Raw genomic sequence first — 114,916 nt, 5'->3', positions numbered from 1 at the left:
CATCCGTACCGGATCAGGAGCTCGGTCCCGTCGTCCCCATAGGTGCCGACCTGGGCCATCAGCTGTACGTACTCTGCAGCCAAGTCCCGTCGCACGCTTCCGGCGAGGGCATTCCCGAGGCCTCCGATGCCGATGGCCGTCAGGAACACCGTATGGAACAGCATCAGTTTCTCGGAGAATGGAGGGCGTGTGGATGCCGTGACCTCGGCATCCAGATTGGCCGGGGACGGAAGCCCGTCCTTCTCCAGATAAGTACGGAGGGTCACGATATGCCGTTCCGCCAGTGCCTTGCCCCGCAGGACGAACTCCATCACATCTTTGGTCCTGCAAGCTTGGGCGAACCCGCTCATGAGCGCCTTTCCCAAGGAGTTGGTGATGATGTTCAGGTGAACATGCGCGATCTCTACCGCATTCAAGGGCCGGCGGTCCCCGAACCAGCCGTTCAGCCATCCTTCCTTCTGGACGAGCTCCGAATGCTCCGGAAAGGGAATGACCGGTGTCTTGAACAGCTGCCCTCTCTCCAGCAGCAGAGTGGTAGCCCTGTTCAGGAGCTCCGTCGCCGTCTTCAGATTATGGTTGAAGAATTCGCGGATATCGCTTCGGAAGGAGCTCCCGACTGCCAGGCCATAGGCAGCCACCCCCGAAATACCCATCTGCCTAAGATAATGAAGCACGAGTGTATCGGTGAAGAGCGGAGGGGCTCCCAGATCCACATCCTCACTGGAAAAAGCCTCAGGCTTAGGGACGCCTTCCTCCGCAAACAGCTTGATCTTAAACGACAGATGCTCCTCCGTCAGACTCAGTGCGAACGCGATGATGGACCGGATCTCCGTGTCCTGTACGGTGGCTTGGAAGTGGTTAAGCACGGCTTTCGCCATGCTGTCGCCCAGAAATCCGGACCAAAGCGGCGCAAGCTCCCCGGTAGTAATAGGAACTCCATGGTTCACCATCAATGTCCCTCCAATCTTGTAACGTATCCTTAACCTGCCCAAAAGGTTCCTCGTTTATTTCATAGGAATGAGAATCAAAAAAAAGCAGCCCGGGGGGCTGCTTACTTCTTGGGTACGACACCGAGCTTCAGATCGCGGAAGTTCTGGGTGTCATTCCACATCGCGTCGAATTGCTTCTTCCATTGCTTCGCCGTCTCCGGTTCCCGCAGGACGACCAGCATCTCGTCGTTGGAGGTGGAGGCATTCACCGTATAGTTGAAGGAGCCGGTGGTGGCGGTCTGATCGTCGACGATGGACATCTTCAGGTCCATCAGACCCTTGCGCGAATTCTCCTTCACGGGAATCCCGGCCTCCAGGAGGCTCTTCAGCTTGTCCGACTGGGCCGCATTGGCGGATTCCGTCCGGTCGGTGATGACCCGGACCTGAACCCCCCGGATGCGCGCATCCAGGATGGCTGCGACGATCTCTTCATGGTTGATGGCGCTGATGGCGATATCCAGCGTGCTCTTGGCCGATTTGTATACTTGGATCAGAAGCTGCTCGGGCTTTTGCCCCGATTGGGTGAAGGCCGTCTCCACCTTCTGCGGTGCGGCATCTGTTGCAGCTGGTGCCACGGTAGCCGTATCGATCTTAGCCGTACCGCCGGTCCCCGTCCACAGATGGGCGGAAATTCCCACAGCCATCACAATCGTCAGCGCTCCCGTAATGACATGGGAGGTATCCGGCACTATCCTCCCCCGCATGGAAGGCAGGAACCGGTGGGTTCTCCCATACTGATGCTCCCAGCGGTGCTCCTGGCTCTCGGATCCTCCCTGCCAGTAGGGGATCCACCAGGTGACTGCTTGAACCACCGCATAGAGCAGCGCAATGACCAGGCCTGCCGCAACCGCCAGCCGATTGGGTGACAGGTTCAAGAGCAGGACCAGACCCAGTGGGATGTAATGCACCGCCCAATCCCGGGTGCGGCTCTTCACGCTCTTCCGGGAGAGATCGTTCAATGGAAACATCGGTACAAAATCAATCGCGATACGCCAAACCAGTAGCAGTCCCGTCACCAACACCGCAAATCCGGTCCCATTCATCGGCCTTCCTCCCCGCTGTGCCATTCTAGGAAACTCTTCTTCTCTTCATAGTATCAAATGTTTGCCTTGAATTGGAAGTGACTGCGGTCATTATGACCAGAGAAAAGGGTTCCATAGATTCCCAGAATGGTTGAATATGTGTATAATAATGGAATTATATCCATTATGGAGGCGATATTTCTATGAAGACGAAAGGGATTATCCTGACCGTCCTGCTGTTTTCCGCTCTGACCACAACGGCAAACGCCATGTATGAACGCGTCATTCAGGCTAAGGTTTCCCATGCGAAGCTGTTCGTCAATGATCAAGAGGTACGCTTCAAGGACGAAGAAGCCCCCTTATTAAGTTATAACGATCGCGTCTATGTCCCGTTAAGACAATACTCCAACGCACTTCATCTACCTGTCGGTTATGATGATGCTAAAGAGACCATTACCGTTAACAACAATGTGAATTATCTAGGAAAATCTCAAGCTCATGAGACCGTATCCAACGACCACTTCAAGCTGACCATTCATACGGCCAAAACCGAATATATGGAGGGAGAGCCCGTCCGGATATGGTCTAGGTTGGTGAATGAGCAGGACAAGGCCATTACGATTCGTCATGGTGAACCGATACTGGGTCTCTCGATCAAGGATGAAGCCGGCTATGAGTCTAATCAAATCTATGCGCTAGTCAGCGCCAGAACGGTCTTCGAGCCCGGTGATGAGTATGCCGCCACCCTCGGAACATGGAACATTATCCAATACAACAGCTACAAAATAGGCCAATATGATATCATTACCTATGAAAAAACAATGCCGTCTCCCGGAAGCCTGCCGAAGGGCAAATACATCATTTCCTCCCACGCAAACTATCGGTTAGACGGAGAGAAAGAAGACTACCATCTGAAGGCCACCGTGGAGATCACGGTCCAATAAAACGAAAGAACCTCCCGCAAGGCGGGAGGCCGGAATTCACACCCCCGAAACTTCTGTTCGGGGGTATTAGTTGTCCATCGTCAGTCGTCGCACTTCTCGACTTGGCCCTCTTCGTCCTTCACCTTGAAGGATGAGCCGCAGCCGCAGGACGCTACCGCATTGGGGTTGTCGATGGTGAACCCGCCCCCCATGCCGCTGTCCTTGAAGTCGATCTCGACGCCGTTCAGGTAACGCAGGCTGTCGGATTCGACGACCACCTTGAGTCCCTTAATATCCAAAGCCTCATCTCCGTCGTGGACCTCGTCGTCGAAGCCCATGGCGTAGGAGAAGCCGCTGCATCCGCCCGGACGGACGCCCAAACGCAAGAACAAATCCGGGGTTTCCTCAGCCGCCAGCAGCTCCTTGATCCGGTCTGCCGCGGAATCGCTAATGTTAATCATGAGTCGCCCTCCCTTCCTTATAGTCAGTATAGCCCGTAAGGGGGACGGCTACAAGTCGAAGCGGCATCATGTCTCTTAGAAGTCAGTGCGCGCGGGCTGCCGAGCCTCTCTGGAAGCTGCGTGCGATGGAATAATACTGCAGCAGGAGCTCGTCCAGCTGTTGGCTGGCCCGCATGACGGCCGGATGCACGATCCCCAGCTCGTCCGCCAGACGGTTCATCAAACTTCTTTTATTTTCAATTTTGACCACAATATCCTCGATCGGCTCCAAGCAGGCGACACACATTTCCATCTCACCTTATCCAGTCTTTATCCGAAACCCACAATGCACTAGTATACATGAATTTCTAACAAAAGGGAACAAATTCCCGCACTGAAATTGCAAGAATTCCCTTTTTTCAGGAGAATTCCTGCATTCATTTCGTATTGCCCCGCCTATCCTGTAGGTTTATAATGAAAAAGATAAATTTGAAGTTTTGGTGAACACGCGACGCTCCCAAGCAGCCGCCAGATCCTGCCGGGGCTCCGCTGTGGCATGTGCAAGCTTTCACAGCCGGAGATGCCGGCTCATTCGAACCACCAGATGAAGGAGGGGCTTACCCGTGAGCATCATTATCCCCACCCCGGGAACCCGCATGGCTGAAATCGCCGAGAAGGTCCGCAACGGACAACGGCTGTCCTTGGAGGACGGTATGTTCCTGTATCAGTCGGACGATCTTTTGACCATCGGGCAATTAGCCAACGAAGCGAACCAGCGGAAGAACGGAAACAACGTCTACTTTATTGAGAATATGACCTTGTACTTCACCAACGTCTGCGAGGCGCACTGCGCCTTCTGCAATTACCGCAAGGACGAGGGCCAGGAAGGGGCCTTCACCCTGACCGGTGAAGAGATGATCGACTATGTCGAGAAGCACATCACTCCCGGCGTCCGGGAGTTCCACATCACCGGCGGACATAACGACAAGGTTCCGTTCCAGTATTACAAGGACTGCATCCGCGCCCTGAAGAACAAGTATCCGCATATTACAATCAAAGCCTACACGGCGGCGGAAATCGACTTTTTCTCCCGGATCAGCGGCCTGAGCTATAAGGAAGTGCTGCAGGAGCTCCGCGAGGCGGGGCTCGACACCATGCCGGGCGGCGGAGCGGAGATTCTCTCCGACCATTACCGCCAGAAGATGCGGGTAGAGAAGGCAACTCTGGACCAATGGCTGGAGGTCCACCGGACCGCCCACCAGCTGGGCTTCAAAACCCATGCCACCATGCTCTACGGCTCCATCGAATCCCAGGAGCAGCGCCTCCAGCACATGATCTACCTCCGGGAACTGCAGGACGAGACCAACGGCTTCATGGTCTTCATCCCGCTGGCCGTCCAGCCGATCAGCCAGAGTGCCGGCATCAAGCGGCGCACCAGCGCCTTCGACGATCTGAAGACCATCGCCATCAGCCGCCTGATGGTGGACAATTTCCCGCACGTCAAAGCATACTTCATCAATATCGGAACCCAGCTTACCCAGCTGGCCCTGTCCTTCGGCGCCTCCGACGTACACGGCACTCTGGTCCGGGAGCGCATCAGCCATTCCGCCGGCGCGCTGACACCGGCAGGACTGACCCGTGACGAGCTGATCTGGCTCGTGAAGGGCGCCGGACGCACCCCGATCGAACGGGATACGTTCTATAACGTGATCAAGACCTACTGACCGGAGGACGCGCAACCATGGATTGGCTGATCGCGATGATGCTGGTCTTTCAATCGCTGACCTCCGCGGCGGACACCCAGGCCAAGGCGGAGGCGGAGCTTCTGCGGCAGGCCATCGCTCTCGAGGCCTCCTATTATGCCGAGCCGGCCCAGGCCGAGCGTCTGATGGAGGAGCCGATGGTGCTGCTCCCCTCCACCGTGGACCAGGGGGATGCCCTCCTGGTCCGCTCCCGGAGCGGCGGCGAGGTGGCTTGGCAGGGCAGGTCCTACCCGCTGCAGGAATTCGGCGCCGGATATTTCACCCTGCTGCCCGTTCCGACGGATACGAAGCCCGGCACCTACCCGCTGACGGACGGTCACGGCAGCGCTGTGCTGACCGTGAAGACCAAAGCCTTCGATACGGACCGTCTGACCGTCACCCAAGAGCAGGAGAGCATGTGGCAGAATACGGACCGGATCAACGCCGACCAGAAGAAGATCGATCTGGCCCGCAGCAAGTCCGAGCCCCGGTTTCTGTATCGGGAGCCCTTCGTGAAACCGGTTAACGGCAGGCTGACCACCCCTTACGGCTATACCCGCTACGTCAACGGCGTCTTCAACAGCATTCACCGGGCCGTGGATCTGGCCGCACCCACAGGCACTCCCGTCAAGGCTGCCAACAGCGGCAAGGTGGTTCTGGCCGAGGAGCTGTATCTGACCGGGAATTCCATCTATATCGATCATGGCATGCATTTATTTTCCCAATATGCGCACTTATCCAAGCTGTCGGTTCGCACCGGCGATACGGTAACGGCCGGCCAGGTGATCGGCGAGGTGGGCAGCACCGGCTTCTCAACCGGGCCGCACCTGCACTTCACCTTCTGGATCGGGAACACGGCCACCAATCCGGACCGGTTCTTCGACAAGACGCCGTTCCGCTGGCAGAACAAATAGAGATTGCAGGATCATGGTTCCTAAGGGAGGGCAGACCGAATGAAGAAGCTCGTGATTTTGGGTGGCGGTTACGGAGGTTTGACCATCGCGCACCATCTGTTGGAGAAGGACATTCCCCAAGACACGGTTATCCTGATGATCGACCGGCTGCCGTTCCAGGGATTGAAGACCGAGTATTATGCCCTAGCCTCCGGAACCATCTCGGAGCGGGACGTCCGGGTGGGATACCCGGTCCATCCCCATCTTCAGATGAAATACGGAGAGGTAACCGCAATCGATCTGGAGAACAAGCAGATCCGGATGGCCGGCCAGGATCCCCTCTCCTACGACTGGCTGGTCGTCGGTCTGGGCTGCGTGGATAAATACCATGACATCCCCGGTGCGGAGGAATTCACCTGCAGCCTGCAGACCATGTCCGCCACCCGGAGAACCTATCAGAAGGTGCAGGACGTACGCCCCTTCGGCCAGATTACCGTCGTCGGCGGAGGATTGTCGGGTGTCGAGATCGCCGCGGAGCTTCGGGAAAGCCGGCCGGACCTGTCCATCCGCATCCTGGACCGGGGACCGAGCATTCTGTCCGCTTTCCCCGAGAAGCTCCAAGGCTTCGTCCGGGAATGGTTCCTGGAGCATGACGTGGAGATGCGTTCCCATGTGGCGCTCACCCGTGTCGAGGATGGTGCTCTGTATGACGGCGGTATGCCGATCGTGACCGATGTAACCGTCTGGACCGCAGGCATCCAACCAAGCCCCGTGGTCCAGGCCATGCCGGTAGAGAAGGATGCCATGGGCCGGGTCAAGCTGGATGAATACCACCGGATACCGGCCTACCCCGAGGTGTTCGTCGTTGGGGATTGCGCCAGCCTGCCCTTCTCCCCCAGCGCTCAAGCAGCCGAGGGACAGGGCAAGCAGATTGCCCTGATTCTCCGGGCCCTCTGGAAAAACGAAACGCCTCGGCTCGGACTGATCAAGCTGAAGGGCGTCTTAGGCTCCCTCGGCAAAAAGTCCGGCTTCGGCGTTATGGGCAATCGTACGGTTATGGTGGGCAAGGTCCCTAGAGCTCTGAAAAGCGGGGTCCTCTGGAAATCCAAGCGCCACTTCGGGTAATGTGCGGCAGCGGCAGACCTTATCCGTCTCCCAGGACGCGGTCCATCTCCTCCAGCTCCTTGATCTTCTCCATGATGCGTTCCATGAGCTGCTCCGCGGTCTCGCCCGCAACGGTCTCTCCGTTCACCAACGCATAAGGAAACAGGTAGCATTCTCCGCAATTGCCGAGACAGCCGTATTCGACCACGTCGTAATCCGGCGACTGCTCCAGCTTCTTCATCACCTCGGCGGTGCCGTGGTGCATATTGTTCGTGCAGAATTCGATGATCGGCCGCATGGCAAGCTTCCCCCTTACATTCCCGGCTCCCTGGAGGCTGCCGGGCCGTGCAACCAATTTTATTTTTTGTGTACTTGTAATATAATAATAAAAGAAAGGAGTTGAGGCAAATGAGTGAACAGAATACAGTATACGATGAGGTTATGGAAGTTCTCGATAAGCTGCGCCCGTTCCTTCAGCGTGACGGCGGGGACGTGGAGCTGGTGGACGTGGAGGACGGAGTCGTGAAGCTGAAGCTGATGGGCGCTTGCGGCAGCTGCCCGAGCTCGACCATCACTCTGAAGGCCGGCATCGAGCGTGCCTTGGTCGAAGAAGTTGAGGGCATTACGGAAGTCGTTCAGGTATTTTAATAGATTCCCGAACCAGAACAAGGCCATCTTCCTGCGGGAGGAGGGCCTTTTTTTGGCACATTCGGGGCGGCAGCCGGAGAATCCGTTATAGCCAAAGTTTCCATTCCCGCTCTTCCGGCCGATTGCTATGATGAAGAATGGCGTACAAGAAAATATAGATAAAGGAGGAGGCCGACAATGACTCAGGAAGGCATCCTGCAAGTGAACGGTTGGAACCTGCGCTACCGGATCGAAGGGGAAGGCACTCCGGTGCTGGCAATCGGCAGCAGTGTCTTCTACCCGAGGCTCTTCCCGCGGGAGCTGCTGGCGCAAGGGCGGTTCATCCATGTGGACCACCGGGGATTCGCAGAACCCCCGGTGGGCATGGAAAGCTTGAACGAGGGGACGGTCGAGGACCGGGTGATCGAGGATCTGGAAGCGGTCCGGCAGGCTCTGGGACTGGGGCAGGTGGCGGTTCTGGGGCACTCGGGACACGCATTCTTGGCCATGGCCTATGCCCGGAGTTATCCGGAAGCGGTATCCAAGGTGATTCTGCTGAATACCGCTCCCACCAATAGCCCCGAGAGGCAGCAGACCAGCTTCGAGCACTTTCTCCGGCACGGCTCCCCGGAGCGGTTAAGCCGCTTCGAGCGGGATATGGCCCATCTGGAGCAGGATCTTGCTGCTGAGCCCGAGCGGCGGTTCGCCCATGTCTGTATCCGGATGGGAGCCCAGAGCTTCCGCGATCCCGGCTATGACGGGGCATGGCTGTGGAACGGGATCTATACGAACATGCCTGTCATCGATCATCTCTGGGGAGAGGCCTTCGCCCGCCGCAGCCTGCTGGAGGAGCTGCGCCTGGTCCACCAGCCCGTGTTCCTGGGGCTGGGCCGTTACGATTATTTGGTGGGGCCGGACACCTTGTGGAACGGGGTGGAGGAAGCGTTTCCGCACGTGACGAAGCATATCTTCGAGGGGAGCGGACACTATCCGATGCTGGAGGAGCCGGAGGCCTTCCACACCGTCTTATCCGGGTGGCTCGTCAACACTCCCCGCGCTTAGGAAGCCAGCATGAAGCATGATCACGGGCGAAGGCGCCGAAGGTGTTGGGCCGTCGTCCCAGAATCCGCTCGAGCTCTCCCGTGACCCTCTTGGCCATGCCCAGCTTCGTCATCAGGTACAGTCCGCACATGACGGTGACGTAGCTTCGGTCCACGCCTTGGCGGAGCTTCTCTCTCCGGAACCTGAAAGTTGACGGATTCGAGTAGGTGATGGGCCGCTCCAGGACTTCGGTTAAGATGGCCGCCGCTTGATGGTAGGTGATCGCTTCCCCTCCCGTCAGATCGTAGGCGCGGTTGGCGTGAGAGTCGGGATTCATCAGAATCCGCGCCACCGCTTCGCCGATGTCCCGGGTATCGATGAAGCTGACCGGTGCCCGTCCGGCGGGCACGAAGACGTCGTTGCGGTCCCGGATGTCTTCCAGATGGGGGCCGGTCAGATTTTGCATGAAGAAGCTGGGCCTTAAGAAAGTATAGGCCATGCCGGAGGCGGCCAGCAGCTTCTCGATCTTCGCGTGGGGCGGAAAAGGGTTCTTCTCGATCCCCAAGAGCGACAAGAATACCACATGACGGACACCCCGGGCCTTCGCCGCCGCCACGAACGGGGCCAATTGTCCGGGATCGGACAGCGCCGGGGGGCGCATCAGGAAGATCCGGTCCACGCCGTCCAGCGCCTCGGCATAGGTAGCGGGCTCCCTAAAGTCAAACCGGACCAGCCGATACGCCTCCCCCAGCTTCTGGCGCGCATGCTCCGGGCTTGTCACAGCTCCTGTCACCTGATATCCCTGACGGTGGAGCTCTTGCGCTGCGTACAAGCCTACGTTGCCGGTGATGCCCGTAATCAGAGCATTATTCACGGATGGGTTATCCATCGATCATTCCCCCTCGTCCAGATTATGGATCAGCTTGGCCAGTGTGGCACGCAGCCGGTTGATTTCGTCGTCCTCCATCCGCTGGAGGGCGAGCCGGAGCGTTTCCTCGCTCTCCCGCATCAGCGGAGAAATCAGAGCTTCCGCTTCCTCCGTCAGCTCCACCAGCTGGGACCGGCGGTCCTGCGGATGGGTCGAGATGCGGACCCACTGCTTCTTGGACATACGTTCCAGAATGCCGGACAGCGTTGGACGGTCCATCTCGAGCCGTGCCGCAATCTGGGCGGGAGTATTCCGCCGCTCACCCGGCGTCATCTGCGCTTGATAGGCAAGATCCCGAAGCACCGACCATTGGGCTATCGTGATCCCATGCTGCTCCAGACGGGAAGAGAGCTTCCACTTCAGCCGCAATGCGGCCTTGTTCAACAGGTAGCCGATATTCGACTTTTCGGGCTCCATGGGAGTCCTCCTCACAACGAAATCGTTAGTGTGCATATAGTTAGTGTACAAACTAAATAGCTGTTACCACTATGAGGTTTCGCACATGACGCCAAAAAACAGGTTCCCCCCATAACCGTCTGTCCACGGCTGGAGGGAACCTGATGATTGGGTATAAGCTTACAGAATCCCCTTCGGGGGCATGATGGTGATCTCATCGATAAAGGCGCCATCGGGCTGACCCAAGAGATAAACCAGGTGAGCGGCCAGCGTCTCAGTGGGGATCATGTCGTCCAGGTTCGGCGTGGACTCCATGCCGTCCCAGAATGAGCTCTTGACCGAGCCCGGGATGACTGCCGTCACCTGCACGCCTTGACGGCGCAGCTCCGTCTGCAGCACCTTGGTCAAGCCCAGGAGGCCGAACTTGGAGGCGGAATAACCGGCACAGCCGGCCAGAGCCGTCGTTCCGGCGATGGACACCAGGTTCAGGATATGCCCCCTCCCCTGCTCCACCATCAACCGGCCGAAGGCTTGGGCACAGTGGAAGGCTCCCTTCAGGTTCACATCCACCATCCGGCTGAAGTCGTCCGCCGACATCTCCAACGTTCCGGCGAAGACGCCGAAGCCGGCATTGTTCACCAGGGCGTCCACGCGGCCGAACCGCTCGGCGCCCAGCCGTACGAAGGCCCGGACGGAGTCCTCGTCCGTCACGTCGAGCCCCGTCACCGCCACTTCGGCCTCAGGCGCGGCGGACTGAAGCTCAGCCGCAAGCTGCTCCAGTGCCGCCATATCGCGGGCGCCTAGCACCAGCTTGGCGCCATGCTGCGCCAGCTGCAGCGCCGTCTCCCGGCCGATGCCCCGGCTGGCGCCGGTTACGGCGACGGTCATGCCGCGCAGGCGGCTGTTCCAGTCGAACAAGCTTCCCGCCGCCGTCATGCCGTCACCCCTTGCCCGTAGGGAGCACCGCTGTATTCGAAGTAGTTCTTCTCCGTCTCATACAGCCCCACCTTCGACAGCTGAGGCAGCACCGGGGCGAGCAGGTCCCAGATCACCTTGACGAAGTTCTCCGAGGTGGGATTCAGCTCGCGGAACTCGACTGTGTCGAGATTCAGGTTTTTGTGATCGAAGCGCTTGATGATCTCCCGGTTCACCGCACCGTCCAGATCCGTCAGGTTGATGATCATCCCGGTGACGGGGTCCGGCGTTCCTTCCACCGTCACTTCCAGATAGTAGTTGTGCCCGTGTCCGTGTGGATTGTTGCACTTCCCGAACAGACGCAGGTTCTCTTCATCGGAGAGCGCCGCGGCATGCAAACGGTGGGCGGTGCAGAAATGATATTTTCGCGTCAGCTTGATCATGGAACCGCGCTCCTTTTCGGAATAGAGGTAGGGGTTCTCCCGGAGACGGATCCGGTGCAGCTCGCAGCCGGGCATTCCGCCCTCCAGAGACTCCCACAGATAAGTCACCAGATTCTCAGTGGTCGGAATCCGTTCGGAGAAGTAGGGAACCTCGCGGTCCAAAAATTTGCCGTCCAGCTCCCGGTCCAGGAAGCTGCCGACCACCCGGTCCACCTCCGTAATGTTCACCACCATGCCGCTCCGTTCGTCCACCGGCCCCCGGACCATAACCTCCAGCGTATAATCGTGTCCATGGCCGCTGGGGTTGCTGCAGGGTCCGAAGACACGCTCGTTCTCCTCTTGGCTCCAGGAAGGCACCCGGTACACATGAGCGGCAGAAAAATACAGCTTGCGCGACATATAAACCATGCTCAAGTCCGTTCCCTCCTTCATTCTGATCTTCATGCGGTCCGATCAGGTTCTGGCCGAGCGCTTCGCGTTGCTGAAGACGGCTTCCACCGTCCGGCACACCGCTTCGTAGCTCAGCGCCAGATCCGACAGATTCTCCCGCAGGCTCTCCACCTTCTGGCGGCCGTCATGCCGGATGGCGTTCTTCGCAAGCAGCATGTCGTCCACCATCTCCGCGTTCAAGAGATGGATCTCCATATTCCGCTGGCTTCGCAGACGGCGCAGCGGCTCCTGGTACGTCTTCTTCAGATCGAAGAGCCTCTGCTCCAGCTCCGCTTCGATCTTGCGCTCGTGCATCTGGCGGAGCACCGTAAAGTACGAGAACCGGGATTTCACCCGGCCGGTCCCCAGCGAGTACAGTTCATCCAGGAAGTACCCCAGCTTATCCAGCACGGAGAACACCCGGATAATCGCATTCTTATAGAAATAGAGGTAGCGGCGGTAGTGATCCCGCTCCTCCTCCTTCATGTCCTCGACATAGGCGGCTTTGACGAAACGGGCGAATTTCTCGGCGGCGTACTTGCTTTCCTCCAGCTCGTCGAGGGCATCCCGGAAGCCGGTGGCCCACAGCTCCAGCCTCGGGATGGCATGGGCGTCCGTAGTCTTGGAGGGGTGCCCCTTGGGGCCCAGCCGCTCCAGCTTGGTCCGGTAAGCGTCAATCGCTTCAAAGGCCTTCAGGAGCTCGCCTTGGTCCACCCGCTTGGGTTCGTTGAACAGGATGCGGAGCAATCGGGATCCCCCTTCATACGTGTCTTCTAGGCAAAATATTCGTTCCAGCGCCGGTCCACCAGAGACACGACATCGTCCCTCGGGATCAGCTCGTCCGGGTAGCCGGGCTTCATGCGGGCATCGATGATGATTGGCAGCTCATAAGCAATATGGTTGCGCTCAACCCGGGAGCGGGCGTAAATGTCCGTCGCCGGATTGAAGCGGGTGAAGACGGACCAGAGGAAAGCCGTCTGGTCCTCCGCACAATTGGCGTCATCCGCCACGATAACGAGCGGCCATTCAGCCAGCCTATCCCCGGACTCTTCCGCCAGGCGGGCCGCCAGCTCCGGATCCTCCGTGTAAGACGGGCCGGATACGACGAGACAGCCGCGGCAGTAGATCTTCAGGCCCCGGACGCCGGGCAGGTCGCCGCCCCGGTATACCCCGGGCAGCTGCCGGACGGGCTGGCCGACGCCCAAGAGCAGCGCCTTGCTGCCATGGTTCAGGCGGCCGCCGGTATAGTCCAGCGTGTCATGGGACGTGTGATTGAAGATGAACAAATCCTCGGACGGATTGAAGCGCTCCAGCACCGACTCCAGCAGCTCGGGGAACCGGGACAGATCCTGGGGCCGGTCCGTCACGATCAGGAACTTGGTCAGCGTCAGCTGGCCTTCCCCGAGGATGCGGAACGCGGAAGCCAAGGCCTCCCTCCGGTAGCTCTCCCGGACCACGGCGGCAGCCAGGGCGTGGAAGCCCGTTTCCGCGTAGGTCCACAGGTCCTTCACCCCCGGCATGGCTATGGGGAACGCCGGAGACAGGAGCCGCTGCAGGAACTCGCCCAGGTAGTAGTCCTCCTGGCGGGGCTTGCCCACCACGGTGGCCGGGTAAATCGCATCCTTACGGTGCCATATATGGTTGATGTTGAATACAGGAAAATCATGGGTCAGCGAGTAGTAGCCGTAATGATCGCCGAACGGCCCCTCCGCCCGCCGGACGCGGGGCGGAACCGAACCGCAGATGGCGAATTCCGCCTCCGCCACAAGACGGTGGCCGCCCATGGGATTGTCGGCCAGCTTCAGCTTCTCGCCCAAGATCAGCGAGGCCATAAGCAGCTCGGGCAGCTGCTCCGGGAGCGGCGCAATGGCGGATGCGATCAGGGCAGGAGGGCCGCCCAGGAATACGGTGACCGGCAGGGCTTCATTCCGGAGCTCCGCCTCATGGTGGTGGAAGCCGCCGCCCTTATGGATCTGCCAATGCATTCCCGTCGTGCTCCCGTCGAACACCTGCATCCGGTACATGCCCAGATTGTGCTGCCGGGTGGCCGGGTGCTCCGTGTAGACGAGAGGAAGAGTAACGAACGGTCCCCCGTCCTCCTGCCAGCTGGTGATGACGGGGAGCTTGGCCATCTTGTCCCGCCGGTCGCATACCTGGAGGACGGGAGCGGCAGCCGGGTTCACCGTCTTGGTGCCCACCTTCAACAGCTCCCAGAGAAGCCCCTTCTCCTGCCACAGAGAAGAGGGCTTGGGCGGAAGCAGCGTATGTACGGCCTGGACGGTCCGCTTCATCAGCTCCTCGGGTCTCGGGCCGAAGGCCAGATCCACCCGCCGGCGGGTGCCGAACAGGTTCGTCACCACCGGGAAGGCGCTGCCCTTCACGTTGGTGAACAGGAGGGCGGGCCCGCCCTCGTCGATGACGCGGCGGTGAATCTCCGCCAGCTCCAGATAGGGATCGACGGGGGCTTCGATGACCGCCAGGTCTTTTTCACGGCGGAGGGTATCGATGAAGGATCTCAGGTTGTCAGTTAACAAGGGAGACCTCCTCCTTGCTGCTGCGCGAGATGAGTAAGGTCAAGGCCGACAGGTAGCTCAACGTGCCGAACAAGCCGGCGATGAGCATGGCATGGATTAAGCCCGCAAGCAGATACCAGTCCGAGCCCAAGGAGAACGTTACGAAGGCGCCGCTGGCAGCCTGAAGCATGACCAGATAGAAGGACAGGGCGGCATAGGTCCGGATCTCCTTCGGGTAACGGGCCTGCTTCGCTTCATAGGCGAGCCGACCGATCAGAAGCAGCAGAAGGACGGCCCCGATCCGGTGCACGAAGACGATGCCGCTGGCGCCGGTCAGGTCGGGGATCAGCTCCCCGTTGCACAGGGGCCAATCCCTGCCGCAGCCGCCGGACGATTGTGTATGGCGCACATAAGCGCCCAGATAGACCACCGCATAGCAGTAGATCGTCACCAGCCAGGACAGGTTCCGGAGCCGGCCCATTCCCTGCGAGCGGCGGGCCATGTCGGCCAGCTCGGTCCGGTGGCGGGCGGCGGCCTCCTCCGGCGCAGCCGAGGGATCGTGATCCCGGGTGACGACGGCTAGAAGCAGCGTACAGGCGAAGGCGATCAGGGAGAAGCCGAAGTGAAGCGCCAGCACCGGAGGGGACTGGGGCCACATGACGGCGAAAGCTCCCATCAGGGCCTGGATGACAGTGAAGATCAGAGCCCCGGAGGCATAGAAGCGGACATCGCGGCGTCTGGAATACCGCCAGGCAGCCAGGAAGGAGGCCAGTACCAGAATGCCGGTGATGCCCGTCACGAACCGGTGGCTGTATTCAATCAACGACTCGATGGTGTAAGCGGGAACAAATTTGCCGTTGCACAGCGGCCAGTCGTCTCCGCAGCCGCGCCCCGACTCGGTCTTCGTGACCAGGGCGCCCATCACCAGCACCAGAAACATCAGGATGCAGGTCCATAAGGCCAGTCGTTTCATCTGTTTGTTCATACGGGTTCCTTCTCCGATCAAGAGGGTAAATAAGAATATTTATCAACAAATTTCATTATATCGGCTTTTATAAAGCGAAGCCAATTTAATATGTGACAAACTTTCGAACGGACAGGAACGGCATCGATCTCCCGATTTTCAGCGAATCAGTCCAACAAAAAAGACCGCACCATGGCGGTCTCTCGTCCGAAGCGAATTATGCCCCAAGCGCTTCCGCTACCTGCAGGGAGCGGTCGAGGAACTGCTCGATTTCCTCCCGGGTTTTGCGGAGCTTGGACACGAAGCGGGTGATCTCCTCCCCTTGACGGAACACGATGAAGCTGGGAATGCCCAGGATGTTGTATTCGGAGCATAGCTCCGCCAGATCGTCGCGGTCCACCACGATGAATTGAAGCCGATTCTCGTACTTCTTCTCCACGTCCGGCATAAACGGTTCGATATAATGGCAATCCTTGCACCAAGTGGTCTTAAAAACGGCAACGGTCGGCAGTGGTCCCGCGACCTGGCTTCTGAAATCCGCCTCTTTACGGATCTCGATCATCAGGAGTCCCTCCTTATCGGGTGTGATATTTTCCTCTTTATAACACGATATGACCCCCTAGTCAAATCTTACTATTTACAGTATATAGTAAAAGTGATATCATGACAGTATCAATCCCATATCATTCGGAATGTTCCTGTTCCGATAGGAGGAGCACCTATGATTCAAGAGAAGCAAGCATGGAAAGTGAACGGGTTTGTCGGTTTGTTGGCCTTTGCCGCATTGCTGGGACTGGCGGTTTATGCGACGGTCTTGAAGCAGGCGGTGCCAGCCGTTATTCTGTATACGGTCGCTTTTGTCCTGATGACGATGTTCACCGTCGTCCAGCCGAACCAAGGGGTTATCGTCGCCTTCTTCGGCGATTACAAGGGCACCATCCGCCAGAGCGGCATGTGGCTGACCCTCCCGTTCTCCGGCCGGCGCAAGGTGTCCCTGCGGGTCCGCAACTTCAATAGCGTGAAGCTGAAGGTCAACGATGTGGAGGGCAACCCCATCGAGATCGCTGCGGTCATCGTATTCCGCGTGGTGGATACGGCCAAGGCCTTGTACGATGTAGACAATTATTCCCAGTTCGTCGAGATCCAGAGCGAGACGGCTCTGCGTCATGTTGCCAGCAAGTATCCTTATGACAACCTCTCGGGAGAAGGTCTGTCCCTCCGGGGGCATGCCGACGAGGTGGCCGGCGAGCTGTCCCGGGAGCTTCAGACCCGGCTGATCATTGCCGGCGTTGAGGTGATGGAAGCCCGTTTGACCCACCTGGCCTATTCCACCGAGATTGCCAGCGCCATGCTGCAGCGTCAGCAGGCTGCCGCGATCATCTCCGCCCGGCAGAAGATTGTGGAAGGCGCCGTCGGCATGGTCCAGCTGGCCATCTCCCAGCTTCAAGAGCAAGGCGTCATCGAGCTGGATGACGAGCGCAAGGCGGCCATGATCAACAATCTGATGGTAGCCATCGTGTCGGACCGGGCCGCCAGCCCCGTCATCAACACGGGCTCCGTCTACTAAGCGGGAGCCTTCGGACGGCCGTGCCTCCGAAGAAGAGCTTCCCCTTGCGGATCGATCCGCAGCTCTATGACGCGCTGGAGCGTTGGGCCGCCGACGAATTCCGCAGCGTCAACGGGCATCTGGAGTTCCTCCTTCGGGAGGCGCTCCAGAAGGCCGGCCGCCTTCCTGGCCGGCCCCGGTTCAAGGAGGAGTCCCCCGAATAAGGGGACTCCTCCTTATGCAAGAAGCCTCTCCCGGATCCTGTACCCGGGAGAGGCTTCTTATGTTAGTTGCGGATGATGCTGACTACCCAGTTGGCATCGTCCCAACGGACTTCAGCGCCGAACTGCTCGGCGATGATCCGGACCGGAACGAAGGTATAGTCGCCGGTCAGAACCGCTTTGCCCCGCTCCAGCTCGATGGGCTTGCCGTCTACGAGAACGGTTTTGCTGCCGATGGTGAACAGGAGGGTCTTGCCGGAGAGGATATCCGTAACCTGCACCTGTTGGGTTGCCTCGATCCACTTCACTTCCGCGTCCAGATTCTCGGTTACGAAGCGAACCGGAACCATCGTCACTTCCTCCGCTTGATCCACGTAAGGCGTATCCGAAGCGCCCGGCTCCACGCCCTTGGCAGACGGAAGCACCAGGTGCTTGCGGGTGGCCTTCAGCTCCTTCACGAGAAGCTGGTAAGCGGCGGAATCCTTATCCAAGCCCTTGATGTAGCGGGCCATGGAGGAGGGCTTCGACAGATCCAGCGCCTTGGAGGTATCTACGCTGTCCGCCTTGATGGCCCCGCCGATGTTCCACAGATCCGACGTTCCCTTCACCTTCAGGCCCGTTACGGCACCATCGTACAGCTTCAAGCCGCTCAGCTGAAGGTCATACGCATACCGGCGCACCTGCAGGTCCTTGTCGACGTAAAGGTCCAGCTTCATGACATTGGACTTGTTCAGATACGGCGCCATGGGGCCGAAGCCGCTCAGGTCATCGGCCAGCTCGCGAAGCACCTGCTTCACGAGAGCCACGCCCAGTCCTTTCATCGGAGAATCGCCGACAACGCCCACGACGATCTGCTCGATCAGCTTATCCCCGTTCTCCGTGTCCGCCAGCAGGTTCATGATGCCTTTCCGGATGATTTGACCCAGTTGTTCGCCGGTCAAGGAGACGTGAATCACCTTTGCGTCCAGCGCCTGGCCGTTGACGGTAACTTTCTCATCCGTGACGGTTAGACCTTCCGGGTTCGGCATATATTTCAGTAAGGAGGGACCATGCTTCTCCAGAAGCTCCTGCCAATTCAGAGAGCTCAGATCGAAGCCGAAGCCTGCCGCAGGACCTTCCTTCTTCTTGCCGCCCGCCATATTCTTGGCGTCGCCCATCAGGAGCGGAACGGCTGAGCCTTGAAGCACAACGGCCAATTCTTCACCGGATTGGTAAGCCTGGAACGGCACCTTGCTTGCGCCGTACTGAAGCTCGCCCGCCATGGAGCTCTTCGTCTTGGATTCCTGCTTCACTTGGGAGACGACCAGCTTGCCGGTGCGGATCGCCGACAAATCCGGCTTGCCTTCCCCTTGGGCGCCGAGCTCCAGCTCGAAGGACACCTGGTGCGAGCCTTCGTAGGATGAAGCATTCATGGCATTCTGCATGACTTTCTCGAGATCGACTCCACCGACGGTCGTACAGCCCGCCAACAGGCTCAGCACCAGAACGGTCGTGCCGAGGAGGGCCAGTATTCGCTGCTTCATGGATTACGCTCCTTTTCATCCCACATAATAAGAATTCTTCTATATCTTAACATGCTCTTCCTAGTACCGGAAGAGGCCAGGGGGGAAACGAAGTGATGCAAACGAACGGTTCTGCCGGGGGCGGACGTCCCGATTGGGGTCGAAACATGCTGAACTGGCTCGTCAGCGGAGCCAAGCTGCTCCAGACCAAATGGGACAGCTGGAAGACAGAGGGGGAGCTGCTCTCTCTTGCAGGGAGCCTGAATGTCACCCGGGAGGAAACCGCCAGGCTGCGAAAGGAATGGAGCCGGATTCTGTCCTCTCCCCCGGAACCTGCGGCTCCTGCCGCGGAGGAGAAGACGCTGCTGAACCGCATCCAACAGGCTGCCGAAGCCGCCAACCGTAACAATGTGACCCGAACGGCCGCTTATTGGGAGCTCTACCGCAAGCACCCGGAGCTTCATTGGGCATTCCTCGCCCACATGGTGTCCCGCAACGGCGGCTGGGCCATGACGGATCTGCAGGGCGAGCTGCTCCCCCGCATTCTCGACCGCCAGGAGCGCCGGGATCTGTTCCTGTTCCTGGAGCGGGCCAACGCCCTGATCTTCCAGGATGCGTACCCCCAGCTCCTGCTCTACGCCGAGAGCCTGAAGGCCGGACGCCCCCTCTTCCACCTGCTTCCCCTCCTTCACGTCTCCGCCTTCATGCGGCCTGCTTGGGAGCTGTTCTGGGCGAACCGGAATTCTTCTCCGGCGCTCACTCTCTGCCTCATCATCAACGAACAGAATTATATACAGGGGCGGGTGGTGGAGAACGGCTATTACCAGAAGCAGGTGCTGAATACGCTTGCCTTCCAGGCCCAATCCCTCCTCCAGCTGAACCAGGTGTTCTTCCCGTACCGGTCCGGTGAAGACAAGGGTTACCGATTGGCGGGAGCCATTCTGGAGGATTTCACGAGCCTGGACGAGAGGATCGGCATCGGCAAGGCGCTGTACGGCATCCTCTTCGGCATCCCGGAGCTTCGGGTGAGTGCGGCGGCATTCGCCGCGCAGCATCCCCACACCGGCTCCCGCGCCGACTACCATCCCAAACTCTTCTCCGCCGTCAAAAAAGCCCCTCCGTCCACTAGCTACACGGAGAGGCTTCAAGGCTGCGGGCTGCGCCCCGGCGCTTACCCGCTGTACAGTCCTCCGCTGCAAGCCGCGTGGAAGGACCATCCGGTGGAGAAGCCCGAGCGCTATGATTGGTTCAAGGATCCGAAGGCCGCCTCCTGGCTCGGCTCTATACGGGTGCCGGCGTCCTTCGAGATGACCGCCGACGCTTGTACGGCGCTGCAGAAGATCGAGCTGGCCGTGCTGGCCGCCGAGACGGTGGGGCTGGACGAGGATGGCCATTAGCCCGGCTGCGGCCCGCGTTCTCTGCATCCTGCATACATACCGCTAGCCTCTGCGGCTCAGCTTGGCCAGCACTTTGCGGACCGGAGCCGGCAGATCGGCGGCGTCCGCCTTGGTATACACCCGGGTCGCCATCAGCAGGACCGGGTACAAGAGCACGCACACGCCGCTGACCACAGCGGCATTCACGAAGTAGTTCACCTTGCCGGGGAACCAGGTCACGTATTCGTTGGTCAGCCATTCCAGCGGCAGGCCAACGGCAACGATGACCACCGTCGTGATGCCCAAGCCCAGCCAACGGCGTCTCGTAAACATGACGTAGTCCACCTGGCGGCGGAGCTCCCGGAGGTTCAGCACCATCATGACGACGAAGCAAAGTGCCGTCGCGGACATGATGCCGTAAATGCCGAACCACATGGACAGCAGATAGCTGCCCGCCAGCTTGCAAGCCAGACCGACGAATACGTACAGAACCAGCTTCCGCATGGACCCGAGGCCCATCAGGATGGAGCCGGACGTCTGCATGACGATCTGGAACAGGGCCGTCACCGTCAGGAAGGCGATGAGCCCGTTGCCGTTCTCCCCCGTCAGGTACTTGAACTGGTCTACGGGGAACATGGCCGCGTTAACGGGACGCGCCGCGATGGCGATAGCCAGAACGGCAGGCAGGCCCGTGATGACGGACAGCTGCAGCGCCTTGGTGGCCTGCTGCCGCACGGCATCCATATCCTTCCGCGCATAGGCGGAGGAGACGATGGGCACGACGGATTGGCTGAGCGCGATGGCCAGGATGATCGGGATGCCGGCCAGGGACTGAGCCCGTCCGGTCAGGATGCCCAGGAGCTCCTTGGCTTCACCGGCCCCCATCTGCCCCTGCAGAAGGGTGATGACCGTCGACGAATCGATGAAATAAATCAGCGGCACCGTCATGCTGAACAGCACGATGGGCACCGACACCTTGAAGATGGTGCCGTAGATGCTGCGGAACCGGATGGCCTCCGCCTGGGCCTGTCCCTTGCGGGCCAGCTCGGCAATGCCCTCGCGCTCATCGGCGCGACGCAGCCGCATGTAATAGTAGATCAGCACGGCCACGGCTCCCACGCTGCCCATCACGCCCCCGAAGGAGGCGCCGCCGATGGCCCATGTCTCTCCCCAATCCAGCTTCAGGAGGAGGTAGGCCAAGCCCACGGCCGTGATCAGACGGGCGATCTGCTCGACGATCTGGGACAGGCCGTTCGGCATCATCATCCGCCGGCCCTGGAAGTACCCCCGCATCATGGCGATCAGGGGGAACAGAATCAGCGCCGGGGCCAGGGCCCGGATGGACAGGACCGCGTCGGGATCCTTCGCCACCTCGTTCGCGTAATACGGGGCGAAGAGGATCAGGATCGCGGTCATGACCACACCGGCCGCCAAGGCGAATTGGATGGCGGCCTTGTAGATGCGGTTGGCTTCGGCTACGAGGCCGAGCTCCATTTTTTCGGAGACCAGCTTGCTCAGGGCGCTCGGAATCCCGGCGGTGGCGATGGTGAGCAGGGGCGTGTAGATGTTGAAGGCGATGCCGAAGGTGGCCATCCCCGTGTCGCCGATCAGGTAGACCAGCGGAATCCGCTGGACAACCCCGAGAACCCTGGCTACGAGCGCAGCCAGGGCCAGGATCATGGTGCCTTTGATGAGGGAGTCTTTAGACATGCAATGGTTGTTCCTTCCCTATGAAGTCCGTTTGTTCTACCACAGCCAAGCGATGATGAAGACGACGATCATGATCAGCTGCAGGATGATCTTGGCCGCTGTGCTCGTGAAGAACCCGACCAACGCTCCCCAGCCTGCCATCATGGCACTGCGGGCGTCCTTGCCGGCAATCAGCTCGCCGATGACCGCCCCCAGGAAGGGACCGATCAGGAGGCCGGCCACCGGGATGACGAATGGCCCCAGGATGATGCCCAAGGTACTGCCGATGACCGAAGCCCGGGTTCCGCCGAAACGCTTGACGCCCCAGGCGCCCAGCGCATAGTCCGCTACGAACACCACCACGACGATGGTCGTCTCGATGAACCAGAACCAGAAGCCGAAATCGCTCCATGAGATCATCAACCCGTATACGAAGAAGGCCGCATAGACGGCCAGCACGCCGGGCAGTACCGGGTATACGGCTCCTGCCATTCCCACGATGAACAGCACGACGATCAGAATCCACGCGATTATCGTAAGCGTCATGAGATCCCCCTCACTCCAATCCGAAAATGTATCTCCGGATAACCCGGGCCACGCCGTCCTCGTCATTCGTCGCCGTTACGGCGTCCGCTTCCGCCTTGACCTCGTCCTGGGCATTGCCCATGGCCACGCCCAGCCCGGCCTCCCGGATCATGGACAGGTCGTTCTCGCTGTCGCCCATGGCGATCACCTGGGACATCTCCAAGCCCAGGAACTCACACACGTCGCGCAGGCCGCTGGCTTTGGAGATTCCCAGCGGGTTCAGTTCAATGTTGAACGGATGGGAGTTGGTGATCTCCAGGGTACCCCAGCCCTCCAGCGTCTTGCGGATGGCCGGCAGCTTAACGGGATTCTCCGAATAGTACCCGAATTTGAGCCAGCCCATGGCTTCCTCGGCCTCAGGTGTCTTCGGCCAATTCTCCCGGTTGAAGATGCCTTGAACGGCATACGCCCAATACCAGACGTCATAATCCAGCGCCATCTTCCGCATGGTGCGGATCCAATCGAGCGGCATCAGCGTCCGCTTGTACAGCTCGTTCGGCGTACGCCACACCTCGCTGCCGTTGACCAGCACCATGGGGGTCTCCAGGCCGAGCTGCTCAGCATACGGCAGCGCGCTCTGGCGTCCCCGGCCGGTGGAGAACATCACCGCAATGCCGGCCCGGGAGGCTTCTCCGATCCAACGCCGGTTTTCCCCGGAAATTTCCTTCTCCTCGTTCAAGAGGGTGCCATCCATATCCAGCGCAAGCATACGGTAAGGGGTTGTCAGGTTCACATGGGCCTCCTTGTGGGGGAAATATGATCATGTTCGGGATCAGATGGCTGCTGCGGCTCCCTGCGGCTGCTCCTGCATATAGGCGGAGTGCCATAGCGCGAAGCAGTACATGACCCACAGCTTGCGGGCATGGTCCTGAACGCCGTTCTTATGCTCCTGGAGCATCCGTTCGACGGCCCCCATATGGACATAGGAATCGATGCCGCTGGCGCGGATCTCTTCCAGCATCCGCCCCGCGTAAGGGCCCTTCAGCCAATCGCGCAGGGGAACGGGGAAGCCCAGCTTCGGACGGTTCAGGATGAAGTCCGGAATAATGCCCTCCATCGCCTTGCGGAACACGTACTTGGTGGTGCCGCCGGCGATCCGGTGGCTCACGTGGATCCGGCGGGCCAGCTCGAACAGCTCCTTGTCGAGGAACGGGACCCGGAGCTCCAACGAGTGGGCCATGGTCATTTTGTCAGCCTTCATCAGAATGTCGCCGGGCATCCACAGGTTCATGTCGATGTACTGCATCCGGGACACCGGGTCCAGGTGGGTGGTCCGCTTGTAGTAGTCGCCGGCGATCTGGACCGGGTTCTTGTAGGTCCGGAGCAGGTCCCCGCCGATGCGAAGCAGCTCGGCCTTCATGTCCTCGGTGTAGATCTTGGCGTTGCCCAGGAAGCGCTCCTCCAGCGGCGTCGTACCGCGCAGGAGGAAGTTGCGCCCCTTCATGCCGGACGGCAGCACGCTGAACATCTGGTGAAGGGTCCGCTTCAGGCCGAGAGGCATCCAATCGAAGCCCCGAAGCGAATGGGGCTCCCGGTAAATCCGGTAGCCGCCGAACAGCTCGTCGGCGCCTTCGCCCGACAGCACGACGGTAACGTGCTCGCTGGCCAACTCAGCTACATGGTACAAGGCGATGGCCGATGGGTCCGCCACCGGCTCATCCTGATGCCAGACGGCGGTGGGAACGGCGTCGAAAAATTCTTTTTCGGTGATGATCTTGGAATAATGCTCCGTGCCGAGCGCCGCCGCCGTTTCCTTGGCGATGACCGTCTCGTTGTTGGTCCCCTCGAAGCCGACGGAGAAGGTCCGGATGGGCTCGATGGCGCGCATGTGGGCTGCAATGGCCGTGGAATCGATGCCGCTGGACAGGAAGCAGCCCCGCTCCACGTCACTGACCATATGGTGGGAGACGGACTCCTTCAGACGGGCCCGCAGCTCCTCGATGTCGTCGTTCAAGCTCCGCTTGACCGGCTCGAACATGGGATCCCAGTACTTGCGCAGGCGATGGGTACCATCCGCCTTCACCGTGATGGTGGTGGCCGGCGGAAGCTTGTGAACCCCCTCGAACATGGTGTCCGGATCCGGCACGTACTGGAACGTCAGGTAAGAGAGCAGGCTCTCGGGCCGGATGCTCCGGCGGAGACCCTCGGCAGTCAGGATGCTCTTGATCTCCGAGCCATAGATGAAGCGGCTGCCGGACAGATGGTAATAGAACGGCTTGATGCCAAAGTGGTCCCGCGCGCAGAACAGCTGCCGCTTATTCTTATCCCAGATCGCGAAGCTGAACATGCCCCGAAGATGCTTGACGCACTCCTCGCCGTGTTCCTCGTACAAATGGACGATGACTTCGGTATCGCAATGGGTTTTGAAGATATGCCCCCTATCGATGAGCTGGGAACGCAGGGTCTTGTAGTTGTAGATTTCTCCATTGAAGGTGATCCAGACGGTTTCGTCCTCGTTGGCGAGAGGCTGGTGCCCTTCCTTGATGTCGATGATCGACAGCCTTCGGAACCCGAGTCCGATGCCCGGATCCGTATAGAATCCAAAATCGTCGGGACCCCTGTGGACGATCACGTCGGTCATCCGCTTCAACACATTCATATCGGGTACGCTTCCGTCAAACATCATCATGCCGGTTATGCCGCACATCGCCTAACACTCCAAACTTTGCCATCCCTATGGGACCGGATATTTTTTAACGTCGCCGCGTAAAAGCCGCTTTTTTAACGATATATAAGTATAGCATAAGTTGAAAGGGACACCAAAGACGCTCCTCCCCCGAATCCCCCCTTAATCCGGTGTATTCACCCAAAATCACTGCTAAAACCTTACGAGGCTCTTTTCTGAAAAAAGACTTCCAGGTAGCGCCTCTAGCTGGCTCAAGGCCGCTTCCGCACAAAAAGCCGGACTCCGCTAACCGAAGTCCAGCCTCAAATAACTGCAAAAACAGCCTTATGCCCCACTTACCGAAGCTCCCATTCTTCCCTTAGCAGCTCATACTCCACGGAGGACTGCAAGTTCCCCAGCTGGTCTCTCCAGGAGTCTATTCGCACCGCCGTCCGCCGAAAGCCTAGCTTCTCGTACACATGCTGCGCCCGTTCGTTGCTCAGATTGGTGTCCAGCACGATCCTCGTATACCCGACCCCGTAAACCAGTCAGCTGATCAGCATGCGTAGATAAGCTGTACCGTGGCCTTGACCGCGGCTTCCGGGGTCACAGATCTTGATGCCGATCTCGGCTGTCCTCTCCACTGCCGTCCGGTAATTCATCTCCCCGACGGGCACCCCCGCCAACTCCAGAATAAGCCGCCGTCCCCGGTCCGAATCCGCCGCCAGCTTCGCGGCCACTTCCTCCTCCGTCGTGCCGAGAGTCCCTTCGGGAACCCTGCGTGGGCCATGACCTCTCCATCGTTCCACCATTCGCATAACGTCCGCGCATCCGTGGCTGCTGCACTTCGGATGAGCAGCTCTCCCTGCTTCAGCTCCATCTTGTTCTCCCCTTGGGACTGCATTCCCCCGCTCCCCTGAAAAAGGGCCACTTATCCTCCCATATTCACCGACTCACCCGTAATCGGGCCGATGTTGTTTTCTCGTTCTCGTTCCACAACCCTTCCGTCTGATCAACGGCACATTTGCCCTTCGTTCTTCACAATCCCCTTCGTCAGACTCCATGAAAGGCATTTTTGCCTTTGGTTGGGGAGAAGACTCTCCCTTTTCACTTCTACTGGACAACAAACGGCACATTTGCCCTTGAACTCGGAGGATTGTTTTTATCTGAGCAACCAAAGGCATTTGTGCCGTTGGCTGCGGAGCTCGAACGATGCTTCCCATAAAAAAAAGCGGAAGCCCACAAGGCTTCCGCACTTACACCGCCTGACCGGCAGGCCCCCTGCGTCTCAGGCGGCGCTTCTTCCAGACCAGGCCATGGGTCGGGGACAGCAGGAACGCCAGTGCGAACAGCACGCCCGCCACGCTGATCATCGCTCCCGCGATGGAAGCATCCAGGGCCGCCGCGATGAAGTAGCCCAGCACCGCCGAGACGGAGCCGATCCCCATGCTCAGAAGAATCATGATGCTCAGGCGCTCCGTCAGAAGATAGGCCGTGGCCGCCGGCACCACCAGCATGCCCACCACCAGAATGGCGCCGACGCTCTCGAAGGAGGCGACGGTCGTCACGGAGACGAGCCCCATGAGCAGGTAGTGGAACAGCGCCACCGGAATACCCAAGGCCGCCGCGAGGGCCGGGTCGAAGGCACACAGCTTGAATTGTTTGTAGAAGAGCCCGATCATGCTCAGGTTCAGCCCCAACGCGATCCCTAGGGCCCATACGGCCTTGGGGCCGATGTCCGAGCCGCCCACCGTCAGGGTATCCCAGCCGGTGTAGGCGATCTCGCCATACAGCACGCAGTCCAGATCCAGATCCACCTGGCGGGTGAACAGGCTGATCAGCACCACACCCACGGAGAACAGAGCGGTGAAGACCACTCCGATGGAAGCATCGGATTGTACACCCTGCTGGTGGAACATCTGGATCAAGAAGACGGTGACCAGGCCCAGGACGGAAGCGCCCAAAAGCATCGGCAGCGAATCCCGCGTCCCGCTGATCAGGAAGGCGATGACGATGCCGGGCAGCACCGAGTGGCTGATGGCGTCCCCGATCATCGACATTCTGCGGAGCACCAGGAAGCTGCCTACCGCCCCGCAGGCGGAGGCCGCCAGAATGCCGGTTAGGATGATCCAGAATCCGTTCATGCCTGCTCCCCCTTCCCATGAACCTTCAACGGAGCCGCAGAGGCACCGGCCCCCGGAACCCTACCGGAGGCGCCTGCCAGGCTGCTCCGCTCCAGAAGCAGCTCCCGCTTCGCCGATCGCCGCAACAGCAGCTTCGCCAGGACGCCCCGGCCGGGAGCCAGCAGCACCGACAGCGTGAACCAGACGGTGGCCGCCAGAACGCTTAAGGGTCCGGTCGGCAGATTGCCCGCCGCCGTGCTGGCCCAGGTGCCGAAGAAGCCCGAGAGGGCTCCGAACAGTCCGGACAGAGCGGTCATCACGCCCAGACGCTCGGTCCAATACCGGGCGGACACCGCCGGCGTAATGAGCAGCGCGGACATGAGCACCACGCCCACCGCCTGGATGCCGACGACCACCGCCACCACGAGCAGGAGCATCATCAGCTGATCCAGCCAGCCCACCGGCAGCCCGATGCCCCGGGCGAAGCCCGGATCGAAGCTCAGCAGCTTGAATTCCTTGAACAGCAGCACGCAGATGCCGACCAGCAGCACGGAGACGCCGGCCATGACGGTCACGTCACTGCCGTTCAATGCCGCCGCCTGACCGAACAGGAACTTGTCGAGACCGCTCTGATTGCCGCTGCCGCTGTGCTGGATCATGGTCAAGAGCACGATGCCGAAGCCGAAGAAGACCGACAGCACGATGCCCAGCGCCGCATCCTGCTTCACCCGGGAATGCCGGGTGATCCAGCCGATGCCCAAGGTGGCGATCAAGCCGGCGGCGGCAGCTCCGATCAGGAAGATCCCCACCGACTTGATGCCCGTCAGCATGAAGGCGATGCAGATGCCCGGCAGCGCCGCATGGGACAGGGCATCGCCCATCAGGCTCATCTTGCGGAGGTAGGCGAAGGAGCCCAGCACCCCGCTGCCCAAGCCCAGCAGCATGCAGCCTAGCAGGATCCAGCGGATGTTCGGGTCCTGCAGAAGTCCGAAGAGGTTCTCCATCCCGCTCACCTCGCCGTGACGGTGACGGAGCTTCCGCCGCCGTCACGGTCCAGAATGGCCAGCCGTCCGCCGTAAGCCGCGTGCAGATGCTGGGCGGTGAAGGTGGTCTCCACAGGTCCCGAGGCCACCACCGTCTCGTTCAGCAGGAGCACATGGTCGAAATATTCCTTCACGGTGGACAGATCGTGATGGACGACCAGCACGGTCTTGCCCTCCGCCTTCAGCTGGTTCAAGAGGGTGATGATGGCCTTCTCCGTAGCCGCATCCACCGCCGCGAACGGTTCATCCATAAAGTATAAGCTGGCATCCTGCGCCAGCGCCCGGGCCAAAAACACCCGCTGCTGCTGCCCGCCGGATAGCTGGCTGATCTGCCGTCCGGCAAAATCGGCCATGCCCACCTTATCGAGGCATTCCAGAGCGATGGCCTTCTCCTTGGCCCCCGGGCGGCGGAACCAGCCCAGGTGGCCGTAGCGGCCCATCATCACCACGTCCAGGGCGCTGGTGGGGAAGTCCCAGTCCACCGACTCCCGCTGGGGCACGTAGCCCACCTGCTTGCGGGCTTCCGCATATGGCTTGCCGAAGAAGCGGACCTCCCCCTCGAGCCGGGGGATCAAGCCCAGGGCCGCCTTGATCAGCGTCGACTTGCCGGCGCCGTTGGGGCCGACCACACCGATCAGCTTGCCTTCGGGCGCTTCGAAGCTGACCTCCCTTAAGACCGGCTTCTTATGATAAGCCACTGATAAATGCCGGATGCTAAGCGGATTTGCCATGTGCAATCCCTCCTGTTCGATCTATTTCAACGCCGAAACGATGGTATCCACATTATGGCGGACCATGCCGATGTAAGTGCCCTCCGGCGTACCCGCCTCACCCATGGCGTCCGAGAACAGCTCCCCGCCCACGGCGACCGTGTGGCCCTGCTGCTTGGCGCCGCTGATGACGGCCTCGATGGTCTTCTTCGGCACGCTGGATTCGACGAACACCGCCTTGATCTTCCGCTCCACCAGAAAATCCCTCAGGGCGCTCACGTCCTTGGCCCCCGCTTCGGATGCGGTGCTGATGCCCTGCAGCCCCCGGACCTCGATGCCGTAGGCGGCACCGAAGTATTGGAACGCGTCGTGGGCGGTGACGAGCACTCTTCCGCTCTCCGGAATGGAGGCGATCTGGCGCTTGGCGTACTCATGAAGCTCCTGGAGCTTCGCCAGGTAAGCATCGGCCCGGGCCTTGTACTCGCCGGCATGCGCCGGATCCTCCTTCGCCAGCTCTGCCGCAATCGTGCCGGCTGCGCTCATCCAATGCCGCACGTCGAACCAGATATGCGGGTCGTACTGGGTGCTGCCGTCCTGGCTGGCCCGGAGCTTCGCCGGATCGATATCCCGGGAGACGGCGACGACCGTCTTCTTCTTGCCCAGCTTCTCCAGCACCTCCGCCATCTTGCCTTCCAGATGGAGCCCGTTGTAGAGGATCAGGTCCGCCTGCTCCAGCCGCTTTATGTCACCCTGCGAGGCTTTATACAAATGGGGGTCCACCCCCGCCTTCATCAAGCCCGTGACCTCCACACGCTCCCCGCCGATCTCGGCCGCCACGTCCGCGATCATCCCTGTCGTGGCCGTAATCCGAAGCTTCCCGTCCGCCCGGGAGGCGGGAGCATCCGCCGCTCCGCATGCGGCAGTAACCCATAACAAGGCCAAAACCGCAAGCAGCAACCCGGCCCGCTTCCAACTGCCGGTCATCCATCCATTCATGGTGTTCCTCTCCTTTATCCCGTGGACCAAGGTCCCGAAGGTTTGTTTCCTCTGTCTCTAAATTTTGTACAAGTAAATAATTATTGTCCCTGCGACTCTTTTTAAATTATATACAAAAATGTTTCCCTAGTGCAACATCATTTACAGAAAAATTCCTGGTGCCTGTCCCGCGCACTTCACGTCTCCGCATGCCAAAAAGCCCCGGCCCGCACATTCCGTGCGAAGCCAGGGCTCTTGCGTTAAGCCAGCTGCAGAAGCTCCCGAATCTCGTCTTCGGAGAGAGAGGACAAGGCTTCCTCCCCCGGCCGGATCACTTCCTCGATCAGGTGCTTCTTGCGCTGCTGCAGTTCATACATCTTGTCCTCCACGGTGCCCTCGGTCACGAGCCGGATCACCTGCACCACGTTCTTCTGCCCGATCCGGTGGGCCCGGTCAGCCGCCTGCTGCTCCACGGCCGGATTCCACCAGAGGTCATAGAGAATGACGGTGTCTGCTCCGGTCAGGTTCAGCCCCGTGCCGCCGGCCTTCAGCGAAATCAGGAACACGTCCTTCTCTCCGCCGTTGAACCGGCTGCACAGCTCCACCCGCTGGGCCCCCGGCGTGCTGCCGTCCAAGTAGAAATACGGCACCCCCCGGTATCCCAGCTCCCGGCTGATCAGCTCCAGCATGCCCGTGAACTGGGAGAATACCAGCATCCGCTTGCCGGCATCCCGGCATTCCTCCACCAGCTCCAGCAGCTGCTCGAACTTGGACGAGCCGCCGGCATATCCCTCTACGAACAAGGCCGGGTGGCAGCACAGCTGGCGGAGCCGGGTCAGTCCGGCCAGGATCTTGATCCGGTGCTTGCCGAAGCCCTCCTCGTCCAGGTGCTTCAGCGTCTCCTGCTGCAGGCGGGCCAGATAGGCTGCATACAGCTTTTTCTGCTCGGGCAGGAGGCCTACGGCTTGGATCGTCTCGATCTTGTCCGGCAGCTCCTTCAGCACGTCAGCCTTCACCCGCCGCAGCAGGAAGGGGCGGATTCGCTTCGCCACCGTGTCCCGGGGCAGCTCGTTGAAGGCCTGCCGGCCCGGGAACAGACCCGGGAATACGGTATCGCAGATGGACCAGAGCTCCTCCAGCCGGTTCTCCACGGGAGTCCCCGTCAGGGCGAAGCGGTGGAGCGCCTCCACCTCCTTGACGGATTGAGCCGTCTGGGTGGCGTGGTTCTTGAAGGCTTGGGCCTCGTCCAAGAGCAGCGTATGGAAAGTCCGGCCGGCATACAGCTCCATATCCCGGCGCAAGAGTGGGTAGGAGGTGACCAGCACATCGGCATGGCCCTGGAAGCCGCGCTTGACGGCCTTGGTCCGGTCCGCCTTGGACCCGTCAGCCAGCTCTACCCGGATGTCCGGAGCGAAGCGGTGCAGCTCGTTGCGCCAATTGTAGACGAGGGACGCCGGGCAGACGATCAGGGCCGGCATGCCCCGCTCCCGGATACCGGGCAGCTCCGACAGCAGGAAGCCGATGCTCTGGATCGTCTTGCCCAAGCCCATATCGTCGGCCAGGATGCCGCCGAACCGGTAATGGGCCAGCGTCTTCAGCCATTGGAAGCCGAAGCGCTGGTAATCCCGCAGCACCCCCTCCAGCTCCTGCGGGACGGGGAAATCCAGGTTGTCGGGATTCCGCATATTCTCGAGGAGGCGGCGCAGAGACTTGCCCAGCTTGACCGCGTCTCCCCGGTCTCGGGACTCCATCAGGTTCATGCCCCGGAGCGCAGGCAGGCGGAGCTCCGTCCCCTGCAGGTCCGAACGCCGGACGCCCAGCTCCCGCATGACCCCCATAATATCCTGGAAGGCCTCGGTTTCCAGCGGCAGGAGCGCCCCGCTGCGGAGCTTGTGGTACCGCCGCTTCTCCTCCAGCGAGCGGAGCACCTCCTTGATCTCCGCCTCGGGGATCCCGTCCAGGTCGAACTTCATCTCCAGCCAATCGGTCCGCTGGTCCACGTCGACCTTTACCTTGGGGGCGGGATACCCCGTATGCAGCCGGACCTTGACGGCGGAGGTGGCTAGGACGTCGGCGACTTTTTCCAGCTCGGGGACCGTATGGTACAGGAAATCGTACTGCGCCTCCTCGTCGTCCAGGAAGTAGCCGCTCTCCGTCTTGGCGAACAGGCTCTTGTCCATCAGCTCCAGAATCTGCCGTTCCCGCTCGCCGTCCCGCATTAGAATCCGGTCGTTCCCCCGGCCGCCTCCCCGGCTCTCCAGAGGGTTGACCACGATGTCGCCGTATTGGAATTCCAGCCCCGCCAACAGCCGATCCTTCACCCGGTCCAGGAACAGCCTGGCCTTCAAGGGAGTCCGGACAATCCGGTCCGAGACGGCTTGGGCGATACGGACGGATCCCAGCTTCATCAGCCCGGGAACCACACGCTCCATGAACGCTTCCATCTGTCCCGGCGGAATCCGGACCACCGGCTTCCGGTAATCCTCCAGCCGTTCCTTCAGGCCGTCCAGCCGCTCCACCTCCGCGCGCTCCGGTTTAAGGAGCCTGCCGTCATGCAGGACCAGCCCGTAGGGCTCCATCACCGTCAGCTCCTCCAGCCCGTGTACATCCAGCCGGTAGCCGTCCGGTCCGGACTCGTCGAACTGGAAGGAGACCGGCAGCGGCTCCTCCGACCGGCGGATCCCCTCGATGATCCTTCCGTGATCATCCAGCTTCGCCAGCGGCGATGCTACAAGCAGGGGCTCCAGCTTCTCCCAGAATACCGGGGGGATCATCAGGCAGCGGTCGGAGCCTCCGTAACGGCCGGGGGTCAAGTACGGCGTCAGCCGGTCCTGGACCCACCGCTCGCTGTGATACACGTCCGTCAGCACCCGCAAGAGCTCCCGGTCCTCCGGCCGGAACGCATGCTTCTCCGGGTCGTACACGAAGTTCTTGGAGAAATGGATGGTCTCCCGGCGATGAATGCGCTCGAGTGTGTCCCGGATCTTCTGAACCACATAGAGCCGCTTGGGACCGAGCTTGAGCTCCATGCCGAACATGAATTTCCGGTAGCCGTACGGAAGGAGCTTCAGCGTGGCCTCCAGCTCCAGCACCTCTCTCGCGTCGAAGCGAAAAGCCGCACGCCCGGCTGCACCCGGCTTATCCGCGAACAGCTCCAGCACGTCCTCCACCAGATACGGATCCCGGTCGGGCTCCACCGTCCGGCGCGGAGCCAGGACACCCGTCGGAAGGGCGCCTGCCGGATGGAGAAGCGAGGGAAAGCGGCGTTCCGTCTCCGCTCCAGCCCCCTTCCGCTGCCGGTCCAGAGCGGCGAAGAAAGTCGCTGCGATGTGCTTGCAGTGATTCTCGTAAGAGAAGAAGGCCATGCAGGTGCAGGAGGCGTCCGCATCCCCCTCCTCGTCAAACTCGATGCGGACCTCATAGAGCTCCTTGCCGCGGACCTCCGCTTCGTAGATGTCCCCTTCGGGATCGTAATGGGTGAGCTTCACACGCCCTTCCCGGTAATAAGCCTCTCCGCGGGGATAAGACTGCCCGCCGCAGAGACGGTGGATCAGCATCGTGGTAATGGGTGTTCCCATCGGACCGTTCCTTTCTCCCTTGCTTGCTATTGCCCCTATGATACCAGAACTTCATAACCCGAACAAACTTTCGCCTCCACCGCATCACAAAAAAACTCCGGCGACTCTGAAGACGCCGGAGCTTCGCTTATTGTCCCTGCCCGCCTGCTCCCGCCGTGCCGGCCGGGGGAACGCCCTTCGGCGTGCCGTCCAGCCCGATCTGCTGGTCATAGGCGTCGAAGATGGCCCGGGCGATAGGCGCGGCCCCCCAGGAGCCGAAGCCGCCTTCGGGGATGATAACGGCTACCGCCAGACGCGGCTTCTCCGCCGGAGCGTAGGCGATGAATACGGCATTGTCGAGCCGCACGCCCGCCACGTCCTGCTCCGACGTTCCCGTCTTGCGCTTGAAGGTGTAGCTCACGCCGTCGAAGCCCTGTACGTTGGACATCATCCCCTGCTCCAGCACCTTCCAGTAGGCGTCCGGGAACTTCTCCTCGTTCAGCAGCTCCTTCTCGAAGGTCTTCACCGGCTCCTGGTCGTAGGTGGTGATCTTATCAACGAAGAGCGGCTTATACCGTTTACCGTGATTAGCCAGCATAGAGGCGTATTGGGCCAACTGGAGAACGGTGTATTTGCCCTGCTGGCCGAAGGAGGCGTAGATCAGAGCCGATTGAAGGCTGCCCGCCTTCTGAAGGTTCAGATAGTCCGCAATGCCGGGGTTCTCCCCGGGCAGCCCGCTGCCGGTCACTACGCCGAGGCCGAATTTTTTCATGTAAGAGTCCCATACGTCGAGCGCATTGCCCTCCTTGGGGTACGCCGGATACTTGCTGCTGAAGTAGAGCCGGTTGCCGATCATCTCCGCCATGAAGGTGTTGGAGGAATGCTGGATGGCGGTGGCCGGATACAGCGTGCCCCAGTTCATCCCGTCGGAGTTGGGAATCTTGCCGGAGCCGTCTCGTCCGAACACGAACATCCCCAGATCCTGGTAAGGCTCGTTGGGACGGACGATGCCCTCGTTCATGGCCAGCAGCACGGACAAGGGCTTCATGGTGGAGCCCAGGTAGACCATGCTCCCCGGGTGCTTCGCCCGTTCCTTGTCATCCTTGATGTTCGGCAAACGGTCCCGGATCGTTCCGTTGGGGAAGGCGTACTGGAACTCCTCGTTCTCCTCCGGAGACAGGCCGTCCGCCCAGATGTTCGGGTCGTAATCCGGATAATTGGCCATGGCCACCACCCGTCCGGTGTCTACCTCCATGGCGACGGCGTAGCCCGCCACCGCATTGGCGCCCTTGGCGGCATAGGTGCCGCGAGCCGCCGGGCTTTTCATATAGTCGATCTGGTTCTTGATCGCATTCTGCGCCACCAGCTGGACATCCTTGTCGATGGTCAGATGGAGGTTGCTGCCCTTGACCGGCGCGGTCAGCTGGACCTGCTCCATGATCTGAGAGGTGTTGTTGACCCGATAGGTCTTGCTGCCGTTCCTGCCGCGGAGCTCATCCTGGTACATGAACTCCAGTCCGTCGAAGCCCACCATCTCCTCGTTCAGGTACTCCTTCTTCATCGCTTCGTCCTTGTACTTGTCCAGGTACTTGGTGCTGACGTTGTTGGCGGTGGAGAAGGGCCGAAGGTATCCCACGAGCTGCACGGCGATTCTGTCCCCGTCGTACATCCGGGTGCTCTCCTCGGTGATCTCGAAGCCGTCGAACTCGTCCCGGTGCTCCGTGAAGTAGGCGATTTCCTCCCGGCTCAGATTGGCCTTAATCCGCCGGGGGCTGTAGGTGTAGCCCGCGCCCTTGGTCTTCTCGCCGTCCAGGCCGAAGCCCGTATCCATCCGCTTCAGCACCTCGGCCGCGTCGGGCTGCTCCGCCTTCTTCGCGTCCGGCGCCAGCTTCTGGAAAGCCTCCGCCACCCTGCGGGCCAGCGCGATGGTCTCGTCCTTCTTCTTGTCCAGCTTCAGCTGGTAGAAGAGCGATTGCGACGATACCGTATAAGCCAACGGGGCCCCCTTGGCATCGTAGATGTTGCCCCGGATCGGGGGAATCCGCACGTCGGCCTTCTGGATGTTCATCTCCTTGGCCGCCAGCTCCTCCCCCTGCACGAACTGGAGCATGGCCAGCTTCCCGACCAGGATGGAGAACATGACGAATGTGGCAAAAAAATACACGTTGATCCGAATCGAGAACTGGGTCCGCCTGCGCCGGGCCGCCTGTCCCCGGTCCTCGGTATTTACGGGAGTCTGCATGGCACGAATGATACCTCCGCCTATATAAAGAATCGGGTATGTAAGGAATGGATTCCATTTCCTAGTGTACCACGGCCCATTCTCCGTTCCAACCGAATGAGTTCCCAATGATGCAAAAAAGCCCGTCCCCGGTGTTCGGGGACGAGCTGTATGCGGCCGGCCGGATCAGTTCCCCTTCGGGACCCCGTCCAGACCGTATTGCTTGTCATACGCATCGAAGATGGCGCGTGCGATGGGTGCGGCCCCCCAGGAGCCGAAGCCCCCTTCGGGGATGACGACGGCCACGGCCAGCTTGGGCTTCTGCACCGGGGCGTACGCGATGAACACCGCGTTCTCCAGAAGCTGTCCAGCAACCTGCTGCTGGGAGGTACCGGTCTTGCGGGCCAGATCGTACCCGACGCCGTCGAAGCCCGTGACGAAGACCTCCTTCATCCCGTTCTCCAGCACCTTCCAGTAGGCGTCCGGGAATTTCTCTTCGCTGATGAGCTGAGGCTCCAGCTTGCGGATCAGCTGGCCGTCGTAGGTGGTGATCCGGTCCACGAACAGCGGGCGGTACCGCTTGCCCTTGTTGGCCAGCATGCTGGCATATTGGGCCAGCTGCAGGGTGGTGTACCGGGCCTGCTGGCCGAAGGAGGCGTAGATCATGACGGACTGGGCGGACTCCCGCTTGGCCGTATCGAAGTAGTAGGGATCGCCCGCATACTCACCGGGAAGCTGGCTGCCGGTCAGCTGGCCCAGGCCAAACTTCTTCATGTAGGAGTCCCACACCTCGATGGCGTTGCCCGCCTTCGGGAAGGACGGGTACTTGGAGCTCTTGTACATCCGGTCGCCGATCATCTCCGACATGAAGGTGTTGGCCGACCACTTGATGGCGGTGGCCGGGGTCAGCACGCCGTAGTTGTGCTTGTCCGAGTTGCTGACGGAGCTCTTCTTGTCCTTGCCGAAGACGAAGGTGGTCGGGTCGCTGTAGCGCTCGTTCGGCGTGATCATGCCTTCGTTCAGGCCGACCATGACGGTGAGCGGCTTGATGGTAGAGCCCAACGGTACCAGGGAGCTGGGGTGCTTGCCCCGTTCTTTGTCATCCTGGATATTGGGCAGACGCTCCCGGATGGTTCCGTTGGGGATGGCATATTGGAAGTCGCGGAGCTCGTCCTGCGACAGGCCGTCGGCCCAGATGTTCGGGTCATAGTCCGGATAGCTGGCCATGGCGACCACCCGCCCCGTATCCACCTCTATGGCTACGGCGTAGCCGGATACCGCGTTCTTGCCCAGAGCCGGATACTGAAGCTTGGCTGCCTCGCTGCTCTTCATGTACGCCAGATGGTTAGCGATGGCGTTCTCCGCCGCCAGCTGGACGTCCTTGCGGAGGGTCAGGAACAGGTTGTGCCCCTTCTCCGGCGGCGTGATCTTCACTTGGCCGATGATCTGGGATTTGGAGTTGACCGGGTAGGTCTTGCTGCCGTTCTGTCCGCGCAGCTCATCCTGGTACAGGAACTCCAGGCCGTCGAAGCCGACGAACTCCTCGTTCAGGTACTCCCCGGGATTGTCCTTGTAGTAGTTCAGGTAGGACTGGGACTGGTTCCTCGCCGTCGAATAAGGACGGAGGTAGCCCACCAGCTGCACGGCGATGGTCTGCTCGTCGTAGACCCGGGTGCTCTCCTCCACGATCTCGATGCCCTGAAGCTCATCCTGGTGCTCCGTCAGGTAGGCGATCTCCCGGTTGGTCAAGCCGGCCTTGATCCGCCGGGGCTGGAAGGTATAGCTGGGATCCTTCACCGGGTTCCCCTCCAGGTCCAGCCCCACGTCCATGCGCTTGATGACCTCGGCGGCGTCCAAGACTCCCGCCTTGGGGTCGCCGAGCTTGGCCAGAAGGTCCGCCAGCTTGCGGGCCAGCGCGATTTTCTGCTCGCCGGTCTGGCCGGGAACGATGCGGTAGAACAGGGATTGGGCGGACGTCGTATAGGCGATGGGGTATCCGTCCAGATCGTAGATGTTGCCCCGGATCGGCGAGATGGTGATGTCCTTCTTGGTGTTGGCCTGCTCCTGGGCGGACAGCGTCTTGCCCTCCACGAACTGCAGGAAGGCCAGCTTCACGATCAAGGCCGAGAACAGCAGGAAGGTGGCGAAGAAAAACATATTGATTCGGATGGAGAAATGAGTCCGTCTGCTCCGCTCATGGGTCTGTTCGTCGTCGGTGGGGTGGGATACGGTTCTTCTCATAGGTCCTCCTTACTTCAAGAGCTCCTGCAGGCTGTGGATCCCGCTTCCGGTCAAATAGTCGTAGCGCAGGATCTTGCGGGCATCGATGCCGATCTGCTGCGGCGCCCAAATATCGTTCTGGTCATGGTCCCCGATGTACAGCACCTCGGACGCTTCCAAGCCCGATTCCTCGAGGGCGAGCCGGAAGATGGCAGGGTTCGGCTTCTCCAGCCCTACCTCCGTCGAGACGATGACGGGATCGAAATAATGGAGGATGCCTTTGGCCTCCAGGATGGTTTTGAGAGTGGGGGCGAAATTGGAGATGATGCCGAGCCGGAATCCCCGGCGGTGCAGCTCCGCAAGCACGGGCTTCACATCCTCGAACAGCTGGTAATGCTCCGGCCCTGTGAACAGATCGTAGAGCTCGTGGCAGCAATGGTGAATCTCGTCTTCCGTCCACTCCTGGTCGGCTCCCAGCTCCTGCAGAATGAACCGGTATACCTTCATCCAGAATTCGCGGTCGGATTCCGGGGAACAGACCTCCTCGGGGTTCAGCTGCTTGCCGTAGTAGAACAGGCGGAACGCCTGGGTGAACAGCTCGCCGACCTGCTCCTCCTCCCGGTGGAGGGAACGGAGAGCCAGAAATTGCTGCATGATGACCCGGGCGGCCGGTATGGTCATCAGCGTGTCGCCGACGTCGAAGAAGACGGCTTTGTACTGCTCCAGCGGCTTCATATGCCATCATTCCTCCTTGGGAGTCAAGATTCTTCATTCTTCCTATTCTAGCATACCCGGGAGGGGGAACCAAACGGCAAAAAAACAGGAAATCCGACCTTCGGAAAGGGTGGAAGTCCCTTCCCGCTTATTGTATCCTAGGGGGATAATCGGCATGGGACGGCCTCCTGGGAGGACCGCCCAGGAAGGAGTATGGACATGAGCGGAGCATCCGTCATCTACACTATCGGGGAAGCGCTGATCGACTTCATCCCGGACCGGAAGGGCGTCCGGCTGAAGGAGGTGGACGGCTTCCGCAAGGCGGCGGGAGGGGCGCCGGCCAATGTGGCCTGCGCCGTAGCCAAGCTGGGAGGCCGGAGCGCCTTCATCGGGATGCTGGGCCGGGACGCCTTCGGGGATTTTCTGCTGGAGACGCTGGAGGAGGCGGGGGTGGACACGCGGTATACGCACCGGACCGGCGACGCGCTGACCACCCTGGCCTTCGTCAGTCTGCAGGAGGACGGCAACCGGGACTTCTCCTTCTACCGGAATCCGGGGGCGGACATGCTGCTGTCGGAGGAGCACGTGGCGGATATCCCCTTCGGTCCGGGGGACATCCTGCACTTCTGCTCCGTCGATCTGATCGACGCCCCGGTCAAGGAGGCCCACCGGCTGGCCGTGCGGCGCATGGCGGAAGCCGGCGGCACGGTCAGCTTCGACCCCAACGTGCGGCTGCCCTTGTGGCCGTCGCCCGAGGCATGCCGGGCCGCCATCCTGGAGTTTCTGCCGTTCAGCCACATCGTGAAGGTCAGCGACGAGGAGCTGGCGTTCATCACCGGCATCGAGGATGACGAGGAACGGGCGCTGGCCTCCTTGTTCACCGGAGCGGTGAAGCAGGTGCTCTACACCAAAGGAGCCGCGGGCTCCGTATGGGTGTCCCGGGACGCGACGGTGGAGGTCTCCGGGCGGCAGGTGGAGGCCGTCGACACCACAGGCGCGGGAGACGCCTTCGTCGGCGCGGTCCTCTACCGGCTCCGGGCGGCCCAAGGGCTGGGGCCGGAAGCATGGACGCCGGAGCAGGCCCGAGAGCTCCTGGCGTTCGCCAACGCAGCCGCCGCGCTCTCGACCACCCGGCCCGGCGCCATCGCGTCCTTCCCCGGACCGGACGAGGTCCGGGGGTAGCGCCCCGAGGGCCGGGAGCGGGCATCGGTCACGGGGTGTGGGGCAAGGAGCGGGGGCGCAGGGCCGAGGAGCAAGGGAGCCGCTCAGGGCGGGCCCGGGGGTTCCGACACATGCAACATTCCGTTATACCACGCAACCACAACCACATCATAACCACATCGCAGCCGCTGTCTACCACCGGACAGATCAGCTTCCGCGCCCCCCACACAGCAAAAAAGGACTCCGCAGGGGAGCTGCCCCCGCGGAGTCCTAGCACTGTCAGGATTCCTTGATGTGCGTGTCATTGAAGTCGGCCGGGTTGAACCAATTGCCGCCGCTTGAGACCCAGGTGGAATCGAGCGGGACCCAGCTGCCTGATTCGGCCAGGTACACCTCGTTCCAGGCGTGGGAGCCCAAGCCGCCCCGGCCGTCCGACCCCAGGCCCGTGACCACCTTGACCTCCAGCCCCACCGCCCGCGCCATAACGGCGTAGAGGCGGGAATAGTCGATGCAGACGCCGGTCCGGGTCTTGTAGGTGTCCTCCGGGGTCTGCTCTTTCCAGACCCGTTCCTCCTCGTAGAGCCGGACCTTCTCCCAATCGTACTTCACCCGAGTGCCCACCCACTGGTAAAGGGCCTTGGCTTTTTCCTCGTCCGTGGTCTTCCGGGCCGTAATCTCCTGCGCCGCTGCTGCGATATCCTCCGGAATCCGGGCGTCCAGCACCTCGTACTTCCGCTTCAGGATCTGGTTGAACTCGTCCTCCACGGACCCGGCCAGGACCGGCAGCTTATCCAGCATCCGGCCGGTCAGCGGACCGATGACATCCTTCGCCCCCCGCTGATAGAGGGACGACTGGGAAGCATAGGCCGCCACCGGGGAATCCGGGAACAAGGTGGTATACACCAGCACCCCAGCGATAAAAATCAAAGCCCGGCCCGCCCCCGTAATCCCGCCGATCAGCGCACCCGCCGGTACGCTGGTCCAGGCGCTGGCCCGTCGGGCTGTCCCCGTTCCTTCCCGGCTCCTGCCGGAGGAAGCCACCGCCCGGTCCAGGACGGGGAGCACGAAGTGGGCCAGGAGCCCTTTGACGAACCCGTACAGCACCAAGAAAACCAGCGTGGACCTCATCAGCGAGAAATCCCGGAGCGAGGTCACGAACGTATAGTACATCTGGGCCCACATGGACAGCTCCCGGTTGGGTATGGCGATGTCCCGTCCGATGAGCCAAGCCCGGAGAACGGGCGAGAGCAGCCCCATCCCCTTCCAAGCCAAATAAAGGGCAGCCGCAGCGGCCGCCCCTTCCGACACAAAGCCGTACAGCTGTCTGGCCGAGCCGGTTGCCCCCCTGCGCGCTCCCTGAAGGATGGACAGAGCGACGATCAGCAGCACGATGACGGATACCGCGTTCCATGGGCTGACAGAGCTTAAGTGTTCCATCGCCATCCATCCTCCTTTCTAGCCTTTCGCAAGAAACGGCTAGTTTTTCTTTGCCTGGTCGATGAAGGTTTGGACTGCGTCGACCACCTTCATGTTGAAGGATTGGCCGGCAACGGTGACCTTCACCGTATCCGCACCCGATTTGCCATCCACTTGGATGGTCTTGCTCTTAATCGAAAAACTGCCGTCGGCGTTGCTCGTAAACTTGGCCTCCTTGGCCTCGTTGCGGATGGCTTCCGCAGCCTGATCCTTGATTGTATCCGCAACGGCCGCGGTTGCGGATTCCACCACAGCATCCTTAATACTGGCCAGTTTATCCTTATAATTGGCTCCGTAAACGAGGAGGCCCGCCACCAGCGCCAGGATTACCGCCCATTTAATTGCCGTCTTCACCAGCTTCACGACCAAGAGAAGCACGATCACCGCGCCTGCGATGATGAACCACTGGTCCTGAACGAAGCTTTGCCACTGTTCCATTCGATGAAACCACCCTTCTTCCGTTTGTTCCTAATCTTCCACTTCATTTAGGAAGCCTATTTAAATATACTATAGGCCCGGACCAGAGTTCATCCCTTTTTTGGCAATATCCGCTCTGCCATATGGATTCGCAGCAGCCCCTCGCATTGAGACCGTTCCGCCGGATCCGGGCGGTATGGTGGGTACTTTATCCTGCCCGGGAGCTGCACACCCGGTTCCGTCCCTCCAGCTTCGCCTGATACAGCGCCTTGTCCGTCAAGTCCACCAGCTCCTCCGGGCTCCCGCCCGGGGCCGGATAAACGGTAGCTACTCCGACGCTCACCGTCATGAAGGGATGGATCTCCGACCCGGCATGCGGGATCCGGAGCCCCTCTGCCGATGCCCGGATGCGTTCGCCGATGGTCAAGGCCGTCTTCTCGCCCGTATCCGGAAGCAGCGCTACGAATTCCTCCCCGCCATAGCGGGCGGCGAAGTCCCGGGACCGCATTGCGGATTGCAGAGCTCCCGCCACTCCCTTCAGACACAGGTCCCCGCCCAAATGGCCGTAGGTGTCGTTATAGGGCTTGAAATAGTCGATATCCAGCATCACCAAGGACAGGGGCTTGTTACCCTGTACCGCCAGTGTCCATTCCCGCTCCAGCACTTCATCCAGGTGCCGCCGGTTGGGGATCCCCGTCACCCCATCCAGCGAGGACAGGCGCCGCAGCTCTTCATTCACTCTCCGAAGCGCCTCGTCCGCTTTCCTGCGACGGGTGATGTCCCGGACGGAGACGACGATCTCCTTCAAGGCTCCCGCTTCGTCGAGAACCCCTTTGCTTCGTGCCTCCACCCAGACGTAGGAGCCGTCCTTCTTCAGGAAGCGAAGCTCCGGATGATGGAACACCTCGGCTCCTGCGGCCTGCAGAGCGTTGGTCCGAAGCACCTCTGCATCATCCGGGTGGACGTAGTCATAGATCTGGATGCCGGCCAGCTCCTCGGGCTCATAACCCAATAGAGTGCGGCAGTAAGGAGTGAGATAGGTGGGAACCCCAGTCTCGTCCAGCCTGCAGATCAGATCGGTGGCATGCTCCACCAGAAGCCGGAACCGCTCCTCGCTGTCACGGAGTGCATCCTCCGCCAGCTTGGACTGGGTGATGTCGTGAAGATAGACGGACAAGCCCTCCGCATTCGGATAGATCCGGATCTGAAACCAGATGCCCGCCGGGGCATAAAATTCCTGGAACGAAACCGGCTCTCCTCCGCTCATACAAGCCATACACCGCTCGTGAAAGTGGGTCTCCACAAGTTCAGGGGACATCTCCCAAATGACCCGTCCGATCAGCTTATCCCGGCTCCGGTTCAGAATCCGCTCCGATTCATGGTTGACGTAAGTGAACCGCCCCTCTGCGTCCAGTGCGAAGAATCCGTCCGTGATGCTCTCCAGGATGGCTTCCGTCCTCATCTTGGACGCCTTAAGCTCCGCTTCCGCCCGCTTCAGCTCCGTGATGTCCTTCCCGACCCCGTGGACGCCGATGATCCGTCCGTGGACCACAATGGGAATCGGGTTCCCCAGGATATGGACGATCCGGCCCGAACGGTGGACCAGCCGCAGCTCCGACTGGAGAGGTCGTCCGCGCAGCGCTCCTGAGAACAGGTCCAGGATGCGGCTTTTCTCCTCCGAGGGGACCAGGTCCAGGAAGCGCATGCCGCGCAGCTCCTCCACCGTGTAGCCCGTCAGCCGCTCGGCGCTCGGATTGGCCGTTACGAACCGGCCCTCCACGTCAAAGGAACAGACGGCATCCAGATTGTTGCGGAAGAGCGAGCCGTACTTCTGCTCGTTCTCCATTACGAGATCCTGCAGCTGGTAAGAATGCCGCAGGTAGCGGACAATGGAGAAGGCCAGCATGCCTCCGGCTATCGAGACGATGGAGTAGAGACTGATGAGCTCCAGCCGTCCCGGGTAACCGGGAAGCAGCACCAGGATAAAGCCGATGCCGACGCCGACAGACAACAGATTCGCCAGGTTGAAGGCCCAGATTTCCCTAAGCTTCAGCCGGGATACCCCCCATGCGGAGAACCCGATGAGAAGCGCGCTTACGGCGGCGAGCAGAAGAGTCCCGTTTATGCCCAGGTACAAGAGCCGCCCCGTAACGATGGTGACGACTGTCAGGAGCATGGATGGGAGCCCGCCGTACAGGGCGGAGAGCACGATGATCACATTCCGCAGGTCAATCACGATTTTTTGGCCGTCGATCCAGATATTGATGCCGGAATGCATGAGGATCAGCGCGGTCGCTCCCAGCATGATCCCCATGGTGCAGCGCTTATAGCGCATTCGGCCTAGTCTTGGATTGCGCAGCAGCTGCCCCCAGACGAATAGGGTGGAGATCAGCAGGGATACATTGGCGATGAGTTCTTTGATCAAGGAAACCTGCACCTCCGGGAACCGATCGTGTTCATATTCTACAAATTTCGACAAAAATCATCATTTTCCCTCCTTATATTGAAAATTCCATTACTTTCTTCTTTGCGTCTAAGCTTGCTTCGGCCTGGGATACCCCGGTCATACCGGGCAGACAAGCTGCGTATGATGGTACATAGAGACAAGACCACTCGGAGCAGAAGAGAGGATGATCCACCGGTGAGAACCGCGATATGGCTGTATTTGTTCATGTTCGTCGCCTTCTTCGACCTGCACGCCCAGTACCCGATCCTGACGCCGTTTGCGGTTTCCCTGGGAGCGGCACCGTCCTTCATCGGACTCATTCTAGGGGTCTATTCCATCACCCACCTGCCGGGCAACCTGATCGCCGGGTTCGGGGTGGACCGCTACGGCAGCAAAGGCTTCATCGTCACCAGCCTCATCCTGGCGGGGGTTCTGCTCCTGTTCCAATCCCGGGTAACCGATCCCTGGGAGCTTCTCGCCGTACGCTCCATCAGCGGCTTCGTGCTGGCCTTCCTGTCGCCCGCCTGTCTGGCCCTGCTGGCCAAGCTGGCCCGCGACCACATCCACCGCAGCAAGCTGATGTCGGGCAATGGGCTCGTCCACACCCTAGCCTCCGTGGTCTCCCCCGCCGCAGGCGCCTACCTCGTGGCCAAGATCGGCTTCACCACGGCCTTCACCGTTCTCGGATGGGGCCTGATCGTCACCGGAGTGCTGGCCATCTTCGGGATCCGCGAGGCCTCCCATGCCACCGGCGTTCCGGGTGAACGCTTCGCACCGCACCCCCACGGCGGAAGAGGAACCGCATCGGCCGGAGATCAGCTCCCGCCGCCTGCAACGGACCGCGGCATCCCTTGGCTCTTCTTCGCCCTGCCGTTGGCCATCTCGTGTTCCCAGGGCATCCTGTTCTTCGAGCTGCCGATGCTGAATCATCATGATCACGGACATTCCGCCGCATCGGCCGGCTCCATCCTGACCTCAGGCATCCTGTTCTCCCTCGTCAGCCTGGGAGCGCTCCTGAGCTTGAGCATGGTATTCCTGAACCGATTCTCCCCGCTGTCCAGGACCGTGACCGGCTGCTTCCTGCTGGCGATGGTATTCTTCCTAATGGCGGTTGATGCCCCCATCTCCCTGTACATTCTTCTGTTCCTGATCGGCATGAGCAAGGGGGTCATCTTCCCCGCCATCGCCAGCCTCCTGGGCTCCGCAACCCATGCCACCCGATACGGGCGGGCTTACTCCGTGCTCTCCATCGCCTATTCCATCGGCTCCTTCATCGGCCCCGTGGCGGCAGGACACTTCCGGGAGTCATTGTCCTCTTACTTCATCGCCTTCTTCGTGCTGATGCTGGGGCTAATCTTCCTGCCGCTGGAGCGGCTCCGTCTCACGCCAGCGGGGGAAACTCCCGCCGCATAGACGCCTGCACCGGACAAACCGCCCAAGGATCGTCATCTGCCCATGGGTAAGCGCACAGTCCATGGGTTCCTACCTGAATAAGATGGTATTGTAAATGACCTAACCGGTCAGGAAAGAGGGGTGTGGCACATGGGCGCTATGAATCCTTGCGGCGGCGGCGTTGTTTGGACCTCCACCGGCTTGATCCTTGTTCTCTATATCCTCCTGGTCATCGTTACCCGCGGCTTCTGGTTCTAATTCCTGAAGACGGCAAAAAGTCCGGTGCTTGAGCACCGGACTTTTTGCCTTTTGCAACCCTGGCAGCTAGAGCAGCCGAACCAACGCCATGGCCGCCGCGATGCCCGCAACCACCGTCAGCAGGAGGCTTCGGGTCCGAACCGCGACCAGCCAGGCCGGAATGGCCGGAAGCACCATCAGCGGCTGCCAGGCCGGAGTACCGTCCCGAATGAACAAGGCTTGGGCCAAAAGCGCTGACATGACCGCCACCGGTATGTGCTGGAGCCAGCGGAGGCTCCACTCCGGCAGCTCCACCCGGCTTAGCAGCGCTAGCGGCACTACCCGGGGCAGCAGCGTCACGAGGGCCGACGCCAGAATGATTAGCAGGACATCCCCTCTTACCTCCATGCTTCCACCGCCATTCCCGCCGTCGCCGCGATGACAATCGCAGCCAGCACACTGAGACTGGGCGACAGCCACAGGCAGCCGATCAGCGTGGCGGCCACAGCAGTGCCCATGACGATCAGATCCACCCGCCACTTGCTCCGGGCCAGCAGCTGCAGCACCAGGAGCCCGATGAACATGCCGGGCAGAGCGAAGTCCAGCCCGTAGCCGGTCGGGTCCTCGATCCATAGTCCGAACACAGCGCCGATGGCCGTCGCCAGCACCCAATTCACCTGTGCGGTCATATTCAGTCCAAGCATCCATCGGCCGCTCCCGCGCTCCCGGCCCGGCAGCATCGTAGAGGCCACTCCGAAGGTTTCATCCGTGAGCTGAGCGCCCAGGATCAGATTTTTCCAGATGGGGAGATGCTTGAAGTAAGGCGCCACGGAAGCGCTCATCAGCAGGTGCCGCAGATTGACCAGGAATACGGTCATGGTAATGGCAAGACCGGGACTTCCTGCCGCCAGCATGGCGGACATGATGAATTGGGCCGAGCCGGCGTAGACGAAGACGGACATGAGCACAATCTCCATCACCGACAGCCCCGAGGTCTTGCCGATGACGCCGGCGGCGAAGCCGATGCTGAGATAACCCAACACCGTAGGGATGCAGTCCTTCACCCCTTGCAAAAAAGCCCCACCGGCACCCACAGGAAGCTCCTGGGACGGCGCTGTGATGCTTCCGATTGGTTTCTCCATAGATCCCACCGTTTTCTTTTTTTTATAGTCCATTATCCCTTAGCAAGGCAGCTTTCCACAATGCCGAATTTCACTCGAGTTCGCCTTCCCCGTCCGTCCGGCCTTAAGGTACAATAGAGAACACATGAAATCATATACAGAGAGATTCAGGAGGCGGAGAACCATGATCGACATTCATTGCCACATTCTTCACGGATTGGACGACGGACCGAAGGATCTCGAGGAATCCGTAGAGCTGGCGAAGCTGATATACGCGGACGGGATCCGGCATGTCATCGCGACGCCGCATTTTCACCAGGGGCTGATTACGGACAAGCGCTTGATCTTGGCCCGGATCGAGCAGCTCCATGCGGAGCTGGACCGGCTTCGCATCGGCTTGACGGTCCATCCCGGACACGAGGTGAGATTGGATCATCCTTCGTTCTTGGAGGAGCAGCTGCGAGGCGGCGGCTTCCACTTCCTGGGGGGCGGCCGGGGCTATCTTCTCTTGGAGCAGCGCTGGACCGACTATGAGCCAGAGACACCCGGTATCGTCAAAGGGCTGCTCGAGCAGGGCATCCAGCCCATTCTCCCACACCCCGAGCGGCATTTCTTCTTCCGCGAAACTCCGTCGCTGCTGGAGGACCTGGTGGAGCAAGGGGCCTGGGTTCAGGTCACGGCGGACAGCCTGCTCGGAGCCCATGGCGAAGAGGCCCGGCAGTTCTCCGAATGGATGGCCGACCGGACCTTGGTTCACCTCATCGCGACGGATGCCCACAACATGAAACGGCGGCCGCAGCTGACCCTGGGCTACGAATGGCTCGAGACCCGTCTGGGTGCAGCATACACCGCCGAGATGATGGCACGGACCGAAGCCATTCTGTTGCCTTAACAGCTGAACGCCCCGTCCTGTCGCTTCTCCTACCTTACCGTCACCGGCGGGCCGGCCTTGGCATAGATGGCCAAGGCCAGCTCCGTGGCACGGGATGCGGATTCCCCCGTAATGAACGGGTCGCGTCCCGTATCCAGCGCCTCCAAGAAATCCTCCACCAGCGACACGAACAGACCGTCGTTCTCTACGGGCGGAGCCTCCGGAAGCTCCAAGCCCGGAATGTCCAGGCTGAGAATCCCCTCGTAATCGGCGGTCACGCTGCCGAGTGTCCCCGTAATCTCCACATATTCCTTCTTCATGCCGACACTGGCGGTAGAGGCCTCGATCATGCCCACCGCCCCATTGCCGTATCGGAGCATGGCGTAGCCGTGGTCCTCCGTCTCGATGTCATGATAGACGCGGAACGTCCTCGCCTCCAGCACCTCCTCGCAGCCCCCGGCCAGCCACAGCACCATATCGAGGAGATGGCTGCCCTGTTGGATGAACGGGCCGCCTCCGTCCAGCGCCCACGTCCCGTGCCAGGAATCGTAATACTCCTTCGTCCGGTAATGCTTCATCATGGCATCCACCACCGTGATCCGCCCCAGACGTCCCTCATCCATCCATGCCTTGATCTGCCGGATGTGGGGAATGAACCGCCGCATGTAGGAGACCGCCAGCATGACGCCGTGCTGCTTGCAGCTGGCGATCATCTCCTCCTGCCTGGCCGGCTCGATATGAAGCGGCTTCTCGCAGAGGCAGTGCAAGCCCAGCGACGACGCCTGCATGACGCCCTCGTAATGGAGCGCGTTGGGCGTGCAGATGACGGCCGCCGTCGCTTCCGAGCGGGCGGCCACCTCCTTCAGGTCGGTGCCCCATACGGGAATCCCGTGTTCCCGGGCGTAGGCTTCGCACTTCCCCGGATTCCGGCCGACCACCCCCACGATTTCGGCACGGTCTTGGAACCGGGCGATGGCGGCCGTATACTTGGCGCTGATGGTCCCGTGACCCACCAGAATGAATCGCTTCATGTCAGCTTGCTGCCTCCTTCAACGTTTCCGGACCGGGGCTTCGCGCCGACCGCCGGAACCACATATAGACGATCAAGAGCTCGACGCAGGCTCCCGCAGACGTCACGACCCCCGCCAAGGCTCCGTTCAAGTGCGGGAAGGCGTATACACATAGGATGAGCAGAAGGATGGAAAAAGTTACGGAAACCATCTTCCCCATCAGAATGACCCGGGTCCGCCCGAACAGCATGGACTTGCCTGCGATGAAGTCGATCCAAGGGAACAGCGCCGCCTGCAGGGCCAGAATCCGAAGCAGGATCCGGACCTCGTCCAGGAGCTCGCCCTTCAGTCCCATGACGCCCCGGAGCAGCCAGCTTCCGGCCGCCTCCGTAGACACCGTCAGCAGGAACAGCGGGGACAGAACGGACAAGGCGGCCACCACAACGGCCACGTTCCGGGGCTCCTTGCGGTAGAACTGGATGACGATCTGGTGCACCGAGGCACAGAACCAGGCCGCCATGTTCGACAGCTGGATGGCCACTGCATAGGACGCCACGGCCAGAGTCGCGTCGGAGCTGGCGTTCAGCCCCGCCTGGATGCTCGGGTTCAGCATGACAACGATGACCGAGGAGTAGAGGAGCGGCATATAGAAGGGAAGAAGACTCCGGGTCTTGCGGATCGTCTCCTCCTCCCGGTGCTCGGGAAGCTTGCTCTGGAGGCTCCAGCCCTCCCAGACCGCCACCGAGCATTCGATGATGATGCCCACCAGGAAGATCCAGGCACCGGCCCGGCCGTCATCGGTCCAGCCGTTATGGATGAACAGCCAAGACATGCTGAACATGACGGCCACGCGGATGCCCATCCCGAGGGTCATCCAGCCCGTTCGCAGCTGATTGATGATGACGCCTTGGAACAGGCTCCGGAGGCCGGAGAAGACGTAGAGGAAAGCCAGCACCTGATACACGCGGACCGTCGGCACCGCCAGCTCCTCCTTCACGCCGAACACGTGCCGGAACAAGGCCTCTCCGGCCGGGGTCCAGCCGATGACCACACTAATCGCCAGCAGGATGCCGATCAGAATCCCCGTCAGCTTGGCGACGGACCGGAACGAGGTCCGGTCCCTCGAGAACTTGCTGGAGGATTGCCGGATGGCATTGGAAGGCATATCGATCAGGAAGGAGAGGCTCAAGGCCACCGCATACGTGCTGATGGTAAAATCCGGCGTGCTGGAGCGTGCCAGCACGCTGTTGACGATGACATGCGTCAGAGCGGCCAGCATGGAAGAGATACCCATGGGGATGTAGAATTTGATGATGCGCAGCATGATGGCTACTCCTCCCGGGCGATGGTCATGCCCCTATCATAACGATGGACCCGGAGCGTTCCCGCTGCGGGCCATCGTTTCCATGCATATGGCACGTTCGAATGCCGAGTGGCTTGCTCCGGATTACTTCCGGAAGCGGAACCAATCCACATCCGTGTAGCCCTCATACCCTTCGGCCCCGTTCATCCGGAGGGAGAACAGACCCAGCTTGGCGCCGACCCAGCCGCCGGGCACCGCCGTGAAGGCGCTGCCGATGGTCTTGTACGACTGGCCGTCCAGGCTGTAGGCCCAGGTGAAGACCGCCTCCAGCACGCAGGTCGTCCGCAGGAAGACGGTGCTCGTGCCGGCCGGAAGCTCCACAGCATCCGCTACGGTCTCCGTCGAGCCTTCCTTGCTTCCATGGCCGGTGACATAGACCAGCTTCAAGCCCGTCTCCGTCTTCTCCAGCGCCACATACGCATAATCATGGCCGAAAACCGTGAGGCCGGCCCGCTCGCCGACGGCTCCCGGATGGAAATCCAGCTTGGCCTCCGCCGTGAACTCCGGCGCCGGAAGCTTCTGGCCGATGACGCTCGGCGCGTGGTACAGGGTGGTGCCGCCTTCGGGCAGCGGCTGGGTGTAGAGCCGCAGATGGCCCGGATTGGCCTTCAGGGAGGACCATCCGGACTTCCGGTTGCCCTGCCACTGCCACTGGAGACCGAGTACCGGCAAATCGAACTCATCGTTCGTCTCCGGCTCCGCAGCCGGCCATTCCTTGCCTACGTTAGGCTTCTTGTGGATGATAACCGGCTCTCCCAGAACGCTGTCGCCCGTCGAGGTGCCCATATAGGGCCAATCGTTCTCCCAGCCCATAGGCTGGAGGTGGACGATACGCCCGTAAGCCTCCCGGTCCTGGAAGTGGACGAACCAAGATTCCCCGGACTCCAGCTCCACATAACCGCCCTGATGGGGGCCGTTGACCTCCGTTGAGCCCTGGGCCAGAACAATCTTGTCCTCATAGGGGCCAAAGACGGACTTTGACCGCAGGATGGTCTGCCACCCGGTGGGCACGCCGCCTGCCGGCGCGAAGATGTAATAGTAGCCGTTGCGCTTGTACATCTTGGGCCCTTCCATGGTCGGATGGTCCTGCTCCCCGTCGAAGATGACGACACCATCATCCAAGAGGGCCGTGCCGTCCGGCTTCATGCGGCACATCTTCAGGCGGTGCTTGATGCCGCAGCGGCTCCGGGCGAAGGCGTGGACCAGATATGCCTGGCCGTCGTCGTCCCAGAACGGGCACGGGTCAATCCAGCCCTTGACCTCCTTGACCATGTGCAGCGGCGACCAGGGACCCGCCGGATTCTCCGCCGTGGTCATGTAGATGCCTTCGTCCGGCGCGCTGAAGAAGATCCAATACTTACCGTCGTGGTACCGGATGCTGGGAGCCCATACGCCGTCCCCGTGACGGACGCAGCCGTCATACCCGCCCGGCAGCACATCCACCGCATGGGCGATCAGGGTCCAATTGACCAGATCCTTGGAGTGCAGCACCGGCAGTCCAGGTGAGTGGGCGAAGCTGGAGGCCGTCATATAGAAATCCTCCCCCACCCGGACCATATCGGGGTCCGAATAATCGGCGTACAGGATCGGATTCCGGTAGGTTCCGTCCCCCAGATCCGCCACCCACACGGACTTCATACCTTGCTCTTTCGACATTGATAACCCTCCTCTTTCATTCAATAGATGAACCATGTATACTCTTGTCATACAGCATTTTTATCGGCCTCTATTTCCAAGAGCCCAGCAGTCTTGTATGATACATATTGTCACTTTTTGTGGAACAAGGATAGGATGGTGAACGCCACCATGAGCGACCTCATCGGGATCAAATACCAAATCGACGACCAGCTGTTTTCCATACAGCAGATGCGCCGGACCGGCTACTACGTTATGCCGCGGCCCCATACCCATCCCTACTACGAGCTCTATTATCTGCTCCAGGGGGAACGGGTCTATTTCATGAACGGCAAAGTCTATACCGCCCAAAAAGGAGATTTGGTCCTGGTCCGGCCGGGAGATCTTCACTCCACCGCCAGCTCCCAAATCGAAGAATTCGAGCGGGTGCTCGTACACTTCGCCCCGGAGTTCCTGACCGAACAGGACCGTGCGGTGCTGGACCTGCCCTCTTTTCAGGAGTCGGCGCTGCTGCGCTTCCCTCTCGACCAGCAATCCGAGCTGGAGCACCTGCTTCTGACCATGCTGTCCGAATGCCGGGAAGAGCCCGCTCTCTACGCATCCTATGTGCGGAGCCTCCTTATGGAGTTCCTGATCCGGATCCACCGCAACGGGAATCTGGGACAGGAAACCACCGAAGCCTCCCACCCCATGCATCAGAAAATATCGGAGATCGCTTCCTACATCCACGATCATTACCGGGAGCCTCTGACGCTGGACCATGTGGCGAAGCTGTTCTACATCAGTCCCGCGTATCTCAGCCGGATCTTCCTGAAGCTGACGGGCTTCCACTTCAGCGAGTACGTCCGGGTGGTCCGGATCCGCGAGTCCCAGAAGCTTCTGCGTACCGGCAAGGAGAAGATCCACCGCATCGCCGAGATGGTCGGCTTCGAGCACGTATCCCACTTCAACAAGACCTTCAAGAAGGTGACGGGCTACTCGCCGCTTCACTACCGCAAGCATCATAAGGGATGAAGGACGGCCTTAGCGCCGCCCTTTCTTCCCTTCCCCTTGCCTCCCCTTCCCTAGCCGCTTACACGCTGTGGATCTCGACCCTTCCCGTTACTTCAGGGGCGACGGCTACGGCCCGGCAGTTCTCGGCCGTGTCCGGCTGCCGGCAGTCGATGGCACCGCTCCGGCTGCCGCTGACCGTCAGCATCCGGCTGTCCCCGCTTCCGCTTCCCGTAAGCCGGAGAATGTCCACCTCCTCGCATTGATGCAGCTTCACCAGAGGTCCCTCGGCCGTCGTCAGGCGCAGATCCTCCAGGCGGAGCTTCTTGGCGTTGTGGCAGACCACGCCCTGCTTGGCTTCCGCCAAGTAGTTGCGGATGGTCAAGCCTTCGACGGGCATCTCGGCCAGGCCGTTGATGAGGAAGGCGGTCTCCGCACCGGTGCACACACAATCGTCGATGGTGATGTTGCGGAACACCGGTGTCTCCTCCGTGACGGGGAATGCTTGGTCCCGAGCTTCGCCGGAGCCTTCCTTGCCCTCGTAGAAGAGCGAGAAGGAGATGGCTTCGCCGACGATGTCCACCATGCGGATGTTGCGCATGGCGATGTCCTCCACCACGCCGCCGCGTCCCCGGGCGCTCTTGAAGCGGATGCCGATATCCGTCCCCATGAAGGTGCAGTCGGACACGTCCACATACCGGACGCCGCCGGACATCTCGCTGCCGACGACGAAGCCGCCGTGGCCATGGTATACGATGCAGTTGCGGATGGTGACGTACTCCAGCGGCATCCCCAGATCCCGGCCGGGCTTATCCTTGCCGGACTTCATGCAGATGGCGTCGTCGCCCACGTCGAAGCTGCAGTTCTCCACCAGCGCGTACTTGCAGGAATCCAGATCCAGGCCGTCGCCGTTCTGGGCGAACCAGGGATTCCGCACGGTGACGCCGCGGAGGGTCACATGCTCACAGGCCCACGGATGCAGGTTCCACGCCGGGGAATTCTGGAACGTGGCATCCTGCAGGAGAACCCGCTTGCAGCGGCGGAAGCTGAGCAGATTCGGACGCAGGTAATCCCGGATCTCCAGGAAATCCGCCGGCTCAGTCTTCCCTTCCCGGAGCAGCTCGGCCAGGCGGGCGCCGCCGTTCATCGCTGCAGGGCTCGGCCACCACATCATGTTGGCCTCGTCCACTACGCCGCCGCTTGCCGCCAGCTTCTTCCACTGCCTGTCGGTCATCTTCCAATCCTTCACGGGCCTCCAAGCCTCACCGCCTCCGTCGAACACGCCGGTACCGGTGATGGCAATATCTTCACAGCCCTCGGCGTCCAGCGGCGACTGGCAGCGGACGGCCGGCAGGCCTTCAAAGGTCGATGCAATCAATGGGTAATCGCTGAACCTTTTGCTGAACAGCACGGTTGCGCCGGCTTCTGCGTGAAGCTCCAGACGGCTGGCCAGCTTCAGCGGTCCGGTCAGCCACAGGCCGGCCGGAATGACGATGCGGCCTCCGCCCGCTGCCGAGCAATCGGCGATGGCCTTCCGGAAGGCCTCGGTATTGTCGGTCACTCCGTCTCCCACGGCGCCGTAGTCCGTTAAGCGGAATTCGCGGTCCGGAATGGCAGGCAATTGCACCTCTGGCATGGTCCATTTCTTCTCTGTTGGGTTAATGATCATTCTCCACTCTCACCTCGCTGTCAGTTTAAACAAAATTGAACTAAGTTTCCATACATCTTGTTGATCATTTTATGTATTATTAATCTTTCTTGTCGTATCAAAGGAGAAAACCGCCTTGCACTCAAGGCGGTTTCCATTCGTTATGATGTGCAGGCCGGGCGTTGGAGATTCTTCCCTTTCGACATGTGGCAAGCCGATGGGCTAACCGGTGGATGGTGCAAAGTGAACTTACCCTTAGGGATCATGATGGAACGAACGATACTTCACCCATTGGTCAACTTCATCCTTCATGAACACCTTGGTCTCCCCGATTGCTGCATACGGTATCATGCTGTAGGTGTCCCAGGAACCGTTCGATCTCCGCAGCTCCACTCTCTTGGTCTGATCTTCGGCTATGATCTTCTGTAAATCCGCATTAGAGACATGCAAATACTCCGATAGCTGCTTCTCTGTCATCATCGGGTTCTCTTCCCTGCCTCGAATAGGGCTTCCGGCTTCTCGTGACAGGATGAGTGATCCGGCAATCATGCTCATGCCCAGGATGCACGATGCGATAATCATGGTTTTCTTCACAAGGACTCCTCCCCACAAATACCCCGTATCTTACTGCCTAAATTTACCACAAGGGGAGCCTCTCTAACAGCATGCTTGCCAAACGAAACACCCCGGCGCTTCTGAAGCGACGGGGTGCCTATAGGATATTGCTTATTTCGCCTGCTTGAACAGCCGGCTTACGATCACGGCTGCTTGCGCACGGTTGGCCGGGCTCTTCGGTGCGAAGCGTCCTGTGCCTACGCCTTCGATGATGCCGCTGTCGCGCATGGCGTCCACCGCCTGGACAGCGTAGGAGGCGATCTCGTTCTCATCGCGGAACGCTTCCCCGGAGGCTGCATTTGCCGTCAGTCCGCGACCGGTGGCTTGAGCGGCCCGGAACACCATCACGGCCATATCCTCGCGTGTGATCGGATCCTCGACGCCGAAGCTGCCGTCCTCCTTGCCCTTCACGATGCCCAGCTTGTGGGCGGCTGCCACGGAGCTGGCGTACCAGCTTCCCTGCTCCACATCAGTCAGGCTGCTCTTCGCCGCATCGTCCGTGAGCTCCAAAGCGGACATTAGCATCTTCAGGAACTCAGCCCGAGTCACCTGGTTCAACGGCTGGAAGCTGCCGTCTCCGGTTCCGTTCACGATGTCACGTGCTGCCATTACTTCGATGCTGCTCTTCGCCCAAGCAGCCTGATCAAGATCCTTGAAGGTGACCTCATTGTAGGCTGCCACATACCGGCTGAAGTGAGGCGGCTTAAATTCTACCGCTCCGGATGCCGCTTGGTACTGTCCGTTCTTCACCGTCTGCAGCTTGCCCTTGTCATCCAGATAATAGATGACGACCTTATCCGGATTCTCCCCCGCACGAAGCGTATAAGGAATCTGTACCTTAACGCCGCCGCCGAAGCCGTTGACCGGGCTGCCGTCCACGGACAGGCTGAAGTCGTAAACTGTGCCGTCTCCCACCTTGGACAGGACGGAATCGGACAGTAAGGAGGCGTCCACCTTGGCGACGGCCAGCTGCAGATCGGCTCCGCCGTTCTTGAGCGCCTTACCCAGCAAGCCGGCATCCAGCGAAACCTTGGCCATACCTGCATCCAGCACCGTCGTTTTCACCGTTCCGCCGGCTGCCTGAAGCAGCTCCTTCGCCGGCAGGGACAGCTTCACTTCCTTGGCCCCTGAGGAGGGAGCCACTTGAATGAGCAGGCTTTCCTTCGCACTGCCGGCGGCCTTCAGCAGGTCGGCAGCAGGAATAGACACGGAAGCTACTCCCTTGGAGTCCGCCGGCACATCCACCTTAACCGATCCATCTGTAACTGTGGAAGGAAGCGGTGCCGCCATTCCACCCTTGACGGCGCCGGGAATGCTGCCGCTGTCGGAGCCCGAAGAAGGCGTATACCTCTGATATACCACTTTAGGTGTCATCAATTGGCCGGCCAGGACGGCTGCTTTGATATCCTCGCCCAGGTAGAAGCCCAGATGAGGCGGCTGGTTGTAGGCTGAGTTCTGCCAGCCGATGCCGTTGCGGTATACCGGATCATGCATCAGAGTGTACAGCCGGTAGTCCGTCGGCAGGGTGGTGCTGTAGATCCGGAGCTCGGAGCTGTCGGTTGTCGGCAGCAGCACCTCCTCGCGCCAATCGCCGAGAATATCCGCCTGCAGTGTCGGGGTTGCCTTGGTCCCGTTGCTGCTCATGACGCCGTCAAAACTTCTTACGGCAGCGGTCGTGCCGGTTTTCTCATTGAACTTCGTGATGCTGGTATTGTCCAGCATCTCCTGCAGCAGGTCGCCGTCCCAATACAAAGCGTAGTTCATGGAAACGCCTGCGGTAGAGTAGCTGGTATAGGAGTACGTACCGGTTGTGACGCTGTAGATCCCGCCTCCGGTTGCGGTTGTCGTGCCTTTTGTAGCTCCCCAGAACTCATGGCCCGGCTTGGAGTCAATATTGGCGGCCAAGCTGCGTCCTGCGTCCACATAGTTATAGTAAGCCTGGAGAGTCTCTCCCGTCGCGGCGTCATGCACCTCCAAGGAGGCCACAGACGGCTCCTCGTGCACTTCCACGACCTGTAAGCCTTCCCGCGTCGGGTCGAAGGCGCCCATGTGCATAGCGTCGCCATGGGAGCCCTGCACGCGTCCTTGGTTTCCGTCCATTGCGTACAGAATCTTGCCGTCATGATCCAGAGTCAGGGAGCCTGCGACGATCTCATCGAAGCCGTCGTTATCCACGTCGCCGGTGGACAGGTTGTGGAAGCCCAAGCCATCGCCGCGTCCCGCTGTATTCGAGTCGAAGGTCCATTCGGTTACCAGCCTGCCGTTCACCAGGCTGTAGGCCACGAAGGTGGTCCGCTGGTAATAGCCCCTGCCGAATACGGCGCTGGGCTTGACTCCGTCCAGATAGGCCAGACCGGACAGGAAACGGTCGGAGCGGTTGTACCAAGTATCACCCCACGAAGACACCTCTCCGAGTGGGAAAGCGTACTTTACCGAATCGATCAGCCTGCCAGTCTCCCCGTTAAAGACGGACATCCACTCCGGTCCGCCGGTGATATGGCCGCTCTCGTTCAGATAGTCGCCGTTGTCAGCCGGATTTCCTATAACACTCATGACCTTGGAGTAATCCACCTTGCCGCCGGTGGCCCCGTATACCGTGGTGGCGTCGGCGGTCTTGATCATGAACTCCGCCTTGCCGTCCCCGTCAAAATCGGCGGCGATAAACTGGTTGTAATGGGCGCCGGAGGTCAGGTTCAACCCCATGTCCATGCGCCACAGCAGGGTACCATCCAACTTGTAGGCGTCGAAGAGGGTTGGCCCCGTCATCGCGCTCTGCGAGCTGTCGATGGCGTTGGAGGGGTACCACTTGACGATGACTTCATACTGTCCGTCGCCGTCCAGGTCGGCCACACCGCCGTCATTGACGCTGTAGCTGTACTCGCCGGAGGCCGTTGTGCCTCCTGCAGGCTTTTGCATCGGGATGGACAGGTAATTCTTGTCGGAAGCGTCCATCATATTCCGCTCGGTAACCGTCCCGTTCACCAGCGTCTCCACCGTATACCGGTCTCCGGCTACACCTGCCGCATCCAGAAAATTCCCGGCTGCCAGCGGTTCGGTATTAAGCAGCTGCCCGTTGCGGTACACATTGAACCGTACATCGCGAGCGTATTCATCCCCCAGAAGGCGCCAGCTCAGGAAAATACCCGTGTCCGCCTTCAAGGCCACTACACCCCGGTCCAGCCACTCGGCCTGGCGCTTGAGTGTGCTTGGCTTCAAGCGGTTGTAGACGTAATTGGTGGCATACCGTCCGAAGCCGTTCTCCACGGAGCCGCCTGTCGTTAATGCCCCCCGGAATTCATATACGCCCGGAACGGCCGGATTCCACGGAGTTCCTACCGAGGACCAGGTCACTCCCAGGGTAGCGGTTGATTTGTCGGCCAGTGTGACCTTGACCGTCTGCGGAAGCCCGACGGAAGCCGGATTGGTGGTGGTCTCTTGCACATAAACAGTGCGGTAAGGCAACTGCTGCACCTGAGTAATCCGGCTCAAGGGTATGGCTGCGGTGGACACGCTGAAATTGTCCAGATAGGTGGTCCACGTGATATTGTTGCCGGAGGTCCGGACCCCCGCCAGCCGGACGGAGGACACCGAGCAGTCGAAGGCTACCCCATCCAGAGTAGACGTATAGGATTCCGTCTTTCCGTTGGATTTGTCCGTCATCGTCAGCTGGACTCGGTTGTTCTGCACGTCGATCAGGATCTGCACGGCATACCAGGTTTGCGGGTTGGTGAAGACCGTATTCGAGGGCAGCTGCTTGCCGGCGAAATAGGTCAATGGAGAGTTATTCGTATTGTTCAGCGTGTAGATGACGTTGTTGGAGCTGTCGCTGATGCGAAGCTCTCCGGCGTTCTCACTGGGATTGCTTCCCTTGTCATTGACCTTGCCGGGATACCAATCGAAAGCCAGCAATGTTTGCGCTCCAATGATCGGGGAGCTGAAGGTTTTGGTGGCGACGCGTCCGCCTTTTTGGTCGCTCATATTGAAGAGGAGCTTGGGCGTGCTGTTGGTGTAGGTACTGGTTCCCACCGTCGCCGTGTCAATGGCGAGCGTGGCGCTGGAGGTGGTGAAGCCCCAGTTGGCCGGTGTCACCGTCCCCGAATCGCCGAAGTCAGTGGAAGTGACGGTTTGCAGTACCGCGGCACCTCCCGTATTCGTGCCTGTGCTGTCCGCCCATACCAAAGATGCGTTCGATAGGACTAGAGCCCAGGTTAAAGCCAGGGCCAACCATTTTCTAATGTGCTTGTTAGGACCCACTTTCACATAACACTCCTTTGACCTTGTAATGGCCGGGCGCAAGTATGCGCTTACAAATCACAGCCGTTTGACATGCCTCCGCTTGATCATTCGCCTCCCTCTCTCTTGACGATTGCAGTCTACGGATACGGCTGGAGCCCTTTTCGCCCTTCGAATGTTAACTATGCTCTGCGCCGGATTATCCGTCTAGCACACTTTTTTGCAGCCCGGCACCATGCGATTAATGCTGGGATAGAACTTTTTTGACCGCGTTTCTCTTTTCTTGCTTCCAACCGGTTCTTGACGAGGCGAAGTGTTCAGAGCAACATTTTCCGGCCTTGTGGTACAATACAACCAGAACCGCCAGGGGGGGGGATTGACAGCAGATGGACATCGCGATCATCGTGGAAGGCAAAAACGACCGGGCTCGCTTGAAGCGGCTCCTCGATCCGGAGGTGCTGATCCTATGCACGTACGGGACGCCGGGGGCTGACCAGCTGGCGGACCTGCGGAAGCGCGTCGGGGACCGGGACGTATTCGTGTTCGCCGACAACGATTCCTCCGGTAAGCGGATCCGGGCCATGGTCAGCGATCTGTTCCCCGATGCGGAGCAGATCTACACCCGCCGCGGCTACGCCGGGGTCGAGGGCACACCGGATGAATACCTGATCCAGCAATTGGTAAAGGCGGGGCTAGAGGAATACATCCTCTATCCGCCGCCTGAAGAAAGCTTGCCGTAAACGCTGCTTGTTATGGGATGAACCGGATTAAATAAATAACGAGGGTCACCGTCACGATGCTGGCCACCGTGGAGGAGAACACCGCCTGCGAGGCGAAGTCCGGCTCATTGTCGAACTCTACCGCCAAGAGGACGCTGGCCAGTGAGGTGGGCACTGCGCAGGACAGCACCAGCGCCTGGGCCATCAGGCCGTGGATGCCCAAGAGCCAGACGATGCCGAAGCCTAACAGGGGGGCCACGCAGAGCCGAAGCACATTGGACCAGGCAATATTGGCCAGCCGGTCCGGCTGCCACTTCATCTGGCCCAGCTGCACCCCCAGGGTCAGAAGTGCCAAGGCCGTGTAGCCGTTGGCAATGTAGGTGACCGGCTCATAAAGAGGCTGCGGGATGGGAATATGCAGCTCCTTCAGCACGACGGCCAGCGGCACGGCGTAGATGACCGGCATGCGGGCGATGGTCCGAAGCGTCTCCCGCAGGGTGCTCTTGTGAGCGTTCACCGCATAGATGCCGTAGGTGTTGGGCAGCACGCTCTGGAACACCATGACGATCAGCTGGACCGACATGGTGAAGGGGTTGTTCGCGAACACCAGCTGGTTCAGCGGAATCGCGTAATTGGCGCTGTTGTAGAAGAGCACGCTGTTGCGCATGGCGCTCTTCATGCCGCCCTCCACCTTGCGGAAGCGGAGCACCACCTCTGCGATGGCGTAGAGCGTCCCCAAGAAGAGCACGATGAACAGAATGATCTGGAACAGGATCACCGCCGACAGCTCCGACTCGTAAAGCAGCTTGAAGATCATTACCGGCGTGAACAGATAAAAAATCAGCTTGGAGAAGGTCTTGATATCCAGCAGGAACCGCCGGTACAAGCCTGCCCCCAAGCCGATCATGATGCTGAGCGGAATGATGTTATGAAGTAAGATATGTCCGAAATACCCCATGCTGCAACGGTCCTTCCGAACGAGCGCTCTGGATTACTTGGCTTTGGACAAGGCCAGCAGGTCCTTGGCGATGGTGTCCGCCGACAGCTCCAGATCGTTCGCGTTGTAGTAATGGCGGATCTGCCCCTTCTTATCCACCAGGAAAACCACATTCGTATGCGCAATATCCCCGTTCGCCTGCTTCGCCACTCCGATCTCCCACTTCCGGGCCAGCTCCAGCGAATAAGCCTCCTCGCCTCTCAAGAAATACCAGCCGTTCAGATCCGCGTGGAACCGACCGGCGAATTCCTTCAAGGCCTCCGTCGTATCCTTCACCGGGTCGAAGGTAATGGAATAGAAGGCGGTCTTGGTGCCGAAGGCATCCTTCTCCTTCAGCTTATCCTGCACCTGGGACAGCAGGTACGTGGTCATCGGACAGACGTCCGGGCAGGACGCATAATAAAAATACACCAAGCGGGCCTTGCCGTCTGTGTCGTGAAGCGTAACATTCTTCCCGTCCAGATTCTGGAGCGTGAAGTCGGGGCCCGGCTTGTCGTAATTGAACTTCGACGTTTGATTCCCCAGCGTCTGGTACAGAATCGCGGCCCCCAGGACCAGCAGAACGGCAATGCCGGCGACGAGAGCCCAGACGGGCGGATTTTTCCTGGCTGTTGCGCTCATGCTTCCTCTACCTCTCCCTTCTCTTGTGCAAAAAGAAATCCCATGCCGGAAGACACGGGATATCCCACATCTATAGAATTACCTTCCTGCCGTGTCAATGACCATAATGACGAAGAGCAGCGTCAAATAATTGATGGAAAAAAGAAAGACTCCTTTGGACCACTTGATCTCATCCCGGGCCCCGAAGCCACGGGCGCACATGAACACCCAGGCCAGGCCGAGCACCGTGGAGGCGACCAGATAGAACACGCCCACATAGTTGTAGGTGTAGAGCAGGATGGATACCGGCACAAGCGGCACAACATACCGCATCATGCTGATCTTCGTCGGATGGACGCCCTTGACCACCGGTAACAGCGGATAGCCGGCCGTCCGGTAATCCTCCAGCCTGCGGATGCCCAAAGCCCAGAAGTGAGGCGGCTGCCACAGGAACAGAATCAGGAAGAGAATGAGCGCTCCCATGTCCAGCTGGTTAGCCACAGCCGCGTATCCGATCACCGGGGGCACCGCGCCGGAGATGGCGCCGATGGTAGTGCTCCAGACGGAGGTGCGCTTCAGCCAGGCGGTGTACACCCACACATAGACGAAGAGGCCGAGCAGGCCCAAGAGGGCGGACAGCGGGTTCACGAGAATACCCAGGACGGACACGCCCACGACCCCGAGGAATATTCCGTAGCCCAGCACCAGGTTCGGTGTCATGGCCCCAGTAGGCAAAGCCCGGTTCCGGGTACGTGCCATCTTCACGTCCATATCCCGGTCCAGATAGTTGTTCAGCACGCACCCGGACGCCATGACGAGCATGGTGCCGAGCAGGGTCCAAACCATAAGTAACCAGTTGATGTCCCAACGGGATGCGATCCAAAACCCGCCGAAGGTCGTAATCAGATTCGAGAATAAAATGCCGGGCTTGGCGACTTGTACAAAGTCCTTCCAGCTCAAGCTCCGCGGCACCGGGGTCTCCAGGGCCCCGCCTGCAGTTCCGGCTTCGGAGTCGAAGCGGACTTGCTTTTCCATTGCAGCTTGTTCCACGAGGCGGTCTCCTCCTCCAAGTTCTATGCTTCCGCTGTTGCTGCGTCTACATATTATAATGATTATAATATCAATCCCCCGTTGCTTTGACAACTGAAACGGGATTTCGGCGAGGCGGCGAATTATGGAACCTCTCATCTGGTCAAAAAGCCCAAGCAGCTTAGACACGCGGGATGCGCTGTCCGCCCTTGGGCTTCGTCAGGATGTGGCGCCGCCATGACTTGTCGGCATCCACTTATCTGCGTCGGGTCTCCGTCAGATGGAACTGGTTCACCAGCTGCTGCAGGAAATCCGTAATGGCCTCCACATGCTCGGAGGTGTGCCGTACCTTGACCATGTCTGTCTGCAGATCGGACACCTTGCTCTCCACCTCGGAGGAGATGTTGCGGTTTTCCTTGCTGATATTGGCGATCTTCTCCATCAGCCCAACCACCTCATCGACGACCTGGGTCTTCATCGCATCCTCCGCACTCGCACCGCTCAGAAGCTCGGATGCCGCGGCAACGGCGTCAGCCCCTTCCTTCACCGCTTCGATGCCTTCACCCATGGAGCTGTAGGCCGCTTGGGACTGCTTGTCGATTTCCTGTACGGTCTCATGGATCTCCTCCGTTGATTTGCGGGTCAAGTCCGCCAGCTTGCGGATCTCCCCCGCCACCACTGCGAAGCCACGTCCGTGCTCGCCTACCCGCGCCGCCTCGATAGAAGCGTTCAAGGCCAGCAGGTTGGTCTGGGCAGAGATCTCCTCGATGACGCCTAGGACCGAGCGGATACGTTCCGTCGTGTCCATGAAGGTCTTGATGGTCTGATTGCTCTCCATAACCTTGGAGTGGATGTGGTCCATCCGGTCCCCGATCCGGAGCACCTCGCTCTGGGCCACCCCGATCTGCTCTACCGCCTTCCCCTCTAGCATCTGCAGGGTGCTCTTCATCTCCACCACCACATGCTTGGCTGCGTCGATATCCTGCAGCTGCTTGCGGATGCTCCGGATCATGTCGCGGATCCGGTCGCTCATCCGCTCGGCGGAGCCAACGGTCGTCGACATGGAGTCGTTCAGCTCATCCTGGTTCACCAGCACGTCCGATGCGGCCCGCTTCACCTGCAGCATGATGCCCTCCAGAGAATCGATCATGTTGTTGATCCACTTGGCCAGTTCCCGCACCTCGTCGTGGGCGAATTGGTCCAGCTTGAGACGCTGGGTCAGGTCGCCCTGTCCTTCGGCGTTGATCCGAATGAAGCGGTTGATATCCCCCAGCTGCTCCGCCACCGGCCGGCTCCCCTTGCGGTGGATCACCCAGGCCAGCAGCAGGCCGTAGACAAGGTTCGTACCCGCGAATGCGGCACCCGTCCACAGCGCCGATACGTCGCTGCGGGCAAGCACAAAAGCCAATGTCCCTGCCAATAACGCGAACAGCGCCAGGAGGGGAAGCTGTATGCGGGTCATTTTCCAGCTGATGCCTCGGATCCGGTACACTTCCTCCAAGTCGCCCTCGCACATCATGCCCCACTGATCGGGACAATGCGGCAGCTGGAACGTAACGCCCTTACCGATTACGGGGATGTGCCGGTAATCCGAATAACCTGGAAACTCGACGAACAGATTGCTGCCGTTGGCAATGGTATTCGCCACGCCCGGATGCAGCTCTCCGGTGGCCGGGTCCGTGAACCGAAGCTCCAGCTCCGTGTGCTCCTTGACCGTGACCGTGCCCCAATCGGTGGTGACACCGTCCTTCAGGTTCTCCCCGTGGGTGAATGTCCGGTCCTCGAAGCGGCTCCTCGACAAGGCAGTTCCCAAGGGAATGTGCGTGTTCAGAGCCGGTTTGGCCATGAAGAGGTAATTATCCCCGGAGTCCGGATACACATGTCCCGACTCTCTCTGAATCAGATCGCCGATCACGTCGTTCGGCACCCTGCCGCAGAGTGCTCCCTCCCAGCCCTTCGAGCCGGGAGCGGCCAGGGGCAGGATGAAGAGCAGCGTCATTTTGTCATGGAAGGAGGACGTGCTGGGGCCGATCTCCAACGTAAGCGGGTCGGCGTAAGGCCCGAAGAGACACTTCGTCGGCCCGTTCGTCCGCTTGGCGTAAACCACGCCTGGCTGAAGGGGATCCCCGTCGCCGTAACGTTTTCCGGTATGCTTCGGGTAGGTCGAGTAAACGACCGAGCCGGCTGCGTCCAGCAGGAACAGCTCCGAGAAGTCCGGCGCCCGGCCTCTGGCCGCGGCGAACAGGCTGTCCCACCCTTCCCGTCCCGTCTCCTGTGCAGGAGGCAGGCCGCTGATGCTGTGCAGTTGTCCGGATAACCGCTCCAGATGGCTCCAATGCTCATTGGTCCAATCCTTCAGAAGCTGCACCCGGGTCTGGGCGATTCCTTCGAATATTTCTTCCACATCGTCCTTCAATCCGCGGTTCAATCGGTATGACCACCATAAGGGCAAACCTTTCTTCCATCCTAACCAGTCAAACATGCTTCCACCGCCTCGATCATTCTGCCTCATCCTCGTATCCCGTCAACCCCTGTTGTATGTCAACTATTGTAACATAAACTAGTAATAATTGCCCATATATCCGTCAACAGACGATGATTTTTCGGGCTTTTATCCCAAAATTGTCGAAAATTCACCCGAATAATCCTTGGCTTAACGAGGCTATCCTCCCACTTCTAAGCGTCTGCCGCCACAATCGACTGGCTTGTCATGAGCGTTCTGCTTTGTCTAACGGCGTCAACAAGCGCTTACAGAATGTGAGCCGCGCCATACTCCCCCTGCTATTTCCCCGGAAATATCGACAAAGCCAACCAGAGCCACCTACCGATACCATACCGGGATAAGCGATTCGCCACCGTAAGCTGGCGAAACGTAGGAAAGCGCGGAGGGCTTCGCCGCCGTTTCTGCGAGGCCTGCAGGCCCCGTCTTCTCATCACGAGCCGAAGTATGCCATCAACCGCGCAGCGCCTTCTTCACACTGGGATCACGCCCCCTCTTCCAAAACGTCTAGATCAGCGTCCGATGGCGGGTGGACATCCTTCTCCATTTTTCCGCATCCGAATCCTGCATAGGCGGGATTTTTACGCTTTACTCTGCATAAATTTTACAGAGTCTGCCGTCGCTGCGGATGCACCGGAGCATGCGCCCGCCCAGATCCTATTCCGTTGCAGCTTGCTTCAGGCGGCTCGAACGGATACCGGTCGGCCGGCAGCTGCCTACATAGGGAGGGGGGAACGAATTGCCCGTCATCAAAGCCAATTCCAATCACGTCAGGCTGCTGGCCCGGCTTATGCGGGCGGAAGCGGAGGGAGAGGGTGAGCTGGGCATGCTGATGGTCGGCAATGTGGGGGTCAATCGGGTGAAGGCCAATTGTCTGGACTTCAAGGAAATCCGCGATCTTCAGCAGATGGTCTACCAGCGCCCAGGAGGCTTCGAGGCCACCGTCAAGGGCTACTTCTATCAGAGGGCGCGGGACAGGGAGATTCGTCTGGCCCAACGCGTCATTAACGGAGAACGCCAGCATCCTGCCAGCAATGCGCTCTGGTTTTTCCGTCCGGAAGGAGGATGTCCGGGCCAATGGTACGATCAGCCGAACACCGGACGTTTCAAAAAACACTGCTTCTTCGCCCCCACCTCTCAGAATTGTCCTCGTGTCTACTCTTAACCCCATTCGTGATCCATGGTTCACCCCATAAAGGAGGATGAAAAGAAACATGATGAATTACCCTTACAACCGGTTCGCCGGTACGGCCACTCCGTACGGCTATCCGGCGCAGACCGCGCCTATGGGCGGAGCGCAAGTCCCCATGTTTCCCCAGCAGGAAGCAGGAATGGTACCGCCGGTTCCGGCAGGCAGCGCCATCCCCGGCGCAGGAGGCGTTCCTGGCCCCGTTCCCGGTGCGCCCGGCGGCCCCCAGAGCCAGCTTCCTCTGGAGCAGTCCTACATTGAGAATATTCTCCGCCTGAACCTGGGCAAGATCGGCACCTTCTACATGACTTATGAGAACAACCGCGAGTGGAACGCCAAAATCTTCCGCGGCCGGGTGGAAGCGGCAGGCCGGGACCACATCATCATCAGCGACCCGCAGAGCGGCACCCGCTTCCTGCTGCTGATGGTGAACCTCGATTATGTCACCTTTGACGAGGAGCTGAATTACTTCTTTCCGGGCCAGATTACCACAGGACGTTAATCGTTAAGACCGTTAAGGAATGCCAACAGCCCCCAAGACCGCGGTGAGAACCGCCATTTTGGGGGCTATTGGCATCAGACTGATTATTTCAGAGGCACACTCCAATAGGCTTGCTGAATCCAAGTCCGGTCGCTGAATTCGCGTCCGCGGAGGACGACCTTGCCGGGATACACCTCCACGAACAAGCCTTGGGCGGCGTCCTTTCTTACATATTGGGAAGCGCTGTCCAGCACCCGTCCGACCGAAGAGTTGCGGAACCAATGGAAAGCTTCCTTGCGGATGTAATGCTCCGTCGGGGAGGTCAAGTCCTCATGCGTATCCCCGGAGAACACGAACACGTTCGGATAAGCCTTCAGGATGCTGCGAACGCGGTCGGCTTGGAGAATCGTCTGGCTGGCTCCGTCACGACCGGGCGGTGGAAGCTCTTGATGGACCAGGACGAAGACCGGTTTTCCATTTGTTTTCTCGGCCATTTTCTGCGCGAACCACTTCAGCTGCTCCTCGGAGTACCAGGCCCCTTCACCAACCTCCTTCTTCTCCTGCACGTAGGTTTCCTGAGAAAGAAGAATGAAATGGTAGCCGTTGATCCATACATCATGATAAGGCTTCTCCAAGCCAAAAAACGAAGTGAACGCCTTCCGGGCCATATCATCCGTCTTGCCGTTTGGAAACGTCCCTTGACTCCACCGCCCGCTGTTGTTGATCCACACGTTGTAATAATCGTGGTTGCCCATATTGGCGTGTATGGGAGGCAGGGTATGGCCGGACAGGACTCTCTTCAATTCCTTATAATCGGCAGGCGTTCCCGCATCTGTCAGATCCCCGGTCATGAACAGCGCCTGTGCTTGGCTGCCGAACGATTCGATATCGAGCAAGGCCCGGTTCAGATGATCGGACAGGCTGGGGATGCCGGAGCTGATGTGCAGATCGCTGATGACGAAGAAGGAGAGCAGCGGCTCCGACGAATCCGCCGGTAGTGCCGAAGATGGCCGGGCTTCCGCAGCAGATTTCGCTGCCGGCGTATCCGCATGGATCACGCTGGGATTCAGGTTCGTGTACACCAACACGAAGAGGGTAAGGGCTATCACCCCTGCTCCGACGGTGGACACGATCCCGATGATAAATTGTCGCACATTCATGGCTTGCTCCTTTGATGATGTTCTGGGTCACTATTCCATTTAACGGTATCCGGACCCAAGAATTTTACGTTTCGGAGCATTTGCGCGGTCCATCCGTTCCTTTCGTCACGAGATGTTCACGATTCTAGAGGGAGTTGCCCTCTCATTCGCTGCGGAGCAAAGGCGTCACGGTACCAGCTGCTCCCGTTCCCGTTCCTTGTACTGTAGCTCATAGAGCTTGTAGTAATAACCCCGCTTGGCCAGCAGCTGGAAGTGGCTGCCGCTCTCGCGCACCTTGCCCTTGTGCATGACGATGATCTGGTCCGCGTGCTGGATGGTAGAGAGCCGGTGGGCGACGATCAGCGTGGTCCGGCCCTTGGAGATGGCATAGAGCGCATCCTGCACCGCCAGCTCCGTCTCCGTGTCGATGTTGGACGTGGCTTCGTCCAGGATCAGGATCTGAGGCCGGAAGGCCACGGCCCGGGCGAAGGACAAGAGCTGCCGCTCCCCGAGGGACAGCGTTACCCCCCGCTCGCCCAGCATAGTCCGGTAGCCGTCCGGCAGCTTCTTCATCCAATCGTCCAGATGGACCATCCGCGCCGCCTCTTCCACCTGACGGTCCGTAATGGACGCGTTGTTCAGGCGGATGTTATGCGCGATATCCCCGGTGAACAGGAACACGTCCTGCTGGACCACGCTGATGGTGCGCCGCAGCTTATCGAGGGGGATCAGCCGTATATCGGTGCCGTCCAGCGTAATGCGTCCCTTCTGAACGTCATAGAAGCGGTTGATCAGCTGGATGATGGAGCTTTTACCCGCACCGGTGGCTCCGACGAAAGCGACGGTCTGGCCCGGACGGATGGTGAAGCTGACGTCCTTCAGCACCCACTCCTCCGCGTTGTAGGCGAACCAGACGTTCTCAAAGCGGATCTCGCCCTGGACGGGCTCCTGAAGCCGTACCGGCTCCGGATGGTCCGTGATGCCCGGCTTCTCATTCAGCATATCCACGATCCGGTCCGCGCCGACCATGGCCGTCTGGATCTGGTTGTACTTCTCCGCCAAGCTCTGGAGAGGCTGGAAAAACTGCCGGATATAGTGGGTGAAGGCGTACACGACGCCGAAGGTCACCGCCCCGTCCAGCACCTTGGCCCCGCCGTACCAGAGCAGGAGCGCGATGGACAGATTCCCCAGGAACCCGATGGCCGGCTGAAAAATCGAGTTGACCACCGTCCCCGTCATCCCCGCCTTATAATAATCCCCGTTCAGATGGTCGAACTGCTCCCGTTGACGGTCCTCCCGGATGAACATCTGGGTGATCCGGATGCCGGACAGATTCTCCGCCAGGAAGGAGTTCAGCCGAGACAGGATAATCCGGCTCCGCCGCTGGGCATCCCGGATCAACGTCCGGTACCAGACCGTGATGACAGCCAGCACCGGGAGCACCGCGAAGGCGATCAGCGACAGCTTCACCGACAGCTGGAGCATGATGACGAAGACGCCCAGGATCATGATCACGTCCTTCACCAGATTGACGATGACCTGCGAATACAGCTGGTTCAGCGACTCCGTATCCTGGGTGACCCGCACGACCAGCCGGCCCACCGGGTTCCGGTCGAAGAACGACATGGACATCTTGGACAAGTGGGCGAAGAGCTGCTGGCGGATGTTGAAAATAATATGCTGCCCGGTATACTGCAGCAGGTTGTTCTGCCAATAGGTCAAGAGCGAGCCGCCGGCCACCGCCGCCAGGAACAGCAGGCCGATGGTCAGGAAGCCGCGGTAGTCCGGAGACCGGAAATCCTGGAGGGTCGCAGAATCCAGCTCCTGGGCTCCATACTGGACGCCGCCAGCCGCAAGAGTCAGCAGCCCTCCCTTGGTCTGCGGCTCGGACAAGGTCAGGTCCAAGGAGTCGGCTTCCCCGGGAAGCCAGCCCCGGATCAGCACGTGCTTGCCGCCGGTCTCTACGATCTGGACCTTCGACATCCCGGAGGGCACGGCGCCCTCCAGCTTGGAGACCTCCGAGGCTTTCAGCCGCACATAGAGCTCGCCGCCGCTTTCCATCATGTCCTTGCCGTAGGCCTTCAACCGGTCCCGCGCTCCGGGCTCCGACGCCGAGACGGTGAGCATCGGCTTGGACAAGCCGTTAATATGATCGTCGATGGCGATCTTGAGCAGATAAGGCCGCGCCAGCTCCGCCAGCACGATAAGGAACGCCAGGGCCAGACAGACTAGGATCGACTTCCAATATGGAAGCGCATATTCCGTCATCCTCCGCAGCAGCTGGGTATCCTTCAGTCCCGTATGCTCCTTCTCCTGATGGATGTTCATCCTGCCGCACCTCCCCGGGTCAAGCTGCCGATACCGGCGCCACGCTGCCGCGTTCCGGCTTCAGGACGTTCTTCGCAGGCCTCCGTCTCACCGGGAAGCCGCTCGGCCACTTCATCTAGCTGCTGCTTGCGGTACAGGTCCGCATACAGCCCGTTGCGCTCCAGCAGCTCCTCGTGGCTGCCCCGCTCCGCGATCCGGCCCTCCTCCAGAACCACAATCTGATCGGCGTGGCGGACCGAGGAGATCCGATGGCCGATGATGATGGTGGTCCGGTCGTTCATGACGGAGTGGAGCCCCTGCAGAATCAGATCCTCCGTTACCGTATCCACGGCGGATAAGCTGTCGTCGAAGATCAGGACGGACGGCTTCTTGATCACCGCCCGGGCGATGCTCACCCGCTGGCGCTGGCCGCCGGACAAGGAGACGCCCCGCTCCCCCAGCGTGGTGTCGAACTGCTCGGGGAACTCCAGGATGTTGTCGTACACCTGGGCGATTTTGGCCGCTTCCACAATGTCGTCTTCCGAATGGGGCAAGGGATCGAAGCCGATGTTGTCCCGGATCGTCGAGGAGAAGAGGAAGGGATCCTGCGGCACGATGCCGACCTGGCCCCGCAGCGTCTTGAGCGGAATCTCGTGTATGTCGTGGCCGTCGATGAAGACGGTGCCCTTAGGCGGATTGTACATCCGGACCAGCAGATGGATCAGCGTGCTCTTGCCGCTGCCGACCCGGCCGACGATGGCCAGGCTCGTTCCCTTCGGCACCCGGAGATTCAGGTTCCGGAGCGTCGGCTCCTTGGCCTCCGGATAATAGAAGGTCAGGTTCCGGATCTCGAGGTCTCCCTCCAGCTGGTCGATGCCTTCCACCGCCGACTCGTCGTCCACCACGTCCGGCTCCGTATTCAGAATGGTCAACAGCCGCTCCTCCGAGGCTTTGCCCCGCTGTATCTGATTGACGACCTTGCCCAGGTTCTCGATAGGGCCCATGAGCAGGGACAGGTACGTATTGAAAGCGACGAAATCCCCCAGGCTGATGGTTCCCTTAAGCACCAGCAAGCCGCCCAAAACGACGGATACGAGGAAGCTGAAGCCGACCACCGCCGAGCTCAGCGCCCCGAACAGCGAATTCGACCGGGCGAAGCGCCGGTTCTTCTCCACCGCGTCCCGGTTGTCCCGGGTGAACAGCTCTTCCTCCGCGGACTCCTGCACGTAGGCCTTCACCACACGGATGCCGGCCACGAACTCCTGCACGCGGCTGGTTAGCGTGGCCACCGCCTCCTGCACCTGGGCCGACTGGCTCATGATCCGACGGTTGAACTTGTAAGCGAGGATGCTCAGAAGCGGCAGCGGCAGCATGGTGAACAGCGTCAGCCACGGGTCGATGGTCGTCACCATGGCGATCACCGTCACCGTGATCAGTACGAAGGCCTCCATCACCATGAAGATGCCGCCCATGGTCACCTCGCGGATGACCCCCACGTCGCTGATGGCGTGGGACATCAGATCGCCGATCCGCTGGTTGTTGAAGTATTGGGCCGACAGCCGCTCCCAATGGGCGAACAGCTCGCCCCGGACCTTCATCTCCAGCACCCGGGAGAGCCGGAACAGATACGTCCTTCCCGTGGAACGAAAAAAAGCGACGCCGAATCCGACCGCCGTCAACATCAGGGCATATCGGACTGCCTCGCCGTAAGTCAGCCGGTGCTCCTTCAGCTTATCGGTGAACGCCCCCATGAGCTCGGGGATCCACAGCTGCAGTAAGCAAGAAATGGACAATAATGCAAAACCAAATAAGTAAGGTTTCCGGTTATCCCGGACATATCCTCGAAAGATGGACTCTCTATTCATGCCGTTCCCCCTTACCATCTGCAGTCATGGTATTAGGGTACAACGCGAGCCTCGGTGAAACCATGGATATCTTTACTGGAAAACATGGACTATTCAATCATCTCAAAATGCCATATATGCAGCTTGGCCGCACCGCCTTCTACGAATTGGTGCAAGGGGGACCAGTCCGGATGGCCGGGCTCCAGTCTCCGCTTCCTCCACTCAGCGCCTTCCTCCGCACCGACAGGCCGCCACAGCTCGACAAAAAGTCCCGGCTGACCGGTGCCCTCCATCAGCTCAAAGCCGTACTGAAGGCGCTTGTCCCGTGCCCAAGTCAGGTAAGGCTGCCGCGATGCCTCATCAATTTTATATTCCAGGAACAAAGTACCCATATAAATTTGTGCCTCCTGCCGATTTATTTTATGGTGCATTTTGATAAACTATATAATACCAGTTCAAACATCATGGGAGGTAACTAGCCAGAATGGATACCGGAACACACTTGGTCTTCGGCTTAGGGTTGGCGGGCTTGGCCCATATCGACCCGGTTGTGGCCCAGGATCCTACCGTCGCCGCCGCCGTCTTGTTCGGCACCGTGATCGGCCAGCAGACTCCTGACTTCGACACGCTCTTCCGGATGAAGAGCAACGCCCTCTACATCCGCCAGCACCGGGGCGCGTCCCATTCCCTGCCCGCCATCCTGCTCTGGGCACTCCTCATCACCGCAGGGCTCGGCCTGGCCGTACCCAATCTTCCGTTATGGCACGTTGGGCTATGGGTTCTTCTCGCCGTAGTACTGCATGTAGGGAGCGACATCTTCAATACCTACGGCACCCAGGCCATCCGTCCCTTCTCGGAGAGATGGGTCTCGCTGAACATCATCCACATCTTCGACCCTTTCCTGTTCCTGTCCCATGTCGTCGCCATCTTCCTGTGGGCCGTGAAGCTGGCCCCGCCTGAGATCATCTTCCCCATTCTGTATGCAGGAGTCGTCCTGTATTACATCTGGCGCTCCGCCCACCACTATCTGCTGGAGAACCGGCTGCCCATTCAGGACCGGACCTTCCAACAGGGGGAGAAGTACTATCTCATTCCCACCGTCAGCCTGAACAACTGGAATGTGGTTAAACGCAAAATGGACGGCAGCTACGCCGTCGGAGAGCTTCGCCAACACGATTTGCAGTGGATCGACCAAGTAAGCTGCGACGATCATCCCGCGGTGGAAGCGTCCAAGTCCCATCCGGACATCGCATCCTTCCTCTACTTCTCCTCCTTCGCATGTGCCGAGGTACGGGAGCACCCCTGGGGGTATGAGGTCCGCTGGGCGGATGTGCGCTACCAGCACCGGAAGCAGTATCCGTTCGTGGCCGTTCTCCTGCTGGACCGAAACATGAAGCCGCTGGATTCCTATGTAGGCTGGCTGAGCGACGCCCGCCTGTGCAAGAAGCTGGGATTGAACACCTGAATCATCGATCTCCATGAAACATTCACCCGGTCCAGGGTCCGTGCCTTGGACCGGGTTGTTTTTTTGCGCGCTAATGGGGGTTCATGCTAGTATAGGGGCAGGCCGAATTGGGCGGAATACCCCGGGCCCACCCGGGCAAACATACAAAAGCAGCTCCCCCCAGGGAAGCTGCTTTCCAGATCGTTTCGTGCTTAGATGTCCTGTCAGACATCAACTTCGGCCAGCAGCCTCCGCAGCAACGGAGGAGCCGCTGGGATAGGACAAGGAGCTCTGGGGCCCCTAATTAGAACTTGCCGGCGAGAGATTGCTCAGCGATTTGAACCAAACGACGGGTGATGTGGCCCCCGATTGCGCCGGTATCGCGCGTAGCCATATATCCGTAGTAACCGTCTTGAGGAATTTGGATGCCCAGTTCTTGAGCAACCTCATATTTCAGCTGATCCAGAGCTTGGCCTGCTTGAGGAACCACCAGAGTGTTGCTGCTGCGAGATTGTCCTGTACCCATTGATTAAGCACTCCTTTCAATCTGTTTGATCTGAGTTGGTTTTGCAAGCTTGCAAAGTTATTATGACTCGCAGCCGAAAGAATATTCATAAATTTTTTGAAAATCGGAGGTCCATGTGTGATGGGGCGGAATCAAGCGTTGTTTTTTTCATTCATGGGGGTAGCTCTACTTCTCGGGATCAGCTTCTCGATCAGCCTCCGGAACGGGTGGCTCGTGCTTCTGTTCAGCCTGGCGGCCCTCCTCTGGATCGGCTTCGGGTTCGCCATGAAAGCTAGAGCGAGACGCACGTTAAAAAAATAACGTCCGGCCAAAGAGTCCTAAGGGCTCCTTGCCGGACGTTCTTTCTTTCAGGCGGACGGGATGAAGCCCATACGCTCCTTGGCCAGCGCGAGGATTGGCTCGGCCTTGGCGGCAGCCTTCTCGGCCCCTTGCTTCAGGATGCGGGCAATGTCACCGCTCTCGCGGATATCCCGATAGCGGCTCTGCAGCGGCTCCAGCTTGGCCACGATGGCTTCGGCCAGATCCTTTTTGAAGGCGCCGTAGCCTTGGCCGTCGTACTTCGCCTCAATCTCCTTCAGGGTGAGGTCGGAGAAGTTGGCGTAGATGCCCATTAGGTTCGATACCTCAGGCTTATTGACCGGGTCATAGCGGACCTCGCGGCCGGAGTCGGTCACCGCGCGGGACAGCTTCTTGCGGATCTCATCCGGCGAATCCAATAGTGCAATATAGCTGCCGGGGTTGGGATTGCTCTTGCTCATCTTCTTGGTGGCATCGTCCAGCGACATGATCCGGGCCCCCAACTCCGGGATGTACGGCTCCGGAACGGTGAAGGTATCCCCGAACCGGGTGTTGAAGCGGTGGGCTACGTCACGAGTCAGCTCCAGATGCTGCTTCTGATCCTCGCCGATCGGCACCAGGTCCGCATTATAGAGCAGGATGTCGGCCACCTGCAGGGAGGGATACACGAACAAGCCGGCGCCTACGGATTCCTTGCCTGCGGACTTGTCCTTGAATTGGGTCATCCGCTCCAGCTCGCCCATATAAGTCAGCGTCGTCATGATCCATCCCAGCTCCGCGTGGGCGCGCACGTGGGACTGCATGAAGATGGCGGCTTTGTCGGGATCGATGCCCGCCGCAACATACAGAGCGATGATCATCTCCGCCTGCTCCCTTAAGGCGGCGGGATCCTGCGGAACCGTGATCGCGTGAAGGTCCACCGCCATGAAGTAGCAGTCGTGGTCCTTCTGCAGCGCCACGTAGTTTTTGATGGCTCCGATGTAGTTGCCGATGGTAAGCTTGCCGCTGGGCTGGATGCCGGATAATACGGTTTTCATGATTCGTTGCCTCCTTGGCCTATAATGGTAGTCGTCTACTGCCTCGTCTCGTCTATGCTCAGCTCGTCTACAGCTCATCTGCACCCTGAAGAAAAAACAAAAAGGCCTCCCGCCGCAAGGGACGAGAGACCGTGGTGCCACCCTAATTCGCCTGTCCTCCGTGTTGAACAGCGTCTTCGTAGAAGTACGCCGCGGCAACAAGCCTTAGTCGTTCCGGTAACGGGGAACAGCCGTTCAACCTACTCCTCCGCCTTTCACGTCGCTTTGGACACGATCGCTAATCGGTCGTTCTTTCGGCCTTATGCTCCAGGACCCATTCGATAAGCCCGCCACGCCGGTTCGCAGCCTTGCACCGGCTCTCTGAAGAAGCTGCGGCCTCCTACTCTTTCCTCTCAACGCATAATGATATTGCTATTCATTATACGGAACTCTCCCGCAATGTCAACTCCTGGATTGCAGCGGCACCTGTCCTATTCCGGACAGAGCCTGCATATCGATATAGGGATGTCCCAGACCGTTATGTGAAAAGAGGGCTACCCATGCCGAATTGGATCCTTCGCTGGGCCCCGCCTCTATTGGGTGCGGCCAGCTGCGCCATGCTTCTCCTGATTCTGACCACGCGGCCCGTGCCGGGACTCGGGGTGCTTCGTGAACCCGCCGCTGCGAAGATGCTGCAGGGCATCTTCATCGGCATCGTGCTGGAGGCGCTCCCCTTCATCCTGCTGGGGGTGCTGGTCTCCGCCGTGCTCCATCTGTTCGTGCCCGAAGCGGCCATCCGCCGGCTGATCCCCCGCAACCCCGTGCTGGGGGTGCTGTTCGCCTGTACCCTGGGCTTCCTGTTCCCCGTATGCGAATGCGGTATGATTCCGGTGATCCGGCGCCTCCTGGGCAAGGGAATGCCCGTGTACATCGCCGTCGTCTTCGTCCTGGCGGGACCGGTGCTGAACCCGGTCACCTTCGCCTCCACATATATGGCGTTCCGTGGCGAGCCCTCCATGGCTTATGTCCGGCTGGCCCTGGCTTTTGCCGTAGCCGCCTGCGTGGGTCTGGCGCTCCATCGGCTCATGCGGGGGAACGTGCTGCGGCACTCGGCGAGCCAACTTGGGCATGCTCACGGGGATCATGGGCATCCGCATCACGGGCACGAGCACCACGGGCACGAGCATCACGGGCACAGCCACGCCGGGGGCCTGCCTTCCCGTCTGGGGGCCGTTCTGGGCCACGCATCCGACGAATTCTTCGAGATGGGCAAATACTTGATTCTCGGCGCGGGCATCACCGCCGTCGTTCAAACCTTCGTGCCGGCCGACAGCCTGGCTTCCATCGGCCAAGCGGGGTGGGGCGCCCATATGTTCATGGCCGCCTTCGCTTTTGCCTTGTCGCTCTGCTCCACCTCCGACGCCTTCGTCGCAGCCACCTTCTCCCCCTCCTTCAACGCCGGCTCCCTCCTGACCTTCCTGCTCATGGGACCGATGGTCAGCTTCAAGGGGACGTTAATGCTGCTTACGGTCTTCAAGGGGCGCTTCGTGCTCATGGTCTCCGCCATGGCGACGCTCCTTCTGCTGGCAGCTTCTGCAGCGGCGGCGTTCTTCGGATGGGTATGAATACGAATCGGAAGGAGATCTGGCCCATGCCATCCACTGCGTTGCACCAAACCGTCCGCTCCGTACTGCTGTTCGGCTTCGCCCTTTATGTATTCCGCCTGGCGCGGCTGGGGCTGCTGGCCCATTATGTGGAGCCGGAGGTGGCCGCCTATGTCGGGTGGTCCGCCTGGGGCCTCCTGGCTATGAGTCTGCATCAGGCCCGCCAAGCGTGGCGCAGCTTGTCCTCATCCCGCTCCGGCATCGCCGCCTGCGGCTGCGAGGAGGAGCCTGCCCCCTTCCGGATGAAGGAGGCGCTGATTTATTTGCTGTTTGCGCTCCCCCTTTTGGTGGGAATGATGCTAGAAAGGGCATAAGTATGATACAATGTACATGTGACATGACGTGTCACTTTGTCCGTAAACCAATCAGGTTGAATTGATCAAGCGGAGGGATTCGTATGGATGATCTTTTCTTAGTGAAGGATGGCAAAATTACGCGCTACGACGGCACCACCTTAAACGGCACCCGCATTACCAAAGACGAATTGCTGGAAGCATTCGGCCCAAAGGTTCTGGAGGAGATTGAGCGCTTCGGCTCCCATACGATCAAGAAAGGGTAACGGGCGATGCCCGTACCCATCGGCCGCTGGCGGCCTCTATTCCCGGTCCGGGGGATCCTCCCCTATAGGTCCGGTGAATAGAGGCTGCCGGCGGCTTTTGTTCGTTCATCATTCATACGCTGGCGCCTTCCTCCGGCGGCAGCAAGGCGCGGACCCGCTCCACCGTTCCCCCATAGAGCGGCCGGTAGCCCTCGAGCTCTTCGGCGAAGGACAGGAAGGCCTTCATAGCGGCTGACACCGCCCGCCGGTACTCGCCTTCCTCCACCTTCATCTCCTCCAACACCTTGTAGCGGCCGCCGCCCCGCTCCTCGACCTCGGCCAGCAGCACACAGCCTTCCTCCGGCAGATGCCGGACGGTGAAGGAGTACGCCCGGCATTCCGGATCACCGCAGCCGCAGACGAAGAAGGGCTTCGTCCGCCACTCCTCCAATGTCCCGAACCGGTCCGGCGTCGCATCCTCATAGAGACTGGCCGCCAGGGCGGGCATGCCGACATCCACACACAGGGGTTCGTCGATGATGGGATGCCCGCCGAACAGCAGACGGACGTCAGCCTGGATGATCTGCAGCTCCCTTTCCCACCGGAAGCCCTTCATTTCGAGCTTGAACATCCTTATCCCCCATTCCGCCGCGATGATTCCTCACAGGACAAAATTACCAATTCCTCAAATGACTATATTTTCAGTACCCGAACATACTACGTACTGGAGGTGATAACAAATGGGTACAGGACAAAGCCGTTCCAGCAACACCCTTGTAGTGCCTCAAGCCAACCAAGCATTGGATCAGCTGAAATATGAGGTCGCTCAAGAATTGGGCATCCAAATTCCTCAAGACGGTTACTATGGTTACATGGCAACCCGTGACACCGGTGCAATCGGTGGCCATATCACCCGCCGTCTGGTCCAAATCGCCGAGCAGCAATTGGCCGGCCAGTTCCGTTAATGCCATACCGAAACGTGAAGACATTCTACACAAAAAGGTGACGGCTGTCACCTTTTTTCTTTGCCGATGCAGGCCAAAAAGCCGTGTCCGCCAAGCGCTCTTAAGAGCGAAAGCGGCACGGCTTTTATCATCCTGCGACCGGTCCCTTTAGCGGACGAACGGCATATACTCTTCCTTGCCGAGCTCCAGCAGCTTCGATACCGGAATGCCGGTCTTGGCATGCACGTCCATGACCGTACTCTTCGGGTTCACGCGCAAATAGTCCCGCACCTGCATATACATCCGATCGTGAACGGATTGGCAGCTGACACAGTATCCGGATTTATTTTTCAAGAACAAGCCTCCGCAATGCTTACAGTTTGCCAATGTCATTCTCTATCCCTCGCGATCCTTATGTATTTGCGAATAGTGTTCGACAGATTGCACGAAATTCCGGGGGTGATGCGATAATCTTTCTAACTCTAGATTAAAATAATTGTAAAATCCCCGAAAGTGTGGAAAGCCCTACCTCCAGGTCCTATTCCGTCATCTTCAGGAACAGCTCGGCATCCCGCAGAGACAGGTCGATGGCGCTTTGCCAGAACTCGTGCCCCGTAAGGTCCACACCTAAGTGCAGCTTCGCCAGCTCCTCCACCTGCATGCGTCCCGTATCCCTCAAAAGTCCTACGTACCGGTCTTCGAAGCCGGCGCCTTCCTTCTCGGCCTGGGCGTAAATACCCGAGCTGAACAGGAACCCGAAGGTGTACGGGAAATTATAGAAGGGAACATCCGTCAGGTAAAAATGCATCTTGGAAGCCCAGAAGTGGGGATGGTATTCCCCAAGGACACCCTTGTACGCCTGGCGCTGCGCATCCTCCATCAGGCTGCACAGTCGGTCCGTGCCGACCAGTCCCTTGCGACGCTCCTCGTAAAAGTTGGTCTCGAAGATGAACCGGGCATGAATATTCATCATGAACGCCACCGCACGCTGGAGCTTGTCGTCCAGCATGGCCAGCTTGTCGGCCGGATTCTCGGCCAATCTCAAGGCCGCGTCGCTGACGATCATCTCCGCGAAGGTGGAGGCCGTCTCCGCCACATTCATCGCATACTCCTGGTTCAGAGGGGGCAGATCGTTCATGACGTGCTGATGGTACGCATGGCCGAGCTCGTGGGCCAGTGTGGAGACATTGGAGGATGTGCCGCCATAGGTCATGAAGATCCGGGTCTGCCCGCTGACCGGGAAGGAGCTGCAGAAGCCGCCCGGCCGCTTGCCGGTGCGGTCCTCCGCCTCGATCCAGCGCTTCTCGAAGGCCATCTCGGCGAACTCCGCCATCTTCGGGCTGAAGCGGCGGAATTGCTCCACGATCATCCCGGCGCCTTCGTCATAAGAGATATGCTTCGCATTCTCTCCGAGCGGTGCGTCCACGTCGTGCCAGGCCAGCCGGTCTACGCCCAGCAGCTTGGCCTTGCGCTCCAGATAGCGCACCAAGGGGGCCTTGTTCCGCTCGATGGTGCTCCACATGGCCTCCAGCGTCTCCGGCCGCATGCGGTTGATGTCCAAGGGCTCCTTGTGGATGCTCTGCCAGCCCCGGTGCTTGTAGAGCTGGAGCCGGAAGCCGCCGATGCGGTTCAGCGCGTCCGCGCAGAAGTCGGCCTTGCCGGCCCATGCCTCCTCCCACCGCCGGAACAGCTCCACCCGGACGCTCCGGTTGCCGGAATGGAGCTTGTTGTGGGCCTGCCCCGCAGACAGCTCCACCGTCTTGCCGTCCTCCTCGAAGGGCAGCCGGAAATGGCTGACTGCCGTATCATACAGGCTGCTCCAGCCATGGTAGCCGTCCACCGCCAGATCGCCGGCCAGCGCTTCCAGCTCCGGCGCCATTCGCTCCTGGGCCGCCGTACGGCGCTCCTCCAGGTTGAAGGCGATCTCCTTCCAGACCGGAGCCGAGAGCACCTGGCTCCAGACGTCGCTTGGGATGGAGATGAGAAGCCGGTCCATCCGGGTCAAGGCCGTCTGGTAGGCGGCGGCCAATGTTTTGACCTTCCCCTCCAGCTGCAAGGCCCTCTTGTCGGCCATGTTATCGGCAGCGAGACAGCCGGTGAAGGCCTCCGCCTCCCGGACCCGGGCCAGAATCCGCTGCATCCGTTCGACAACGGCCGCAAGCTTCTCCCCTGCCGTGCCCGCATCCGCGACCGGCCCCTCATCCGCCAGCAGTCCGGTCAGCTCCCCGATCCAGACCTCCGTCTCCTCCAAAAAAGCCGTAAACGCCTCCGAGCTGCTTCCTCCCGGGAAGACCGCGTCCAAATCCCAGGTTTGCGACAAAGGAAATTTCATATGTAGATTCAATCCTTTCCGATAATATACAAATGGTCAATTCCTATTAAACCATAATTTCGACGATTCTCCTATCGGAACGTCCCGCCCTAAGGCACCGAACCGCTTCATGCGTAAAAATCCTTGCGGGAAGACATGCTCTTAGGGTACATCCCTCCGCCGGAAGTCCGGAATAGTTGCCGATCCCGAGGAGGATATGCTTAAATGAAGTCAACCTTATCCATATTCTTCTGCGAGGAGTGAGAATCCCAATATGACAGAACCTTCCGTTAAGCCCACCCGTGTCGTGGTCATCGGGACCGGCGCCGTCGGCTCCACCACCGCCTATACCCTGCTCCTCCATAAGAGAATGTCCGAGCTGGTCCTGATCGACGTCAATAAGGACAAAGCTCGGGGCGACGCGCTGGACATGAACCACGGGCTGCCATTTGTCGGTAACATCAAGGTGTGGGCTGGGGACTATTCCGACTGCAAGGACGCCGATATCGTCGTCATTACGGCCGGTGCCGCCCAGAAGCCCGGCGAGACCCGGCTGGACCTCCTGAAGCGCAACGTGAAGATCTTCGAGAGCATCATCGAGAACGTGACGAAGTACAACACCAACGGCATTCTTCTTATCGCCACCAACCCTGTGGATGTGCTTTCTTACTTCTCCTGGAAAAAATCGGGCTTCCCTGCCAACCGGGTCATCGGCTCCGGCACGCTGCTCGACAGCGCCCGGTTCCGCTATCTGATCGCCGAGGAGCTGGAGATCGATCCCCGGAGCGTCCACGCCCACATCATCGGCGAGCACGGCGATTCGGAGCTGCCCGTCTGGAGCCGCGCCAACGTGGCGGGCATCCAAGTGGATCTGCCCGAAGAGAGGCGCAACGAGATTTTCGCCAACACCCGGGACGCCGCCTATGAGATCATCAATGCCAAAGGCGCCACCTTCTATGCCATCGCGCTGGCCTTGGACCGGATCTGCGCCGCCATCCTGCGCAACGAATCCTCCGTCCTGACCGTATCCACCCTGCTTCAGGGAGCCTACGGCGTCGACGACGTCTACCTGGGCGTTCCGTGCATCGTGGACAACACGGGAGTCCGCCGCGTGCTGGATCTGGACCTGAACGAGCAAGAGCTGGAGCTGTTGGCCCGGTCCGCCAAGACCCTCCGGGAACAGATCGACAACTGCGCCTGTACCTGAAGGCCCTCCTATATTCTACGAAAGAAGCTGAGGAAGCATGAGACCCTTGCAAATATCGCCGGAAACGGCCATCAAGCTGTCCGAGATGCTGAAGGTGCCGGTAGAGCATCTGATGCACATGCCACAGCATATCCTGCTCGCCAAGCTGTCCGAGCTGTCCAAGATGACTCCCGCTGCCGGGGACACCCCCGACGCCTCTCCATCCGGAGACGGCAAGGGCGGGGAATAAGCGGATGATTCCTTTCTCTCATACGTGGCCCTATGAAGTGATCCGCGGCGATCTCTATGTGGACCGGTGCCCCTTCTGCGGCGCTGAGCGGGTTCTGCTGCCCCTGAAGACCGGGGAGCTGCAGTCCATCCGGGACGGCCGGAAGCACCTGCTCGTCTTCCCCTGCTGCCACGGCTCCGTCAAGGTGCTGGACGCGGACCGGGATTATCTGCTGGCGGACCGGAAGCTCCGTTAGCATCGGTATCCCGAACCCCCTGTCCCCCTGTCCACCTGCACACAACTCAAAAACCGCCTGAGCCCATAGCCGGACTTCGGCGGTTTTCTTGATTCGAGCGGGGGATGGCCCGCGTGTTATTTTTTCTTCTCCTGCTCCTTCATCTCATCCGGAAGGTCCAGCTTGGCCGCCAGCATATCCTCCCGGGTGGTGGCCCACATCTCACGGCAGGCCCGGATCATGGCGGAGTCCATAATCTTCTTGTCGTTAATCACCCTCGAGAACCACTTGACCGCTTCATAATAATTCCCCAGCCTGCGGTTCAGCTCCCCGATCAGATACATCAGCCGGGCGTTGTTAATGTCCATGCCCTCATTCTCGAACACCTTGACATACGAAGCCAGCGCGAAATCGAGGAACCGCTTCTCCTGCTCCGTGTCCCCCTTCTCGCGGTACAGCCATGCGATATGGTGCAGAAGGCCGGAGAGAATCCGGTCCTTCTCGCCCTTGATCTGGGCGCAGAGCAGAGCCAGCTTATAGGTCTGAAGCGCTTCGGCCCATGTCCGCTCGCCGCCGTAGTCCTTCATGGTCCAATTCACGCGGACCCGAAGCTCGAAGTCCCCCCGCTGCTCCTCGGTCAGCTTCTCGGAGAAGTTCTCCGTCGTGGCGAAGCCGCAGAACGGGCAGACCCGGACCACATAGTATTCGGGATTGATATCTTTATAATGAACGTAAAAATCGGATTCGGTGGATTTCGCCCGCTTGAAGCTCGGACGTACCCGGGAGGTCTGGAAGCTGTAGCCGCAGCATAAACAGTCCACCTTGACCTGGAACAGCGGGTGAACCCCCTCCTGCATCATGACCCCTCCTGATTGATAAAGTGGTAAGCGGGTCCCTGCAGCCGCTCCAGCAGCACCCTGGCAAGCTCCTCGTCCAGTCCTGCCTCGGACAATGCCAGCTTCATGCAGCCGAGCCACGCATCCGCCCGTTCCCTCGTGATGGGGAAAGGCATGTGACGGGCCCGCATCATCGGGTGTCCGTATTGGTCGGAATACAGCGTCGGTCCTCCGAAAAACTGGGTGAGAAACAGCATCTGCTTCTCCATAACCGGCATAATATCTTCAGGGAACAGCGGTCCCAATAGCGGATGGGCTTGAACCTTCGGATAGAAGGCCTCCACCACCCGCCGAAGAACCGGCGCCCCTCCCATCTGCTCGTACAGGCTGCCGCCGAACGGCTCCACAGGCGCACCTTCCTTCGAGGTATATAAGTTTCTAGCGGTTTAATTATTACTCGTCCTAATACACATGCACTATTGTACCACAATTCGACCTGAAGTTCAGTCCTCCCACAGGCCTACGGGGACATGTCCGGAGCCTCGCGAACATAAGTATAACTATCCTGTTGTTCGTAGGAGGCGCCCTATGCTTCGAATCTTCCGGCTGCAGCCGCTGCTGTTGATGAGTTGGCTAAGCTTAGCTCTGTTAGGCATGCTTCTCTTCTATCCCGTTGAAGGGGTAAATGCGGCCATTCGGGGAATATTGATATGGTGGGATGTGTTGTTTCCCGCGCTGTTCCCCTTTTTTGTCATCTCCGAGCTGATGCTCGGGTTTGGCTTGGTCCACTTTTTCGGCTCGCTGCTTGATCCGGTTATGAGGCCGCTGTTCCGGGTTCCGGGAATCGGTGGCTTCATCCTGACGATCGGCTTCGCCTCCGGCTATCCGGTCGGCGCCCGCCTGACCTCCCAGCTCTGGGAACAAAAGCTGGTGACCCGGGAGGAAGGGGAACGGCTCGTGGCGTTTACGACCACCTCGGACCCGATCTTCCTGATCGGCGCCGTATCCGTGGGATTTTTCCATGATCCCCGGCTGGCGGTGATCCTGGGCGTGGCCCATTATGGAACAGCGCTACTGGTCGGTATTCTCATGAGATTCCACGGCGGAGGAGCCATGTCCGGATATCCGGCGGTCCAAGCTGCGGAAGGACGTCTTTTGAAACGCTCCTTCGAAGCCATGCACGCCGCCCGGCTGGCGGACGGCCGCCCGTTCGGCTTGATGCTGCAGCAGGCGGTCCGGTCAGGCATCCAATTGGTTTTTGTCGTAGGGGGGCTGGTCGTTTTTTTCTCTGCCGTTCTCGCCATGCTGTCGGCGGTCCATCTGCTGGAGAATATGCACGCCGCCGCGGATACGGTCCTTCATACTCTCGGCTTCCCGGCCGGGCTGGCGGAGTCGGTGGTCGGGGGACTGTTCGAGGTGACCCTGGGATCCAAAGCGGCAGGAGGCGCCGCTGCAAGCATCCCCATGGTATACAAGGTGGCGATGGGGGCCTTCATTCTGTCGTGGGCGGGACTGTCGGTCCATGCCCAGATCGTGAGCTTGCTGCATAAGACCAATCTCCGCTATACGCCGTTTCTGTTCGCCCGGGTGCTGCACGGGATCCTGTCGGCCGCGGCAGTACTGCTGCTGTGGGATGTGCTGAAGCCGGACCCGGCGCCCGCGGCAGGCGTCCTGTCCGCATTCGCTCAAGCCGGACAGCCCGAGGCCCTAACCCGTTACGGGGCATTGCCCGGCTCCATCCTATCGTTCGTGCTGTTGACCGCTGCTCTTGCTTTACTGGCATCTTTGCACCATTTTCACATAAAAATCAATGAATGGCATGGTAAAATATGATAACAAGCTTACTCGCGGAAAATCAGTCCGATCATCCGTACACCAGACCAAAGAGGTGGTTCTGCAAATGACAAACGAAACCCGAATCGTACTTCCGGACAGCTTATCCCGGCTGGAGGAACTGGCCTATAGCATGTGGTTCAGCTGGAATGACGATGCCGTTCAGCTGTTCCGTTCGGTGGATCCCGCCAAGTGGGAGGAGGTCTACCATAACCCGGTCCGTGTGCTGCAGGAAACCCCGCAAGAGACCTTCAAGGCCCGTGCCGCCGACGAGGCGTTCATGAACCTGTACCGCGAGGTAACGGCGCGCTGGGACGAATATTTAAACCGGTATACCTGGTTCATGCAGGAATTCCCCGAGCATAAGAAGAAGACCATCGCCTACTTCTCCGCCGAATTCGGCTTTCACGAGTCCATGCCCATCTATTCCGGCGGATTGGGGGTCCTGGCAGGGGACCACTGCAAGTCGGCCAGTGACCTGGGCCTGCCTCTGGTGGCCATCGGTCTGATGTACAAGAAGGGCTACTTCAATCAGAAAATCGACATTCACGGCACCCAGATCGCCGAGCAGGTCCAATACGACTTCAGCAAGCTGGCTATCAAGCCTGCCGTTGTGAACGGCAGTGAGCTGTTCGTGTCCGTGGTTCTGCCGGGCCGGACCGTGAAGCTGAAGGTGTGGACCATCCGAGTGGGCATCGTGCCCGTCTACCTGCTCGATGCGGATATAGACGGCAACAGTCCGGAGGACCGGAGCCTGACCGCCCAGCTGTACGGCGGCAATCAGGATATCCGGATCCAACAGGAGATCATTCTGGGGATCGGCGGGATCGCCGCCCTCCGGGCGATGAATCTATACCCCTATGTGTATCACATCAACGAAGGCCATGCTGCCTTCCTGTCCCTGGAACGCCTGAGAGAGCACATCACCGGCGGACTGCCTTACTCTGCGGCGCTGGAGCTGGTGCGGGCCAGCACCGTCTTCACCACCCATACACCGGTTCCGGCCGGCCACGACGCCTTCCCTATCGGCATGTTCGAGCATTACATGGGCTGGCTGCTGAGCGCACTCCCCAACGAGCGGCAGAACCTCATCCATCTGGGACTGGACCGCGGCAAGAATGTGTTCAACATGACCTATCTGGCCATGAATACGGCCACTCTGCGCAACGGGGTCAGCAAGCTCCACGGCGAGGTTTCCCGCGAGATGTTCCGCTCCTTCCACGGCAACCTGCACGTGAACGAGATTCCGATCCGGTATGTGACGAACGGCGTCCACATGAGAACGTGGCTGGCCCGGGAGATGAAGGATCTGTTCGACCGGTTCCTGCCCGGTTCTTGGAGGGTGAACCAGACGAAGAAGGACCAGTGGCAGTCCGTCAGCATCATTCCGAAGGAATCCCTCTGGAAGGTGCATATGGGGCTGAAGGAGCGTCTGGTGGACTACGCACGCCGCAACATCCAGGAGCAGCGCCGCCGCAACGGCGAAACACAGGAGCGGATCGACGAGGCATTGACTTACTTGGATCCGAAGGCGTTGACCATCGGATTTGCGCGGCGGTTCGCCACTTATAAGCGGGCGACGTTGATTTTTAACAACCATGACCGGCTGGACCGGCTGGTGAATAACCCCGAGCGTCCCGTTCAGTTTATTTTCGCGGGCAAGGCCCACCCGGCAGACCATCCCGGTCAAGAGCTGCTGCGTGAGATCTACCGGGTCTCCCAGATGGACCGGTTCAAGGGCAAGATCGTCCTGCTGGAAAATTACGACATGAACATGGCCCGGTTCCTGGTCCAAGGTGTCGACGTCTGGCTGAACAACCCGCGCCGTCCTTACGAGGCCAGCGGCACCAGCGGCCAGAAGGCGGCCATGAACGGCGTCTTGAACTTCAGCGTCCTGGACGGCTGGTGGGAGGAAGGCTACGACGGGGAGAACGGCTGGTCCATTATGGCCAACAACCGGGCCGATTTCGAGACCCAGGAACGGGAGAATACGGAGTCCCTCTACTCCGTCCTGGAACGGGATATCGTGCCGCTCTACTACAGCCGCGGCGAGAACGCCGACCTTCCGGCAGGATGGGTCACCCGGATGCTCCACTCCATCCAGACTCTGGCCCCACAGTTCAACACAGACCGGATGGTGCAGGATTATACCACCCAGTTCTACAGCAAGACGATGGTCCGCGCCGAGCGCTTCAGCATGAACAATTACGAGGGCGCCATCCGTATGTCCGACTACAAGGCGTTCATCCGAACCAAGTGGTCCGCCGTCAAGGTCATCGGCATCGACGACCCGACGCCGACCGTCGGCTTCCAGGAATCCATCGAGAAAGGGCTCAAGAAGCCCGTCAGCGTGACCGTCCACTTAGGCGAGATCTGGTACAAGGACGTGGCGGTGGAGGCGATCTACTGGGCCGAGCAGGCGGACAGCACCTGGGATCCGGTCATCGTGCCGTTTACGCTGGTGGGCGAGGCCGTATCCCCCAACACCTACCGGTACGACGGTCAGATGCCGGCCCACTTGAAGCACGGCCCGCACTACCAGTTCCGCATCCGACCGGTAAGCCCGGATTTCGCCCACGACTTCGAGCTGACGGAGGTCACCACTCTGTAAGCTGAGTCGGAGGTATACCCTTCTAGACTGCAATCCGCTACATGGCAAACAAGCTACTCTGCGGCTGCTCAGCCGCGGAGTGGCTTGTTGTTTTTTGTTCGCGTGCGAGTACCAATTGGCCGATTCCAATCATGGGCTGTTAAACAGGCAGATCCCCGCAAATCCTTCCGATCTGTCATGCCGCAATTGCACCGGAGGCCATCATTGTTTATGATGGGGATAGCATATGGTACTAGAGAGGTCCGTCACAAGGAGGAAGCACGTTGAAATATGTTGTCGTCCAGCGGGGAGACGAGCTCTCCCAACAGCTAACCGCCCGATTCCATACCTTGGCGGCCGGCTGCGGCATGACCGAGAGCGAGGAGGAGCCTGACACCATCGTCACCATCGGCGGCGACGGAACCATGCTCCATGCGTTTCACCGGTTCCGCCGTCACCTTCAGCACGCATCCTTTGTCGGGGTTCACACCGGACATCTGGGCTTCTTCGCAGACTGGATGCCGGGGGAGATCGAGACGCTGGTTCAACTGATGGCCGCGCCCTCCGAAGGCAGCAAGCTGCGGCTGGTGGAATACCCGCTGGTGGAAGTAGAGATGACGGGAAAGGACGGGCAATCCGATACATTCCTGGCCTTGAACGAATTCACCGTCAAGGGAATCGATTCCACGCTGGTGGCCCAGCTGAATATTAACGACGAGCTCTTCGAGATGTTCCGCGGCGACGGCATTTGCATCTCCACTCCCTGCGGCAGCACCGCCTACAACAAGAGCTTGGGCGGAGCACTGCTCCACCCCTCGCTCGAATCGATACAGATCGCGGAGATCTCCTCGATTAATAACCGGGTGTACCGGACGCTGGGCTCGTCCATGATCCTACCCAAGCATCATCACTGCGACATCTATCCGAAGTCCCAGGGCAAGCTGCTGTTGTCCGTGGACTATAATCACTCCCAGCGGGAGGACATCGTATCCCTTCGCTGCCAAGTCTCCCCGGAGAAGGTCCGTTTCGCCCGCTACCGCCCTTTCCCCTTCTGGAGCCGGGTCCGCGAGGCATTCATCGGCCACGACGTGCAATAGGGAGCACCCTTTCATCTCGAGCTCGAGCCGCCCACCCCTTCCGACCGATCAACGGCACATTTGCCCTTCGTCGAGCCTGTTCCCCTTCTTCCGACTCGATCAAAGGCATATATGCCTTTGATTGGTGTGAGTCCCCTTTTTCCATCTTCAACCGGGCTAACAAGCGGCAGATTAGCCCTTGATTCTTGGACAATGTGTGTGTTCCGGGAAACCAACGGCAATTGTGCCTTTGGCTGCGGTAAGCTCTCCCGAACCCCCACACAATTGATTCTCTTGAACAACAAAAACCGGACTCCCTTTACGGGTAGTCCGGTTTTTGTTGTTCAATCCGTTAGGCCAGCGGCTCGGCCTTTTCCTTGTTGGCATCGCGATCGCGATCCCGGCTGCGGTCCCGGTCGCGGTCCCGATCCCGGTTGCGCGGGCGGTCGTGGGGCTTGCCCCGGCCCCCGCCTTGCTGGGCCTGCTGCTGCTCCCTCGGACCACCGCTATTTCCGCTGCCGCCTCCGCCGCCACGGCCCTTGTGCTCTCCACCGGCCGCATGGGTCTGTACCTGCGGCTTGCGGTCCCGCTCCCGGCCGTTGCCGCCGTTAGGCCCGCCACCGCCGCCTCCGCCGCGCCGCTCGCCGTCGCGGCCATGCGGCTGGTCGCCGCCCCGGCTCCGGTCACCCGGATCCCGCTGCCGCGGCTCCTGCGGCCGGCCTTCGCCGTCCCGCTGCTGTCCCCGGGGCCTCGAATCCTGGTGGCGCGGCCGGCCTCCGCCGCCCTCCGGCCCCCGGTTCGGACGGCTGTCTGCGTCCCCCCGCGGCCGGCTGTCCTGGGCCCGGGGACGCTGCTCGCCGCCGCGTCCTTCCTCGGCCTTTTTGGCCTCCTGGACCTTGGCCTTCCATTCGCTGGGAATGCCGCGGCCGTCGCCCCAACGCTCCTGCGCGGCCTTGTGGCGGTTCTCCGTACCGGCCCGGTGATAGTGCTGGCGGGGCTTCAGATCCGACGAGGCCGCCGGCTCCGCCACCGCAGAGATCACAGGCTCCTCCTGCGGAGCTTCATCCGCTTGGGGCTCCGCCTCCAGCTCCTCACCGTCGGCTCCCTGGACCGGCTGGCCTTTTTTGGCCGGCTGCTTCTCGACGATGAAGTACGCGCATCCGAAGTTGCAATACTCGTTCAAGTAGTCGTGCAGATGGCTGATGGACGCATCCTTCGAGCCCTTGTTATTGGCCTCCTTGAAGAAGCCTCTCAGCCGGAGCTGGTTGTAGCCCCAATCCCCGACAATATAATCGTACCGGTCCAGCACCTCGCTGTACCGCTCGCGGAACACTTCGAAGTTCCACGCGTTCTTATGGTCCTTCACCAGTTGGTAGGAATTGCCCCCGATGTGATACAAGACACCTGCTCCCTTCTGTAGCCCAAAATCATATCGACCTGTGATTCATCTCTAACCGCATCTATGTTCAAAACTCTGTTCGAGTTTGGGTGCATCTCATGCTCTACTAAGACTGCAGCGGCTTGCCTGCGGAGGCGGATGCCGCCTGGTCGTGGGCGTGGTAGCTGCTGCGAACCAGCGGGCCCGACTCCACGTGCTTGAAGCCCCGGGCCAAGCCTGCCTGCTTCAGCTCTGCGAATTCCTCCGGCGTATAGTACCGGCTCACCGGCAAATGCTGCTTCGTCGGCTGCAGGTATTGCCCGATGGTCAGAATATCCACCTGCCGCTCCCGCAGATCGTCCATGGTGCGAAGAAGCTCCTCCGTCTCCTCCCCTACCCCCACCATGAGGCTGGACTTGGTCGGGATGGCAGGCGCCAGCTCCTTCGACCGGGCCAGAAGCTCCAGGGAACGATGGTACTTGGCCTTGGACCGCACCCGGTCCGACAGCCGCTCCACCGTCTCCACATTATGGTTCAGAATATCCGGCCGCGCCTCCAATACCGTCTGGAGCGAGTCTTCATTCCCCAGGAAATCGGGAATCAGCACCTCCACCCCGCAGAGAGGCAGACGCTTCCGCAGAGACCGGATGGTCTCCGCAAAGATGGAGGCTCCACCGTCAGCCAGGTCATCCCGGGCGACGGAGGTTACGACACAATGACGCAGGCCCATCTGCTCGGCGGCTTCCGCCACGCGCTCCGGCTCCTGCAGATCCAGCTCCGTGGGCAGGCCCGTATGGACGGCGCAGAAGCGGCAGGCCCGGGTGCAGATGCTGCCCAATATCATAAAGGTAGCCGTCCGGTTGGCCCAGCATTCGTGAATATTCGGACAACGGGCTTCTTCACAGACGGTATGCAAGGTTTTGGTTCTCATGAGCCGCTTCAGTTCCGTGTAGTCTTCACCTGCGGAAAGCTTGATTTTCAGCCATTCCGGCTTGCGCAGGTACGATTTCGTGGCCATATGCCAAGGATCCCTGCCTTTTAGCTGGATTTTTACCATTATAGCATGAAAATGCCGTTTTCACCTATTCCGCACGGGGGACTTGTCCGCCTTATATCCAAGCCCTATAGGCAGTCAAGGGGGAAAAACCACCCCTCCCATCATTAGGCACGCTTGGAGGAAGTGTGATAAACTGTACGGGAGAGAAAAAGGAGGAGGAATCGCGTTGGAAACCACTCTGACCATAAAGGATAAGGACCTGAAGCTGGGTCAGGTTCTTCGGGAAATGGGGCGGGTCATGGTCGCCTTTTCCGGTGGAGTCGACAGCACGTTCGTGCTGAAGAGAGCCCAGCAGGAGCTGGGGGATCAGGTGCTGGCGGTAACCGCCGCGTCCGAAACCTTCCCGAGCCGGGAGTTTGACGCCGCCGTGAAGCTGGCGGAGGACATGGGAGTCCGCCTGCATAAGACGGAAGTGAAGGAGTTCGAGAACGAATCCTTCGTCGCCAACAACCCGGACCGCTGCTACCACTGCAAGACGGGCCTGTATTCCCATCTTCAAACGCTGGCCAAGGAAATGGGCTACGCATACATTCTCGACGGCTCCAACATGGACGACCTGGGCGACTACCGGCCCGGACTCCAGGCCAAGAAGGAGCAGGGCGTCCGCAGTCCCCTGCAGGAAGCGGGCATGACCAAGGAGGAGATCCGTACCCTCTCCAAGGAGCTGGGCCTGCCGACCTGGAACAAGCCGTCGTTCGCCTGCCTGTCGTCCCGGATTCCGTACGGGACCAAGATCGAGCGCTACAAGATCGACCAGCTGGATGAAGCGGAGGCGTACTTTGCCAAGCTGGGCTTCTATCAGGTGCGAGTTCGCCATCATGACAAGATCGCCCGGATCGAGGTGCTGCCGGAGGAGATCGTGAAGGTGCTGGAGCACCGGGATCAGATCCACGACAAGCTCAAATCGCTGGGCTTCCAATACGTCACGCTGGATCTGGCCGGCTACCGGACCGGCAGCATGAACGAGGTGCTGTCCGCCGCCGTCAAACAAAAAGTAAAGGATGCTGCGCCTTGATGGATCTCGATAAATTGTTGAAGCTCGTCCATACCGGGGACCTGAACCCCGAGGAAGCCAAAAGCCATTTGGCCGATCTGGTGAAGGCCAAGGAAGCCCCCGGCGGTGTGGCGGACATGGGCTTCGCCCAGCTGGACCTGGACCGGGAGCGCCGGATCGGCTTCCCCGAGGTGGTCTTCGGGGAAGGCAAGACCGCAGAGCAGCTTCGGGCCATCTTCCTGAAGCTGAAGGAGCACGCAGACCGGGTGCTGGCCACCCGGATCACGCCGGAGAAGGCGGAGGCCGTCCTGGCCGAGCTGCCCTCCGCCAAGTACAACGCCACGGCGCGTACGCTGACGTGGCAGAAGAACCCGCAGCCTCCCGCGGGCAGCGGGTACGTCGCCGTCGTCTGCGCCGGCACCTCGGACCTGCCGGTAGCCGAGGAGGCCGCCGTGACGGCGGAGATGATGGGCTGCCGCGTGGAGCGGGTCGCCGACGTCGGCGTCGCCGGCATCCACCGGCTGTTCGGCCGCCTGGAGCTTATCCGCGGCGCCGACGTCATCGTCGTGGCCGCGGGCATGGAAGGCGCCCTGGCCAGCGTCCTGGGCGGGCTCGTCTCCAAGCCCGTCATCGCCGTGCCGACCAGCATCGGCTACGGCGCCAACCTGGGCGGCATCACCACGCTTTTGGCCATGCTGAATTCCTGCGCGCCCGGCGTCACCGTCGTCAACATCGACAACGGGTTCGGAGCAGGCTACTCCGCCGGCGTCATCTACCAAAACCTGCAGAAGAAGGCGAAATGACCCTATGAAAATCATCTATTTCGATTGCTTCTCCGGCATCTCGGGAGACATGGCGCTGGCGGCCCTGGCGGACGCCGGAGCGGACCGGGAATACATCGAGGAAGAGCTGGCCAAGATCCAAGTGGAGCCCTTCCGCTTAAGCTGGAACCGGGTGAACAAGAAGGGGATCTCGGCGCTTAAGATGGATGTCCACCTGGACGATGCCCATCCGCCGAAGCAGCACCGTTACCACAGCGAGATCGTGGAGCTGATCCTGAAGGCGGGCTTGAGTGAGAGAGCCACCTCCTTCGCCCTGGCCATCTTCGAGAAGATCGCCATCGCGGAGGCCAAGATACACGATGTTCCCGTGGAGCATGTCCACTTCCACGAGGTCGGCGCCATGGATTCCATCGTCGACGTAGTCGGAGTAGCCCTGGCTCTCGATTCACTGGAGGCGGAATCCATCATCTGCTCGCCGGTGCCTCTGGGCTCCGGGACCATCCATATCGACCACGGGCATTATCCCGTGCCGGCACCGGCCACCCTGGAGATGATGCGGGGCATTCCCATCGCCGAGAGCCGCATCCGCAAGGAGCTGACCACACCGACGGGTGCCGGCATCGTGGCCGGCACCGCCACGGGCTTCAAGGCTTCCCTGCCGACCATGATCGTGGACAGCATCGGCTACGGAGCAGGCACCCGGGATCTGCCGGACCAGCCCAACGTGCTGAGGGTCGTGGTCGGCCATACCGAGGCCTATCTGGAGAAGTGGCACACCCACCATGAGCTCCACAAGCTGGAGCACACCCATGACCATGCCCACCACCATCATCACCACGGAGACGGGCATGGACACCATCACCACGATCCGGCCCATGCCGGGTCCGGGCAGGAGCCGGCCCACGATCATGATCATGGACATGGCCACGGGCATGATCACCATCATCACCACAGCCACGAACACGGAAACGATCATGCCCACGAGCATCCGGGCAGCGGTCGGTTCCGGGTCTTGTCCCACGGACATCCGGCGCCCTCCGAGGAAGAGGTTCATCTCTGTGAGGAGAAGGACGCGGAGGGCTGCACCCACCAGCACAAGCACTAAGTGCCGCAACAATGAAGCCCTTCTTTGGAAGCGTCGAGCTGCCAAAGAAGGGCTTCATTATGTTCCATTCGCTATGGCCTGCCCATATAGCGGCTGCGCACCTCGTCGTAGACGTCCTTCAGCGGCACGCCGTACCGCTTGGCAGCCTCCTCGCACTCCCGGAACTCGGGCGCAAATTGGACCGCTTGGCCTTGATGATACCCCACCTTGACGGACAGCACGCCGAACCGGGTCTCGACCTTCTCGAAGCTGCGTCCCAGTCGGTGGCATGCCGTGCGGATATACCGCACGCCGAGCGTCGTCGTTTCGCGGAAGATCACCGTCTCCATCCGCGGCAGCCGGTCCTCGGCCGTCAGGACGTTCAGCATCACGCCGGGACGCCCTTTTTTCATAATAATCGGAATCCAGTAGACATCGTTGGCCCCCTCGGCCAGAAGCAGGTCCGTAATATAAGAAGTCCATTCGGGGTTCATGTCGTCCAGGTTGGCCTGGATGATGATAAGCCCTTCGTCCGTATGCTCGTCCTTGTGCAAGAACTCCACTTTGTTCCCTCCGCCCGTTACCCGGATAAAATGCCATACCCTGAATCATGCTAAGTATAGCACAGATCCCCCCCTTAATCCGATGAAACGACAGGCTCTTCGCACGCACCAACCAGATGAGGAGGACAAAGGAGATGGGACGGTATCATCCCAAACGAAGGCTGGCGGCGGGAGTGCTTGCGCTCGGCATGCTGCTCGGCGCGGCGCCCGCGGCGGCGGAGCCTGCTGTCCAACGTCCGCCAGCAGACGCCGACGCTCCGGCGGCTGCAGCGAAGCCAGCCAAGGCCGTATACGCCGAACGAAAGGCGCTGTTCGACCAGATGAGCGCCATGACCGGGATTCCCTGGTACGACCTGGCGGCGGTGGACCAATATGAACGAACCCTGAATATCGCCAAAAAACGTCCCGCCGGCCCGGGCCTGATCGGGATCTTCTTTACCCCATACGAGTGGGCGGGGCCTGCGAATCCGAATCCGGAAGACCAGGATGCGCGAACCGTCGCCTTGTTCGGCGGAAGGGGCATGGACGGAGATGGAGACGGCAAAGCGGACCGCCATAATGACATGGACCTCCTCCATACCATGACCCGGTTTCTGCTGAAGCATGGAGTAGGTCCCGAGCAGTTCAAGCACGCTCTGATGGAATATTACCGGAATCCGCGGGCCGTGGAGCGGATCCAGCAGTTCTCCCGCCTCTATTCCTCTTTCCAGACGCTGGAGCTGCATGATCATGCCTTCCCGCTGCCCCTCGGCTCGGATTACTCCTACCGCAGCACCTGGGGCGCCAGCCGGGGCTGGGGAGGGCACCGGATCCACGAGGGCACCGACCTGTTCGCCCATTACGGCGTCCCCGTGCGCAGCACCTGCTACGGGATCATCGAGGTCATGGGCTGGAATCCTTACGGCGGCTGGAGAGTCGGGATCCGGGACATCGGCAACGTGTACCATTATTACGCCCACCTCTCCGGCTTCAACAAGCAGGTGAGGGCCGGCGACCTGGTGAAGCCCGGCCAGGTGGTCGGCTGGGTGGGAAGCTCCGGCTATGGCAAACCGGGCACCTCGGGCAAGTTCCCTCCCCACCTGCATTACGGCATGTACCGGGATAACGGAACGGCGGAATGGTCCTTCGACCCGTATCCCCAGCTGCGCCGTTGGGAGCAGGAAGAGCGGCTCAGCCGCAAGAAGAAATAAACGGTTGGCATTCCGGCCCTAGAGGGGCCTGGGTGCCAACCGTTTTTTATTTGGCCTCTGCCGGAGCCGGCGCTTCCGCTGAGCTGCCCTTGATCGTGGCGCCGTTCTGCGACATCTTCAGCTGGGGCAGGGACACGGAAGGCGGCAGCGGCTCGGAGCCTCCGACGGGCTTGCCGCTGTTGTCCATGTAATACATCGGCGTCCCTCCCACTACGAGAACATAGGTCACCGGAATCTCGGTCTCCACGACCTCCGGATCCGTATCTATGGGGATGATGACCGACACCTCCGCCAGCACCTTGATATAGACCTCGACCAGAATCATGTTGATGCCGGCATTTTGCACGCGGGTATTGAGCGTCACTTGGGCGTTGCCCACCGGCGTCAGCCGTACCGGAATATCCGGACCGAAGGAAGCGAGTATGGCGCTGCCCATGGCTTGCCCCAGCGGAATCCGCTCCGGCAGGGTCCGCAGCTGCAGCAGCTGATCCTGGACCGTCTTCACGGTGTCGGAGGTGATGCGCATATGCTCGGCGTAATTCAGCACGAAGCTGGAGACGTTCCCGTTGGAGTCCCGCTGCCACTCGATCAGCTTATCGTAATTGGTGCCCCGGGCCAGATGGTCCGTAATGGCGCTGTTGATGGATTGCGTGGCGATCTGCTTCACCCGGACCTTGGCCAGCTTCATAAGAGGCGGCTTCACGTTCTTCTCCACGAAGATGAAGGACTGCAGCGCAAACAGCATGGTCACGAAGAGCAGCAGGAAGAAGATCCGCTTCCTCCGGCTCCTGCGGGGCGGACGGCTCTGAAAGCGGCGGCCCGACATCCGGTTTCCCCCCTCGGCTCTTGGATTTGTCCCTGTATAGAGCCTATGCCCGGGCTTGGCAAAAAAGAAGCGGCTCAGCTTTCGACACCGATCCGGGACTTAAGTTGTAGTGAATCTCTATCAAAAATGACTCTACTTTTAGATTGATTTCTACTATAATGGGAGAATAACCATATATTATGTCGATGAAGAAGGTGATTATTGATGCTTCCTTACCATTCTGCCGGACACCGCAGGAAGCGGGGAAGGGTGTGGCTCACGCTCGTTCTTCTCTTGTCCCTGCTCGTGCCGGCGCTGCCGCCTCCTCCCGCCTATGCCGAGGAACCGGCGGTTCAAACCATTTCCAATCTGAGCGTCACTCCATCCAGCTCTCAAGCGCTGCAAGCCTCGGGCTATCAATTCACCTTCCAGGTATTGCAGGAGCTCCATCCGGGCTCCGATTACTTCTATGTCGTATTCCCCGATGACTTCGAGGTGCATTCTGCTTCAAGCATCATGATGATGAAGATCAATGGGGGCAATCACGGCGGAGCTTCCTTCCTCCCGACCTACAACGGGCAGGAGTACCAGATCTCCATGCCGACCACGGTATATCCGGGGGATACGGTCACCCTGGAGCTGAACTCCGCCAACGCCATTCAGATCCGTAACCCCGGCAGGCTCAACGATACGGGATCGTACCCCGTCCAGGTGCGGGCCAATGAAGACCCTCCGCTGGAAGCGACCCTTCACCTGGCCTACGGAAGTCCCGTGGACAATCCGGTGCTGACGGTTACGCCAGCCGAGCTGTCCGCAGGCAATACGAACGAGTGGCGCATCGATTTTGGAACCTCCCGTGCTCTCGAGACCGGAGATGTCATTCACCTGACCTTCCCGGCGGGAACGTTCTACAACTTCGATTACGACAACCTGGTCTATGACGATTGGGGGGAAACGCCCGCTTTCCGGCTGAACGGTACAGCTCCTACATACGTCAAACATTCAGGGAATGACATCCTCCTTCCCGTGGAATCCACCCAAAGCGGCACGGCCAATACCTTGGTCATCTCGGAGGAAGCGCTGTACAACCCGGAGGCCGGGTCCTATCAAGCGCTTCTGTCGGTAACCCCGAACAACGGGCCGATCGGGCTCAGCTATACCGTAGTGCCCAGCCGGCTTATGGCGGCAGCCGACAACCCGAAGCAATACGCGTCTAACGTGACTTACACACTGACCTACCGTCCGCGCTCGGTAATCGACGACTCCGGCTCCAAGAGGCTGGTCCTCCAAGTGCCGGAGCACATGATGCTCAATACGGACAACGTGACGATCAATGGCGCACATCCCCAAGCCGTAGGCGAGGATGGAGGCGGAACCTACTACATCAATCCCGCTCCAGGCTCCCTCTTCACTCCTGACGATGCGCTCCCTATGCTCATCGTGCTTCACGGCATGCAGAACCCGCCGGATGAGGAGTTTGTGGAATTCCGCGCCCATTCGGACGGACAGCCTATTGCGGATCTGGCCAAGGTGGCCCTGGTGGAATCTTCCCCGTCCTATAACCCGGCTCTATTCGGCGAATCCTTGGCGGTAAGTCCCACTAGCTATGTGAAGCTCCCCTCGGGCACCGAGAACAATTTCTCCGGTGATTCCCATTTCTCCATTGGGCTGTGGATCAAGCCTGCCAGCACCGGCGGGACCCAGACCCTCTACTACAAGGGCTCCGGCGGAGTAGATCAGCTGGTGACGCAGATCACCCTGAACGAAGGGAAGATTGTCGCGGGTTTGGGTCGCAGCAGTTTTACCGCCGACGCCGATTGGAACACGGTTACTTCCGAGGCCGATGTAGTCCCAGGGGAATGGACTCATGTAGCTCTCAGCTACAACGGGCATAATTTTACCCTCTCAATCAATGGCATTGAATCCGGTCATACCGATGAAATCGAAGCACCCTTCCAGTATTCCTATACTTCCGAACAGCCGGTTTACATCGGCAACGATGCGGAGGGCCTGACTCCGTTCACCGGCCGGATTGATGACCTGCAGATCTTCCATGATTCATTCTACAGCGAGTGGTGGAAGGGCTATATGTATAGCGGAGATATGGGTTATAGTGCACCCGCGTCCAGATATACGTTCGAAACCGCTCAGAGCGGCGGGGTTCTCGCGGATTCCACGGGAACCCGGCATGCGGTGTACGTCACCGGAGCCGCGTATCCCACCGCAGACTATCACGTCGTGAAGAACATCCCCCGCTCCGCCATCCTGCCATCCCTGGATGTCGCGGGAATTACAGGCTACGAGATTGTGGCGAGTCCATCACACGGCACCGCTGAGCTCACGGATGTGCTAGCCGGCACCTTCTTGTATTCCCCCGCGGCGGATTATACTGGAACGGACTCGTTCCTGTACAAAGTCAACGGAGCAGACGGGGCTGCCGCCGAAGGCAGGATCGTCCTGAAGGTGGAGGAGAACCGGCACGGCACGGATTCCACCAACGCAGATCTGGCTTTCTTGAGCGTGAACGGCTACAGCCTCCCGCTTTCCCCGGCAGAGACCGTGCTCAACTGGAATGTGCCTCCGGGAACGTTCCGTGCGCTGATCCAGGCTTACGGAAATTTCGACCAGGAGGTTACCGTCGGACAGGAAACCATTACTCCCTATTCGGGCAAGGACTGGGATCTGACCGAAACGGACAATCCGGTTCCGATCACGGTGGATTCTTACGATCATACCGTTCAGAAGCATTACACCCTGAACATTCACATCGCAAGCTATGCCGAGATCATGGAGCAAGCCTTCAACACCCTGACGGAGAGCGCCATTCTCGGCTCCAACACCGGATTGTCCCAGGTGACCGGGAATTTGAGTCTGCCCAGCTTTTGGTCGAACGCCTCTGTGACCTGGACCAGCACCAATCCCGGGTATCTGAGCCCCTACGGCATTGTCAACCGGCCGGCAGCCACGGCGTCGGACGTGAGCCTTATTCTGACTGCCACCTTGACCGCGGGCGGTGAGAACCGGACGAAGACCTTCAATGTCACAATCAAGAAGCAGGACGCTCCGGTGGTTACCGCCCCGGTCATGGAAGCTCTCTACGCAGGCTCCAGTGCGAATTCGCTTACGGCATTGGCAGCAACCGGTCTCCATCGCTACGCCATGACGGTAACCGGCAGCACCTACGTGTACCTCTCGCCGGCAGCCGCGGACGCCATTATCTATGTCGGAGGCCAGAGCTTCACGGGCGCTCCGGTTGAAGTGGCGCTCCTTCCGGATCAATTGAACACCATCGCCATAACACTTAGTCACCCTGCTGATCCGAGCGTGTACGAAGTGTATTTCGTAGAAGTCACTCACGTAACTCCCGGAACCGCACCGGTGGTGACCGGAGCCTCTTACGGCGGCAGCACCTTCCCGATCAGCGGCTCTGGCATCCATGCTGTGGTGCCCGCCGGGGATTATCCTGCGCTCTTCACCATTGAAGGCACCTTCTCCGGCAGCCCCTTGACCATAACCGGCGCATGGACCGGCACGGATTCGGTGACCCAGCTGGTGTACGGCGGCAACACACTGACCGTGCCCTTCCATAACGCCGAGACGTCGGTTTCCTTCACCGTACACGGATCGGCGAGTATCTATCAGCTCGCTGTCACTCCGCAGACGACCCCGCCGGCCCAGGAGCCCGTCTTGACCACCGCCATCCTGGGGGCTAACGGAATGGACTTGACGCTGTGGTTTGACCGGGATATTACTGGCTTGGATCCGTCCAAGCTCACGATAACCTCCGGAACGAACCAGGTTCTCTTCCAGTCCAGCGGCATTGCCGCTTCGAACCCCCGCACGGTGAAGGTAGTGCTCCAAGCACCGTTGTCTTACGGACAGAGTCTACGGGTGCTTCTCCAGCAGGGAACGGTAACCTCTAACGGGCAAGCGAATCCGCTGGCGGACAGGCAAGCCATCAACCTGAGCATGTACACCGGAGGCACCGCTGAAGTGAAACTGGACATTGCCAAGCTGGCCGATCCCGCCGTGAATTGGGCCAATGTTCCTCCCGCCGTCATCCGGGAAGTGCTGAACAGCATCGCTCCCCGGTTCCGGACGCTTCCGAGCCCCCATTAATGCTGACACCCGGATCAAGGGATCCGGGTGTTTTTTCATTCCGCTATGAATCGTTCGGCGGTTTCCAGTGGAACCCTAATCCTTAGGGCTTATTTTGAAGATTGACAGGAAACCAGATGGTGTCCTATAATGCTAATAGGAAACCAAATGGATTCATATCGAAGGGCAGGCCGAGAATGATGGACGAGCAAGAAATCCTGAAGAAGCTGCGCTGCAAAGCGGAACGGGCCACTGCCCTGAACGCCCCGGAGGGCTACGGGCTGGGGCTGGGCTCCGGAACGGAGGGAGCCTATGGCTTCGTCCTGCTGTATGTCCGCAACAGCGGAGAGCTGAATGAGTGGCTGCCGAAGACCCTTCCCATCCTGGAGGATGATGCGGTCTTCTGGATCTGTTACCCGAAGAAGACCTCCAAGAAGGTGGAGACGGATCTGAACCGCGACGTCATGTGGGAGCTGGTCGCCGGACAGAGTCCGTACCGGCCCGTTAGCAATGTGGCGCTGGACGAAGCATGGTCCGCTCTCCGATTCCGCCACGAAGACAAAGTGAAGAGCAGCAAATAACCGTGACCGGCTCAAGCCGGAACGGATCACAAAGGAGAATGCACCATGGCCAACACCGCCAACCAACTGCCCGATATCCGTCAAACCCAGGTTTTCAACGCACCGATTGAGAAGGTCTGGAAAGCCGTCTCCACCTCCGAAGGGCTCTCCGCCTGGTTTATGCCGAACGACCTGGAGCCGGTGGAGGGGCACGAATTCCAGCTGAATGCCGGACAGTTCGGCATGTCCCCCTGCAAGGTGACGGAGGTGAATCCTCCCCGCCGCCTGTCCTTCAAGTGGGGCAAGGACTGGACCTTGACCTTTGAGCTGGAGGATCTTGGCGGCAAGACGGAGTTTACCCTCATCCACTCCGGCTGGTACGAGGATCAAGTGACCGAGTTCGGCGCTCCTCACAAGATGGTGCGCGGCAACATGGAGACGGGCTGGACCGGTATCGTCGCCAAGCTGGGTACCTACCTCGGAGCCTGACCCTCTATGGGCGAACCGAAGCACGACGTCTTCCAAGCCATCGCCGATCCCACCCGGCGAAGTATGCTGAAGCTGCTCGGCGAGCATGAGGAGCTGCCCGTCAACTCCATCAGCAGCCGGTATCCGATGAGCCGCACGGCCGTGTCCAAGCATCTGCGCATCCTGGCGGAAGCCGGACTCGTCAAGGAGCGCAAGGCGGGCCGCGAGACCCGGTTCCGGCTGGAGCCGGAGCCACTCCGGGAGCTGAACGATTGGCTCGCCTACTTCGAACGCTTCTGGGAGAACAAGCTGTCCATGCTGCGTCATCTGGTCGAATCGGAGGATTCCCCGGACGGCAGCACGCCGGAATAACACAAGGAAGGAGCCCGCAGACACGGGCTCCTTCCTTGTGTTGATTTATTGGGATTGTGACCCTTGTACGCCCGCCGGCTCGCGGACGCAGGCCGACAAGCCGATCCGAAGCTCCCGGATCTCCTGCGCCAATAGCGCCGCCACTGCACGCGCCCCCCGCTCCGTAAAATGGGTGTGGTCCGTGCCGTTCACGGATACCATGAAATAGGTCCTGGCCTCCTCGAACCCGACGGCCGTCCAATGCTCCAGACTCCGCTCCATGAGGTCGACCAGCGGCACCTGTTCCTCCTCCGCCAGCTGCTTCATCGTCCGGCAATAGTCCGGGAAGTCGTTCACGAACTGTCCCCCGTCCCAATGAAGCCGGGCAACAGGCGTGATCAAGAGCGGATGGGCCCCTCGTTCCCTCGCGGCCTGAATATACTGCTTCAGATACCCTTTATATTCCTCGAACGGCTCGGTATACCGCTCCGGCTTCTCCTTGGTGGAATCATTGTGACCCATCTGAATGAAGAGCCAATCCCCGGGCGCCATCTCCTCCCGGATCGCCTCCAGCCGCCCTTCGACGATGAAGGACTTGCTGCTCCTGCCCCCGATAGCCCGGTTGACGATTCGGACGGACGGGAGAAGGTCCTCTCCCAGGAACATGCCCCACCCCGCCAGAGGAGCGGATGCCTCGTCGTAGTTCTGACAGGTCGAATCGCTGGCCAGGTATAGAGTAACCGTATTCATACGCGCACCTCGACGGCATTCGACGTGAAGACCGTGCCATCCGGCTCCCTTAACGGCAGCCCCAACCTGATATTAAGGCCTTGTTCCGTCGGAATAACCGCCTTCCCGCCGTTCATAGGCTCCACTCGCCTGTTCTTGCTTTCCCTTTTCATCCGAAATCCCCTCCGAATACAAAAGTATGCAGCCTGTCCCTGCCGCCTGCTTTCCTTCCACAGCTTAGCACCGGCTGGTCTTTCGGGCAATCCGTATTTTTTGATCCGAGGGCTGGAGGGAATTGGACTCTTTTGTACGATTTGGACTATTCCGGTGCAAGATGCTCTGTTCGCACCGTACGATCGATGGGTTCTCCTCAGCCGGAGTTCAAGGTGTCCAATGAAAACCATGTCGATATAATTGGACTACAAGCGGGCTTCAGGAGTACCGAAGCCCCCTGCGTAATGCCGGTAACAAAGGGAATGTGTACTTTGACACACTTTGTTCAAACCTATATACCGGCCGATTTTCCTTTGCTATGATACCGACTGTCGGTATTTATTCCGGACGTAAATGCCGGCGAATCATCCCAAAGGAGTGAACGGTACACATGCTTCAGCTATTTAGGAATACCAGCCGAAAGGCCATCGCTCTCGCCACCGCAGGGCTGCTCATCGCCAACACCCTGCTGGCCGGAGCGGCCGCAACGGCAGCCTCGGGCGACTTCATCACCTCCGCCCAAGCGTCGCCCTCCACTGTAGCCCCTGGCTCCTCCACCACGATCACCACCACCGTGCAGGCCCCGGAATCCACGACGGTTCTCGTGGATATGGAGATTTTCGACTCTGCCTACAAGAAGGTGTACCAAGCCTTCACCGATCATATCCCGGTGACCGCCGGTACGCCGAAGAACGTACCGTTCGTCTGGAATGCGCCCGCCGATCTGCCTGAGGGCAGCTACATCATCAGCATGGGCGTCTTCGGCGAAAGCTGGAGCACCATGCACAAATGGCATGCAGGCGCCGCCACCTTCACGGTTAAGAAAGGCGAAGGCACTCCTTCCGTAACGGCCGTCGCCACCACTTCGCCGGATAAAATCAAAATCGGCTCCTCCATCCATGTCGAGGCTTCGGTCACCTCCAGCGTCTACACCGACGCCTTGGTGGAGCTCACCGTCCTCCGTCCGGACGGCACCCAAGCCGCCGTCTTCCCGTTCAACACTTCCCTTCCCGCCGGACAGGCGAAGAGCGTCTCCTTCGATTGGAAGGCTCCTGCCGGAGCGCCGCTCGGTCTGTATCAAGTGAAGTTGGCTGCGTATAAGCCGGACCGTTCCCAGACCTTCGGCACGAAGCAAGGCATTGCCAGCTTCACGGTGTATTCCGACACCGTACCGCCGCTGCCCGTTCCGGAAGGCATCACGGCTGTCCCCGGCGAAACCTCCGTCGCCTTGAAGTGGTCTCCGGTATCCGGCGCCACGGCCTATGAGGTGGAAGCGGACGGTGCAGTCACGCACGTCACCTCCGCCTCCTTCACCCATAGCGGTCTCCTTGCCGACACCGCCCACACGTACCGCGTCCGCGCCAAGAACGACCTGACGGCCAGCGCTTGGAGCACTGCCCTTCCCGTAAGGACACTGAAGCCGGCAGCGGCAGGCATCAAGGTTATTACGAAGAACGGCACCTCCGCCAGCACCCAGATGATCACGCCGGAGCTGGAGATCGTCAATACCGGCACCTCCGCTGTGAAGCTGTCCGACCTGAAGGCCCGCTATTACTTCACCATTGACGGCGAGAAGCCGTTCACCATCGGCTTCTGGACCACCACCGCCAAGGAAACGGTCAAGACCGAGTTCGTCAAGATGCCGATCCCTTCCGTCCTGGCCGACTATTACCTGGAGATCAGCTTCCCGAATAGCACCGCTGAGCTGAAGCCCGGCTCCAAGGTAGGCGTCTACACCTGGATTAACAAGAACGATTGGAGCTCCTTCGAGCAGACCGGAGACTATTCCTTCGTCAATAACGGCTCCGCCGCCGACAATCCAAAAGCCACCGGCTACCTCGCTGGCAGCCTGGCCTGGGGCAAGGAGCCCGTGCTGCTGAACCTGCCCCCGTTCCCGGGCCATCTGACCGCCGTTCCCGCCGACACCTCCATGGCCCTGACCTGGGATGCCGTACCCGGCGTTACCAGCTATGAGCTGTCTGCCGACGGAGAGATCATCACCGGCCTGAAGACACCCTCGCATACCGTCAACTATCTGCGTCCCGGCACGCTGCACACCTACAAGATCCGGTCCGTCCAGAACGGTACCGCCAGCGTATGGAGCGCTCCGGTCACCCTGAAGACCACCGGCCAGCAGCAGCTTCCCGCTCCCTCCAACGTCAGAGCCAAGGTGGCCGACGGCACCGTGACCCTGACCTGGCAGGCGTTGACCGAGACCATCACCGGCTATGACGTGGAAGCCGACGGCACGGTCATTGCGGCCGGTACCGGCACCAGCTATACCCAGAGCGGCCTGGAGGCCGGCTCCAACCATACGTACCGCGTCCGCGCCAAGGACGGCACCACACTTGGCCCCTGGAGCTCCGCTGTGAAGGTGAACCTTCCGCGGGTTCCGACCGGTCCCTTCGACGTCACCTTCACCATCGATACCTCGGCCGAACGCGCGCCGATCAGCCCTTATATCTACGGTACCAATGACGATCTGTCCGGCACCGAGAACTGGAAGTCCCGCCGGATGGGCGGCAACCGCCTTTCCACCTACAACTGGGAGAACAATGCGTCCAATGCGGGCGAGGATTATTTTGAACAGAGCGATGACTATATCGCACGGTATTACGGCGGCATCCCCTGGGGCGGCCCCACGAACGAGCCCGGCATCGGAGCAGCCGGCTTCCATCAGAAGTCCCTGCAGTACGGCGCCTACACCCTGACCACCGTTCCGATTGCCGGCTATGTGGCCAAGGATAAGAACGGAACCGTCACCGAATCCGAAACCGCGCCCTCCAACCGTTGGGTGCCGGTGAAGGCCTTCAAGGGCGGCCCGCTCAGCCTGACTCCGGATCTGAACGACAATGCCGTCTATATCGACGAATTCGTCAACAACATGGTCCACCGCTTCGGTCCTGCCTCCGGCTCCACTGGCGTCAAGGGCTATGCCCTGGACAATGAGCCGGCTCTCTGGAGCACGACGCATCCGCTGATGCATCCAGGAAAAACCGGCGCCGCCGAGGTGCTGAACAAGGGCATCGACGCCGCCAAAGCCATCAAGAGCGTGGACCCGACCGCCGAGGTCTACGGTCCGGTTGCTTACAGCTTCGACGAGATGTACAACATGCACGCCGCCAACGACTGGGAGCAAGTGAAGGGCAACTACGGGTGGTACGTGGACTATTACCTGGATAAGTTCCGCGTTGCCTCGGAGCAGAACGGCAAGCGTCTGCTGGACGCTTTCGACATCCATTGGTATCCGGAGATCTCCGCCGGCGGCTACCGCATCACCGACAGCCAGTCCAACAGCTCCCTCGCTGCGAACAAAGCCCGCATGCAGGCTCCACGCTCCCTCTGGGATCCGAGCTACACCGAGGACAGCTGGATCGGCACCTGGTTCAGCTCCTATCTGCCGGTCATTCCGCGGCTTCAGCAGTCCATCGACACCTACAACCCGGACACCAAGATCGCCTTCACCGAGTATAACTACGGCGGCGAGAACAACGTCTACGGCGGTATCGCCAACGCAGACGTCCTGGGCATCTTCGGTAAGTTCGGCGTCCATCTGGCCACCTTCTGGAAGATGTTCAACACCGTGAAGGACGCCACCTATATTACGGCTGCCTTTAATCTGTTTACCAACTATGACGGCCACAAGTCCGGCTTCGGCGACATCAAGGTGAAGGCCGAAACCTCCGACATCGAGAACAGCTCCATCTATGGCTCCGTCTTCCAGGACAACGAAGGCAAGCTGCATCTGATCGTGCTGAACAAGAACAATGACTTCGAGATAAACGGCACGTTCAAGCTGGCCGGCGGCAAAACCTACAAGACCGCCAAGGTCTATGCCTTCGACGAGAACAGCCCGGTCATCACCGAGCGCCAAGGCGTGGCCAGCATCGAGAACGGCACCTTCACCTACAAGCTGCCGAAGCTGACCGCCGCCCACATCGTCTTGTCCGAGTAACCCCTCGGTCGGGGAGCCCTCCCGCCGGGTTAACCAAAAAGAGCTTCAAGCCTCCTGTAGGCTTGAAGCTCTTTTTGTCCCGGCGCAGCGGCCTTACCGGTCTGCTTGGACTTGGTTGCGCCCGTGCTCCTTGGCCCGGTAGAGGGCCATATCCGCTTTGGCGACCAGCGCCTCCGGACCGGACAAGGGCGTGGGAATGACGCTGGCGATGCCCAGGCTGGCGGTCAGCACCTGATTGGGCGAGCTGCGGTGGGGAATTTCCCGACGCTCCACCGCGCTTCGGATCTGCTCCGCCACCACGGCCGCACCGGCTTCGTCCGTATCCGGAAGCAGCACCGCAAACTCCTCCCCTCCGTAGCGGAAGACCATGTCGCCCGCCCGCTTCACCTCGTCGCTCAGCAGAGCAGCCGTCACCTTCAGACACTCGTCTCCGGCCTGATGACCGTAGGTGTCATTGTAGCTCTTGAAGAAATCCACATCCAGCATAATCATGGACAACGGCTTGGAGCCCCGGGCGGCCCGGTGCCATTCCCGGACCAGCACTTCGTTGAAGTGGCGCCGGTTCGGGATACCGGTGAGCCCGTCCATGGTGGACAGCTTGTGCAGCTCCTGCTCCAGCCGCTTGCTCTGGGTAATATCGGTGGTGGAGACCAGCACGCTGGTCAGCTCGCCCTTGGCGTCAAGCATTGGGGTGGAATTGTTGGAGTGCACCCAGCGGGTCCCGTCCTCTGCCTCGAACACCACCTCCACGCCATTGACCGGCTGCAGCGTCCGGGAGACCCGGGCGAAGGGCAGCTCCTCGCTGGGGAAGGGCTTTCCCTCCAGCGTATAGATTTTCCACGCAGCATCATTGTAGAAGCGCCGGGTCAGCTCCTCCCGCGGCACGCCGTACATTTCCTCCGCCTTGCGGTTGGCGAAGGTGAACCGGCCCTCCGTATTGATCAGCATGATGGCGCTAGGGGTAGTCTCCAGCACCTGCGACAGATGCTCCTGGTTCACCCGGAGCTCTTCCTCCAGCTTCTTACGGGCGGTAATGTCCCTTACATAGATGGACAGGCCTTCTTTTCGAGGGAAGATACGGGTTTCGTACCAGCCATCCAGGAAGGGATAGAATTCCTCCACCACAAGCGACACCTGATTCTGCACGGCACGGTGGTACTCCTCGTGCAGGCGGGTGCCGATGATCCGGGGCATCTCCTCCCAGATCACCCGGCCGATCAGCCGCTCCTGGGACTTCCCCAGAATCCGCTCGGCCATCTGGTTCACATAGGTGAACCTCCAATCCTTATCCAAAGCGAAGAAGGCGTCGGTAATGCTCGAGAGTATATCGGTAATACGGGTGTTGCTTTCAATGAGCTCCCTCTCCATGGCCATCCGATCGGTGATATCCCGGGAGACGGCCACCACCTCGTACTGGTGCCCCCTCTCACCGCGGACGATCCGGGCCGTGGTCTCCAGCCAGATGAGTGAGGCATCCTTCCGGTAGAACTGATAGCGGAGCGTATAGAACCTGCTCTCTTCGCGGCGGGCGGATTCCAGCGCCTCCCGGGTCATTCGCAGCAAGTCGCTGTGGTAATCCGGATGGACGAAGTCCAGCACCGGCCGGCCCGTCATCTCGTCGTTCCGGTACCCCAGCAGATGCAGGCTGGCCTGGCTGACATACCGGTACGTCAGGTCCATATCCACCCGAGCGATCATATCCGTGGAATTCTCCGCAATGAACCGGTGCAGCTCCTCGCTCTGCTGAACGGTGGCCTCCAGATGCAGCCGATCCGATATATCCCGGAAAATCACCATAACGGCATCCCTGCCGTTCAAGCTTATATAGGCAGCCGTACTTTCCACTTGGATGACCTGATCGTCCAGCCTTACATACCGGCGTGCCTCCGGCGCCATCGCGCTGCGGTGAAGCTGCAGCTCCCGTAACCGAGCCTTCACCAGCTCCAGGCTGGATTCATGGATGATGGAGATTACGGGTTTTCCGATGAGCTCCTCGGGGGATGAGGCGCCAAGCAGACGGGCTCCGGCCGGATTGATCAGCACGATGACGCCTTCCGATTGGATCAGGATCCCATCCGGGGAGGACTCGATCATCGTCCGGTACCGCTCCTCGCTGTCCTTCCACTGTCCGTTCATGTACTGCAGCTCATCCATCTGCCGCGATACCGTCGCGGTCATCTCGTTGAATGCGGCCAGGATCTCGTCCGTTTCGGCGGAGCGGAACATGCCGTCCTGCAGCCGGATGACATGACGGTAGTCCCCATTCATGATGGCCACCGCACTTTCCGACAGCAGCCGCAGGGTAATTCCCATCCGCTTGGCGTACCACAGCAGGGCGGCCATGCAGAGGAAGAAGATCAGCATCAGGATGCCGGCGAAGGACAACATGGTCCTATAGACGGGATTCATCACTTCATCCCGGCTGATTTCCGCCAGCAGCTGGAACTTTCCCTCTGCGACGGACACGGCTTCGCCCCATGCTTCCTCCCCATACCGGTCCTTATAAAAATCGCTCACCGGCAGCCCTGCCCGTGCGAACCGGAACAGCTCCAACTGCTCCAAGCCGGATGCCGCCGCCGGATCGTCAGAAAGGACCCTGCCTTGACCGTCCATCAGATACATGCGGCCGGTTGCGCCGAACCGGAAGGACGACAAGGTCTGCATGACAGTTTCCCGGGAGACGAAGCCGGCCACCATCCCCTTGAACTGCTCCTCCTCCAGGACAGGGGCAAGGAAGACGATCGATCCCTCCATACCGGCCGCGCCGTCCTCGAAGCCAATGACCAACGCCTTCCCTTCCTTTGCCGCAGCAAACAGACGGCTCTGCGAGTAATCTTTTCCCGGCTCCCCCTGTGTCACCGCCTGAGCGGCTCCGTAACGGTTGATGAACACGAGATTGGCGAAATAGGGCTTCAGCTTGCCCACCGCATTCAGATTCTGCTGGATCGACGCAGGGTTATCCTGTTTCTTGAAGCTTTGCAGCGAAGCCAGGCTCTGCACGAAATCCGAATTCACCCGGAGCCACTCCTCGAAGGTATTCCGGTGGATCGCCAGATTCTCCTCCAGAGTCTTGCGCGCCTGTGATTTGCTGCCGTAATGGATGATCCAGAGATCGGCGGCCACATTCGCGGCGGCGAAGATGGCGAAGAGAATCAGGAGCGCCTGGAGCAGCTGCTTTTTCAGAGACTTATGGGTGATGATGAAGTGGTTCAAGCTGCGTGCCCTCCATGTAAGAATCCTGTATACCATAATTCTACATAAACCCACATTTCCCTCCACAATAATAGGAAAAGACACCCTGCATTAAGGCAGAATGTCTTGATGAATCTAGTTCTATATCCCTATATATCGGCCGGCCATGGGTTCCAGCTTCAAATACTCGAAGAATCTCTGGATTTCCATATCCCAGAACGCCCACGTATGGCCGTAGCCTTCCGGCTCGTGATACGAGTAGCTGTATGGGTTGCCCTCCAGGCTTTCGAAGAAGCCCTTTACGATATGGTTCAGGTCCAGCCAAGGGTCCTCGCCGCCGCAGGCATGATACACCGCCGGCACCGGCCCGCCTGTCTTCAGAGCTTCCCGGCCCAGATGCTGCAGGTCATGGTCGGTTCCCCGCATCGGGCCATCTCCGAACAGCATGATCCGCTCCTTCGCCTTCGGCGAGCCGTCGTTCTGGAACGGGACATCCGTCTTATCCCCCGCGGAAAAAGCGCCGATCGCCGCATACCGCTCCGGTCTCGCCAGCCCTGTCCGCAGACAGCCATAGCCGCCGTTGGAGAACCCGGCGATGTAATTGTCGGCTCTGTCGGGGGACAGGCGCGGGAACAGATGGCGCAGAACCTGTGGCAGCTCATCGGCCAGATACGTGAAGAATGCCCCGCCGTGCACCATGTCCACGCAGCAGGACTGCATCATGCCGGGGATCACCACCGCTATGCCGTATTCGAGGGCGTACCGCTCGATGCTGCTCATCCGCAGCCACGCGGTGGCGTCACCGGAGCCTCCGTGCAGGAGCCACAGCACCTTCAGCTTGCCGTCCCCGGTATAAGGCTGCTTCTCCTGAGGCAGGAGCACGTTCACTTCCATCTCCATGCCGAGGGCCTCGGAGAACATGTGCGTTTCGATCAGCGCCATGCCGCACCGCTCCTTTCCTCTGCCTTGCGAAGGGGCAATCTCCGGATGACCTGCTCCAGTTGGCGGTCCCAGTGGGTCCAGGTGTGGTCACCCGGACCTTCCTCGTAGACGAGCGGCAGACCCAGCCGCTCCGCATGCTCCTTAAAGCGGAGATTCTCCCCGTACAGGAAATCCTCGGTCCCGCACCACATGTACAGCTCCGGCTTCGATTCGGGCCGGGCGGCAAGCCGCTCCGCCGCCGCGAACAAATCGTCGGCTCCGCCTCTTATTCCGCTGCGGTCCCCCCAGATGTCCGCGGCCAGCTTAGGTGCCAGGCGGTCATAGGTGGCCTCCGTATCCATGGCACCGGACAAACTGTATGCGCCTGTGAACCGCTCCGGCGCCCGAAGTCCCGCCTTCATGGCCCCATAGCCTCCCATGGAGTTGCCCGCGATGAACCGGTCCTCCCGGGCCGGGGACAGCGGGAACATTCTCTCGCATACCGCCGGCAGCTCCTCGCTGATAAAGCGGAAGTAATCCCGGCCATAGGCCATATCCGTGTAATACCCCAGATGCCCTGCCGGCATCACGACGGCGAGGGGAAGCCCCTCGGTATAACGCTCCACTGCCGTCCGGCGCATCCAAGCGGTATGATCATCGCTTCGTCCGTGCAGCAGGTACAGCGTTGCGTAGGGACCGGGGTCAGCGGGCTTACGGTAGCCCCCCGAGACATGCTGGGGTACCAGCACCTCCATCGGCACCGGCATCCGCAGCGCTTCAGAGTGGTAGTGAACGTGCAGCCAAGCCATATCTTCATCCCTCCTGCGATCTCCATTTCACCCTCCTAGAGTATCACCAATCGTCACGGAACAACATGCACGAATTGGAAAAAGCAAAGAGCATCCCTCATGGAAGGGATGCTCTCGAGGCCGGTATCGGCTATACCTGGCTTGTTGCCGCTTAGATGCCTTTGCCTTGCGGAGCCGCACCGCCGGCGCCAGGGGCCTGGCCTCTTCCGCCGTTCATGCCGCCGCCCATCCGGTTGCCGCCTCCCATGCCGCCATGTCCGCTGGGTGCCGTCGTCACTCCGGATTCATTCAACCAGGTAACCGAGCTGGCCAGTTTGAAGCTGACCACTTTGGAGGCATCCTTAACGGATGCATTCTGATACAGCCCGTCGGTTAAGGTGCCGGTTGCGGTTCCGCCTGTATACAGGGTGTAGGAACCGTCCTTTACTAGGCTCGGCGAGGTGATCACCACGGTCTGGAACGGTTTGGCCGGGGCAACCGCCGCCACCACTTGATCCTTGCTGTCCTTCACGGTCAAGAGGGTTCCCGCCTTCTGGACTTGAGAGAAGCTCATCGCCAGCGAATATTGGGTGGAGGAGGTGGAAGGAGCTTGGGCCATCCCTGAGCTGCCGGCTGCAACCAGGAAGCCTCCGGTCATCTGGAAGTCACCGTCATAATCAATGGCTCCGTTCATGCTTTCGGTTGGTCCGCTGACCACAACCGTGCCGCCGGACATGGTCATAGAGCCGTTGGAATCAAGTCCATCCCCGAGGGAGTTCACGTACAGGTATCCGCCTTTCATGAATACCTTGGCTCCGCCCGATGCCTGGCCTTGTGCGGTCGTGCCGCTGGTCAAGGAAGCCGTGCTGCCGTTGATCCCGTCATCGCTCGTTACCAGACGGGTCTCACCGCCCTCGAAGGTGATGACCGCACTTTCGATGCCTTCATAGCTCTTCGTGATGTTGACCTTGCCGGCCTGCACCGTTATCGAGCTGTCTCCATGCAGGCCGTCGTCCCCGGCAGCGATGGAGAGATCCCCACCGGACACCTTCACATTGACGCCGTGCACCGCATCGTCGGCGGAGTCAATCTTGAAGGTGCCTCCGGCGATGGTCAGATCATCGCCTTTGATGCCTTTGGCGCTTTCCGTTTCCGTAGCGGTCGTGGCGGTTTTCGCCTGCGGAGCGTTCCGCCCCGGCTGCATATTGTCGTTGACCTTCTGCGCTGCCTTGGCGCTACCGCCGCCCGTTACCAGCGTATACCGGCCATCGGACACCAAGAGAGCAGTTTGGGCTTGAATGCCGTCATTCCCGGCTTGGATGTCGAAGGTGCCGTTCTGCAAGGCGATAACGCCTTTGCCCGCCTCCTGGTCGTTGGTCGATTTCATGCCGTCGCCACTAGCCGCTATGGTCAGCGTGCCGTTCTGAACCGCCAGGAGGTCGCGGCCGATCAACCCGTCGTCAGCAGCTTTAACGGTGATGCTACCGCCTGTAATCTTCAGGTCATCCTTGCTGACGACGCCGTCCTTGTAGTTGCCGTTTACGGTCAGCGATCCTGTCCCGTTTATGGTCAGGTCCGCTTTGCTGTACAGAGCCGCTGTCGGCGCATCCTCTCCGGTGCTGGAGTAGGTCTTGGCGTCCGTCAGTGTATTCTTCGTTCCCTCCGGCAGACTGATGACCGCTTTGGACGCCTTCGTGATCACGAGAGGGGAACCGGTGCTGCTGGCCAGCTCGGCTCCGTTCAGCACAAGCCGTACGGTGCCTTTGTCTTGCAGATCCACAACGATCTGGCCGTCCGTAAGCTTGCCGCTTAATACATACGTCCCCGGGAGCATGATAGTCACCTTGTTCTTATCCACCGTAGCGCCGGTGCCCTTCAGCGCGGCGGTCGTATCCTTCAGCTCGATATAGTTCGGGTTGCTGTCCTTCCAGTCGGTATAGGCATCCTCCTTGTCGTAAGTAACGGTCACGTTCGCGCTGGTCCCTGCGGCTGTTGCCGACACGGTCTTGTTGGCTGCGGTGGACGCTGCCGCGGCAGTTGCTGCTGCCGGAGCTTGGGAGGATACGATAGCGGTGTTGGGAGCCGCGTTGCTCTGGCAAGCCGCCAGAAGGGCCGCACTGGCAACCAGCGTTACAATTTGCATACTCATGTATTTGTAGTTTTTCATGGGGGATGATCTCTCCTTTGGGAAATGTGCGTGTTAGGGATGGATGGGTAACCTGAACCTTATGGAACCATCATAACCGCCCAACTTGAACCACGCCTGAACCCTGCCTGAATGCTGACTGAAAGCTCGCGAGGCATGCAAGTGATCCGCCTAGCACTTGCCCGTGTGATACGATGTCTTTTAAGGCGGCTATTCGCCTTCATTTCACGAAACCGCTGCATTCGCCCAATTTAAGGCTTCATATCACCTTATTTTGTGACGTCGCTGCGTGGCCGGACATTTCCCGATTCGTTAAGGCGGTGGGCCGCCTTAACTCCACCAAGTCAGCTCACTCTTCCACTTTACGGCTTCAGACCGCCTTATTTTGCGGCACAACAAAGAAGCCCACTGGTCAAAAGACCAAAAGGGCTCGTTTGTGCTTGGCGACGTCCATTCCGCACCTCCACGGCCGCCGAATGGCGGTACTTGCCGGGCTTCGAGCTGCCACGATTAGAAGGTTCGGACACTCTACAGCGTAGGACCTCGCGCACAAAACAAAAAAGCCCTATGGTCAAAAGACCAAAGGGTTCGTTTGTGCTTGGCGACGTCCTACTCTCCCAGGACCCTGCGGTCCAAGTACCATCGGCGCTGGAGGGCTTAACGGTCGTGTTCGAGATGGGAACGCGTGGTTCCCCTCCGCCATTATCACCAAACAGTCAAGGTTTGCACCTTGAAAACCGGATGCGAAATTTTCCGAAAACAATCTTTTGGGTCCCCGCCAAAGTACTCGGAATACGCTTCGTCAGCATATGCTTCACTTTGGTGGGAGTAGGATAAGCCCTCGACCGATTAGTACTGGTCAGCTCCACGTGTTGCCACGCTTCCACCCCCAGCCTATCAACCTCGTCGTCTTCAAGGGGTCTTACATACTGGGAAATCTCATCTTGAGGGGGGCTTCACGCTTAGATGCTTTCAGCGCTTATCCCGTCCGTACTTGGCTACCCAGCTATGCTCCTGGCGGAACAACTGGTACACCAGCGG

General features: G+C 60.0%; 102 protein-coding genes and 2 rRNA genes (1 of these 104 cut by a window edge). 38 read left to right on the top strand and 66 right to left on the bottom strand.

The annotated features are described in order from the left end of the window. A protein-coding gene (locus ACSEXW_RS12515) for a DUF3231 family protein (protein ID WP_438446487.1) crosses the window boundary here: on the bottom strand, positions 1–950 show its 5' portion. It extends 52 nt beyond the left edge of the window; 950 of the gene's 1,002 nt are visible here — the first part of the coding sequence; it begins with the start codon at positions 948–950; its stop codon lies off the left edge, out of view. Between the two features lie 101 nt (positions 951–1,051). Then, entirely contained in the window at positions 1,052–2,032 is a 981-nt protein-coding gene (locus tag ACSEXW_RS12510; RefSeq protein ID WP_438446486.1) for a phospholipase D-like domain-containing protein, read from the bottom strand. Positions 2,033–2,214: 182 nt separating this feature from the next. Here ACSEXW_RS12510 and ACSEXW_RS12505 point away from each other — a divergent pair, with 182 nt between their 5' ends. Further along, positions 2,215–2,955: a stalk domain-containing protein gene (locus tag ACSEXW_RS12505; RefSeq protein WP_438446485.1), complete on the top strand. Its 741-nt coding sequence runs from the start codon at positions 2,215–2,217 to the stop codon at positions 2,953–2,955. 80 nt (positions 2,956–3,035) lie between these two features. Here the strand turns inward: ACSEXW_RS12505 and ACSEXW_RS12500 are convergent, their stop codons facing one another. Beyond that, positions 3,036–3,395, bottom strand: a complete 360-nt coding sequence (locus tag ACSEXW_RS12500; protein ID WP_438446484.1) for a HesB/IscA family protein — start codon at positions 3,393–3,395, stop codon at positions 3,036–3,038. Positions 3,396–3,477: 82 nt separating this feature from the next. Beyond that, positions 3,478–3,687: a Spo0E family sporulation regulatory protein-aspartic acid phosphatase gene (locus ACSEXW_RS12495; RefSeq protein ID WP_438446483.1), complete on the bottom strand. Its 210-nt coding sequence runs from the start codon at positions 3,685–3,687 to the stop codon at positions 3,478–3,480. Between the two features lie 343 nt (positions 3,688–4,030). On the opposite strand from ACSEXW_RS12495, the gene mqnE reads away from it, so the two are divergent. From mqnE to ACSEXW_RS12480, 3 genes are read left to right on the top strand one after another with little or no spacing between them, the layout of a single operon-like run. Further along, positions 4,031–5,098, top strand: a complete 1,068-nt coding sequence (mqnE, locus tag ACSEXW_RS12490; RefSeq protein ID WP_438446650.1) for an aminofutalosine synthase MqnE — start codon at positions 4,031–4,033, stop codon at positions 5,096–5,098. Positions 5,099–5,115: 17 nt separating this feature from the next. Further along, on the top strand, positions 5,116–6,030 hold the full coding sequence (locus ACSEXW_RS12485; RefSeq protein ID WP_438446482.1) for a M23 family metallopeptidase: 915 nt from the start codon (positions 5,116–5,118) through the stop codon (positions 6,028–6,030). A gap of 39 nt (positions 6,031–6,069) precedes the next feature. Beyond that, entirely contained in the window at positions 6,070–7,134 is a 1,065-nt protein-coding gene (locus tag ACSEXW_RS12480) for an NAD(P)/FAD-dependent oxidoreductase (protein ID WP_438446481.1), read from the top strand. 19 nt (positions 7,135–7,153) lie between these two features. Here ACSEXW_RS12480 and ACSEXW_RS12475 read toward each other — a convergent pair whose 3' ends face one another. Continuing rightward, positions 7,154–7,411, bottom strand: coding sequence for a YuzB family protein (locus ACSEXW_RS12475; protein ID WP_438446480.1), 258 nt, complete (start codon positions 7,409–7,411; stop codon positions 7,154–7,156). A 110-nt stretch (positions 7,412–7,521) separates the two neighbouring features. Here ACSEXW_RS12475 and ACSEXW_RS12470 point away from each other — a divergent pair, with 110 nt between their 5' ends. Next, the gene (locus ACSEXW_RS12470) at positions 7,522–7,761 is read left to right on the top strand and encodes a NifU family protein (RefSeq protein ID WP_438446479.1); all 240 of its coding nucleotides are present in this window, start codon (positions 7,522–7,524) and stop codon (positions 7,759–7,761) included. A gap of 177 nt (positions 7,762–7,938) precedes the next feature. Then, positions 7,939–8,802 (top strand): alpha/beta fold hydrolase, encoded by an 864-nt coding sequence (locus ACSEXW_RS12465; RefSeq protein WP_438446478.1) that lies wholly within the window; start codon positions 7,939–7,941, stop codon positions 8,800–8,802. On the opposite strand, the gene ACSEXW_RS12460 is transcribed toward ACSEXW_RS12465, so the two are convergent. The 8 genes from ACSEXW_RS12460 to ACSEXW_RS12425 form a co-directional block, all read right to left on the bottom strand. After that, positions 8,783–9,670, bottom strand: coding sequence for an SDR family oxidoreductase (locus ACSEXW_RS12460; protein WP_438446477.1), 888 nt, complete (start codon positions 9,668–9,670; stop codon positions 8,783–8,785). The two genes, ACSEXW_RS12465 and ACSEXW_RS12460, sit on opposite strands and share 20 nt — an antisense overlap. A 3-nt stretch (positions 9,671–9,673) precedes the next feature. Further along, positions 9,674–10,126, bottom strand: a complete 453-nt coding sequence (locus ACSEXW_RS12455; RefSeq protein ID WP_438446476.1) for a MarR family winged helix-turn-helix transcriptional regulator — start codon at positions 10,124–10,126, stop codon at positions 9,674–9,676. A 159-nt stretch (positions 10,127–10,285) separates the two neighbouring features. Next, positions 10,286–11,041: an SDR family oxidoreductase gene (locus ACSEXW_RS12450; protein WP_438446475.1), complete on the bottom strand. Its 756-nt coding sequence runs from the start codon at positions 11,039–11,041 to the stop codon at positions 10,286–10,288. Next, the gene (locus ACSEXW_RS12445; RefSeq protein WP_438446649.1) at positions 11,038–11,871 is read right to left on the bottom strand and encodes a 6-carboxytetrahydropterin synthase; all 834 of its coding nucleotides are present in this window, start codon (positions 11,869–11,871) and stop codon (positions 11,038–11,040) included. Before ACSEXW_RS12445 ends, ACSEXW_RS12450 begins: the two co-directional genes overlap by 4 nt. A gap of 45 nt (positions 11,872–11,916) precedes the next feature. Further along, a complete protein-coding gene (locus ACSEXW_RS12440) occupies positions 11,917–12,639 on the bottom strand; it encodes a Cthe_2314 family HEPN domain-containing protein (RefSeq protein WP_438446474.1) in 723 nt (240 codons plus the stop codon). Between the two features lie 26 nt (positions 12,640–12,665). Next, entirely contained in the window at positions 12,666–14,426 is a 1,761-nt protein-coding gene (locus tag ACSEXW_RS12435; RefSeq protein ID WP_438446473.1) for a UbiD family decarboxylase, read from the bottom strand. Further along, entirely contained in the window at positions 14,416–15,390 is a 975-nt protein-coding gene (locus ACSEXW_RS12430; RefSeq protein WP_438446472.1) for a COX15/CtaA family protein, read from the bottom strand. The genes ACSEXW_RS12435 and ACSEXW_RS12430 overlap by 11 nt, the downstream gene beginning before the upstream one ends. Positions 15,391–15,586: 196 nt before the next feature. Then, positions 15,587–15,931: a thioredoxin family protein gene (locus ACSEXW_RS12425; protein ID WP_438446471.1), complete on the bottom strand. Its 345-nt coding sequence runs from the start codon at positions 15,929–15,931 to the stop codon at positions 15,587–15,589. Positions 15,932–16,093: 162 nt separating this feature from the next. Between ACSEXW_RS12425 and ACSEXW_RS12420 the strand changes: the two genes are divergently transcribed. Together ACSEXW_RS12420 and ACSEXW_RS12415 are read left to right on the top strand one after the other, a co-directional pair. After that, entirely contained in the window at positions 16,094–16,936 is an 843-nt protein-coding gene (locus tag ACSEXW_RS12420) for an SPFH domain-containing protein (RefSeq protein ID WP_438446648.1), read from the top strand. 20 nt (positions 16,937–16,956) lie between these two features. Further along, positions 16,957–17,139, top strand: coding sequence for a type II toxin-antitoxin system antitoxin (locus ACSEXW_RS12415; RefSeq protein WP_438446470.1), 183 nt, complete (start codon positions 16,957–16,959; stop codon positions 17,137–17,139). Between the two features lie 62 nt (positions 17,140–17,201). On the opposite strand, the gene ACSEXW_RS12410 is transcribed toward ACSEXW_RS12415, so the two are convergent. Further along, positions 17,202–18,659: a copper amine oxidase N-terminal domain-containing protein gene (locus tag ACSEXW_RS12410; protein WP_438446469.1), complete on the bottom strand. Its 1,458-nt coding sequence runs from the start codon at positions 18,657–18,659 to the stop codon at positions 17,202–17,204. Positions 18,660–18,754: 95 nt separating this feature from the next. Between ACSEXW_RS12410 and ACSEXW_RS12405 the strand changes: the two genes are divergently transcribed. Then, positions 18,755–20,035, top strand: a complete 1,281-nt coding sequence (locus ACSEXW_RS12405) for a DUF2515 family protein (RefSeq protein ID WP_438446647.1) — start codon at positions 18,755–18,757, stop codon at positions 20,033–20,035. Between the two features lie 42 nt (positions 20,036–20,077). On the opposite strand, the gene ACSEXW_RS12400 is transcribed toward ACSEXW_RS12405, so the two are convergent. The 14 genes from ACSEXW_RS12400 to ACSEXW_RS12335 form a co-directional block, all read right to left on the bottom strand. Beyond that, the gene (locus ACSEXW_RS12400; RefSeq protein WP_438446468.1) at positions 20,078–21,724 is read right to left on the bottom strand and encodes a putative polysaccharide biosynthesis protein; all 1,647 of its coding nucleotides are present in this window, start codon (positions 21,722–21,724) and stop codon (positions 20,078–20,080) included. Between the two features lie 36 nt (positions 21,725–21,760). Further along, positions 21,761–22,249 (bottom strand): DUF456 domain-containing protein, encoded by a 489-nt coding sequence (locus tag ACSEXW_RS12395; RefSeq protein ID WP_438446467.1) that lies wholly within the window; start codon positions 22,247–22,249, stop codon positions 21,761–21,763. Between the two features lie 10 nt (positions 22,250–22,259). Then, positions 22,260–22,997 (bottom strand): Cof-type HAD-IIB family hydrolase, encoded by a 738-nt coding sequence (locus ACSEXW_RS12390; protein ID WP_438446646.1) that lies wholly within the window; start codon positions 22,995–22,997, stop codon positions 22,260–22,262. Positions 22,998–23,060: 63 nt separating this feature from the next. Then, a complete protein-coding gene (gene asnB, locus ACSEXW_RS12385; protein WP_438446466.1) occupies positions 23,061–24,935 on the bottom strand; it encodes an asparagine synthase (glutamine-hydrolyzing) in 1,875 nt (624 codons plus the stop codon). A 314-nt stretch (positions 24,936–25,249) separates the two neighbouring features. Continuing rightward, positions 25,250–25,411 (bottom strand): GNAT family N-acetyltransferase, encoded by a 162-nt coding sequence (locus ACSEXW_RS12380; RefSeq protein ID WP_438446465.1) that lies wholly within the window; start codon positions 25,409–25,411, stop codon positions 25,250–25,252. Positions 25,412–25,441: 30 nt separating this feature from the next. Continuing rightward, positions 25,442–25,705, bottom strand: a complete 264-nt coding sequence (locus ACSEXW_RS12375; RefSeq protein ID WP_438446464.1) for a hypothetical protein — start codon at positions 25,703–25,705, stop codon at positions 25,442–25,444. Between the two features lie 444 nt (positions 25,706–26,149). Beyond that, positions 26,150–27,037, bottom strand: a complete 888-nt coding sequence (locus tag ACSEXW_RS12370; RefSeq protein ID WP_438446463.1) for a metal ABC transporter permease — start codon at positions 27,035–27,037, stop codon at positions 26,150–26,152. Further along, complete coding sequence (locus ACSEXW_RS12365; protein WP_438446462.1) at positions 27,034–28,020, bottom strand: metal ABC transporter permease; 987 nt, start codon at positions 28,018–28,020, stop codon at positions 27,034–27,036. Before ACSEXW_RS12365 ends, ACSEXW_RS12370 begins: the two co-directional genes overlap by 4 nt. 5 nt (positions 28,021–28,025) lie before the next feature. Then, positions 28,026–28,790, bottom strand: coding sequence for a metal ABC transporter ATP-binding protein (locus ACSEXW_RS12360; protein ID WP_438446461.1), 765 nt, complete (start codon positions 28,788–28,790; stop codon positions 28,026–28,028). Positions 28,791–28,811: 21 nt separating this feature from the next. Beyond that, on the bottom strand, positions 28,812–29,765 hold the full coding sequence (locus ACSEXW_RS12355) for a metal ABC transporter solute-binding protein, Zn/Mn family (RefSeq protein WP_438446460.1): 954 nt from the start codon (positions 29,763–29,765) through the stop codon (positions 28,812–28,814). Positions 29,766–30,004: 239 nt separating this feature from the next. Next, a complete protein-coding gene (locus ACSEXW_RS12350) occupies positions 30,005–33,322 on the bottom strand; it encodes a DEAD/DEAH box helicase (RefSeq protein WP_438446459.1) in 3,318 nt (1,105 codons plus the stop codon). 127 nt (positions 33,323–33,449) lie between these two features. After that, entirely contained in the window at positions 33,450–35,543 is a 2,094-nt protein-coding gene (locus tag ACSEXW_RS12345; protein WP_438446458.1) for a peptidoglycan D,D-transpeptidase FtsI family protein, read from the bottom strand. A 165-nt stretch (positions 35,544–35,708) separates the two neighbouring features. Then, positions 35,709–37,763 (bottom strand): peptidoglycan D,D-transpeptidase FtsI family protein, encoded by a 2,055-nt coding sequence (locus tag ACSEXW_RS12340; RefSeq protein ID WP_438446457.1) that lies wholly within the window; start codon positions 37,761–37,763, stop codon positions 35,709–35,711. Positions 37,764–37,772: 9 nt separating this feature from the next. Further along, the gene (locus tag ACSEXW_RS12335; protein ID WP_438446456.1) at positions 37,773–38,477 is read right to left on the bottom strand and encodes an HAD-IA family hydrolase; all 705 of its coding nucleotides are present in this window, start codon (positions 38,475–38,477) and stop codon (positions 37,773–37,775) included. Positions 38,478–38,675: 198 nt separating this feature from the next. On the opposite strand from ACSEXW_RS12335, the gene ACSEXW_RS12330 reads away from it, so the two are divergent. Further along, entirely contained in the window at positions 38,676–39,638 is a 963-nt protein-coding gene (locus ACSEXW_RS12330) for a carbohydrate kinase family protein (RefSeq protein ID WP_438446455.1), read from the top strand. A 258-nt stretch (positions 39,639–39,896) separates the two neighbouring features. Here ACSEXW_RS12330 and ACSEXW_RS12325 read toward each other — a convergent pair whose 3' ends face one another. The 3 genes from ACSEXW_RS12325 to ACSEXW_RS12315 form a co-directional block, all read right to left on the bottom strand. Next, entirely contained in the window at positions 39,897–41,054 is a 1,158-nt protein-coding gene (locus tag ACSEXW_RS12325) for a transglutaminase domain-containing protein (protein ID WP_438446454.1), read from the bottom strand. Between the two features lie 39 nt (positions 41,055–41,093). Further along, entirely contained in the window at positions 41,094–41,531 is a 438-nt protein-coding gene (locus tag ACSEXW_RS12320; RefSeq protein ID WP_438446453.1) for a hypothetical protein, read from the bottom strand. A 187-nt stretch (positions 41,532–41,718) separates the two neighbouring features. Next, complete coding sequence (locus ACSEXW_RS12315) at positions 41,719–43,935, bottom strand: PAS domain S-box protein (RefSeq protein WP_438446452.1); 2,217 nt, start codon at positions 43,933–43,935, stop codon at positions 41,719–41,721. A 216-nt stretch (positions 43,936–44,151) separates the two neighbouring features. Between ACSEXW_RS12315 and ACSEXW_RS12310 the strand changes: the two genes are divergently transcribed. Together ACSEXW_RS12310 and ACSEXW_RS12305 are read left to right on the top strand one after the other, a co-directional pair. Then, complete coding sequence (locus ACSEXW_RS12310; RefSeq protein ID WP_438446451.1) at positions 44,152–45,369, top strand: MFS transporter; 1,218 nt, start codon at positions 44,152–44,154, stop codon at positions 45,367–45,369. A gap of 129 nt (positions 45,370–45,498) precedes the next feature. Next, a complete protein-coding gene (locus tag ACSEXW_RS12305; protein WP_438446450.1) occupies positions 45,499–45,606 on the top strand; it encodes a YjcZ family sporulation protein in 108 nt (35 codons plus the stop codon). Positions 45,607–45,672: 66 nt separating this feature from the next. On the opposite strand, the gene ACSEXW_RS12300 is transcribed toward ACSEXW_RS12305, so the two are convergent. Next, on the bottom strand, positions 45,673–45,993 hold the full coding sequence (locus ACSEXW_RS12300) for an AzlD domain-containing protein (RefSeq protein ID WP_438446449.1): 321 nt from the start codon (positions 45,991–45,993) through the stop codon (positions 45,673–45,675). After that, positions 45,984–46,706 (bottom strand): AzlC family ABC transporter permease, encoded by a 723-nt coding sequence (locus ACSEXW_RS12295; RefSeq protein WP_438446645.1) that lies wholly within the window; start codon positions 46,704–46,706, stop codon positions 45,984–45,986. The genes ACSEXW_RS12300 and ACSEXW_RS12295 overlap by 10 nt, the downstream gene beginning before the upstream one ends. A 184-nt stretch (positions 46,707–46,890) precedes the next feature. Here ACSEXW_RS12295 and ACSEXW_RS12290 point away from each other — a divergent pair, with 184 nt between their 5' ends. Further along, positions 46,891–47,598 (top strand): tyrosine-protein phosphatase, encoded by a 708-nt coding sequence (locus ACSEXW_RS12290; RefSeq protein ID WP_438446448.1) that lies wholly within the window; start codon positions 46,891–46,893, stop codon positions 47,596–47,598. A gap of 29 nt (positions 47,599–47,627) precedes the next feature. Here the strand turns inward: ACSEXW_RS12290 and ACSEXW_RS12285 are convergent, their stop codons facing one another. The 3 genes from ACSEXW_RS12285 to ACSEXW_RS12275 all read right to left on the bottom strand — a co-directional run bounded on the left by ACSEXW_RS12285 (position 47,628) and on the right by ACSEXW_RS12275 (position 51,606). Beyond that, complete coding sequence (locus ACSEXW_RS12285) at positions 47,628–48,608, bottom strand: Gfo/Idh/MocA family protein (RefSeq protein ID WP_438446447.1); 981 nt, start codon at positions 48,606–48,608, stop codon at positions 47,628–47,630. A 1-nt stretch (position 48,609) separates the two neighbouring features. Beyond that, a complete protein-coding gene (locus ACSEXW_RS12280) occupies positions 48,610–49,911 on the bottom strand; it encodes a hypothetical protein (protein WP_438446446.1) in 1,302 nt (433 codons plus the stop codon). 123 nt (positions 49,912–50,034) lie between these two features. After that, positions 50,035–51,606, bottom strand: coding sequence for a glycoside hydrolase family 43 protein (locus tag ACSEXW_RS12275; protein ID WP_438446445.1), 1,572 nt, complete (start codon positions 51,604–51,606; stop codon positions 50,035–50,037). 150 nt (positions 51,607–51,756) lie between these two features. Between ACSEXW_RS12275 and ACSEXW_RS12270 the strand changes: the two genes are divergently transcribed. Then, positions 51,757–52,599: a helix-turn-helix transcriptional regulator gene (locus tag ACSEXW_RS12270; RefSeq protein ID WP_438446444.1), complete on the top strand. Its 843-nt coding sequence runs from the start codon at positions 51,757–51,759 to the stop codon at positions 52,597–52,599. A 58-nt stretch (positions 52,600–52,657) separates the two neighbouring features. On the opposite strand, the gene ACSEXW_RS12265 is transcribed toward ACSEXW_RS12270, so the two are convergent. The 3 genes from ACSEXW_RS12265 to ACSEXW_RS12255 form a co-directional block, all read right to left on the bottom strand. Continuing rightward, positions 52,658–54,244: a glycoside hydrolase family 28 protein gene (locus ACSEXW_RS12265; protein WP_438446443.1), complete on the bottom strand. Its 1,587-nt coding sequence runs from the start codon at positions 54,242–54,244 to the stop codon at positions 52,658–52,660. Positions 54,245–54,478: 234 nt separating this feature from the next. Next, positions 54,479–54,817 (bottom strand): hypothetical protein, encoded by a 339-nt coding sequence (locus tag ACSEXW_RS12260; protein WP_438446442.1) that lies wholly within the window; start codon positions 54,815–54,817, stop codon positions 54,479–54,481. 132 nt (positions 54,818–54,949) lie between these two features. Beyond that, the gene (locus ACSEXW_RS12255; protein WP_438446441.1) at positions 54,950–59,092 is read right to left on the bottom strand and encodes a rhamnogalacturonan lyase family protein; all 4,143 of its coding nucleotides are present in this window, start codon (positions 59,090–59,092) and stop codon (positions 54,950–54,952) included. Between the two features lie 365 nt (positions 59,093–59,457). Between ACSEXW_RS12255 and ACSEXW_RS12250 the strand changes: the two genes are divergently transcribed. Further along, the gene (locus ACSEXW_RS12250; RefSeq protein WP_438446440.1) at positions 59,458–59,811 is read left to right on the top strand and encodes a DNA primase; all 354 of its coding nucleotides are present in this window, start codon (positions 59,458–59,460) and stop codon (positions 59,809–59,811) included. A 10-nt stretch (positions 59,812–59,821) separates the two neighbouring features. Here ACSEXW_RS12250 and ACSEXW_RS12245 read toward each other — a convergent pair whose 3' ends face one another. The 4 genes from ACSEXW_RS12245 to ACSEXW_RS12230 all read right to left on the bottom strand — a co-directional run bounded on the left by ACSEXW_RS12245 (position 59,822) and on the right by ACSEXW_RS12230 (position 64,844). Then, on the bottom strand, positions 59,822–60,748 hold the full coding sequence (locus ACSEXW_RS12245; RefSeq protein WP_438446439.1) for an AEC family transporter: 927 nt from the start codon (positions 60,746–60,748) through the stop codon (positions 59,822–59,824). Positions 60,749–60,781: 33 nt separating this feature from the next. After that, positions 60,782–61,408 carry an SCO family protein gene (locus ACSEXW_RS12240; protein ID WP_438446438.1) on the bottom strand — a complete coding sequence of 209 codons (627 nt, stop codon included), beginning with the start codon at positions 61,406–61,408 and terminating at the stop codon, positions 60,782–60,784. Between the two features lie 78 nt (positions 61,409–61,486). Further along, positions 61,487–62,422: a heme o synthase gene (gene cyoE / locus ACSEXW_RS12235; protein WP_438446644.1), complete on the bottom strand. Its 936-nt coding sequence runs from the start codon at positions 62,420–62,422 to the stop codon at positions 61,487–61,489. A gap of 250 nt (positions 62,423–62,672) precedes the next feature. Continuing rightward, positions 62,673–64,844: a methyl-accepting chemotaxis protein gene (locus tag ACSEXW_RS12230; RefSeq protein WP_438446437.1), complete on the bottom strand. Its 2,172-nt coding sequence runs from the start codon at positions 64,842–64,844 to the stop codon at positions 62,673–62,675. Between the two features lie 811 nt (positions 64,845–65,655). Between ACSEXW_RS12230 and ACSEXW_RS12225 the strand changes: the two genes are divergently transcribed. Both ACSEXW_RS12225 and gerQ read left to right on the top strand, forming a co-directional pair. Continuing rightward, on the top strand, positions 65,656–66,081 hold the full coding sequence (locus tag ACSEXW_RS12225; protein WP_438446436.1) for a cell wall hydrolase: 426 nt from the start codon (positions 65,656–65,658) through the stop codon (positions 66,079–66,081). A gap of 49 nt (positions 66,082–66,130) precedes the next feature. Further along, on the top strand, positions 66,131–66,607 hold the full coding sequence (gene gerQ, locus ACSEXW_RS12220; RefSeq protein WP_438446435.1) for a spore coat protein GerQ: 477 nt from the start codon (positions 66,131–66,133) through the stop codon (positions 66,605–66,607). Positions 66,608–66,690: 83 nt separating this feature from the next. Here gerQ and ACSEXW_RS12215 read toward each other — a convergent pair whose 3' ends face one another. From ACSEXW_RS12215 to ACSEXW_RS12200, 4 genes are all read right to left on the bottom strand, one after another. After that, complete coding sequence (locus ACSEXW_RS12215; RefSeq protein WP_438446434.1) at positions 66,691–67,746, bottom strand: metallophosphoesterase family protein; 1,056 nt, start codon at positions 67,744–67,746, stop codon at positions 66,691–66,693. A 165-nt stretch (positions 67,747–67,911) separates the two neighbouring features. Beyond that, entirely contained in the window at positions 67,912–70,053 is a 2,142-nt protein-coding gene (locus ACSEXW_RS12210; protein WP_438446433.1) for an ABC transporter ATP-binding protein, read from the bottom strand. Then, positions 70,050–71,897: an ABC transporter ATP-binding protein gene (locus ACSEXW_RS12205; RefSeq protein WP_438446432.1), complete on the bottom strand. Its 1,848-nt coding sequence runs from the start codon at positions 71,895–71,897 to the stop codon at positions 70,050–70,052. The genes ACSEXW_RS12210 and ACSEXW_RS12205 overlap by 4 nt, the downstream gene beginning before the upstream one ends. 89 nt (positions 71,898–71,986) lie before the next feature. Continuing rightward, positions 71,987–72,268: a hypothetical protein gene (locus ACSEXW_RS12200; RefSeq protein ID WP_438446431.1), complete on the bottom strand. Its 282-nt coding sequence runs from the start codon at positions 72,266–72,268 to the stop codon at positions 71,987–71,989. Between the two features lie 92 nt (positions 72,269–72,360). On the opposite strand from ACSEXW_RS12200, the gene ACSEXW_RS12195 reads away from it, so the two are divergent. Next, positions 72,361–73,341, top strand: a complete 981-nt coding sequence (locus tag ACSEXW_RS12195) for a metal-dependent hydrolase (RefSeq protein ID WP_438446430.1) — start codon at positions 72,361–72,363, stop codon at positions 73,339–73,341. 283 nt (positions 73,342–73,624) lie between these two features. Here the strand turns inward: ACSEXW_RS12195 and ACSEXW_RS12190 are convergent, their stop codons facing one another. Beyond that, the gene (locus ACSEXW_RS12190) at positions 73,625–73,846 is read right to left on the bottom strand and encodes an alpha/beta-type small acid-soluble spore protein (protein ID WP_438446429.1); all 222 of its coding nucleotides are present in this window, start codon (positions 73,844–73,846) and stop codon (positions 73,625–73,627) included. Between the two features lie 120 nt (positions 73,847–73,966). Here ACSEXW_RS12190 and ACSEXW_RS12185 point away from each other — a divergent pair, with 120 nt between their 5' ends. Continuing rightward, positions 73,967–74,146 (top strand): DUF5325 family protein, encoded by a 180-nt coding sequence (locus tag ACSEXW_RS12185; protein ID WP_438446428.1) that lies wholly within the window; start codon positions 73,967–73,969, stop codon positions 74,144–74,146. A 47-nt stretch (positions 74,147–74,193) separates the two neighbouring features. Here ACSEXW_RS12185 and trpS read toward each other — a convergent pair whose 3' ends face one another. Further along, positions 74,194–75,180 (bottom strand): tryptophan--tRNA ligase, encoded by a 987-nt coding sequence (gene trpS / locus ACSEXW_RS12180; RefSeq protein WP_438446427.1) that lies wholly within the window; start codon positions 75,178–75,180, stop codon positions 74,194–74,196. A 539-nt stretch (positions 75,181–75,719) separates the two neighbouring features. Between trpS and ACSEXW_RS12175 the strand changes: the two genes are divergently transcribed. The 3 genes from ACSEXW_RS12175 (at position 75,720) to ACSEXW_RS12165 (ending at position 77,382) form a co-directional block, all read left to right on the top strand. Continuing rightward, entirely contained in the window at positions 75,720–76,784 is a 1,065-nt protein-coding gene (locus ACSEXW_RS12175) for a permease (RefSeq protein ID WP_438446426.1), read from the top strand. 26 nt (positions 76,785–76,810) lie between these two features. Beyond that, positions 76,811–77,137, top strand: a complete 327-nt coding sequence (locus ACSEXW_RS12170; RefSeq protein WP_438446425.1) for a DUF1980 domain-containing protein — start codon at positions 76,811–76,813, stop codon at positions 77,135–77,137. Positions 77,138–77,220: 83 nt separating this feature from the next. Beyond that, positions 77,221–77,382: a hypothetical protein gene (locus ACSEXW_RS12165; protein ID WP_438446424.1), complete on the top strand. Its 162-nt coding sequence runs from the start codon at positions 77,221–77,223 to the stop codon at positions 77,380–77,382. 112 nt (positions 77,383–77,494) lie between these two features. On the opposite strand, the gene ACSEXW_RS12160 is transcribed toward ACSEXW_RS12165, so the two are convergent. After that, entirely contained in the window at positions 77,495–77,992 is a 498-nt protein-coding gene (locus ACSEXW_RS12160; RefSeq protein ID WP_438446423.1) for a hypothetical protein, read from the bottom strand. A 109-nt stretch (positions 77,993–78,101) separates the two neighbouring features. Between ACSEXW_RS12160 and ACSEXW_RS12155 the strand changes: the two genes are divergently transcribed. Beyond that, complete coding sequence (locus tag ACSEXW_RS12155) at positions 78,102–78,326, top strand: alpha/beta-type small acid-soluble spore protein (RefSeq protein WP_438446422.1); 225 nt, start codon at positions 78,102–78,104, stop codon at positions 78,324–78,326. Between the two features lie 147 nt (positions 78,327–78,473). Here the strand turns inward: ACSEXW_RS12155 and ACSEXW_RS12150 are convergent, their stop codons facing one another. Both ACSEXW_RS12150 and ACSEXW_RS12145 read right to left on the bottom strand, forming a co-directional pair. Then, on the bottom strand, positions 78,474–78,659 hold the full coding sequence (locus tag ACSEXW_RS12150; RefSeq protein ID WP_438446421.1) for a hypothetical protein: 186 nt from the start codon (positions 78,657–78,659) through the stop codon (positions 78,474–78,476). 184 nt (positions 78,660–78,843) lie between these two features. Further along, positions 78,844–80,637, bottom strand: coding sequence for a M3 family oligoendopeptidase (locus tag ACSEXW_RS12145; protein ID WP_438446420.1), 1,794 nt, complete (start codon positions 80,635–80,637; stop codon positions 78,844–78,846). A 253-nt stretch (positions 80,638–80,890) separates the two neighbouring features. On the opposite strand from ACSEXW_RS12145, the gene ACSEXW_RS12140 reads away from it, so the two are divergent. From ACSEXW_RS12140 to ACSEXW_RS12130, 3 genes are read left to right on the top strand one after another with little or no spacing between them, the layout of a single operon-like run. Then, on the top strand, positions 80,891–81,823 hold the full coding sequence (locus ACSEXW_RS12140) for an L-lactate dehydrogenase (RefSeq protein ID WP_438446419.1): 933 nt from the start codon (positions 80,891–80,893) through the stop codon (positions 81,821–81,823). A 37-nt stretch (positions 81,824–81,860) separates the two neighbouring features. After that, positions 81,861–82,052 (top strand): YycC family protein, encoded by a 192-nt coding sequence (locus ACSEXW_RS12135; RefSeq protein WP_438446418.1) that lies wholly within the window; start codon positions 81,861–81,863, stop codon positions 82,050–82,052. 4 nt (positions 82,053–82,056) lie between these two features. Beyond that, on the top strand, positions 82,057–82,287 hold the full coding sequence (locus ACSEXW_RS12130) for a hypothetical protein (RefSeq protein ID WP_438446417.1): 231 nt from the start codon (positions 82,057–82,059) through the stop codon (positions 82,285–82,287). Between the two features lie 116 nt (positions 82,288–82,403). Here ACSEXW_RS12130 and ACSEXW_RS12125 read toward each other — a convergent pair whose 3' ends face one another. After that, positions 82,404–83,123 (bottom strand): DUF2225 domain-containing protein, encoded by a 720-nt coding sequence (locus tag ACSEXW_RS12125; protein WP_438446416.1) that lies wholly within the window; start codon positions 83,121–83,123, stop codon positions 82,404–82,406. Further along, positions 83,123–83,509: a globin domain-containing protein gene (locus tag ACSEXW_RS12120; RefSeq protein WP_438446415.1), complete on the bottom strand. Its 387-nt coding sequence runs from the start codon at positions 83,507–83,509 to the stop codon at positions 83,123–83,125. The genes ACSEXW_RS12125 and ACSEXW_RS12120 overlap by 1 nt, the downstream gene beginning before the upstream one ends. A gap of 181 nt (positions 83,510–83,690) precedes the next feature. Here ACSEXW_RS12120 and spoVV point away from each other — a divergent pair, with 181 nt between their 5' ends. From spoVV to ACSEXW_RS12105, 3 genes are all read left to right on the top strand, one after another. Then, positions 83,691–84,935, top strand: a complete 1,245-nt coding sequence (gene spoVV, locus ACSEXW_RS12115; protein WP_438446414.1) for a dipicolinic acid transporter SpoVV — start codon at positions 83,691–83,693, stop codon at positions 84,933–84,935. A gap of 67 nt (positions 84,936–85,002) precedes the next feature. Then, a complete protein-coding gene (gene glgP / locus ACSEXW_RS12110) occupies positions 85,003–87,546 on the top strand; it encodes an alpha-glucan family phosphorylase (protein ID WP_438446413.1) in 2,544 nt (847 codons plus the stop codon). A gap of 263 nt (positions 87,547–87,809) precedes the next feature. Next, entirely contained in the window at positions 87,810–88,622 is an 813-nt protein-coding gene (locus ACSEXW_RS12105; RefSeq protein ID WP_438446412.1) for an NAD kinase, read from the top strand. 331 nt (positions 88,623–88,953) lie between these two features. Here ACSEXW_RS12105 and ACSEXW_RS12100 read toward each other — a convergent pair whose 3' ends face one another. Beyond that, positions 88,954–90,000: a YutD family protein gene (locus ACSEXW_RS12100; RefSeq protein WP_438446411.1), complete on the bottom strand. Its 1,047-nt coding sequence runs from the start codon at positions 89,998–90,000 to the stop codon at positions 88,954–88,956. Between the two features lie 106 nt (positions 90,001–90,106). Next, complete coding sequence (gene lipA / locus ACSEXW_RS12095) at positions 90,107–90,997, bottom strand: lipoyl synthase (RefSeq protein WP_438446410.1); 891 nt, start codon at positions 90,995–90,997, stop codon at positions 90,107–90,109. A gap of 205 nt (positions 90,998–91,202) precedes the next feature. On the opposite strand from lipA, the gene larE reads away from it, so the two are divergent. The 3 genes from larE to larC are packed head-to-tail and all read left to right on the top strand — an operon-like array spanning position 91,203 to position 93,917. After that, positions 91,203–92,051, top strand: coding sequence for an ATP-dependent sacrificial sulfur transferase LarE (gene larE, locus ACSEXW_RS12090; protein ID WP_438446409.1), 849 nt, complete (start codon positions 91,203–91,205; stop codon positions 92,049–92,051). Then, positions 92,048–92,833: a nickel pincer cofactor biosynthesis protein LarB gene (gene larB / locus ACSEXW_RS12085; protein ID WP_438446408.1), complete on the top strand. Its 786-nt coding sequence runs from the start codon at positions 92,048–92,050 to the stop codon at positions 92,831–92,833. The genes larE and larB overlap by 4 nt, the downstream gene beginning before the upstream one ends. A gap of 4 nt (positions 92,834–92,837) precedes the next feature. Continuing rightward, on the top strand, positions 92,838–93,917 hold the full coding sequence (gene larC, locus ACSEXW_RS12080; RefSeq protein WP_438446407.1) for a nickel pincer cofactor biosynthesis protein LarC: 1,080 nt from the start codon (positions 92,838–92,840) through the stop codon (positions 93,915–93,917). A 71-nt stretch (positions 93,918–93,988) separates the two neighbouring features. Here larC and larC2 read toward each other — a convergent pair whose 3' ends face one another. Continuing rightward, entirely contained in the window at positions 93,989–94,459 is a 471-nt protein-coding gene (gene larC2 / locus ACSEXW_RS12075) for a nickel pincer cofactor biosynthesis protein LarC2 (protein WP_438446406.1), read from the bottom strand. A gap of 134 nt (positions 94,460–94,593) precedes the next feature. Here larC2 and ACSEXW_RS12070 point away from each other — a divergent pair, with 134 nt between their 5' ends. Next, positions 94,594–95,649: a M23 family metallopeptidase gene (locus ACSEXW_RS12070; protein ID WP_438446405.1), complete on the top strand. Its 1,056-nt coding sequence runs from the start codon at positions 94,594–94,596 to the stop codon at positions 95,647–95,649. A 46-nt stretch (positions 95,650–95,695) separates the two neighbouring features. Here the strand turns inward: ACSEXW_RS12070 and yunB are convergent, their stop codons facing one another. Beyond that, on the bottom strand, positions 95,696–96,475 hold the full coding sequence (gene yunB / locus ACSEXW_RS12065; RefSeq protein ID WP_438446404.1) for a sporulation protein YunB: 780 nt from the start codon (positions 96,473–96,475) through the stop codon (positions 95,696–95,698). Positions 96,476–96,679: 204 nt separating this feature from the next. Between yunB and ACSEXW_RS12060 the strand changes: the two genes are divergently transcribed. From ACSEXW_RS12060 to ACSEXW_RS12045, 4 genes are all read left to right on the top strand, one after another. Further along, positions 96,680–100,573, top strand: coding sequence for a LamG-like jellyroll fold domain-containing protein (locus ACSEXW_RS12060; RefSeq protein ID WP_438446403.1), 3,894 nt, complete (start codon positions 96,680–96,682; stop codon positions 100,571–100,573). Positions 100,574–100,749: 176 nt separating this feature from the next. Next, positions 100,750–101,133, top strand: a complete 384-nt coding sequence (locus ACSEXW_RS12055) for a hypothetical protein (protein WP_438446402.1) — start codon at positions 100,750–100,752, stop codon at positions 101,131–101,133. A gap of 45 nt (positions 101,134–101,178) precedes the next feature. Next, entirely contained in the window at positions 101,179–101,601 is a 423-nt protein-coding gene (locus ACSEXW_RS12050) for an SRPBCC family protein (protein WP_438446401.1), read from the top strand. 6 nt (positions 101,602–101,607) lie between these two features. Continuing rightward, positions 101,608–101,952, top strand: a complete 345-nt coding sequence (locus ACSEXW_RS12045; protein WP_438446400.1) for an ArsR/SmtB family transcription factor — start codon at positions 101,608–101,610, stop codon at positions 101,950–101,952. Between the two features lie 45 nt (positions 101,953–101,997). Here ACSEXW_RS12045 and ACSEXW_RS12040 read toward each other — a convergent pair whose 3' ends face one another. Both ACSEXW_RS12040 and ACSEXW_RS12035 read right to left on the bottom strand, forming a co-directional pair. Then, on the bottom strand, positions 101,998–102,681 hold the full coding sequence (locus tag ACSEXW_RS12040; RefSeq protein ID WP_438446399.1) for a rhamnogalacturonan acetylesterase: 684 nt from the start codon (positions 102,679–102,681) through the stop codon (positions 101,998–102,000). Beyond that, positions 102,678–102,833 (bottom strand): hypothetical protein, encoded by a 156-nt coding sequence (locus ACSEXW_RS12035; protein ID WP_438446398.1) that lies wholly within the window; start codon positions 102,831–102,833, stop codon positions 102,678–102,680. Before ACSEXW_RS12035 ends, ACSEXW_RS12040 begins: the two co-directional genes overlap by 4 nt. 431 nt (positions 102,834–103,264) lie before the next feature. On the opposite strand from ACSEXW_RS12035, the gene ACSEXW_RS12030 reads away from it, so the two are divergent. Beyond that, on the top strand, positions 103,265–106,828 hold the full coding sequence (locus ACSEXW_RS12030; protein ID WP_438446397.1) for a glycoside hydrolase family 44 protein: 3,564 nt from the start codon (positions 103,265–103,267) through the stop codon (positions 106,826–106,828). 93 nt (positions 106,829–106,921) lie between these two features. Here the strand turns inward: ACSEXW_RS12030 and ACSEXW_RS12025 are convergent, their stop codons facing one another. The 6 genes from ACSEXW_RS12025 to ACSEXW_RS12000 form a co-directional block, all read right to left on the bottom strand. Then, complete coding sequence (locus tag ACSEXW_RS12025; RefSeq protein WP_438446396.1) at positions 106,922–110,041, bottom strand: PAS domain S-box protein; 3,120 nt, start codon at positions 110,039–110,041, stop codon at positions 106,922–106,924. 120 nt (positions 110,042–110,161) lie between these two features. Beyond that, positions 110,162–110,962 (bottom strand): alpha/beta hydrolase, encoded by an 801-nt coding sequence (locus ACSEXW_RS12020; protein ID WP_438446395.1) that lies wholly within the window; start codon positions 110,960–110,962, stop codon positions 110,162–110,164. Beyond that, positions 110,953–111,750 carry an alpha/beta hydrolase gene (locus ACSEXW_RS12015; protein WP_438446394.1) on the bottom strand — a complete coding sequence of 266 codons (798 nt, stop codon included), beginning with the start codon at positions 111,748–111,750 and terminating at the stop codon, positions 110,953–110,955. Before ACSEXW_RS12015 ends, ACSEXW_RS12020 begins: the two co-directional genes overlap by 10 nt. Before the next feature lie 151 nt (positions 111,751–111,901). Then, positions 111,902–113,896, bottom strand: a complete 1,995-nt coding sequence (locus ACSEXW_RS12010; RefSeq protein WP_438446393.1) for a carbohydrate-binding domain-containing protein — start codon at positions 113,894–113,896, stop codon at positions 111,902–111,904. Between the two features lie 575 nt (positions 113,897–114,471). Further along, positions 114,472–114,588 (bottom strand): 5S ribosomal RNA (gene rrf, locus ACSEXW_RS12005). Between the two features lie 116 nt (positions 114,589–114,704). Continuing rightward, a 23S ribosomal RNA gene (locus ACSEXW_RS12000) occupies positions 114,705–114,916 on the bottom strand; the annotation flags it as partial.

This window comes from Oryzibacillus soli (genome assembly GCF_051594765.1).
Taxonomy (GTDB): domain Bacteria; phylum Bacillota; class Bacilli; order Paenibacillales; family NBRC-103111; genus Paenibacillus_AR.
The sequence above is the reverse complement of the archived record's forward strand: the minus strand, read 5'-3'. Positions and strand labels throughout refer to the sequence as shown.

Excerpts from the sequence above, each read along its gene's own strand:
- asnB (WP_438446466.1), bottom strand. The coding sequence starts at position 24,935 with ATGTGCGGCATAACCGGCATGATGATGTTTGACGGAAGCGTACCCGAT.
- ACSEXW_RS12465 (WP_438446478.1), top strand. The coding sequence starts at position 7,939 with ATGACTCAGGAAGGCATCCTGCAAGTGAACGGTTGGAACCTGCGCTAC.
- ACSEXW_RS12130 (WP_438446417.1), top strand. The coding sequence starts at position 82,057 with ATGATTCCTTTCTCTCATACGTGGCCCTATGAAGTGATCCGCGGCGAT.
- mqnE (WP_438446650.1), top strand. The coding sequence starts at position 4,031 with ATGGCTGAAATCGCCGAGAAGGTCCGCAACGGACAACGGCTGTCCTTG.
- ACSEXW_RS12395 (WP_438446467.1), bottom strand. The coding sequence starts at position 22,249 with ATGACGCTTACGATAATCGCGTGGATTCTGATCGTCGTGCTGTTCATC.
- ACSEXW_RS12470 (WP_438446479.1), top strand. The coding sequence starts at position 7,522 with ATGAGTGAACAGAATACAGTATACGATGAGGTTATGGAAGTTCTCGAT.
- ACSEXW_RS12160 (WP_438446423.1), bottom strand. The coding sequence starts at position 77,992 with ATGTTCAAGCTCGAAATGAAGGGCTTCCGGTGGGAAAGGGAGCTGCAG.
- ACSEXW_RS12430 (WP_438446472.1), bottom strand. The coding sequence starts at position 15,390 with ATGAACAAACAGATGAAACGACTGGCCTTATGGACCTGCATCCTGATG.
- ACSEXW_RS12215 (WP_438446434.1), bottom strand. The coding sequence starts at position 67,746 with ATGAATGTGCGACAATTTATCATCGGGATCGTGTCCACCGTCGGAGCA.
- ACSEXW_RS12135 (WP_438446418.1), top strand. The coding sequence starts at position 81,861 with ATGAGACCCTTGCAAATATCGCCGGAAACGGCCATCAAGCTGTCCGAG.
- ACSEXW_RS12370 (WP_438446463.1), bottom strand. The coding sequence starts at position 27,037 with ATGAACGGATTCTGGATCATCCTAACCGGCATTCTGGCGGCCTCCGCC.
- ACSEXW_RS12290 (WP_438446448.1), top strand. The coding sequence starts at position 46,891 with ATGATCGACATTCATTGCCACATTCTTCACGGATTGGACGACGGACCG.
- ACSEXW_RS12040 (WP_438446399.1), bottom strand. The coding sequence starts at position 102,681 with ATGAATACGGTTACTCTATACCTGGCCAGCGATTCGACCTGTCAGAAC.
- ACSEXW_RS12495 (WP_438446483.1), bottom strand. The coding sequence starts at position 3,687 with ATGGAAATGTGTGTCGCCTGCTTGGAGCCGATCGAGGATATTGTGGTC.
- ACSEXW_RS12265 (WP_438446443.1), bottom strand. The coding sequence starts at position 54,244 with ATGATCATTAACCCAACAGAGAAGAAATGGACCATGCCAGAGGTGCAA.
- ACSEXW_RS12175 (WP_438446426.1), top strand. The coding sequence starts at position 75,720 with ATGCCGAATTGGATCCTTCGCTGGGCCCCGCCTCTATTGGGTGCGGCC.
- ACSEXW_RS12505 (WP_438446485.1), top strand. The coding sequence starts at position 2,215 with ATGAAGACGAAAGGGATTATCCTGACCGTCCTGCTGTTTTCCGCTCTG.
- ACSEXW_RS12185 (WP_438446428.1), top strand. The coding sequence starts at position 73,967 with ATGGGGCGGAATCAAGCGTTGTTTTTTTCATTCATGGGGGTAGCTCTA.
- ACSEXW_RS12270 (WP_438446444.1), top strand. The coding sequence starts at position 51,757 with ATGAGCGACCTCATCGGGATCAAATACCAAATCGACGACCAGCTGTTT.
- spoVV (WP_438446414.1), top strand. The coding sequence starts at position 83,691 with ATGCTTCGAATCTTCCGGCTGCAGCCGCTGCTGTTGATGAGTTGGCTA.
- ACSEXW_RS12205 (WP_438446432.1), bottom strand. The coding sequence starts at position 71,897 with ATGAATAGAGAGTCCATCTTTCGAGGATATGTCCGGGATAACCGGAAA.
- ACSEXW_RS12060 (WP_438446403.1), top strand. The coding sequence starts at position 96,680 with ATGCTTCCTTACCATTCTGCCGGACACCGCAGGAAGCGGGGAAGGGTG.
- ACSEXW_RS12145 (WP_438446420.1), bottom strand. The coding sequence starts at position 80,637 with ATGAAATTTCCTTTGTCGCAAACCTGGGATTTGGACGCGGTCTTCCCG.
- ACSEXW_RS12390 (WP_438446646.1), bottom strand. The coding sequence starts at position 22,997 with ATGCTTGCGCTGGATATGGATGGCACCCTCTTGAACGAGGAGAAGGAA.
- ACSEXW_RS12425 (WP_438446471.1), bottom strand. The coding sequence starts at position 15,931 with ATGATCGAGATCCGTAAAGAGGCGGATTTCAGAAGCCAGGTCGCGGGA.
- ACSEXW_RS12350 (WP_438446459.1), bottom strand. The coding sequence starts at position 33,322 with ATGGGAACACCCATTACCACGATGCTGATCCACCGTCTCTGCGGCGGG.
- ACSEXW_RS12070 (WP_438446405.1), top strand. The coding sequence starts at position 94,594 with ATGGGACGGTATCATCCCAAACGAAGGCTGGCGGCGGGAGTGCTTGCG.
- ACSEXW_RS12445 (WP_438446649.1), bottom strand. The coding sequence starts at position 11,871 with ATGGTTTATATGTCGCGCAAGCTGTATTTTTCTGCCGCTCATGTGTAC.
- ACSEXW_RS12195 (WP_438446430.1), top strand. The coding sequence starts at position 72,361 with ATGGATACCGGAACACACTTGGTCTTCGGCTTAGGGTTGGCGGGCTTG.
- ACSEXW_RS12245 (WP_438446439.1), bottom strand. The coding sequence starts at position 60,748 with ATGGGGTATTTCGGACATATCTTACTTCATAACATCATTCCGCTCAGC.
- ACSEXW_RS12500 (WP_438446484.1), bottom strand. The coding sequence starts at position 3,395 with ATGATTAACATTAGCGATTCCGCGGCAGACCGGATCAAGGAGCTGCTG.
- ACSEXW_RS12165 (WP_438446424.1), top strand. The coding sequence starts at position 77,221 with ATGGATGATCTTTTCTTAGTGAAGGATGGCAAAATTACGCGCTACGAC.
- ACSEXW_RS12485 (WP_438446482.1), top strand. The coding sequence starts at position 5,116 with ATGGATTGGCTGATCGCGATGATGCTGGTCTTTCAATCGCTGACCTCC.
- cyoE (WP_438446644.1), bottom strand. The coding sequence starts at position 62,422 with ATGGAAAAGCAAGTCCGCTTCGACTCCGAAGCCGGAACTGCAGGCGGG.
- ACSEXW_RS12345 (WP_438446458.1), bottom strand. The coding sequence starts at position 35,543 with ATGCAGACTCCCGTAAATACCGAGGACCGGGGACAGGCGGCCCGGCGC.
- larC (WP_438446407.1), top strand. The coding sequence starts at position 92,838 with ATGAAAATCATCTATTTCGATTGCTTCTCCGGCATCTCGGGAGACATG.
- gerQ (WP_438446435.1), top strand. The coding sequence starts at position 66,131 with ATGATGAATTACCCTTACAACCGGTTCGCCGGTACGGCCACTCCGTAC.
- ACSEXW_RS12285 (WP_438446447.1), bottom strand. The coding sequence starts at position 48,608 with ATGAAGCGATTCATTCTGGTGGGTCACGGGACCATCAGCGCCAAGTAT.
- ACSEXW_RS12400 (WP_438446468.1), bottom strand. The coding sequence starts at position 21,724 with ATGTCTAAAGACTCCCTCATCAAAGGCACCATGATCCTGGCCCTGGCT.
- ACSEXW_RS12190 (WP_438446429.1), bottom strand. The coding sequence starts at position 73,846 with ATGGGTACAGGACAATCTCGCAGCAGCAACACTCTGGTGGTTCCTCAA.
- glgP (WP_438446413.1), top strand. The coding sequence starts at position 85,003 with ATGACAAACGAAACCCGAATCGTACTTCCGGACAGCTTATCCCGGCTG.
- ACSEXW_RS12325 (WP_438446454.1), bottom strand. The coding sequence starts at position 41,054 with ATGGAACACTTAAGCTCTGTCAGCCCATGGAACGCGGTATCCGTCATC.
- ACSEXW_RS12275 (WP_438446445.1), bottom strand. The coding sequence starts at position 51,606 with ATGTCGAAAGAGCAAGGTATGAAGTCCGTGTGGGTGGCGGATCTGGGG.
- ACSEXW_RS12250 (WP_438446440.1), top strand. The coding sequence starts at position 59,458 with ATGGACATCGCGATCATCGTGGAAGGCAAAAACGACCGGGCTCGCTTG.
- ACSEXW_RS12045 (WP_438446400.1), top strand. The coding sequence starts at position 101,608 with ATGGGCGAACCGAAGCACGACGTCTTCCAAGCCATCGCCGATCCCACC.
- ACSEXW_RS12450 (WP_438446475.1), bottom strand. The coding sequence starts at position 11,041 with ATGACGGCGGCGGGAAGCTTGTTCGACTGGAACAGCCGCCTGCGCGGC.
- ACSEXW_RS12050 (WP_438446401.1), top strand. The coding sequence starts at position 101,179 with ATGGCCAACACCGCCAACCAACTGCCCGATATCCGTCAAACCCAGGTT.
- ACSEXW_RS12405 (WP_438446647.1), top strand. The coding sequence starts at position 18,755 with ATGCAAACGAACGGTTCTGCCGGGGGCGGACGTCCCGATTGGGGTCGA.
- ACSEXW_RS12410 (WP_438446469.1), bottom strand. The coding sequence starts at position 18,659 with ATGAAGCAGCGAATACTGGCCCTCCTCGGCACGACCGTTCTGGTGCTG.
- ACSEXW_RS12475 (WP_438446480.1), bottom strand. The coding sequence starts at position 7,411 with ATGCGGCCGATCATCGAATTCTGCACGAACAATATGCACCACGGCACC.
- ACSEXW_RS12320 (WP_438446453.1), bottom strand. The coding sequence starts at position 41,531 with ATGGAACAGTGGCAAAGCTTCGTTCAGGACCAGTGGTTCATCATCGCA.
- ACSEXW_RS12055 (WP_438446402.1), top strand. The coding sequence starts at position 100,750 with ATGATGGACGAGCAAGAAATCCTGAAGAAGCTGCGCTGCAAAGCGGAA.
- ACSEXW_RS12240 (WP_438446438.1), bottom strand. The coding sequence starts at position 61,408 with ATGAGCGCAACAGCCAGGAAAAATCCGCCCGTCTGGGCTCTCGTCGCC.
- yunB (WP_438446404.1), bottom strand. The coding sequence starts at position 96,475 with ATGTCGGGCCGCCGCTTTCAGAGCCGTCCGCCCCGCAGGAGCCGGAGG.
- ACSEXW_RS12020 (WP_438446395.1), bottom strand. The coding sequence starts at position 110,962 with ATGGCGCTGATCGAAACGCACATGTTCTCCGAGGCCCTCGGCATGGAG.
- ACSEXW_RS12210 (WP_438446433.1), bottom strand. The coding sequence starts at position 70,053 with ATGAACATCCATCAGGAGAAGGAGCATACGGGACTGAAGGATACCCAG.
- ACSEXW_RS12280 (WP_438446446.1), bottom strand. The coding sequence starts at position 49,911 with ATGCTGCGCATCATCAAATTCTACATCCCCATGGGTATCTCTTCCATG.
- ACSEXW_RS12010 (WP_438446393.1), bottom strand. The coding sequence starts at position 113,896 with ATGAAAAACTACAAATACATGAGTATGCAAATTGTAACGCTGGTTGCC.
- lipA (WP_438446410.1), bottom strand. The coding sequence starts at position 90,997 with ATGGCCACGAAATCGTACCTGCGCAAGCCGGAATGGCTGAAAATCAAG.
- ACSEXW_RS12155 (WP_438446422.1), top strand. The coding sequence starts at position 78,102 with ATGGGTACAGGACAAAGCCGTTCCAGCAACACCCTTGTAGTGCCTCAA.
- ACSEXW_RS12030 (WP_438446397.1), top strand. The coding sequence starts at position 103,265 with ATGCTTCAGCTATTTAGGAATACCAGCCGAAAGGCCATCGCTCTCGCC.
- ACSEXW_RS12305 (WP_438446450.1), top strand. The coding sequence starts at position 45,499 with ATGGGCGCTATGAATCCTTGCGGCGGCGGCGTTGTTTGGACCTCCACC.
- ACSEXW_RS12360 (WP_438446461.1), bottom strand. The coding sequence starts at position 28,790 with ATGGCAAATCCGCTTAGCATCCGGCATTTATCAGTGGCTTATCATAAG.
- ACSEXW_RS12510 (WP_438446486.1), bottom strand. The coding sequence starts at position 2,032 with ATGAATGGGACCGGATTTGCGGTGTTGGTGACGGGACTGCTACTGGTT.
- ACSEXW_RS12365 (WP_438446462.1), bottom strand. The coding sequence starts at position 28,020 with ATGGAGAACCTCTTCGGACTTCTGCAGGACCCGAACATCCGCTGGATC.
- ACSEXW_RS12330 (WP_438446455.1), top strand. The coding sequence starts at position 38,676 with ATGAGCGGAGCATCCGTCATCTACACTATCGGGGAAGCGCTGATCGAC.
- ACSEXW_RS12170 (WP_438446425.1), top strand. The coding sequence starts at position 76,811 with ATGCCATCCACTGCGTTGCACCAAACCGTCCGCTCCGTACTGCTGTTC.
- ACSEXW_RS12460 (WP_438446477.1), bottom strand. The coding sequence starts at position 9,670 with ATGGATAACCCATCCGTGAATAATGCTCTGATTACGGGCATCACCGGC.
- ACSEXW_RS12375 (WP_438446464.1), bottom strand. The coding sequence starts at position 25,705 with ATGGTGGAACGATGGAGAGGTCATGGCCCACGCAGGGTTCCCGAAGGG.
- ACSEXW_RS12355 (WP_438446460.1), bottom strand. The coding sequence starts at position 29,765 with ATGAATGGATGGATGACCGGCAGTTGGAAGCGGGCCGGGTTGCTGCTT.
- ACSEXW_RS12015 (WP_438446394.1), bottom strand. The coding sequence starts at position 111,750 with ATGGCTTGGCTGCACGTTCACTACCACTCTGAAGCGCTGCGGATGCCG.
- ACSEXW_RS12480 (WP_438446481.1), top strand. The coding sequence starts at position 6,070 with ATGAAGAAGCTCGTGATTTTGGGTGGCGGTTACGGAGGTTTGACCATC.
- trpS (WP_438446427.1), bottom strand. The coding sequence starts at position 75,180 with ATGAAAACCGTATTATCCGGCATCCAGCCCAGCGGCAAGCTTACCATC.
- ACSEXW_RS12335 (WP_438446456.1), bottom strand. The coding sequence starts at position 38,477 with ATGAAGCCGCTGGAGCAGTACAAAGCCGTCTTCTTCGACGTCGGCGAC.
- ACSEXW_RS12340 (WP_438446457.1), bottom strand. The coding sequence starts at position 37,763 with ATGAGAAGAACCGTATCCCACCCCACCGACGACGAACAGACCCATGAG.
- ACSEXW_RS12035 (WP_438446398.1), bottom strand. The coding sequence starts at position 102,833 with ATGAAAAGGGAAAGCAAGAACAGGCGAGTGGAGCCTATGAACGGCGGG.
- ACSEXW_RS12300 (WP_438446449.1), bottom strand. The coding sequence starts at position 45,993 with ATGGAGGTAAGAGGGGATGTCCTGCTAATCATTCTGGCGTCGGCCCTC.
- ACSEXW_RS12140 (WP_438446419.1), top strand. The coding sequence starts at position 80,891 with ATGACAGAACCTTCCGTTAAGCCCACCCGTGTCGTGGTCATCGGGACC.
- ACSEXW_RS12125 (WP_438446416.1), bottom strand. The coding sequence starts at position 83,123 with ATGCAGGAGGGGGTTCACCCGCTGTTCCAGGTCAAGGTGGACTGTTTA.
- ACSEXW_RS12455 (WP_438446476.1), bottom strand. The coding sequence starts at position 10,126 with ATGGAGCCCGAAAAGTCGAATATCGGCTACCTGTTGAACAAGGCCGCA.
- ACSEXW_RS12200 (WP_438446431.1), bottom strand. The coding sequence starts at position 72,268 with ATGGGTACTTTGTTCCTGGAATATAAAATTGATGAGGCATCGCGGCAG.